Consider the following 81689-nt stretch of genomic DNA (forward strand, 5'->3'; position numbering starts at 1 on the left):
CAGGCGCAGAATTCCTGAGAAAGCCTGTTACAAAGAATGTCTTTAACTTGCGTGCAAGCTATTTTAATGAAACAGCCTTTCTCGTGAACCACCTGGTTCATGATCGCAATGTAAAAAGAGTTGCCCTCTTTATTCAAGATGACGGATATGGCGCAGCAGGGCGTGCAGGTGTTCAACGTGCCCTTGAAAACTACGGTCAAGAGGTTGTTGCAGTCGGCAAGTACACACGTAACACAGTTGATATTGATAAAGCCTATGCCAAAGTATGGGATGCAAACCCTGATGCAGTGATTATGGTTGGTGCATATCAGCCCTGTGCAGAGTTTGTCAAAAAATCAAAACGCGAAGGCAAACAAGCTGCCATTCTGAACATCTCATTTGTAGGAACAAACTCTTTTATTAAAGAAGCTGGCCCTGCTGGTGAAGGCTCATACATCTCCCAAGTGGTTCCGCATCCAATTAGCTCCAACTTAGATGTTGTCCGTACTTACCGTAATGATTTTGTAAATACAGGCCATGCAGAGTCTATTAACTTTGGTACACTTGAAGGTTATTTAAATGCCATAACTTTTGTAAAGGCATTAGAAGAAGCTGGAAAAAAGCTCTCTAGAAAAAAATTTATAGAAACAATGGAGTCCTTGAAGTTTAATGAAGGCGGCCTTCCTATTTCATTCACTCCAGAACAACACCAAGGCTTAAAACGAGTTTATCTCACAAAGATTGTTAACGGTAAAGCCGTTGAAATCGAGCATGTAAGCCCGAACGGCCTAAAAACCTTTGGACATTGAACATCTCACCATAAAAAAGAGTTCCTTTGGGACTCTTTTTAAATGCATCTATCCAAGCTTAAAATATTTTATAAACTCAGCTAAAATCTCTGACTCCATAGACTCAAATTGTGCATCTTCAGGAACATTCCCTTTGTCACATTCTCTATAAAACTCATTGCGTATCGCCACATCAAAGGTACCCAACTCACAGCCTATTTTTTCTAAAGGATTACCTAAAGTTTGTAGACCTGAAATAATAAAAGTACTTAACCAACTGGCGATATCCTCATGTGCCACAAAGAACTTCTGTTCCAAATCTAACACGTGAATAACATGATCATTAAACGCATCAAGTTCATCATACACTTTCTGCCAAACAGGGTCTGAATGCTCATATACCTTAATCTCACCACCCCATACCTTTGTATGTGTTTTTGAGATATTTTGAGGTTTTTCTTCTGTGAATTCTGGAATATGCTCTTTATGAACAATATGCCCATCTATTTTCCATGTGTTATCTATATTGATATCTTCATCCGTGTACGGAATACCAAAGTAGTTATAATACTCTTCTAGAAGCAGATAAAACGTTCTCGTCATCTCCCCTTCAGGGTATGGCGTAAAAAGAGCTTTCTTTTTTGCTAAGCGATATAAAGCGTCTTCTACGTGGTGTATTTTAATGCCAATATCATCCGCATATTCAAGTTCTTCTAATGGTTCTAGTATAGCATGAGAGAGCTTGTCTGATGTCAGATTCAACCAGCCAGAAAGGTTAAATTTAGTAATAATATGTTCTGCGAAATCTAACTCTGTTTTATTTAGGTACGGGAATTTCATGAATTCATAAACATTTCAAGCGTTGGTGGTTTTTCAAACGTAAGCACATCAAGATTATTAATCATCTCTGCTGTGATACCAACCTGCTTTGTATAAACTGTATCAACACCACCAAAAAGAGCCTCTTCCATATTAAGGTTTAACTCCTTGCAAGCTGAAATAACAGATTGTTCCGATGGCCCTTCAACCTCAATAAAAGGTGTAAGCCCTGGCCATGTATCGATCATTACTTCAATGCTATCTTTGTGCCATATTTCTCGTTTTGTTTCTTGGAAAGCCACACCATAAAAACCCGACATTTCTAGAACTTTCACCCCTTCATCAAAATTGTTAATGATAACTTCAGCCTCATTCACACCGCTCAGGTCATTATCTTTTACAATTTCTTTGATGGTCAGCGTAATTTGATTCCCCTCATCACGCACCCGTGCCCATTTGTTTTTATTGCCTTCAACATGAAACGCTTTACGCGTCATTAGTATTTCAGGAGATGCACATGTATAGCCGTGAGAATCAAGAAGCTCCCTAGCTGATTCTAATGTAAATCCAGTAAACTTTGCTTCAAACTCTTTCACACTCAAACTCCCTCTTACGTTTAATCTAAACCTATCACACACTTCGTCAAACAAAAAGCCCCCGACTGGGGGCTTTTCATTCGCTTTACTGAAATTCTTTAGGCACATTAGCTTTAATTTGCTCAAGAGCTTTTTCCTTAGTCCACACTTCTGGTTTGTTGCCTTTTGTAAACCAAGTTGCACCGCTCTCTAGCCATTCATTACGGATAGCCACAATCTGCTGTGGAGAGGTACTACCATCAGGCTCATACTCGTTGTTGAGCTCTACCCCACAGCAGTCGCATATTTCATAGCGGCACTCCACCAAAGGAATTCTCCAGTCAAAACCACAAATAAGACACCTTGTATGTTTTTGGTTTAACTTAGTTAGCATAAAAACTCCTTTAGCGAGGCGGGAATACTTTTTCCCAGTTATTCCTTAAAGCAAGTATAAAGCGCTTATACAAAGATGGGGGATATTCCCATTTGTACTCGTACAAGCCCTCCATAAACTCTTTAAAGCTATCTGCAACCAGAATCATATTACTCATATCAGGCTCTTCACCTGCATCAGCTTCTTCTTCATGGTCCCAGAACCAGACTTCGCCCAGCTGTTCAGGCGCCAAGCCTAAAAGCAAGCAATTGCCGCCCGAGTCTTCACCAATTGGTAGAAAGTTTGAAGGAATTCTATTAGATAAAGTACTCAGATTCCATTCTAGTGTGCGTGAAGCATTATCGACACTAGAAATTAAAGAGAAGAACATCAGCAACTCTGATCCATTCTCCGATCCCTTGAAGTTAAAGTTACTCCATTCATCCTTTGGGCTTGCACCGTTAGATGACAGAATGAAATCACGATAATCTTCAGCGTGAATATGACCCACTTTACTTTCTAGGCGCTCTAGCGCTGTTTCTAGCTCTTCTCTTTCAGGTAAACTGATACCATCAAAGTCAAGCTTTTCTAGCATGGTTTTAGTTTCCATATTTCCGCCCATTCCTTTGTTGATACTTAGCAACCCCACCAGTATGTCTAACATTACGATGCAAGTCCCTCGGAATTAATTCCATGCGACTTTCTCGTTGATGGTGATGCCAAGTCAAACGAGACGTCACCGCCTTGGCTCGTGGCAGAGGTTTGGCACAAACTCCACCCTACCTTCTTTCTGATGGTGCCATGTTTAGTAAAACCTAACACATGTACCCCCAAACAAAAAGCCCCCAACTTGGGGGCTTTTCATTCGCTTTACTGAAACTCTTTAGGCACGTTAGCTTTAATTTGCTCAAGAGCTTTTTCCTTAGTCCACCCTACCGGCTGGTGTTCTGAGTAGTCCCATTGACCATCTTTCTTATTCAACCAGTAGTGCCGATATTCTACAACCTCTGCTATGGATGGAGCTACAACAGGATAAGTATAACCAACCTGCGCACCACAGCAATGACAGATACTCTGCCAAGCATCTGTTGTAAGTTCATCGTGCATATTATTGCCGCATACTAAGCAATGGCTTCCTAAAGGTGTTTGTTCTAAGTCATCTTCATAAAACTCTTTATTGCCTTCGAATGCCATAGAAATACTCTTTAGGGCTTGCATAATTTTCAGCCTTATACCCATACGGGTTTTTTGTAGACCGTGGACCAACTTTAAAAAAAGTTTGGATTTCACCATGTTTTGATATGACTCCATATAGCTTAGTTTTAGGGTTGTAGCGCACAACATCGCCATTATACTCTCTAATACGAGTCAATGTACCACGTGGAGGTGAGTTTAAAAAGCGCTTTGCCGCATTGTGATATGCATCAGCACTAGATACATCACCAACCCTTTTACCATGTTTTGCATAATGGTCATTCAGGCTCTTTTCTGAAGTCGATCGCAAAGGGTTTCCCTTATTAGCACGCCAACTGTCACCTGCCTTCACAGCATTAGGACCAGTTGTGTTTGCAGTCACACGTCGTGCCTTGGCATCATGCCTTGCAACACGAAGGGCTTTTGCAGGCCTTGCCACCACACCAGAACGAGAAAATGCCCTGAGGCCTTTTTTCATAGAGGGCAGTACCTTTTTGCCCCAAACCAATAAACGAGACGTGACCGCCTTGGTTTTTGGGAGAGGTCTGGCGCCTTTAGCTGTACCCTTGGGTGGTTTCCCAAAAATACGGAAGCGTGCCTCCGTTGGCTGCAAGGTCGTGGCACTCGGCGTATAAGCCTCTTGGTACATCTGAGCAGACACAGGTACAAGAGTTGCACTGTATGCATTCAAACGCGCATCTTCATCTAGAGCACTTTCTTCCAAAACAGGTTGCTCTTGCGTATAAGGCAAGCGCTTTTCTGGTGGAATGTAGGGCTCTATGCTTTTGTAGAACACCAGATAGAAAAGTAGGTTCACAATAAGGACGAGAAGAAGAAACAGCGGGTACAAGGCAAAGCGAGTAAAGAACAAGCTTACAAATACACCAACAATCAGCAGGCCAAGAAGCTCTTCTTGCCAAAGCTCAAGTTGAATGGGCAGCGTAAACTGCATCCAAACAGAAGCAACAGCACAGCCGATAGAGACAAGCCCCATCAGCCTGCCGCCTATGTGCTTAAGCAGATAGTCTAGGCCTTGTGCAAGTTTATAAGACAGATAGATGCCTCCTGCTGCAACCGCACCCGCAATAACAGCACTTAAAGCAAGGTCTAAGAATGGGATAATAAACACCCATGCAAAGAAGCTGACAACAAAGAGAACCAGTTGAGCGACTTCAAATACAGCCAAGGCTGCATAAAGGCTTGCAAGAGCGCCGATGATAAAGAAGCACACGCAGAGTACATTATTGGCAAAAGGCCGCACGTACTCATCTGCTTCTTGTTGAAGGGTATGAATCATGTCCGTAGACATTTTGATTCCTCCTTTAGAAAAAAGTGAAGAAGAGCGGCAGGGCCACTCTTCTGATGAAGGGTTAAGACGGTTCTTCTCGACTGGGGTTCACCCCGAAAACCGAAAGAAGAATAAACAAAGCCGGAAGCATATCGCAGGCCAGAGCAAAGGCCCAACCAATACGAATTTCCGATGCATATGTGTACACCGCAGTGGTCACATGAATGGCATCAAACTCTGGGAAAGTTGGCACAGGACGTTCATCCAGTAGCGCAAGCTCTTCCAATAAGTCTTGCTTAATGCTCCGTACCGTCGTAGTTAAGGTTTCTATACCTTCTTTTTGACGTTTGGCAATCTCAGGGTTAGAGCTTAGCCTTGTACCAGCGAAACTGAACAATTCTAAGTTTTCCACAAAACCGCCTAGCATATTGCTTGCATTTTGGCTCAGCAGTGCTGATGTTTCAGCCTGAAGAACGCTAATCTGCTGCACAAAGTGTCGTTCTCGTGCTTTCACACTTTCAAACGACTGCTGGCTTAGGTCTTTGCTCATTTGCTCCAGAAGAGCGCCTAAAGCGCTGGATCAATGAATATATAAGTACATATATTTACATTTTCAATGTTTAGTTTCTCATTTTTTGCCACTTAGACGAGTGACTGTCCTCATTAAATCCATTAAGATAAGCCAGAGAACATAAGGATACGTGATGGAAAGACGTAAAAACAATCAGCCAACAGACTCTGAACTCTATAAAGAGTTCAAGACAGGCAAACGCATAAAGCACGAACGTCGCTCAGATGAGCTCTCTCGCCTGCAAGAAATCCACTCACAAAAAGTACTCTGGTGGAAAGTTATCACGGCTTGCTTTGCACTTAATACAGTCTTTATCATTCTTGCAATATTAGGAACTATGGGATCATGAAGCTTATACACAAGCAGACCGCTGGTTGGATTCAAGCTGCTGTAGCCGTTTTTATTTTTATGGGGATCTCCAATGTATTTGGTCGCTATGGCGCACATATTTACAAAATACAGCCTGTCATCTTCTCATGTGCAGCATTTGCAAGTTGCGCATTATCTCTTTTATTTTTTGCAGGAAAAGGGCCTCTGGGTAAAGAAACCATGAGAAGTTTAGATACTTGGGCATATGGAATGGTCCTCATGCTTAACTATATCTTAGGTATCCATTTATTTATGTACGTTTCATCAACAGAAGGCACAATGCTTCAAAAGCTAAGCGTGTTCTTTGGTGTTATTGGGAGTTGGTTTTTCCTTATGAGAAAACCCGATACATACCAATTCTTAGGAACCCTACTGACTGTACTGGGTGTTATTATCGTTTGTTTAGGCATCCAAGAAAACCAAGGCATTGTCCTTACACTTGCCATTCTCTTTGCAATGCTACAGTCCTTACGCATGTTTATTGCTGAGCTTCACCGCCCCCATGCCGTTGCCATGAAAACGCAGAAATCGATCAAAGATAGAGCACGTGTTGTCGGGTTTGTCATGTTTACCATGAGCTGTATTTTCACAACTTTTGCTCTATTTATTGCCAGCATGCAGTCTCTTTCTGATACACCGTTTGTTTCAGGCCTTCCACTACTCACTGATTTTTGGCATACGCCAAGTCTTATTATGGGTCTTATTGCCGGCATTTTTATTATTGCCCCGCTTCGCATGTTGGAGTTTTCAAGCACGAACCTTATCAAAGCAGAAAACTTTGCTACAGTCGCAGCATTTAGCGTTATTGCAACCCTCTTTTGGGAATGGGCGACGTCTCCTCTTACAGGACTATCTATTAAAACAGTCTCTTCTTTAGATATTCTTGCTGGAGGACTCATTACACTCGGTGCTTTAACCATTGCCCTGACAAGGCCCCTTATTCATAAAAAGAAGCAAGCCAATGTACACATACAAGCATCTCCTCAAAACCCGCAAGCTGTAGAAGACAGTCGAGATATCCTTGCAGAGACACTAGAGCACTTTTCAGGTAACATTAAAAAATCATCTGATGCTTTAGGGCTTCCTCAATACGCAGTTAAAACTCTCATGGGAGATAATATGAGAAAGCTTGCGTTCGTGAACCTTGGTGATGTTCAGAGAATGTTTAGACAAAACGTTGCAGGTCAAGACGCCCTCACAGGCCTTCTCAACAGAAATGCATTTAAAAGGCTCTCAACAGAGCTCTTAGGCACATCCAAGAGCTGCACACTCCTCTATATTGATCTTGATAAGTTCAAACCGATTAACGATACGTACGGCCATGATGCTGGTGATGCTATACTTATTGAAGCAGCAAACCGTATGAAGAAACAACTTCCTGAAGGTTCGCTTGTTTGTCGTATGGGTGGTGATGAGTTTTGCGCTCTGCTCCCTCTTAAAGCAACAAAAGCCAAACATATCACACCCCTCCTAAAAGCAATTCAGGCTCCTATCACGGTTCAAGGTGTTTCTGATGAGTTAACCATTGGAGCTTCTATTGGTATCGCACATTATCCTAAAGACGGTGAAACTCTAGAAGAGCTTATCTCACATGCGGATGAAGGTATGTACGGAGTAAAGCATTCAAGAGAATCTTAATGACATTATTTTGTAAAATTTGTTGGTACAAATTCTGACCAATGTTGGTACTACCAACAAATGTACCAACAATTTTTCTGATTAGCCCTGAATAGCCACGAATAGCAACAAACAAGCACATCAAACAAAGCAATTGATTTAATTAACCTTTTCAGTCAACAATGAACAAATATGAATAGGGGAGAATTGTTAAATGGCTGGTGGTAGCATCATTACCAGAAGCATAAACAACTGATCAAAAACAAATTATTCAATCATAAAAATTAAGATGCCCCCAATTGTGCCCCCAAAGTTATTTTTACCTATCAGATTTATCTTGATACATATGCTTATCAGCATGAGAGAGTAACTCTTCTGCTGACTGCGCATCACTTGGGTAGTGGGCATGCCCAACAGATGCTGTCACCTGCAAAGGTTCATCAATACCTACAACATGAATATGTTCTGCTATCACATTCTTAATGTGCTCCATCACATTCTCAGCGGCTTCTGTAAACTTATAAAAGAATAGACTAAACTCATCACCACCTAGCCTTGTCATTTCTGCTTCATGACCATAGTTCTCACGTAAACGCTCACCAATCTTACTCAAAATGGCGTCGCCTGTTGCATGGCCGTGAGTATCGTTAATCGGCTTAAACTTATTCAAGTCGATGAAAAACAACATACCATCACCTGACTTTTCCATACGCTTATTAAGCTTAGTTAAATAGTTCAGCCTATTTTGAAGCCCTGTTACAGGGTCTCTGTTTATAACATTCTGTGTATAGTTCTCTTTAATCTTTTCATAAGTCGCTTCTTTATACACTCTCGTCCCATCCTTAATGTTCTTGAGCGTTGTTACTTTGATCCCAAGAGCTTCGGCTGCCAGAACTTCATTTTTCTCAAAGTGTATCAGAGATGCTCCAACATGGTCTTTGGCTGCATCTATTAAAGCTTTCTGCTTCGCTGGAATTTTAGCCACTTTTTTAGCCTGCCTAAAATGTCCGAATGTTGAGAGAATGGCCCCAGAGAAGATTAAACCTCCTGAAAGGAGCAGATGCCAACTCAGGTCTAAGGATGTCTCTAGAATCCCAAACTTTTCTAAAGCTTTCTCTAGCATAAATGTAATTAAAGGAACAAAAGCCGTAAGCACTAAGAATAACTCACTCTTTAAGAAGCGAGCGGCAACAAAATAGTTATAGATAGTCATAGCCTCAATAGTGACCCCAAACAGGAACCCTAGAAGGATAATATTCAAGTTAAAGAAATCATCAAACTCAGGCATAAACGCTACAGGTATATCGTAGTTAAATACTTCTTCATACAAAGCAAAACCAAATACAAAGAATAGAAAGGCTACGGTTGTTACGAAATTGACATATGCAGTCACACGAACCCTTTCCCTAAAAGAGCCCGCCTCATTATTGGTTTCATGAGTTTCTGCCGTAAAGGTTCTAGCTGTAAGAAGTAAAATATTGAGAGCTAAAAGACCAATAACAGCATGAATAGAGCCTGTATCCATATAATAGAATGCCACACCGCACCCAGCGAACACGAGAAGGGCTGCGGGGATATCTTCCCTCCTAGGTACACGATTGAAGTAGAACAGACCAATCATCAAAGCAAATACAAAGTTAAGTCGAGCAATCAAAGTTGCCTCTGTGGCACTGACATACGACACAAGACAAATATAAACCACATTCTGCAGAAGGGTTAAAAGACTGTACAAGATAGTTTTGGGTTTCTTAAGTGTCGCAATACCTAGAGGTCCAGAACCTGCAATCATAAACAGAGAAAAGCTAGCACCTACAAATAGAAATGAAACCAATACAACAGGGTGCATTTCTGCAGATGTTGAAACCTTTGCAAAAACATTAAAAATTGCCCACGAAAAAACTGTAAGCAGAGCTGCTCTTAAACCTATTTTATGCATTTATGATGCCCTCCTTAATCAAGGCACCAATTAGGAAAAACAAAAAGATTAAAAAAGAGAATGAGAAACAAAAGTAATAAACTCCTACCTCTAGCTTATCACTATAACGCCTTGCGGAACTTATCCTCTTATTCTTCCCCTTATAAGGTTGCTTTCTTTTACGCCTATCTTCCATACGCCTTTCTACAGGCTTTGCACTGACTGGATCAAATTTATAGGGCGTCCAGTTATAAATTCCATCACGACGCTCAATGCCATCCCATATACCACCCGTATAGTTACGGTACTCCTTTGGCGTCATATGTTTAAGATCAACTTTATCCCCATGGTTACGCAAACTAACTCGCTCACGCCCTTGGCGCTCAGCACTATCATCATATCTCATATTTGAAGAAGAATTTTTCATGCTAAAAAGCATAATCTCTGAAAAACAAAGAGTCCAGTGGATTTCACTGGACTCTATTGTATCAAATCTTGGCTGGGGTGGTAGGATTCGAACCTACGCATGACGATACCAAAAACCGTTGCCTTACCGCTTGGCTACACCCCAGCAGGTGCTGTAAGCTTGGGTAAATTACCGCCAGATGATCGGTTTGTCAACTCTGTTTATCATGAAAAAACACAAAAGCCAGCGATATTCTCACTGGCTTTTGAATTTCGCTTATTCTGAGACCTCTGAGACGTCATAGAGCACGCTCCAGACCTCACCTTTGGCAAATAAAAGATACCGAACAGGAAAGCGTAAACCGTCCCCTATTTCTACCTGAGCACTAAAATCCTCAAGAGATTCAACGGTTGCTGCTGAACAGCGTCCAGTAAGCCCTTTGCTCATGTTTTCTTTTGGTTCGATCCTGAGCTTATCACAGCGTAAAGTTTTACGATCATAGTGACCTGTCTTTGGATTGTGCGTCAGCTTATTTTGAAAGCGATTCCCCTTCAAAATAGCGATTGGAAAGTCACGATAGCAAGACTCTAAAGCAAGAATCTTCGCCTCAACAGTTTCTCCAATTTGTTCAGAATCCGTACAGTCTAGAATGGTTGCCTGAACCATGACCCCTTCTACCTTTTCAGGGTCAAGTATCACAACAGCAGATGCTATTGCTCCGGTCGCATGTATATTTTCACAAATCCCCCGAACGGTCGTTCCATCCGCAAGCGTGAACGTCTTTCGTCTAAAGGATGGCATAAGGCCACCTCCTATAGCGGGAAAAAGGTTTAGATTTCTAAGTATTAGAACCAATACGCCTTGCAGGAGAACTTTTCAACAAAAAAGAGGCGCCACGCGCCCCTTTTCTAAAAATCAAATCTAACTTAGATTTTTTCAACTTGTCCGTAGTCAAGCTCAATTGGCGTTGAACGGCCGAAGATTGATACAGAAACTTTAAGTTTCGCACGCTCTTCTTCGATACCTTCAATCACACCTTGGAAGCTGCTGAATGGACCGTCGATTACGCGGATCTCTTCACCAACCTCAAAGTTCACAACTGTACGAGGTGCTTCAACACCATCTTCCATTTGCTTAAGGATACGGTCAGCTTCTTTTTGAGAAATTGGCAGTGGCTTAGAACCACGCTCAGCACCAACAAAACCAAGTACGTTGTTTGTTGACTTAATCATGTGCCAAACTTCATCAGTTAGGTTTACTTTTACAAGTACGTAACCTGGGAAGAACTTACGCTCAGAGCTTTTCTTCTCACCCTTACGCACTTCCACAACTTCTTCAGTTGGGATCAAAACTTCGTCTACGAATTTCTCTAGGCCGTGCAGAATTGTCTTCTCACGAATCTGAGCCTGTACACGCTTCTCGTAGTTACTTTGTGTTTGGATAACATACCAACGCGTTTTAATACCTGGCTTTTTAGCAGGCTTTTCTTCAGTTTTCACTGTTTCAGCTTCCACGTCCACTGTCTCTTTTGCTGTCTCTGACATGTTATACTCCTAGTATCTTTCCAATTCCAAAGCTCAATAGTACATCAATAAAGTAGAGATAAACTGCTACCATTACAACTATCACAGACACAAAAAATGTCATCATGCGAGTTGATTTCATGTCAGGCCAAGTCACACGGCGGCCTTCAGCACGAACTTCTTTGGCAAATTGTAATGCTTTTCCAATCGGCATTATTCTACTTCCTTACTTTAAAAAATATCTAATGGCTCAAACTTATAATCGCTATCCCACTGGGCAGTACCATCTGGAGAAAACTCAATTTTAAACACATCAGGCATGTTCATACGCGCCCAATCATCATAACCATATTGAGGATCAAACGCCTTCAGTACAGCACCAATAGCCTCTCCATGCGAAGAAATCAAGATATTTTTGCCTTTATGGGCTTTTTCCACAAGGCGAATTCCTTCAATCATGCGCTTTTGACACTGCGAAAGAGACTCTCCCCCTTCTATTGCAAAATCAACATCTTGCCAGTAGCGGGCAATGAGTGTCTGAAACTCAGCAGGTGGCATGTAATCAGGGCAAGCGTTTTGCTCTCTAAATGACTGCTCAGTTTGAATGTTAATGCCAAGACGTCCTGCAAAAGGAACCACAGTCTCAACAGCACGACGTAGAGGACTACTGTACACTTCATCAATTGCGAGCGGCAAAAGGCGCTCAACCAGTTGTTCAGACTGCTCTTTCCCTGTTGAAGAAAGCGACCATTCTGCACGAGGCATATCGTTTGATGGAATTGTTTGTGCGTGTCTGAGAAGGTATATTGTTGTATGGCTCATGGGAACTCTTTCTTATTCTTACCTAACATTCAGCTTTTATTTAAAAATTAAACTTTAAAGAACATACCAGAAAATACCCAAAATTGGTTTGAAAAACATGATAAAAAATCACTTTTTTATCACTTGTCTATCATTTGGGATACATCCACCAGATTCCTGGTAGTCTTTAAAGACGATATCTTTGGCAGGGCAGGAGGGACTCGAACCCCCAACCCTCGGCTTTGGAGACCGATGCTCTACCAATTGAGCCACTGCCCTATACCAAAGATAAGATAGCTTTTACACGAGCATGACCCATTTGGCAAGAGAAGCTTTTGAGAGATTTATATATTCTTTATATTTATTACACTTGACCTGTATACAAAAACTGTTTTATAAACGAAATTATATCTATTATCTAGAGGCTACGCCTCCCCCTTTTCCTCATGCTCAGCATAAAGGAGATCCCTTATGAGCAATACACTCTCTGAACTAAAGCGCCAAGTTGAAGCACTTGATGATGGCCATGAAGCCAAAGCCATTTTGCAAAACATGCTGGAAACAGCTGCAGGCCTCCCAGAAGACAGCAGAAGCCTGCCTCCTTTGATGAAAAGGATTGCAGAACTTCTGAGCATCAGCAACGAAACCGACAGTGCCAACGCAGCCCGCCGCAAAGAACTGTTTACCATTCCAGCTTGGATGGTGACTGGATCGAGCAAGGTTGCAAGCGCCTTTTCCTGGTGGAAGCAAAACAAGGCCTTTGGCTTTGTCATTGAGAACGGCAAGTTCTCTTTTGCCCCCAAGGAAGTTATGGCCCTGCCGGACTACTCCAAACCGGATGTTCGTAACAGAGCCTTGCGTGACGCACCGGATGAAGAAGCTGCACGCGCAGCTGCCGATGCTGTTGAAGCTGGACACAAGCGCAAACAGGCAGAAGCTGAAAGCAAAGCTGAAAAAGCCCGCCGTGAAGAAGAAAAAGCAAAAGCCCAAGCGGCCAAGCTCTCTTCTGTCAAGGAAGGCTTGCAAGCTGAACTGGACGCCTCTGAAGCTGATATGCACACGGCCCAGTCTCTGGCAGACCATGAAGCAGCCCTGCTGAGTGAAAGCACCGAAACCGTTCGCCTTCTTGAAGGTCAGATCGGCGAGATGAACGCTCAGAAAGACGCTGCAGAAAGCAAAACCACGGCAATGACAGAACGCACCAAGCAAATGCAAGAGCAACGCGCTCAAGCCAATGCTCGCGTTCCGGAACTGGAAGCACAGCTGAAAGCCCTGCAAACCGCATATGAGCCGGTGAAAGCACGTATGGACAGCGCACAAGCTGACTATGACCGCGCAGAAACTGACTTGGGCGGAGTAACGGAACAGATCAACACTTTGCAAACGCAAATTGATGGCCTGAAGTCCGATATTGCAACCGGGCAAGAAAAGCATGATGCTTTGCAAGCCCAGACAGCCGAAGCTCTCGACGAAAAAGAGCGCCGCCGTGCTGAAGTATCTGACCTGCTGGCACAAATGGAAGCGCTGCGTGAAGAACGCGACGTTGTCACAGCCAGCATTGCTGAAGCCAAAACCGTGCTGAATGCTGCCAAAGCTGAACTGATGCAGGTGGAAACACCTGAAGATCAAACTCAGTTGTTCCTCATCAACGAGGGCGGCCTTGCAGAAGATGGCACCACTGGCGTCACAGAACTGGCCGTACGTAAGGCACGTAATGCCAAACGTAACAGCGCCAAAAATGTTCGCCTTGAAGTGATTGCCGGCGATCTGGAACGTCAACGTGATACTGCATGCCCCGCGGGTGTGGAGTTCCTCAACCAGCATGGCATTTACCATCCGCTTGTTGGCCAAGGCGATCATGCCGAAGCTTACATGGACGGTGACACTCTGGTGGTACGCGTACAAAGCGCATACCCCAAAGCTGCCAAGGTTGACACCAACGAAGACGGTGACAAAGTGCTGCTCATCAGCATGGAAGCTGACCACAGCAATGAAGGCGTGATCGCTCACGACTTTACGCTGCAGATAAACCTGTAAAACTGAATCCATCCCCCGCTCAGTTCGAGCGGGGGATTTCTTTTACCCTTAACACCTCGAAGGAGACTCCCATGAGTAACCTTGTTGTTGACGGCATCCTCTTTTACCATGGCGGCACTGCCGACCTTGGCACCAATAAAGAGGTTGCTAAAAACTTTGGGCCCATCAAATCTTGCAATATAGGGCAAGCCAGTGATGAGCACAAACTCAACGCTATTGACACTGAAAACCATGCACTGGAGAGCGCTCGTAAATCCCTTGCAAAGCAAGCAAAGGAAGTGGGAGCGAATGCGGTTATTTGCCACAATTACTCCACATCTTTTATTGTTGGTTTTTCAGATCGCTTACAGTGCGTTACTTCTGCCTACGGCGATGCTGTCTTAATCAAACCTAAAGGTGCGTCATGAGCAATCTTGTTGTTGATGGTATCCTCTTTTACCATGGCGGTGCTGCCGACCTTGGCACAAATAAAGAGGTCGTCAAAAACTTTGGCCCCGTTTCAAAAACGGATCAAAGCTTTCGCAACCGAGGCGAGGCAGACACCCAGCATACGCAACGCGTATGCAAAGAAACAGCCCAAGCCCTTGCCAAGGCGGCTAAAGAGCTTGGTGCCAACGCCATTCTCTATTACAGCAACGCTCCCACACCCTTTTGGGGTAAGCGTAATGGAAGAGAGTTCATGGTTTGCCAAGTCACCACTTCTGGTGACGCTGTCCTCATCAAAACAAAGGAGAATATCTAATGTTAATTGATGGAATTTTCTTTTCCCACGGAGGTGCATCTGACATCCCTGGGCGTAAAGTTCAAAAGCAGTTCGGCATCATTAGCGATCTTGGCCGCCAAGAACGAAAAGGTATGTCCACCGTTGACTGTTGCAAACTCGCGCAGATAAATGCCTATCGTAGTTTGGCCAAACAAGCTGCCGCACTTGGTGCTAACGCTGTATTGAATGTGCAAATTGCCCCATTTCCCTACGAGTATAGTGTTGGAATTTTGTGGGAAGCTCCCATTTCAGGCAACGCTGTCACTCTTGGTGACGAGGAGTAAGTCACATGATGATTGAAGGTATTTGGGTATGCGCCGGTGGCGCAGAAACAATTCCTCATCGAGAGGTTAATAACTCTCTAGGCTTCATGTCATCAACCTCCTTCTTGAAAGATGAAGAGCTCTCTTTTGAACAAGGTGTAGAAGCTGTACAAAGCAAGGCCATAAAACGCCTTGTTCAAAAAGCAGTCGAAAGAGGTGCAAATGCCATCCTCAATGTATCTACCAACTGGCAGGTCATGGGGACAGACAAAGAATCCCCCTTTGTTGGCAGTGCATCTGGTGATATCGTTGTCCTTGGCAGCGCAGCTTAAACGAAAAAAACAGCCCCCTTTGGGGGCTGTTTTGCGTTTATACTATAAAAACATAAAGTGAAGATTTTGCTTTTTGTAAGGCGTGGAGTAGTAAGGCTACTTAAGCTGAAACAAAAAGGAAAAGATGCCTTTATGAAAGCGCATGCGCCACTTTGCCTTGGATGGTGAGCTTTAGCTCATCTCTCACCCAATGGCTGGCAGCAACCAATTTATCTAAATCTACGCCTGTTTCAAAGCCCATACCTTGCAACATGTAAACAACATCTTCTGTGGCCACATTACCGCTGGCACCTTTTGCATAAGGGCAACCGCCAAGACCCGCCACACTAGCATCTACCACACGCACACCAAGGTCTAGTGATGCGAGAATATTCGCCATTGCTTGGCCGTAAGTATCATGCATATGTACCGCAACTTTTTCTACGGGCACATCGTTCAACACAGCTTCAAGCATGGCGTACGTTTGTACAGGTGTTCCCACACCAATGGTGTCACCGAGAGAGATTTCATAAGCACCCATTTGCATAAGGGCTCGAGAAACTTTTGCCACGGCTTCAGGGGCAATTTCACCCTCGTACGGGCACCCATTTACACAAGACACATACCCACGCACTTTGATGTCATGAGCTCTTGCCATTTCCATCACAGGAGCAAAACGCTCAAAGCTTTCTTTAATGGAACAATTAATGTTCTTTTGGCTAAAGCTTTCACTCGCACTGGCAAAAATCGCCACTTCTTTTACACCAGATTCAATTGCTGCTTCCATGCCTTTTTCATTAGGAACAAGGGCACTCAGTTCAGCGTCCACATCTTTTAGGCCAGCAAGTACGTCAGCACTACCTGCCATTTGCGGCACCCACTTCGGAGAGACAAATGCACCAGCCTCAATATGCTTCAGGCCTGCATCTGCCAGCTTCTTCACAAGCTCTACTTTATGAGCAACAGAGATTTCACTCTTCTCGTTTTGCAGACCATCTCTTGGCCCAACTTCAACAATCTTGACTCTCGAGTCTTTCAACTTTTTTCTCTCTTTTTACTTAAAGAAACTTCTTAAAAAATTCTTCAAGCCCATCTGGGCGCTTCAGGATGTATTTTTTTACTTTAAACACCGCAGAGCAGTTCTACTACTTAAGGGGGCATAAAGTGAAACAAGACGCCTGAATGAAAATTTTACGCAGCTTTTTCTTTCTTATCAACAAACGAGATCAATACATCCCCGTCATCGACCTTATCACCAACGTTATAGTGAACTTCTTCAATAATGCCGTCTTCTGGCGCACGCATTGTATGTTCCATCTTCATCGCTTCCATTACCATGAGGGCTTGATCTTTTGAAACAGCTTCACCAGCCTTCGCCATCACTTTTGTTACCTGACCTGGGATAGACGCTGTCAGCGCGCCTTCTGATGCCTGTACAGTTCCCTCAGCTACAGGTTCACTACGATATGGCATGCTAATGTATGTCCCGTCAGCCACGGCTACAATGCGCTTTGCATCTTGCCATGCATAACCTTCTGGCTTTTCAGTTGGAACCGCTATGCTCTTGCCGCCAATAGTCACTTTTTCTGACTTCGGTAAGTTGAGGCGCAAACCAACCACATTCGCCCAAGGGTTATGGCTTCCCATACGCTCTTCTTGAACTTTTGCGTTGGCTTTCCCAATCATAAACGCTGCTGCATTCAAATGTTTTTCTGACGGTTCAGAAATCACAGATGGCAAAACGTCAGCTGCTTCTTTTGTGAGGAAGCTTGTTCCAAATCCACCTTGCCTAAAGACTGGGTGATTTACACAAGCATTCAAGAACCCAAGATTGGTTGGAAGCCCCATCACAATACCTTCTTCAAGCGCTTTTGAAAGGGTGTCGCAAGCCTCGTCACGGGTTTCCCCATACGTGATGACTTTCGCAATCATACTATCGTAAAAGCTTGAGATTTCACCGCCCTGCTCTACGCCTGTATCTACACGTAGATTCTCTGTTTCTTCTGGCATGTGCCACACCTTAAGTGTGCCTGAAGATGGCAGGAAGCCCTCTTCCACATTCTCTGCACAAAGGCGTGCCTCAATCGCATGGCCTGTACATGTAATCTCATCTTGCTTAAGCGGGATAGGTTCACCGCTTGCAACACGCAGCTGCCACTCAACAAAATCAAGGCCTGTCACGTATTCACTCACCGGGTGCTCTACCTGTAAACGTGTGTTCATTTCCATAAAGTAGAACTTGGCGTCTGGGCCTTCTCCATCAAGGAGAAACTCAACAGTTCCCGCACCTTTGTAGTTTACCGCTTCACCAGCACGCACCGCAGCTTCAAGAAGTTGCTTTCGCACTTCTACATCAAGGCAAGGCGCTGGCGCTTCTTCAAGCACCTTCTGGTGACGGCGCTGCACACTACAGTCACGCTCAAACAGGTGCACCACTTTGCCGTGGCTATCACCAAAAATTTGCACCTCAATGTGACGTGGTTTCACAAGATATTTTTCAATCAGAACATCTGGGTTACCAAAACCGCTTTCTGCTTCACGGCGTGCACTATCAAGCTCACGCTCAAACTCGCTCGCTTCAAACACTTGGCGCATACCACGGCCACCACCACCAGCAACAGCCTTAATAAGGACTGGATAACCAATTTTATCGGCAACACTCTTCAGGTGTGCAGGTGATTGATCATCCCCGTGATATCCTTCAAGCACAGGAACATTCGCCTCTTCCATAAGCGCTTTGGCAGCACTCTTACTGGCCATAGCGTCCATGCTTTCTGCATCCGGGCCAATAAAGGCAATACCTGCCTCGGTACAAGCACGTGCAAACTCTGCGTTTTCAGAGAGGAACCCGTAACCAGGGTGAATACCTTCAGCACCACACTTCTTAGCCACTTCAATAATTTTATCGCCACGCAGGTAGCTTTCACTGCTTGGAGAACGGCCAATGTGGTACGCTTCATCCGCCCCGCTTACATGCGGCGCATAACGGTCAGCATCTGAGTAAACAGCAACAGTTTTTACACCAAGCTTTGATGCCGTACGCATCACACGGCAGGCAATTTCACCTCGGTTTGCAATTAGAATCTTTTTAAGCATCAGCACTCACCCAGTTTGGAGAACGTTTTTCAAGGAAGGCACTAATACCCTCTTTACCTTCATCACTTGCACGACGTGCAGCAATCGCACCCGCCGTATGGTCGAGCGTTGCTTCACCAATTGTCATCGCTTCTAGTTCACGCTGAAGCTTTTTCGCTTCACGCATCGCTTCTGGTGCGTTTGATGAAATGTTTTTAAGAAGGCCTGCAAGCGCACTTTCTAGTTCAGCTTCGCCATTCACTTTGTCGTGCACAAGGCCCATTTTTTGTGCCTTCTTCGCACAGAAACGTTCTGCTGTGACTGCGTAACGCCCCATATTACGAGGACCCATAGCACGCAGCACATAAGGTGCAATGGCAGCTGGAATAAGGCCAAGCTTCACTTCGCTGAGTGAAAACTTGCTGCTGTCTTTATCTGCAATCACAACGTCACAAGCACTCACAACACCAACACCGCCACCAAACACTGCACCTTTAACAAGGGCAACAGTTAGATGCGGGCAAGCGTAGATGGCATCCACCATACCTGCTAGCTTAAGAGCATCAGCTTTGTTTTCTGCTTCTGTAAAGTTTGCAGCACGCTTCATCCAATTCAGGTCTCCACCGGCGCAGAAGCTTTTGCCATTGGCTTTAAGCACAACTGCACGCAGAGAGCGATCTGCTGCAAGTTCTGTAAATGTGCTTGTGAGAGACTCAATCATCTCTTCATCAAACGCGTTATGAACATCTGGACGATTCAGCGTAACCACCGCTATGCCGTTTTGTTTCTCTAAAAGAACTGAACTCATTTTTTCCACCTTACATTCTAAAAATACCGAATTCGGTGTCACCGCCCGGCCTATTCATTGATGTGGCTAGGGCTAAACCTAGAATGTCACGTGTTTGCGCTGGGTCGATCACCCCATCGTCCCACAGACGTGCACTTGCATAGTATGGGTGCCCCTGCTTCTCGTATTGCTCGCGCACAGGCTCTTTGAATGACGCTTCTTCTTCAGCGCTCCATTCCTGTCCTGCCTTTTCCATAGCGTCACGCTTAACCGTTGCAAGCACACTTGCCGCTTGCTCACCACCCATTACGCTAATACGGCTGTTTGGCCATGAGAAGAGGAATCGTGGGCTAAAGCTACGTCCACACATTGCGTAGTTACCTGCACCAAATGATCCACCGACAAGGACAGTGATCTTTGGTACATCTGCCGTTGCGACAGCGTTTACAAGCTTAGCACCATCTTTTGCAATACCACCTTGCTCATACTTTTTACCAACCATGAACCCTGTAATGTTTTGCAGGAAGAGGATTGGTACACCACGCTGACAGCACAGCTGCACAAAGTGCGCACCTTTTTCAGCAGACTCACTAAATAGAATACCGTTATTGGCAATAATACCCACTGGGTAACCGTGGATATGTGCAAAGCCTGTGACCAGCGTTGTACCGTAGTTTGCTTTAAACTCATCTAGCTCACTGCCATCAACCAGACGCGCAATCACTTCACGAATGTCGTAAGGTGTTTTCAAATCTGTTGGCACGACACCGTACAGCTCTTCTGTTGGGTAAGCTGGCGGTGTTGGCTTTTTCGTTGCTGGCATTGTTGGTTTACGGCGAGCAAGGTTCTTCACCACATCACGGGCAATTGCAAGTGCGTGTGTATCGTCTTCTGCCAAGTGATCTGCCACACCAGAAACCTTCGTGTGCATGTCGCCACCACCAAGGTCTTCAGCGCTCACATCTTCACCAGTTGCCGCTTTTACAAGTGGTGGACCACCAAGGAAGATCGTGCCTTGGTTTTTCACAATAATGGTTTCATCACTCATAGCTGGTACATACGCACCACCCGCAGTACAACTACCCATCACCACAGCAATTTGTGGAATGCCTGCAGCACTGAGTCTCGCTTGGTTATAGAAAATACGACCGAAGTTATCACGGTCTGGGAATACTTCATCTTGCAGTGGAAGGAAGGCACCACCGCTATCTACAAGGTAAATACAAGGAAGGCTGTTTTGGAAGGCAATATCCTGTGCACGTAGATGCTTACGCACTGTTGTTGGGAAGTATGTACCGCCTTTTACTGTCGCATCATTTGCCACAATCATGCATTCTTGACCGTTTACCACACCAATACCTGTAATCACGCCACCCGCTGGTACATCAGAGCCGTACACCTCATGGCCTGCCAGTTGAGAAAGTTCAAGGAAACTTGTCCCTGCATCAATCAGCGTATCAATTCGCGCGCGAGGAAGAAGTTTGCCGCGGGCTGTATGCTTGGCACGGTATTTTTCACCGCCACCTTCACTCACTTTTTGGATTGTATTTTGAAGGTCTTCAACGATCGCCTTCATTGCTGCTTCGTTGGTTTGAAAGCTTTCTGAACCTGCTGAAATTTGGCTTTTTATTTGAGGCACTGTGTGTCCGCCTTTCTTCCTATTAAGTTTTAGCGAAGATAAAGTACCATAAAATGGCAAGAACCCCAATAGCATGTGCAATATGTAATTTTTCTATAAAACACGACAGGCATCAGCGAAAATAATAATGTGCGAGAACCGTCTCGCAGTGTGCTAAACGCACATGAGTAAAGGAAGCGCAGCACATTTATGATTTGCAGCCTATGAAGGGTGCGTTTTATAAAAAATTTACTGACCGAGCGATCCGTCCAGAAGTGCAAGAACTTGCTGGCCATTTTCTTGACCCTTCAAAATCATTTCTGACGCCGTTTCAAGAATGAGGCTTTGACTCATAAAGCTGGTCATTTCACGAGAGATATCTGCATCTGCAAGAGTAGATTCAGCCTGCGTTTGGTTTTCAATACTCACAGAAACGAGACCTTCAGCAAAGGCAAGCCTGTTCATAAAGCTTCCTACATCTGCGCGAGCAGCATTAATGGCATCCATCGCCACACCAATCGCAGTGTGCGCAGCATTGGCTGCTGAAGAACTTTGGATATTGGTTTGCGAAAGGTCATACACGACCTTAGCCATTTGTGGAATATCTAGAGCAATGCGATCCACCATATCCGCACCACTTGCAGCCTGAATATTAATCTCATCACTATTAAACAGAATCTCTGTAAAGGCGCTACTTGTCAGGTATGCATCTAAATTGACATGGTCTGCTGGAGTAAGCGCATTATTATAGTAAACAATCTCTGCAATTTGCCCCGTAAAGTAATCTGTATCTGGAGCTGAAGGCCCGTCATGGTAAATTGTATTATCATTCAAACGGCCCACCCCAATATCACCAGAGTGAGCAGGCAGAACACCATTAATACCAGCACCAGCCGCAACCTGAACTCCGTTTAAGTAAAGAGCTGTAGTGTTGGTAATATTGTCATATGTTGCTGACATAGAATACTGTGAATTTGGTGCAATTGGCGTACTGAGCCACGTCCCATTGGCACCACTTGAACGGTACACACCAAAGTAAAGGTTTCCACCATCAATATAAACATTGAGACCATTAACCGTTGAACCCTCTTCCCAAAGGAGTTGACGGGCAGCCACGTTACCGCCAGTGGCAAAGCTCATCGCAACACTTTTTTGCTGGTGGGCATTAATGTTAATCTCTGCATTATCGCTTAAAATAAAGTTTTCTGTGCCATCAAAGTCAAAAGCATCTCGGCCAAATACGGCACCGTTATCAATATCTGGCTGGCTAGAACCTAGGTTTTGAATAAACGCGTTATTTCCACCGAGTACTGGTGCAAGGTCACCTGCGTTTTGTACACCATTACCTGTTAGCGTTAGAGGGCTTGCAGCCGCACTCACATGCATAACTAGGTTTGCAATATCACTTGGTACAAAAGTTGTGACACCAACAGTGTTGGCTGCAATGGAAATATCTGTATTATGTGTTGTTGGATCAAAGCTTACAGTATCGTTAAAATCACCGTTTAACTTAACGGTCATCCCCATTTCACTAAAACGAATGTTCTCAATCGTACCCGCATCAATATTGGGAAGCTCTACGGTTTGATACCTATCTGTGCGCACATGGTGCATGGTCATAAGGCGTGAATTATGATCGTACGAAATCTCGAAAAAGTCCCCATCCTGATGAAGTGGGAAATTTGGTTCAACATTATATCCAGCAAACCCGTCATCACTATCTACATCCGCGTCAATAATTCCCATACGGAACTCAGGCCTCTCTCCAAGAAGAGACCTACCATTAAACTCTGTGCCGCTCACAACGCTATCTAAAGCACCAACCAGTTGCTGGTATTCTAAATCTAAAGCCTGTAGCTCTTGTGGGCTATTGGTTGAGTTACGCGCAAGCGTACTAATCACTTCCATACGGTTTAACGTATCCGCCATGGTACCAAGCGCACCTTCAGCCATTTGCATCATAGATGATCCTTGAAGAAGGTTACTTCTGGCAGATTTTAACGCCTGAATTTCAAGGCTAATCCCTTTAGAGACAGAGAGGGATGCCGCATCTTCTTTGGCGTTTGGAATACGTGAACCTGAGGACAGTTTTGCAAGCTGAGACGACGCAAGACGAGACGCGCCCTTAAATGCATTAATGGCGCGCATACTGGCAATAGAACCGTTTAAACTTCTTACCATTTTTCTGTCTCTTGTTACGTTTAGGACATAAGCCCACACAAGAAACATTCAAAAACCGTGCCGAAAATAAAATTTATAGAAAAAGAAAGAAGAACTTAAGCAACCGCACCCAGAGAACCATCAAGCAAGTCGAGCACATACCGCCCACTTTCTTGACTTCTCTGGATCATTGCCGTTGAAGAATCTAACAGAACACTCTTACTGATAAACTCTGTCATCTCTCTTGCAATATCTGCATCAGATAGAGTTGACTCAGCCTGAGATTGGTTTTCAATACTGATAGAGACAACTCCTTCCGCAAATGAGAAGCGATTCATCAAACTCCCTAAATCTGCTCGAGCCTCACTCACTGCATCCATCATAAGACCAATCTGTGTATGCGCAGCGCCAGCAGCAGAATCACTCAGTACATTTGTCTGCCCAATCAAATAAACCTGCTCTGCAATTTTAGGAATTTCCAAAGAAATACGATCGACCATATCCGCTCCAGCGGCAGCTTGAATATCCAGTTCTTCTGTATTAAAGAGGATGTCTGAGAAAACCACATTGTTCATATAACTATCAAGGTCTGCATGCTCTGTTGCTGTCAGTGCATTATTGTAATAAATAAACTCACCAATACGCCCCGTAAAGAAGTCAGTATTGTTTCCAGAAAGCCCAGAGTGATAAATTGTCGTCCCGTTAGTACGCCCCATTGCCATACCACCTGAGTGTGAAGGAAACGTTTGACCAGGGCCAAGGCCAGCGCCTGCAGCAACTTGCACACCATTAAGATACATGGTTGTTGAGTTTGTGGCTCTATCAAATGTAAAGGAAGCCGTATAATCTGTGCTTGGGTTAATCGCAGTGCTCAACCATGTGCCATTCGCCCCATTAGAACGATAAATACCAAAATATAACTGCCCGCCATCAATGTAGGCATTCATACCATTTACACCTGCACCCTCTTCCCAAATTAGCTGCGTAGAAGCAACATCACCGCCCGTCCTAAATGAAAAGGCAAATGATTTTTGGTCATGAGAAGCCGTATTTAACACAGCATTATTGTTAATTCTAAAGTACTCAGAGCCATCAAAGTCAAAAGCATCTCGGCCAAATACACCGTTAATTTCTAAATCCGGCCTCTGGCCACCATTGTTTTGGAAAAGATTATTATTACCGCCAGAAGCCGTGTCTAAATCCCCAACATCACGCACACCATTACCGGTAATGTTCAAGGCACTATCAGCAGCACTGTGATGCACAGCAAGACCGGCAATATCACTTGGCACAAATGTTGGGGGCGTAATAACGTTCGCACCAATCGTCAACGTGGATGCATTCACAGCAGGATCAATGTCCGCTAAAGGATCAAAGGCATCGTTTAATTTAACCGTTACGCCCATTTCTGTGAAATCTAAATCTTCAATTGTGCCCGAAGCGATCGCTGGAACATTCAGTGTTTGGTAACGATCCTCACGCACATGATGCAAGGTCATTGTGCTGGTTGCACTATCATAAGTCACTTCAAACTGGTCACCATCTTGGTGCAGTGGGAAATTTGGCTTAATGTTGTAACCAACAAACCCATTATCTGTCGCAATATCAGCTTCAATAATAGACACACGGAATTCTGGCTGCTCGCCCAGCAAACTCCTTCCGTTAAACTCTGTCCCACTTACAATGCTATCCATTGCACCAACAAGCTGCTGGTATTCAAGATCAAGCGCCTGAAGCTCAATAGAGCTGTTGGTACTGTTTCTTGCAAGTGTCGCAACCGTTTCCATACGGTTTAAGACATCAGTAATATCACCCAGCGCACTATCAGCCATCTGCAACATTGAAGAAGCTTGTAAAAGGTTGTTTCTTGCTGATTTAAGGGCACTAATTTCTAAGCTGATACCTTTAGAGATAGATAAAGAGGCAACATCTTCTTTTGCGTTTGGAATACGAGACCCAGAAGAAAGCTTCGCCAGCTGCGACGAAGACGCGCGTGACGCGTCTCTAAATGCGTTGATTGCACGCATTCCAGATACAGAACTGTTTAAGCTTCTTACCATAATGAGCGGCTACATGCCTTCCTCTATCTATATTGTTATACCTCCTACCTGGAGGGTGGATAAGTGCGGCGCAACTTGTACACGAAGCGCAAGGCGCACTTGTCCTATACTACTTATGCTAAAGCATGCAAATGATTTATGCAAATTTATCTGACAATCAAAAAAGCCCCCTAGAAAGGGGGCTTTTTATATTTTTTCAGAGACTTAAGAGTAAAAACGGAACTGGTTTTTACCACCTTGCTTCGCAGCATACATAGATTCATCTGCGGCATTTAGGACAGCCTCAGCATCGTCACCATCCTCTGGAGCGAATGCAATACCGATACTTGCACCAAGGCGCACACGGTTTCCGCTAATCCAAATTGGCTGGCCGACAAGCTCAAGAACTTTATTTGCGCGCTGCTCTGCAACTTGACGATTATCAAGGTTTGTCAGAACAATGACAAATTCATCACCACCGAGACGGCAAAGAACATCTTCTTCACGCACACAAGCAGACAGGCGGTCAGAAACAACCTGAAGCGCTTCATCACCCACATCGTGACCAAACTTATCGTTAATTGGCTTAAAGCCATCAAGGTCAATAAAGAATGTTACGTATTTCGCTTGGCTCTTTGTCAGACCTTCCATGCGTTGCATGAGGAAGCGACGGTTCGCAAGACCTGTTAGAGGATCTTCGTTTGCTTCTTGAACAGCTTTATCTTTGCTGTTTGCAGCAAGCTTACCCACAACTTTTTGAAGCGTACCAAGCTCATCTTTACGAGTCACATTAATTGGACCCATGTTTTCACCAAATTCAACTTTGTGAATGTATTCGATGATTTCAGAAATATCTTTGATCATTGAGTTTGCGATCACTTTTGAAAATACAAAAGCTGAGCCAAACATAACAGCAACGGCAAACGCAATGCCAAGAATATGCGGCACGTTACCCGCTTGTGCAATGCTTGTTCCGATGTAAGCAAAGTTTACTAGCAAACCCACACCAACCATAAATAGAAAGAATCTTGACCACATATTTACGCGTATCTTTTTTTATTTGTTATTTAACACCATGAATGTTTATGGGCATCCTAACAATTTTTAAACTGGCAACCAACTCAAAACTTCACTTTTCATGGTTTTAATTTTAGACTTCCCCCTATGAAAAAAATAATTGCAATTACAGGTGCGTCTGGCCTAATCGGCTCTGCGCTTAAGCTTGCCCTCGAATCTGACGGGCATAAAGTTCTCTCTCTCTCCAGGCACGGAGGTAATGACTCGCATGAATGGTGGCCGACCACTGTGCTGAATACGAGACAACATTTAGAAGAAGCTACTCACCTCATCCACCTTGCAGGCGATAATATTGCGCGTCGTCCTTGGACAAAAAAACGCAAAGAAGCCCTTCTGCAAAACAGAACATTACTCGCTAAACATGTAACCAGCATGTGCGCAGAGATGCCTAAACTTGAACATCTCATTGTGGGTTCTGCCACAGGGTTTTACGGCACCACTGGAGAAGAGCCTTGCACAGAGGAAACACCTGCAGGTTCAGACTTTTCAGCAACGCTCTGCAAAACCATTGAGAGCCATGCCACAGCGCCTAAAGGCGTTAAACTCACATACATTCGTACAAGTCCTGTGCTTGCCAAACATGATGGCGTTCTCAAAAAAATGCTGCCGTCATTTATGCTGGGCCTCGGTGGCCGTATGGGCAGTGGCAAACAGCCTTTTGCATGGATTTCGCTAGAGGACGAAGTCCGCGCCATTCAGCATATTATAGAGACCGAGCTTGAAGGGCCTGTAAATCTGGCCACCCCCGCAAAAGACACACAAGGAAGCTTTGCAAAAGCACTCGGTCAAGCTCTGAAGCGCCCAACCCTTTTCATCACCCCTGCCTTTGTGCTACGATTCATCCTTCGAGATATGGCAGATGAACTACTTCTCGGCGGACGCACCATCGTTCCAGAAAAGCTTGAAAAAAGCGGGTTCACATTTAAGCACCCAACTCTTGAAAGCGCTTTCAAAGACATATTTAAAAAATAATACAGGATTCTTATGCATATTCTTTTCGCTCTTACATGCTTTTTATTGATAGCTTCACCTGCGCACGCACTGGACATTCAAACAGAAGGCTGGGCACAAGAATTTATGCTTCTGTTTGGTGGGGTCTCACTCCTTCTATATGGCCTTAAAAAGATGACGGCTGCCGTAAAAGCACTCAGCGGTAACAACCTACGTCACTACATGGCACACATGACCAAGAGCCGTTTCCATGCCATGTCAAGCGGCCTGATCATGACAACAATGGTACAAAGTAGTGGCGCTGTTATCGCTATGGTAATCTCGCTTGTTAACAGTCGCGCCCTCACTCTGCCTCAATCTATTGGCCTTGTACTGGGTGCAGATATCGGTACAACCATTACTGTTCAACTGATTGCATTCAAACTCAGCACATATGCCCTTTACGCCATTGCCATTGGCTTTGTCATGCGCGCGGTATGGAATGATAAGAATGAACACCTTTATAATCTTGGCCGTACACTCATGGCAGTTGGGTTTATCTTTTTTGGCCTCTTTATTGTTGGAGAAAGTGCTGCCGCGCTCAAACCCGGCACACCGCTCGGTAACTTTATTAGCCACTTAGACTCCCCTCTTCTCGCTTTTGCGATTGGACTCATTGCCACCACACTTATGCAATCTAGCGCCGCAATGATGGGTATTATTCTGGCTCTGGTAAGTGGGGGCGCTATCGGTATGATTACAGCCATTTACATGATGCTGGGCGCAAACATTGGGAGTACCTCTACTGCGGTTCTTGTTTCTCTCAATAAAAATGCAGAAGCGCGCCGCGTGGCTGCTGTACATGTTCTTACAAAAGTATTTGTGGTTCTGCTCATTTTACCAATCCTGATATTTGCAGAAGACATACTCTTGAACCCAAACCATATCTGGAGCCCATTTGCCAGCATCTTTGAAGACTCTCGCCAAATTGCAAACGCACACACTGCCTTTAACATTTTAGTCGCTCTGATCTTCCTGCCGCTGATTCCACTTGTGAGCAAACTGCTTTCTAAATTCTTTAAGGATAAGCCACGTAAAGAACTGGTGAAAGTTGCACACCTTGATAAGGCGCTATTGGTTACACCTGATATGGCCCTTGATGCTTATGAAAAAGAGCTACCTATTTTTGCCAACCGCATTTTGAAAGACTTGAAAGACTGTGTTGACCTTGCTCTAGATGCACCAGACGGCAAACTTCGCGCCGCACGTATGGCTGAAAAAATGTCAGATTCACACTACCGCCAAATGCTGAAATTTATGTCTAAATTGAGCCGTGAAGAACTCAGCGATAAACAGTCTGCTGAACAACTGTACCTGATTACAGTCACCAACCACCTTGAGAGTATCAGTGATATTATGGGTGATGAAATGTACAGCCTTGGTGTCAAACGTAATAAGCGTGAAGTGGTGATTAGCCCACAAACGCAAAAGGTGATCCTCGCCCTTGCCGATCGTGTGGAGCATGCTCTGTCTATGACCATTCTTGCACTTGATTTTGAACATATTGATATCGCCAAAAAAGTGCGTGAGATGAAAGGTGAAATCACCGACATGCTGAATGACGCGCATAAACATGGTCACGAGCGCCTTGGTGCCAAAGCCCGCAACCGCGTCCAAACCTATTCTGTAGAAATGGATATCTTTGATAGCCTGTATCGTATCTATTTCCACTGTCGTAAAATTAGCCGTGCTGTCCTTGAGTTCCACGGTGAAATGGTGCCTCCAGGAGAGACAACACCCAACCAACATTATGAAAACATCGCCAACACATGGGATGACCCAACCCTTTAAAGAAGAAGGAACACACACATGACTGTCGCAGAAAATATCAGTGCTACACATATTACCTCTATTAACCCTGCTGATGGCAGTACGCTTGGCAGTGTGCCAATGAGCACAAAAGAAGACGTTGCCGCTAAAGTTGCTGCGGCAAGGAAAGCCTTCCCTACATGGCGTGACACACCTCTTAAAGAGCGTCTAAAATGTGCAACAAAACTGCGCGACCTGTTTATTAAACACAAGCAAGAACTTGCTGAACTCACAACAAAAGAGATGGGCATGCCAATTACACAAAGCCTGTTTACAGTTGACCGTGCCCTTGCCTACATGGACTGGGCTCTAGACAATGCAGAAAGCGCTCTTGCTCCCGTTAAAACATACGAAACAGACACAGAAATTAACCACGTTGTTCAAATCCCACGTGGTGTGCTTGGCGCTATTTCTCCTTGGAACTTCCCACCATCCAACTTTGTATGGGCAACCTTCCAGTACGTCATTGCAGGTAACACAATTGTGTTTAAAAACTCTGAAGAAGTGCAACTCACAGCCATGAAACTTGAAGAGCTGATTAATGCTTCAGGGTTCCCAACTGGTGTATTTAGCGTGATTTACGGCGATGGTGAAGTGGCTCAAGCGATGATTGCTGATGACATTGACATGATCAACTTTACAGGTAGCACACGTGTTGGCCAAATTCTCGCTAAGCAAGCTGGTGAAAAATTTATCCCTGCTGTCCTAGAACTTGGTGGCAGTGACCCTGCGGTTGTATTTGAAGATGCCGATCTTGAAAAAGTGATCCCTGCCCTTTACGCAGGCCGCTTTACAAACTGTGGTCAAATTTGCCGCTCAGCAAAACGCCTGATCGTGCATGAAAGCATTGCAGACAGCGTTGTTGAAAAACTCAAAGCACTCACACAAACTAAAGTGATTGGTGACCCAATGAGTGAAAGCACAGACATCGGCCCTCTTGCGGCTGAGCGTCAGCAAAAACTCCTCATTACACAAATTGAAGATGCGAAAGCAAAAGGCGCCACTGTTGTGTGCGGTGGCTACGTTCCAGAAACACTTTCTGGTGCTTACTACGCCCCAACAATCATGACAGGTATTACAGACGATATGGAAATCTGGAAAGAAGAAGCCTTCGGTCCAGTGCTGCCTGTACGTACATTTAAAACCTATGAAGAAGCCATTGCCCTTGCTAACGATACCATCTACGGACTAGGTGCAAGCGTATACACAGAAGATAAAAAGCTTGCTAAGCAGGCATGTTTAGATATAGAAAGCGGCATGGTAAAAGTGAATACAACTGAGTTTGGTCGCCCTGAAAATCCATTTGGTGGCGTTAAGCTTTCAGGCATGGGCCGCGAAAACGGCGTGTGGGGCTTCCACGATGCATGTATCACTAAAGTCATTGCTGAGGAGAAATAAATTCAATGCGTTTAAACGTATATTTACAAAAAGCAGGTGTAGGTTCTCGCCGTGAGGCAGAGCGCCTCGTTGCAGATGAACGTGTAACCATTAACGGGCGTATCGCCACGGCGACAACGCCTGTTGGTGAAAAAGATGTTATCGAAGTTGATGGTAAGAAGGTAACGCCAAAGCATAAACCTTTGCCACGCCTCTTTCGTCTCTACAAACCCCTCGACTTTCTCGTGACCAATGTAGACCCACAAGGCCGAGCAACCATTTATGACCTACCAGTCCTAAACCCACCAATTTGGCCAAAAGACATGCCACGTATCATGTCGGTTGGACGTTTGGACGTAAACAGTGAGGGTCTCCTGCTTCTTTCTACAGATGGCCCCCTTGCACAAGCACTTATGAGCCCTGAAACAGGCATGGAACGTGTCTACCGTATTCGTGTGCATGGTCGCCTGACAGATAAGCAAATTGAAAAGATCGAACGCGGTGTTAAAGTGCGTGGTGTTGAATACCGCGGCGCTAAAATTCGCATGGAAAAACAACCATCAGGTAAAAACACGTGGTACCAAATTACGCTGACTGAGGGTAAAAACCGTGAGGTTCGTAAAATGATGGAACACTTCGGTTGCGTGGTCAACCGTCTGATTCGTATTCAGTATGGCCCGTACCACCTTAAACCACTCACACGCGGTAGTATCCATGAAGTGCCGCGCCACCAAGTGGAAAAGCTCATTAAACAACTGCGCAAGAAGGGTTATGATCTGTGAGTTCACCTTCTGCACTCTACAGTGCCAGAGACCTAACCCCAGATGAGATTCAACAGGGCTTTTTGCCTGCGCTTGATACCTTTTGCACCGCTTTCAACAACACAGAACTCGCCTTTGTAGAACACAAGGGCATTCATGTTTGGCGTACAGCTGATGGTGACACACCAGACCTCAAAGGCCTTTACATGTTTGGTACGGTCGGCCGTGGTAAATCTATGCTGATGCAGGACGTATTTGATAGCATCACCACAGCTAAAAAGCGCCGTGTGCACTTCCACTCTTTCATGGAAGAACTTCATACCCGCATGCATGACCTCACCCCTCCAGCAGGTGTAGACCGCATGCACTTTATGGCCAGTGAAATTGCGGCAGGTTGCAGGCTTCTTTGTTTTGATGAATTCTTCATTACCAACATCGCTGATGGCATGATGCTTGGGCGCTTGATTGACGCGCTTTTCCACTGCGGTGTCACGCTTTGTGCCACAAGTAACTGGGGCATTGAGAACCTTTTCCAAGACGGTCATAACCGCAGCCATATTATGCCCTTTATGAAAAGCCTTCTGGCCAACATGGACGTCCTAGACCTTGGGGCTGGCACAGATTACCGCAAAGAAGATGGCGCAGCGCTTATTGATACCGATTTTAACGACGCATTTAAGACCCTCACAGGCGTAGATGCTGAGCAGACCCCATTTGAACTTGGGTACTTCACACTTCAGGCAAAAGGCGTACACTCACAAGCACTCTGGGCTGACTTTTCAGAACTTTGTGAACACGCGCTTGGCCGTGCAGAATATTTAGAGCTTGTGTCTAAGCACAGTCATTTGCTGGTTGATAACATTCCAGAGCTTAACGTTTCTAAAACTGAAGCCATTATGCGTTTTATTGTGATGGTGGATATCGCTTATGAATCAGGCGTCCCCATCCTCCTCTCAAGCGAACATGACATTGACACGATCTGCACCGCGCCAGATGCAGCCTTTGCCTTTGAGCGCACACTTTCACGTATTTATGAGTTGAATCATGCCCACAGCAAACGCCTCAAAAGTGCATAATTACAACAAACTGTGCTTTTAGCTACACAGTTAGTTATTTAAGAGATATTTTTTGGCTGGCTGATATAAGATTCTGTGGCATCATGGGGTTTAGGAATTTAGGGAGAGATTTTATGAAAAAATCAATTTTGGCACTCAGCGTGCTGAGCACAGCATTTAGTTTTTCTGCACATGCAGGCTCAGACCCACTTGAGGGCATGAACCGCAAGATTTTTGCATTCAACCACATGCTGGATACAGCCATTATTTCACCAATTGTAAAAGGCTATCAGTTTGTTACACCTGACTTTGCTGAAAAGGGTGTAAGAAACTTCTTCGATAACCTTTACACACCTACGGTGATTATCAACCAAGTGCTACAAGGGAAGCCTAAAGAGGCTCTACAGAGCACTGGTCGCTTTGCAATGAACTCAACAATTGGTATTGGTGGACTTTTTGATGTTGCGACAGATGGTGGCATGCCCAAATACCAAGAAGACTTCGGTCAAACACTCGGTGCATGGGGCGTTGGCTCAGGCCCATACCTTGTTCTACCAGTCTTTGGTCCTTCTTCTGTACGTGATGGTGTTGGCCGCTTTGCTGACCGTTACACGAACCCAATCACGTACATCCAAGATAACGATGATAAGAACCGTATGTTTGCTCTTTCTGTTATCGACGCTCGCACACGTTACCAAGGTATGGAAACGTTTGTAACAGGCGAAAAATACGAGTTTATGCGTGATGCTTACTTGCAACGTCGTGAATATCTTGTTAAAGATGCTGAGATGGGTTCGGATGATCCGTTCCTTGATGATATTGAATAGGTTACGCAACTTTTTAATAACTTACCCAGGAGTTCTAAGTGAACCGCGTTATTGAACACGCTTCGAGCGCATATATGTGCGCACTGAAACATCCAAAGGCCATTCTTATGGCCCTTTTGGTTTTATTATTTGCTGCGGCACACTTTTCAAAAGACTTCTACTACGACGCTTCTGCCGACACATTGGTTGCAGAAGACGATCCAGAACTTGCATACTACCGTGAAATTGTTGAAGAGGTTGGTGATGAAACCGCCCTTATCCTCACATTTGCACCAAAGAGCGGTACACTGTTTTCTGCGGAATCTGTTGAACTTCTCCAACGCTTTGAACATGACATAGAACAAGTGCCTGGCGTGCATGAAGTCACAACACTTCTTGATGCCCCCCTCCTAAAAAGCCCGCCTGTTCCTCTCGCTGAAATGGCTACCAACTTCAGAACACTACTTTCTGATGATGTTGACTTTACAGCAGCGCAAAGCGAACTCACAGCGAGTCCTCTCTTTAGCAATCTCTTAATTAGTGAAGATGGTAAAAGCACTGCCATTCGTGTCCGCTTTGAAGGTAACCCAGCCCTTGACAAACTGTTTAAAGAGCGCCAAAGCCTCCGACTGAATAAAAATAAAACAGCAGAGCAAGTTGAACACCTAAAAGATGTTGAAGCGGCTTACCTAGACGTTTATAAGCGCTTCCTTGAGCATCGTGAAGAAGCCATTCAAAACGTTAAAAACGTGCGTGATAGCTATACTGAACATGCTGTGATTTATCTTGGTGGCCTACCACTCATCGCATCAGATATGATTAGCTACGTTCAAACAGATATTATGTTCTTTGGAACGGGGACACTCCTACTCATGATGTTCACTCTGTTTATGTTTTACCGCAAACTCCGTTGGGTTGTGATCCCAATGGCCATTACAGTTGTCACAGCTATGTTTTCAATTGGTATTCTCGGTGCACTAGAAAAGCCGGTAACCGTTGTCTCGTCTAACTTTATTTCTATTCTGGTGATTCTGTCTGTATCTATTGCTGTTCACCTGATTAACAAATACCGGGAAACACTGGAGCAACACCCAGAACTTACAAACCGTGAACTGGTCCATAAAACATTCCAAGATAAATTTGCACCATGCTTCTACACAACACTCACAACAATGGTTGGTTTTGCCTCTCTTGCAACAAGCACTATTGTTCCAGTAAAAGACTTCGGCCTCATTATGTGCATGGGTGTATGGGTGGCCTTTATTGTGGCATACACACTGATGCCAGCGATCCTACTTTTACTTCCAAAAGAGAAATTGACAGAAACAACACGTGATAATAACACACCAATGATTCGTTATGCTTACCGTCTTGCGGCTAAGAAAACGCGTTATGTGCTATGGGGTGTGGTTGTGATTATTCTTGTCACTCTTTTTGGCTTAAACAAACTCAGCCTAGAAAACCGCTTCCTCGACTACTTTGGTGGCGAAACAGAGATTTACAAAGGCCTCGCCTTTATTGATGAAAACCTTGGCGGTACTGTGCCAATGGACGTGATTGTGAGCTTCCCACCTTACAAGGTTGAAGAAGTCGATGAAGAAGACGAATTCTTTGATGACTTTGGCGGCGCCGATGAAGCAGATACATACCCAGAACGCTACTGGTTTACACCCGATAAAATCGACCGTGTACGTGAAATTGAAGACTACCTTAACTCTCGTCCAGAGATTGGTAAGGTCATCTCTCTTGCAACACTTGAAGTTATGGCCCGCGATTTTAATGGTGGCCAACCTCTTGGCGCGGTTGAAATGGTTGCAGTTCTTGGCTCAGCGCCAAAAGAGCTCCGCAACGATTTCATTGCCCCTTATGCCTCTCCATTTAATGGCTACATGCGCATTTCAACACGCATTAAAGAAACATACGGCAAGTTCTCCCGTGATGAGATGATTCAAGAGATTGAAAGCCACGCCATCAATGAACTTGGTTTTGATGAAGGCCAAGTACGTATTACAGGCATGAACGTCCTCTTTAATGGCATGTTGAAAAAACTCTTTGAATCACAAGCTTCAACACTTGGCTTTGTGATTGGTGCAACATTCTTGATGTTCACAATTCTACTACGCTGCTACAAGATGGCACTTATCGGTATCTTCCCGAATGTCATTGCAGCCTTTATGATTCTTGGTTTTATGGGTCTTGCTGGCATTCCACTGGATATGATGACAATCACCATTGCCTCTATTGTCATTGGTATTGGTGTCGATGATGCGATTCACTATTTGTATCACTTTAGAGAAAATCTAGAGAAAAGCCGTGGTGACGTAGACTTTGCTGTCCGTCACAGCCACAGATTTATTGGTCGTGCCCTTTACATGACATCTGTAACCGTCATGATTGGTTTTTCTATCCTGTGTGCCTCACAATTTGTCCCGACAGTCTACTTTGGGCTTTTAGCAGCGCTTGCAATGGCCTTGGCATTGTTCGCGAATTTAACTATACTACCAGCACTCCTCATAAGGTTTTATAGAGTATTTAGAAATAGCTAGGCGAGAAACAGAGATGAAAACATATAAAAAACTACTTCTAACAGCCGTTCTAGGCCTTTCTGTAGGCATGACAGCACTAGAGCTACAAGCACGCGAAAACTCAGCACAAGTGGCTGTAGAGAGTGCGGCTATGGAAATGATGGACTTCATCAAGACACAACAAGGTCTCACAGAAGTAGATACGACTCAAATTGAGTCTATGCTGACGCCTATTATCGATTTTAACGGCATTGCAAAAGCTGTCATGGGTAAACACCGTAAAGTGATGAGTGAAGATCAGAAAACAGCATTCAACCGCGTTTTCAAAGAAACAATGGTCAACCTTTACAGCAAGTCTCTTACAGAATTTGCCATTACTGCAATTGATGTAAAGCCGATTGAAAACCAAACAAACGAAAAAGCTGCTGCAAGCATGGTTGTTACAGAAGCCTCTGGCAAAACGTACAACGTGAACTACAGCCTACGTAACATTGATGGCAACTGGATGGTGCGTAACGTCATTCTTGATGGTGTAAACATGGGGCTGACTTACCGTAACCAGTTTAACAGCGCCATGACACAGTATGGTGGTGACATCGAAAAAGTGATTGCGAGCTGGAATGTAACAGTAAATGGTAACGGCCACGATGGTGTTGCAACGAAGTAATTTTACCTACTAAACAGGATAAGAAAGCCCCCGACTGGGGGCTTTCCTATTTCGTTTAAATTGCGACTTCCATCATTTCAGGCGGACAGTCTTCCAGAAGAACACGAATGCTGTTTTCACTGAAAGCACCATCGATGAGGTTAATCATCTGACGCTGGCTATTCTTGTAAACAATACCGTGGGTATTGAGCCAGTCACACAGGCCTTTAACGTAACGCTCACGGCCGGTGGATGTACCAACCTGCCATGCGGTGCCGTTAATCACAGGCGTATGTGCGTGTCCAGTAAAGGTTCGCATCGAAGCACGGGCAAACTGCGCCACACTCCCTTTAGAACCCTTGCTTCCCATATCACCGTGCATATCCATTTTGATCGGATCTGCAGCATCAAGGGGATGCAAGCTGTCATCGTCACGTTCCAGGAAGATGAAGCGTTTCCGCTCCGCTGCTGTCATGTGCGCAATCATGTAGATCGGCATTGCGCCAAGCTCACTATGCGGGTGCTTTTGCTGATATTCTTCAACAATGCGCACCAGCTTACCGTAGGTTTCTGCAACCCGGGCAAACTCCACACGGCTCAGCCATTGCTTATAGGACGACAAAGGATCATCGCTATTGAGCCAGCGATCCAACCACTCACAGTGGTTCGATGGAACAACCTTGAACTTCGCTCCAGGTGCCATCTTCATCATCCAGCGGTAACGATCCAGAAGCTGTTGCAGCTCGGTCTCCACATCCAGAAGGCCGCGAGCGGCTTTCAGGGACATGATACGTTTGTCCTTTTTGTCATGTTCACTCACCGAGTGACCATTGAAGCTGTCATGGAGGTGAATCCACTGCGGACGCAGCGTATCTACCACCCCTCCTTTACAGAAGGTCAGCCACAGACAAACAGGATCAGTCGCACCGTTGTGAAGGTCAGCCATCACAAGAGAGTCCACTGCGTTTTTCTGCTTCTTGGCGCCCGACGGAGTATAGAACACACCATCAATGTCATAAAACTCACCAAATTCGTTGGAGAGGATCTGACGATAATGGAAGGTGCCGTCTTCGTTCACATGGACGTAAACAAAGCCCCAGCAATGACGTTCACGCGCAATACGTGCCTTTTTGCTTTCCTTGTAACGATCAGGATAAGTGATCGCACCGGTACAAATCAGAAGCTTGGGCGTACCCACGTTGTCAACAGCAACCGCCTTCATGTCCATCTTGGGATGGCCAAAAATTTGGGTTTGCTTGCCGCCAACAGCTTCAAGGCGAGAGAGAGGCTGGTCCAGAGTTGGCTCCAAACGCTGCGTGTTAATCGCAACCTTATGTGAAAGCTCAACTTCGTCCTGGCGTTCCGCATAAACCACCGTCAGATCTTCATCTTTGGTGATCACGCTGGGCAGCGCAGTAATCAGCTCGTACTCATTGGTTGCTTTGTTGAGCTTGTAGGTCGTACCATACTGGCTCGGCAACACAACGCATTTTGCACCTTTACGCTTCGCATAAACTTTCATGGCCTTCAGGACATGGCGGTTCACACGAGAGCCAAACAGAGCACTGGTCACACAGTAACCACCAGGGCCGCCCAGATGACTGGTGTCATCTTCATGGGGAATGGCGTACAGGCGTGCTTTACCACGGCTGTGCACCTTCGGCAGGTTTTTGCGCTCAGAGCGATCAACTTTCAGGCGAAAGTCTTCATAATCATTCATCCAACGCTTGAGCGTCGCCATCCGGATTTCGTAGTGTTCAGCTACGTCTTCCAGTTCGGGATAAAGACCATGGTTATTCAGGATACTGATAAACAGTTCCCATTCTTCACGAATCTTAGGTTTAGCCATTTTGGAATCCTCCATGGCAATGAGAAAAAGAGAATTAAGATAGAAAGTTGGATACAATTTACCCAATCAAAAAGATCAGATCAAGCGAAATCCCATTTATTTTGAAAACTCTTTTACATAAAACTAACGCCTCAATGGCTTCTATGTTAGTATAGCAGCATGGAGCCAGAACAAGTCCTTGATGTTGCTAGACTTTCACTTTCAACCTTGATGTATGTGTCAGGGCCTAGCATGATTGTAGCCCTCGTTGTGGGCTTAGTTATTGCGTTGTTTCAAGCCCTTACTTCTATTCAGGAAGTAACCCTCACATTTGTACCAAAAATCCTTCTGGTTTTCCTCGCGATTCTTCTAACGCTGCCCTTTATGGCAGACCAGCTGAACAGCTTCGCAAATGAGATTTTCTCTATGATTGCAGGCAGCGGCTCTAGCATCTCTTAAGCGCTATGGACTTTGTTGATTACAGCACGTTCCTCGCCTACGGGTTCTTCCTCTGCTTTGTCCGTGTTGCGGCTTGCATTATGGTGTACCCAACACTCAGTGACCAATCTATTAACTTACGCACAAGGCTCATGCTTGCTCTTGTCCTTGCCGTTACCATTTACCCAATTGTGGCAGAAGGCATGCCCCTTCCCCCAGAAAAAAGCGGGATTCTTGCCATGCACGTCCTTAAAGAAATGGGAGTTGGTATCCTCATGGCCCTTGCGGCACGCTTTGTGATGGCCGCCGTTTCCCTTGCGGGTGAGCTTATGGGTTTCATGACAGGTTTTCAGGCTGCCAGCATGTTTGACCCCATTACAGGTGCTAACTCATCAGCCATTGGTGTCTTCCTCTCCCTTGTGGCAGGTGTCCTCCTCTTTGCCTTTGAGATACACCACATCTTGATAGCAGGATTGGCTCAAAGTTTTAGCGTTATCCCCGTAACTCAAGGGCTTGAGCTTTCAGATAGCCTTGCAGCCATTACAGCAGCAATTAACAACATGATGAAGATCGGAGTGCAACTGGCAGCTCCTGTCATGGTGATTGGATTTTTAGGATACTGTGTATTTGGTATCTTTAACCGCATGATTCCTCAGCTTCATGTCTTTTTCATCTCCCTACCCATTTCTATTGGGGTAGGACTTATCATCCTTGGCATATCCCTTGCAGGCGTGATAACCTTAATAGGACAAGAATTAGAGAAAAACGCCATTTTATTTGGCGCTTAAGTATAAAAAAAGCTATAACAGACGTATGAACATTAAAATTGACGGCAATAAGACGGTTGGCTCCGTTTCTAAGAAGAAAAAATCGAGCGGCGCGGGCAAAGCCAGTGGCGTAAAATTTGGCCAAATGGTGGATTCTATCCGCGAAGCTGATGCTGTCTCTGGTGCAGAAGGCGTTGAAGCTATCGAAAGCGCATCTAGCGAAGGTTCTGGTCCTGTTGATCCATACAACATCCCTCAAGATGCTCGTGGCCGAGGGAAATACATGCTAGACCGCTTAGAAGACCTTGAGAAGGATATTCTTTCTGGTAACCCAACAGATGCCATTGAAAAGCTCCGTCACGCTCTAGACACAGAAGCTATTGACCGTGCAGAACTCTCACCAAAGCTTATTGAGATCCTTGATGAAATTGATATGCGTGCCAGCGTTGAAGTGGCAAAGATGGAAACTGCCAACGAAAAATAAATTTTATAGAACATAAAAAAGCTCCCGAGTTGGGAGCTTTTTATTTGAGAATCTTTTAATAAGCCTCAGTGATTGAAATCGCCTCGATCACTTCTGTTACAGAAACAGCGATCTCTTCTGCAGGGCCCATTGCAGGTTCAATTGCATTAAGCTCAGCATCAGACACCACAATAAGGTGGTCATTCATTGTTTCTGGTTTTGTCATCCAGTTATAACCGCCAATCAATGTCACAGACACCACAACTGGCATAATGTACTTCTTATAAACGCTCATGGTTTATGTATCCCTTACTTAAATCCGAAACAGATTATGGCGTGCAAATTCAAAATTGCAAGTTTTAAGCATATAAAAAGGCTCTCAGCAGACTGAGAGCCCTTTAAAACCTAGCTTTATTATGGCTGAAGCGTTTCTGAAACAGCGTCTACAAACTCTGTAAGAGAAGCTTCTAGCGTGCTTGTATCAACCATACTTGGTGCATCACCCATATCTTCATCCATAGAAGCTGTATCTTCTACAGCATCAACAGTCACAGATGTATCACCAGATGTATCTTCAACAACAGGCGCCGCAAGCTCAGGAGTGACGACAACAACTTCTTCTTTCTTCTCCATGATCATGTAAGCAACAACAGCAGCTACAATGACAGCCAAAATCAAAATCTTTTTCATAAGTATCTATCCTTTATTTCCTTGCGGCCGAGTATGCCTTAACACGTTAAAAATGCAAGACATATTATAAAGAAAAGGCTGCCCGTAGGCAGCCTTTTCCTGCACCATTACTGGTACAAAATCGTTTCAGCCACATGGAATCCAGCATTGAGCTCATCCCAATGGTCATTCAAATCATCAGCAGTGCCGGGCCCCAAAACTTCAAAAGCTTTCACCTTTGCGGCCAGTTCCGGTGGAATTTGCGCGAGCACTTCAGCAATAGAAGGCTTAAACAGGCTTGGCGCACCGTAAGAGTGCAGCGTTTTCACGCGGCCAAGCTCCATCACAACCCCAGAACGCTCTTCAAAGACAGGATCCCACAGGAAAGCCGTCTGGCGCAGGTTTTTCGGTTGTTCAATGGTATAGAGTTTCCCCTCTTTCCTCACCAGTGCTTTAATGCGTGCCGCACGGCTGCGCAATTCTTCATCACTGATTTTCGGAATCGAGAATTCTTTAGACATAGATGTCTCCTCAGACAAGAGTAAAAAGGAACGGGTGATTTATGTAGGAGAGACTGTATATACCAACCACATATAAATCGCAATGCTTTATGGCAAAAAGAAAGCCGCCCACTTGGGCGGCCCTCTCAATTCAGGTCTCTCATTAACGAGAGTAGAATTCCACGACTAGGTTCGGGTTCATTTGAACTGGGTATGGAACTTCCTCAAGACCAGGAACGCGTACGTAAGTACCCTTCATGTTCTTAGGATCCATGTTCATGTAGTCTGGAACTTCGCGAATCATGCGCTCAACAGATTCCTGAACAACAGGAATGTTGCGGCTTTTTTCACGTACTTCAATAACGTCACCAACTTTACAACGGTAAGAAGGGATGTTTACCACTTTACCGTTTACAAGAACGTGCTTGTGGTTAATGAATTGGCGTGAAGCGAATACAGTTGGTACGAAGTTCATGCGGTAAACAACTGCGTCCAGGCGGCTTTCTAGAAGACCAATAAGGTTTTCAGAAGTATCACCACGACGACGTGTTGCTTCTGCGAAGATGTTACGGAATTGTTTCTCACCGATGTTACCGTAGTAACCTTTAAGCTTTTGCTTTTCACGAAGCTGAATACCGTAGTCAGTTAGCTTCTTACGACGAGCACCATGTTGACCTGGGCCAGCTTGGTTTGTGTTAGTTGGGCATTTGTCTGTGCCCCATAGGTTTTCACCTAGGCGACGAGAGATCTTGTGCTTAGGTGTCTGACGAGTACTTGGCATAATACCAGTCCTTTCATGTCTTTCATTATAATTTCAGTGCAATCAATTTCACATGCCCACTTATCGCAAGGTCGCAGAAACATTGGTCTTTCACGCTATTTCTGTGCCCCCATAAGCCGGGACTGCACCACTTAACTAAGTGCTTTTACTTGAAATTACAAGGAGGAGTCAAGGTTTTTTGTATGTTTTTATACGTTTTTAGCCGCGAGAGTCGCCGCCGAAATCTAGTTCATCAAAGTCAATCGTATCATCAGGGTGAATTAACCCTAGATCGCGCTCAAGCTTAGACATCTTTTCAGAAGCATCTAAATCCCAACTGGCTTCACGCATATTTTTAAGTTCATCAAGCTCTGGAGCATCTACCATGAGCTCTTGCCAATTATCATTAATGGCCTTTAAATCTCTTTCATGGCTGGTTGCAAAACGCTCTCTATTAAAGTCTGTACCCATAGAAGTTTGGCCACGCGCACTTTCCATACGTTGCTGTACTGCGCGTGATTCCAACATCTCTTCAGGAACATCTAGATCGGCGTAATCCATCCAATCCGCCATCGTGCCGACATTTTCAATTAAGTGGCTTTTATTAGAACAATGCTTACTATAGCTTGGCAATTGATCTACAGGAGAACTCGGAAACTCTGACTTATCTGCTCGAAAAGCATGAAGAGACTGCTTATAATTATCTACGCGTTCCTGATAATTAACAAGGTGCTTTCCTAAAGACTGTGCCTCTGGCATGTCACTATTAAGAAGGTTATTTGCTGCACGGCCAAGGTCACGATTTTTATCGCATAAGGCATCCAAACGGTCTTGCATCTCTTGTTTTGTCATAGTGTCCTCCCACTGTTTTATATATGGGCGCACAAGCGCCATTGTACAAGGGGGCAAAACGCACTACATTAGACATATGAAAAATGAATTTAAGCTCGTATCAAATTATAAGCCCAGTGGTGACCAACCGCAGGCCATTAAAGACGTATGTACATGGGTAGAAGAAGGCGCGCAAGAAAGCGTTGTCCTTGGGGTAACGGGCTCTGGTAAAACGTTTACCATGGCAAATATTATTGCTGAAACAGGCAAACCTGCTCTAATTATGGCCCACAACAAAACGCTCGCTGCACAGCTATATGAAGAGTTCAAGGCCTTCTTCCCAGATAATGCTGTAGAATACTTTGTCTCTTACTATGATTACTACCAGCCAGAAGCCTACGTCGCCCGTAGAGACCTTTACATTGAAAAGACAGCCTCTATTAATGAGCAGATCGACCGCCTGCGCCACGCTGCAACCCGTGCCCTGTTTGAGCGTCGCGATGTGATCATCATCGCCTCTGTTTCTTGCATTTACGGTATTGGTGACCCGGAAAGCTATGCCGATATGAAAATTCCGCTCCATGTGGGTGACACCATTGAACGTGACATGCTGCTACGCAAACTGGTTGAGCTTCAGTACTCTCGTAATGATAACGCCTTCTTCCGCGGCACCTTCCGCGTGAAAGGCGATACGCTTGATATTTACCCAGCCCACATGGAAGATGCCGCATGGCGCCTGAGCTTCTTTGATGATGAACTGGAAGACATCAAACTATTTGATCCACTGACGGGTGAAAAGCTAGACAAGCTTGAAAGCGTGACGGTTTATCCAAACAGCCACTATGTGGTGCCACGCCCAACAATTCTTAAAGCGATGGAAACCATCAAAAAGGAAATGATTGAGCATACGGAGTTTTTAGAAAAGCAAGGTAAGCTTGTTGAAAAGCAACGCTTAGAAGAACGCGTCACGTTTGATCTAGAAATGATGCAAGCTTCTGGTTACTGTAACGGCATTGAGAACTACTCTCGCCACCTCACAGGTCGCCCTGCTGGCGCTCCGCCACCAACCCTCTTTGACTACATGCCAGAAGATAGCCTTCTGTTTGTGGATGAATCTCACGTCACCGTCTCTCAAGTTGGCGGCATGAGCCGTGGTGACGCCGCACGTAAACAAAACTTGGTAGATTATGGATTCCGCATGCCATCAGCCAGAGATAACCGCCCCCTTACCTTTGAAGAGTGGGACAGCCGTCGCCCACAAACGGTTTATGTCAGTGCCACCCCGCAACCTCATGAAGTTGAGCGTGCCGGCGATCACATTACTGAACTTGTGGTACGCCCAACAGGGCTTGTTGACCCTGTGGTAGAAATTCGCCCTGTAGAAGGCCAAGTGGATGACCTCATGGCCCAGATTATTAAAACCACAGAAAAGGGCTTTAGAACTCTGGTCACCACTCTCACCAAAAAGATGGCAGAGCAACTGACCGAGTACCTACATGAGAATGGTGTAAAGGTTCGTTATCTCCATAGCGACATCGATACCCTTGAGCGCGCTGAAATCCTGCGTGACCTGCGTCTAGGAGCATTTGATGTGCTTATTGGGATCAACTTACTCCGTGAAGGCCTCGATTTACCTGAAGTGGGTCTGGTGGCGATTCTGGACGCTGATAAAGAAGGCTTCCTCCGCTCAACCACCTCACTTATCCAAACCATCGGACGTGCAGCGCGTAACGCAGAAGGGATCGCTATCCTTTATGCCGACCACATGACAGACAGCATGAAAGCCGCCATAGACGAAACTGAACGCCGTCGTGAAAAGCAAATGGCTTACAACACTAAGCATGGCATTACACCAAAGACAATTCTTAAAGAAGTCCGCTCAGGCCTGCAAGACGCCCTTGGTAAATCTAAGGAAGAGAAACAGATTAAAGTTCTGCAACAACGTGCGGATAAGCTAGGCATGAAAGATATCCAAAAGGATATTGAAACCCTGAAGAAGGAAATGATTAAAGCTGCTGATGACCTTGAGTTTGAGAAAGCTGCTGAAATCCGTGACCGTATTCATGAACTTGAAGAGCTACATATGAAGCTGAGTTAGAGGTGTTCTGTTTGCTTCCTGCTTTGTATTTATCAAATATAAAATTTTCTAAATACAATTCTTCGCAAACACTCTCTTGCTTCAAAACTACTCTTTGCAAAAACATCTCTCCGATATGTTTTTAACTGCTTTAAACCGCTCAAAACACCTGAACGTTTTGGCTCGCCTGTTCGGTTACGCACTCTCATAGGCCAGCATTTTTGATCCTCACATTATATCTATGAGAAATAAAAAAGCCCCGCTCTTGCGGGGCTTTTTTTATATAAGATTTTAGCTACGTCCAACTCTCAGCAGAACCACAAACTCTGTGTTTTGCTTGTTGTTTGTTGCACGTTGGATAATATCGCTTAGGCCTGGTACAAGGTTCAGCATTGGCATGTACTCTTTATTGATGCCTGTGCTGCTTTCCATAAGGCCACCAATTGCGTAGATACGCCCGTAGTCAACAACCATATCTTGGTCAATAATGTTGTTTGCGATGTTCGGTACTTCGTTTGTTACCGTTTCAGCGTCAGCACCTACACCAACAACCGTTTGAATCTCTGTTGAACCACTTTGTGATGCAACAGATAGACGGAAGCGGAGTTGAACTTTGTTCTTACCAATAAATGGGAATACTGTCATTACCGTACCAGCATTCTTAAACTTAGCCGTATCCGTACGAGAACCAATCACAACGTCACCAGTTGATGTCGTACTTTGGTCAACCTCTGTTTCAGCGTAACCAAGCTGACGTGTAATACTCACACGGGAAAGCTGGTTGTTACGCGCCAATACAGATGGGCTAGAAATTGTATAAACATCAGAAACTGTGCTAAGTGCCTGTAAAACGGCATCTAAGTCAGCATCTGACCCTGTTTTTTGCTGAAGAACACGTAACGTTCCACCAACAGCATTACCTGTTGTGAGAGGCGTTCTTGAACCAAAACCAATTGTACCAAAGAAATCATCACCCAGTAGACGCTCACTTGTAAAATTACTTCCTGTATCTGTTGTGCGGTCTTTTACAATTGCAACAATACGGGCTTCAACGTAAATCTGACGGTTAGACGTTTCTTGGATTTGGCCAAGGTACTCTTCAATCAAGCGGTGCGCTTCAGGTGCAGCACGTACTGTAATAATACCTGCACTCTTTGTCACACGGTACCAAGGCTCAGCATCTTCTTCTGGCTGAAGGTGTTCATTTCCTTCAACATTTGGAAGGCTATCTGGACGAATTTCACCAGATTGCGTGAGGCTCGCAAAAATATCAGCTTGCGCGCTACTTGCACCTGTTAGGCTTGGCGGTGGCAGAAGCTCAGATAGAGCAGCTGCTGCATCTGATGTGTTTTCTGCTTGTGTAAAATCGTTCTGGCTTACAGATGAGCTGCCACCTGAACGGCCTTGTGCTGTTGCAAGCTGGCCTACAAGAACAAGATCTTCAAGCGTGTCTTCAACTTGCGTCCACACGTCATCTTCGTAGTCAGTTGTAATATCTGTTGCATCGCTGTTTGCTTCTGCATCTTCAGCTTCAGCTGCAAGCTGTTCTGTTGGCGAAATCAAAGAACCTTTACGGTTACTCTGAGAAACTTCAAGGATGTAGTTACGGATTGGGTAACGTGTTACGTACCATACACCGTTAACATAGTTGTAGTGGTAACCCACTTTACTCAGTACAATATCCATCATTTCTTGGAAGTCTGCACCTGAGTGAATCACTGTTACGTTACGGTTTCTTAAACCTTCTGGTAGAACCACAGATTCACCTGCAACGTTTGCAAGCTCAAGAACCACAGACTCTACATTACGGTTTGTGTAAACCACATCAAACGGAGGAAGGTTCGGACGCTTTAGCTGAATGTTATCAGCAAGACGCACTGTTGGCGCGTCATCTGCACGCTGCATGTGGAACACACCATCACGAATGGCGCCACGAGGTTTAATCTGACGTGAGTCAGCAACTTCCTGATCAGTTGGTGGAAGAATCTGGTCCTTATAATACGACGATGTGCACGCAGAAAGAACCAGCGATGCACATGCGAGAAGGCCTATTTGAAGTGTATTTTTATATTTTTTCATCAATAGTATGTATCCGAAATTACAATTACTCGAGACATATTAAACACTTTTACAAATAATTGCACGCCCGACATGTTATTTACACGATCAACCATGTAACCAACGAACTCATCAAAGTTACTCTCAGCAGTAATATTCACTTTATCATCAAGGAGATAACGGTTTTCATTCTTTAGTCTCCAAGCAATATCCCAAGGGCCAGTTTTTTGCTCAGCTTGCGAAACAATGTCTTCCATAATTTGCTCAAGTGTTGCGTTTTCAATGTTCACCGCTACACGGATATCACCTAGGTCTTTGTAAGATGTCAGTTCACGTTCGTGGAATGCCTTCGCCGTTTCAGGCACAAGCATCACATCTACATCTTCAGATGGCTTATCAAGCTTAGATGTTTTTGGTGAAAACTTTGCAACTTGCGTTTCTGTTTTCGGTGCCTTCTTTTCAGTTGGCTTTGTACCAGAATCCATAGACATGAGGCGCTTTCGAGAGGCCTCAAAATTTTCTCTTACTTCTTCGTCGCTTAGCACACGTGCTGAGGCTTCAGAAGGTGTCAGAGTCGGTAGAAGCAGGCATCCGAGTGCCATAGCGATAATGTGACCTTTGAGGTTCTTCATGTGTGAGGTTGCCCTTCTCAAATCTTAAAACTTGTGGCGTAACGCCCCTGCGCTACATGTATATATATTCCAAAGTCTAGCGGAATTGTCAGGTAAAGAGCAAGGTACTCCAAGACTTTAAAGCCACACAGTGCGACCGATTTGCATCACATTTTTCACGAGAGGCAAAACCGAGTTTGATTGACAACAGGCCTAAAAAAATGTGGAATGCTGGCCATACTGAAAGTTCATTCGAGTAAGTTTACGTTTTACGATGCATAAAGCCTGTTTTGAAGAGTGCTATGTACAGATTAAGTACATGAGCGATAAAAAACGGATTTAGGCGCGTAAATACGAAGAATAATAGAATAAGGAATTCGACATGCGCATGCCATCTGAAGATAAAATTTATGATCTTGGTTCTAATCTACTTCAAAACGCCTCAGAAGATAAAAAAGGCTTTTCTTTTGGAGGTTGGACACAGTCACTTCTCAATCGCATGATGGACAACGAACCTTTCCGTGTGGCAGCACTCCGCTTTACTGATGTTGCCCCAACTCTCCGTAACGACAAAGAATTTATGGAACACCTCAGTGCCTACTTTAGTGATGTAGGCGGCCTAAAAGGCTTTATTGGTGATGGCGTTCCAGCGAAAGGCCTACTTGGTAAAATTATTGCCCCAATTGGCCGTAAAAACATTAAAGGCATGGCAAAATCATTCATCGCAGGCGAGACCATTGATGATGGCCTTAAAACACTCGAAGACCTCCACAAGCGCAACCTAGCTGGTAGCATTGACATCCTTGGTGAAGCCGTGATTTCTAAGGCAGAAGCTGAAGAATTTACTAGGGCTTACCATGATGCGATTGACGCCTTTGCAAAACATACAAGCCAATGGGACGCGCCTGATTTTCCAGAGCATGACAGCCTTGGCCCAATTGCACGTGCAAACCTCTCCGTTAAGCTCAGCGCACTTTATGAACACGTGTCTCCACGCGCACATGCGCACAGTGTAGAGGTTCTAACTGAACGCTTTGGTAAACTTCTACGCCACGCTCAAGAAAAGAACGTTTACCTCCATATTGATGTAGAGCAGTTCAGCCTTCTACCAATTACATTTGAAGTCTTTGAAAATGTACTCATGGCAGAAGACCTACGTGACTACATGCATGTGGGTATTGTGTGCCAAGCATACCTGCGTGAAAGTGAAGACTTCCTTGATAAATTGATTGACCTTGCCAAGCGTCGTAAAACACCATTTAGCATTCGCCTTGTTAAAGGGGCTTATTGGGACTTTGAACAAGCCTACGCTGAACAAATGGACTGGCCATGCCCAGTGTTTGACCAGAAGGAAGAAACAGACGCAAACTTTGAGAAACTCACTGTTAAACTCATTAACGCCTTCCCTCACCTGCGCCCTTGCATTGGGAGCCACAACGCACGCTCACTCAGCGTTGCCATTGCTGCTGCTGAACAAAAAGGCCTGAAGAGCGAAGACTTAGAGTTCCAGTGTCTATACGGTATGGCTGAGCCTTTCCGTAACGCCATGCGTAACATGGGTTACCGCACACGTGTGTACTGCCCAGTGGGTGAATTTATTCCAGGGATGAGCTACCTTGTGCGCCGCCTGCTTGAGAACACAGCCAACCAGTCGTTCCTACGTATGCACGGCCATGATGCAACGCCTCTTAAAGAGCTTATGAAAAAGCCTGAGCTTGCAGCGACAACAACACTTACTGGTGAAGTTGACACCAACCGCTTTATTAACCACGCCCTTAAAGATTTCTCAAGAGAAGACCATCGTGTGCAAGCAGTAGCCGCTCTTGAAAAAGGCGCAAAGCAACACCCAATTAAGGTTCAACCTGTTATTGGCGGTAAGGCCCTTTCAGGTGGTGATGTGCTGCGTCACATCTGCCCGTGGCAATCTCACACAACAACAACGGATGTACACTGCGCCTCAACGAAAGATGTAGATGCAGCAGTTTCTCTCTCTAAAGGCGCTATGAAAGAATGGCGTGACCTTGGCGCGAAAGGCCGTGGTGAAATCCTACGCAAAGCTGCAGACATGTGCGCTGAGCGTTGGGACGAGCTTTTTGCCCTGCAAGTGTTTGAATCTGGTAAAGATTGGGCACATGCGGATGCCGATATTGCTGAAGGTATCGACTTTATGCGCTACTACGCAGATGAAATGGAAACACTGAACAGCAAGTTCCAACCAAACAGCGTTTGGGGTGAAGCCAACAACACAGTTTACGAACCACGTGGCATTACAGCGGTTATTGCCCCATGGAACTTCCCGTTTGCAATTAGCGCAGGAATGACAACAGCAGCCCTTGCCGCTGGTAACCCGGTTATTTACAAGAGTGCAGAGCAAACAAGTGCCAACGGTAAGGCACTCATTGAGATTCTCCATGCTGCTGGCGTACCAAAGAACGTACTGCACTTTATTCCTGGTAAAGGTGAAGAAGTCGGTGCGCACCTTGTAGAACATAAAGATGTAGCCAATGTTGCCTTTACAGGTTCACGTGATGTTGGCCTGCACATTCTCCGTGCTGCTGGCGATACGCCTGAAGGCCAAAACCACACGAAGAAATGCATCATTGAAATGGGTGGTAAAAACGCAGTCATTATTGATAGTGACGCAGACCTTGATGAAGCCGTACCGGGCGTTGTCGATAGTGCCTTTGGTTTCCAAGGCCAAAAATGTTCTGCATGTTCACGTGTCATTGTTGTGGGTAGTGCTTATGACACCTTTGTTCAGCGCACAAGAGACATGGTCAACAGCCTTCGTGTGGGCGAGTCAAACGATCCGATCTTTGATGTCAACGCTGTAATTGATGAAGAAGCGTTTGGCAAGTGCATGGACTACATTGCCATTGGCGATAAAGATGGTAAACGCCTTGCACAAGCAACAGTACCAAAAGGTGGTCACTTTGTACCACCAACAGTGTTTACAGACCTTCCGCTGGATAGCAGACTCACAACGGAAGAAGTCTTTGGCCCTGTGCTTGCCATCTACAAAGCAGAAACAATTGAAGAAGCTGTAGAAATGGCGATGGATAACCCATACAAGCTTACTGGTGGCCTATTTAGCCGTAACCCGAAAACAATTGAGTACGTACGTGACAACTTCCGCGTTGGTAACCTATACATCAACCGCGGCACAACAGGTGCTCTTGTGGGTCGCCAACCATTTGGTGGCGGTGGCCTTTCTGGGACAGGTACAAAAGCTGGTGGCCCAGACTACCTGCTGAACTTCCTTGAAGCACGCGTGGTGACAGAAAACACAATGCGCCGTGGTTACGCTCCGAAAGAGGACGTGTAATCACCGGCAAATGCAGTGGTTGTGGTTGCAGATATTTACTGGCCACGAACTCATATATGTCCTTTTTGTAAGAAAGTAAGAAAATGAAAACGGTTGGTATTTGCGCCCCTTCAAATTGGATTCAGCCAGAACGCTTAGAGCGTGGCACCCATATTCTAAAAAGCCTCGGGGTGGACGTTAAAATCCACCCGCAGGCCCATGAACGCCATTTCCAGTGCGCAGGTACACATGAGGTTCGCGCAGCAGCCCTTATGGATCTTTATAATGATCCTGATGTCGATATCATCATGGCTGCAGCAGGTGGGCACCGCGCCCTACACCTAATGGGTATGCTCGATTACAGTAAAGTTAATAAACCACTTATTGGCTTTAGCGATACCACAGCACTGCTCAACGCCACTTTCCACAAAGCGGATGTTACAAACATCTACGGCCCACCCGTTGCAAGCCTAGCAGATGGATGCAATGAGCAAGACTTAGAGACTCTCAAGACCTTCCTTCATACAGGCACGCTCGACATGCATCTGCCTGCAGAGCTCCTTAAAGAAGGTCAAACAACTGAAGCAAGCCACATCATTGGCGGTAATTTCTGCCTATTCAACAACCTGATGAACACAGACTATCAGCCTAAACTTGAAGGTGCTGTTCTTCTACTCGAAGATGACGGCGAAGCGATCCGGAACTTAGATCGCATGCTCCTGCACCTGAAAAACCAAAGTGTGTTTAATAAGGTGAACGCTGTTGTGTTTGGTGAGTTTACAGAGGTCACAGATGACGAACACACAGGCCGCCCGTTTGCCGCAGACCTCCGCAGTATTATCGTTGAACATATGCAGGACGTCCCTTGCGCAGTCTATACCAATGCGCCTTTTGGACATGGGACAAGATTGCAACCCCTCCCCATCGGACATGCACACACCCTCTTGCAGAAAAATGGCCTGTCTTTTTCTTTTTAACTTAAATTCATCATAGAGATATTTAACGTTTCAGGATTGGTGATGAAAAAAGGTGTTTTAAGGCTCGCCGTGTACATGCCCGTACATAAGAGGTGCAAAATATCTTTTTTCGCACCAATAAATGCTCTATGATGAATTTAATGAATAAAAAAGACACATCTTTAGTTAAGCATATCATTGCTGTTGTGCTGGTCACAATTGCCCTGATGACAAGGATCCCACTTATTTTCTCAGTAATTCTGGCAATGAACATCATTTGCTTCCTGAGTTTTGGCTACGATAAAAAAGCAGCTAAGAAAGGTTGGGGACGCGTACCTGAGCGCACATACCTCACACTCGGTTTCCTGAGTGCCTTCCCTGCTCTGCTTCTTGGTCGTAAAGTTTTCCGCCACAAGACAGTGAAGAAAGAGTTCATTATCCCAATGTGGGGACTGTTTATTTTGCAGGTAGGTTTAGTTGGATACTATTTATATTCTTTATAGCAGGTCAATATTGAGCCCTGCACACCAGCATCCTCCCTACCAATAATCGTTTTGTTTATACCTTGCAAAGGCACGGCTACATTGTAGCCTATCTTAGTTTGTGCCTTTACGCTCAAAAGCCCTGAAGCTTTTGGCTCAGTTTCACTTCGCACTCTAATAAACGAATACAGAGCTAACCCTCCCATAAAAAAATCCCCCCTGTGCAGCTTAGCCTGACTGCATAGGGGGGATCCGAACTCTCTCACAAAGAGGGTATCTTCATGAGGGCTCTCATCACTCAAGTTACGAAGTAGCTTTTACGACTGCTAGGAAAGGAGGCAAAGCTCACAGTCAGCTAGAACTTGAGTGGATTCGATTCGGCTCTGATGGTATTTTTCCGCTTTGGCGCGGTACCATCAGAGGGGTTAAGTTGGTCGGCGGGAAGGATCACCGCGAGCCCATTCGGCCAGCGCACATCCCTCCCACCTAAATTGACTTTAAACTGTGTGGGCGCTACACCACTCACCAAACAAAAGACCCTGCAGAGGCCTTTTGCTCTTTACTTGCCCTGTCGTGAGGATTCCCGCTCCTTCCGAATAAAATTCGAAAGTCGGGCACAACAACACAAGTGGCGCACACTACAAAAAACAACCCAAAGGGTTCCCGCCCTAAGAGGCGTTTTTTGGTAACAGTTTAAAGCCAGAGGCACAGAACCGACAGATTGCCGGTCTGGAATTGGGGCTACATGTGCAGCTCCCATTTGCGAAAACAGCAGAGTATGCGCTAAAACCCAAAAAACGGGCCGCACCTCGCCAAGGGAAACATATAGCTTCCCCCACAAGTGCCCCCAAGATACAGGGGCTTTCAAGTGATTTCCGCACAACATCGGCCATAACACAGGGCGCCATTCACGCCGGTTTGGTCATCGCCAATTCTAAACAGAGTTGAAATGAATGAAAAAGAATACGTGGTTATTTCGATAACCATAACTATGGAACACTTTAGAAGACATGTCAAGAGACTGTATGCAATTTTTATATTTTTTAAATTCCACATAGAAAAAATGCCCCCTTCCAAAGGAAGAGAGCATTCTTTATGTACCACCTGTTATTAAATCGGCATACGAATAATTTCTTGATACGCTTCCGTAGCTCTATCACGAACTGAAAGCATCGTTTGGAGTGTCAGATCAGCTTTGTTAACAGCATCAATGACATCCTGCACAGCTACGTTTTCACCATTTGCCAGTGCGCCTGTCATGGCTTCAGCTGTCTTTTGTGCCTGAACTGTTTCACCAACAGCATTCTTTACCATTTGGCCAAACGTTTTACCCGCTTGCTCAGTTCCAGTTGTTGGCTTTGCGCTAATCGCATTTGCGATTTGTCCAATTGTGTTTTCAATTTTCATGAGTGCTCCGCCCTTCTTATTATTATCTTAGAAGCTCTATTGATCTTACCATCATTTCTTTAGCAGATTCAATAGCCGTCAGGTTTGCTTCGTAAGAGCGCGTTGCAGTTCGCATGTCGGTCTGTTCCACAAATGTATCAACATTCGGGTAAAGAACAAACCCGTTCTCGTCTGCAAGTTCATGGCTTGGGTCGTAAATTGGCTTTAGTGGCGTTTGTGTATCTTTGTACTCACGCGCAATCTTTGGCTCAACCATACCTGTTTGGCGGTTAACTTCAGCTTTAAAGGTCATCATCTGACGACGGTAAGGGCCGCCCTCTGGTGTTTGCACACTTTCAGCGTTTGCAATGTTCTCTGAAAGCATTGTCATGCGTGCTGACTGGACACGTAGTCCTGCCAGTGAAGTTTGCATGCTATCCATTAAGTCCATTTTCTACGTCCTTCCCTTAACGTTGTCTATTCACGACTGCACGCTGGAAACCCATATGCTTTGTCAGCAGGTTTGTCATCATGCGGTGCTGTAGTTGAATTTCGTTGAGTTTGTACATCTCTTCATCAAGCTTGACTGAGTTACCATCGTAACGCATGTGCTCTTTGCTTTCTGTCATCGCAGTTTTAAAACGGTCACCACTTCCTGGAATGTGTTTACTGTTTGTATTCTGCATTTGCAAAGTCGCTTTATTCACGCTCGCTTTAAAGTCAAGATCACGTGCTAGGTAGTTTGGTGTTTCTGCGTTTGCCACGTTTTCAGAAACAACACCCTGCCTACGAATCAAGTACTCCATACGATTGTTCATCGAGTTCATTAAGCTTGGTTTCATGAGACAATGTCTCCTTTGTTTTTCTTCTCTCCGCCATTCACTATGCATAGGGTGTGCCAAAACGTATTTCCTAAGTAGAACGGCGCGCCTGTGCATGCGCGCGCGTAGACACATGGCAAAAAATTGGCACACCTAATGCATAGATATCCCCAAGAGAAGGAAACATAACCGATGAAAACATGGATGAAACCAATGATGACCAAAGATTTCGCCCTTGAAGCTGGCCTTGTTGGCGTGATGCTGACAGGTGTTATTTTTGCTCTTGGCTTTGCTATGAGCACAAGGGAAGGTGCAACCGGTTACAGCTACTTAGATAAAGCAAATATTGCATCTCTAAGTACAAAAGGAGGGGAAAACTCATGACTTTAAGTTTTATTAATTTCCGTATTGATATCTTCAAACTGCTATTTGGTATCGCCATTTCAGCAGCTGCGGCAGGTATGGTGAATGAAGTTTACGGCCAAAGCGAACCGAACGTTCGCCTGAAAGATATCGCTGATATCGAAGGTGTACGTAGTAACATGCTAATTGGTTACGGTCTTGTTGTCGGTCTAAACGGCACGGGTGATAGTGCTAACTCTATTCCATTCACACGCCAAAGCTTGGTGAGCATGTTGAACCGTTTAGGCGTCAACAGTTCTCAGGTTGAAAGCCAATTGAAGACAAAAAACGTTGCTGCCGTGATGATCACTACAGAACTGCCAGCCTTTGCTCGACAAGGGAGCAGGCTCAACATTACCGTATCATCTCTTGGTGATTCAGGATCACTGGAAGGTGGCCAACTGATTGCAACGCCAATGGTTGCGGCAGACGGTGAAACATACGCAGTGGCGCAGGGCCCTGTGATTATTGGTGGCTTTACCGCTGAAGGCGCTGCTGGAAGCATTACAAAAAACCACCCAACAACAGGATTTATTAGTGAAGGCGCAATCGTTGAACGCGAAACAGGCCATGAGCTTGCAGACCTTCAACGTCTCCGTTTTGTCCTTAAAAACCCAGATTTCACAACAGCTGTCCGTGTCACTGCTGCCCTTAACAAAGCGTTTGGTGAGCCCCTCGCCCGCACAATTGATAACGGCACAGTAGATCTCAGTGTTCCAGAAAGCCTGCGTAGCGAAATGGCGAGCATTATTCAAAAAACAGAAAATGTGCGCGTACAACCAGATAGCATTGCCCGCGTTGTCATTGACGAGAAGACAGGCACAATTGTGATGGGTAAAGATGTGAAAATTTCACCTGTAGCCATCTCTCACTCAAACGTAACCGTTAAAATTGATGAAGGCGGCACAATGTCTCAAGCGGATGCCTTTGCCTTTGGTGGTATCTCTCAGTTTGTACCAGAAACAGACATTGCTGTGGATGAAGACGGCGGTAAGTTCTCTGTTCTCAATAGCGGTGGAAGCCTGTCAGAGCTGGTGAACGGCCTCAACACACTTGGCGTTAAGCCACGAGACATCATTTCTATCCTGCAAGCCATTAAGGCAAGCGGTGCCCTTCAAGCAGATATTCAGCTGCTGTAGGAGGTCTCTCATGGATATTAGTATGTACCAAACTCAAGCTCAGAAGGCGACAAGCTACAAGCCAACAACTGAGCAACGTGCCCGCGAAACAGCAAAAGACTTTGAAGCTGTATTCGTAAACCAAATGCTGAACCTGATGCAGCCTGACCTGAAGAATGATGAGTTCCACGGTGGCCACGCAGAAGAACAGTTCCGCACGTTCCTAAATGACGAAATTTCACAAGAAATTGCAGAGAGTGGTGGGGTAGGTGTTGCTGACCACATTTATGCAGAACTTATTAAACTTCAGGAGGCCTCTAAATGATTGATTTGAATATTGGAGTAGAAGCAAGTAACATAGTAGGCGATGCAATCCTTGCATGTGAAACGCTTGAACGTTTCTTAAAAGAGGAAAATGACGCCCTGAAAACTGGACAACTGACAGTTATTGAAGAGAATTTGAAAAATAAACAGCGCCTTGCCGCTAAGGTTGAGCGTTTGCTTAAACTCCTCAAGTCTCAGCCTCAAGACGTCAAAAACAGTCCAACACTTAAGCCTCAAATTGAGCATCTTAAATCTGCATTTGAAGGCTACCAAAGTGAAGCGCGCCACAACACAATTCTTCTACAAGGCGCACATCAGTCTACAACAAACGTTCTCAACGTACTGCGTGACGCCGTTCAACAGCACCAACAAAAGAACGAAGCGAAGATGTATTCTAAAGATGGTAGCGTACAAAGCACTGGTACAAGAAATCGCATGGTTGTGAAAGAAGTTTAACCCTTCCCCTCACCAGTACATTATGCTATTAAAACACCTGAATTCCTGCTAAAATGCAGATGTTAAACAACAAGAAAAACGGACACATTCCAGGTGCCAAGAAAAGAGATAAAAAGCGCCGAAGAAGGCACAATTGTAATGATGCTGGGGTTATACCTCATCGTTCTTGCGTTTTTTATCCTCCTCAATGCCATTTCTGAAAGCAGTGAAGAACGCGCTGAAAAGGTAAAAGAAAGTCTTTCGAGCGGCTTTGGTTTCCAAATGGATGGCCTCATGAAAATGCGTGACCAAGTCCCGACATTGAGTAATCCAATGGTTGATTTCGTCACACGTGAAGTGGAATCACTCATTGAATCCTACCTTGCAGTTCAGCATTTCAAAATTGTTCAAATTGGTGAAACAATGCGCTTGCAAATTGATATGGACCAAGTTTTTGATCCAGGTGAAATGCGTATTAAGCCAAGTCAAGTCCGCCTATTTAGTGACCTCGCTTTTCTGATGAAAAAAGACCGTCCAGGTACAGAAATCGTAACCGATATTCTTGTTGAAGGCTCAAAGAAGGACCTTGGTGGCGAGCGTGGTGACGTAACAGCCTTCCTTGGTAAACGTGCAAGCCTCATTGTTCGTGCGGTTCTTGAAAAAGGCGGCCGTAAAAAATACCTCAGCGCACAGGCTGTACAAAATAAAAAACAAAGTGTTATCAATTTGTTCTTCCACATCCATGTATTGGATATGAAACAAGCTGAACGTGCGCTAGGATTATAGGGAGGTGGATCATGGCTGAAGAAAACCAAACCCCTGAAAATGATAATGAAGTTCATGTTATTGAATGCCCTGCATGGCTCCTAACCTTTGCAGACCTTGTAAGTCTCCTCATTACATTCTTTGTACTCTTGTACTCTATGAAAGTCGTAGATACCCAAAAGTGGGAAGAAATTAAAGGTTCGTTTGCTGGTGTATTCTCAATCCGTGAGCCTGTCGTCACAAGTCCACCTGACCAGCAAACAGCCATTGAAAAAATTGACCCGCTTTCAGCAGATAATTTGGATTATATTGAAGGTATTTTAAAGCAATCCTTCTCTCAAGATGTGCTGCTTAAAGATACAACGATGACACGTGACCGCGAGCAAGATCGCCTTATTATTAACGTGCCTTCATCACTGATCTTTAATTCAAATGAAGATTCTCTGCGCCCAGAAGGTCGCCGTGCGGTTCAAAACCTTGGTGACGCGCTACGCCACCTTGATAACCGCATTGCTGTGGCAGGGCATACCGACCCATTCCCGATTAAGAGCGATAAATTCCCATCTAACTGGGAGCTCGGTATGGCACGTGCCGCACAGATTGCAGATGTAATTATTTCTCGCGGTGTCACAGCGCCTATCCGCATTGTCTCTTACGCAGATAGCCGCTTTGGTGAAATTGACCGAGGCTTACCAATCTCAAAACGCTATGCCATTTCAAGGCGTGTTGAAGTAATTGTTTACGGTGAAAAAGATTCGGAGCTGCCATTCTGATGATCTTCCGCCTCACCCTTCTTTTAAGTCTGATTTGGATTGCTCCGGTTTACGGAGCAAACCTGTCTTTGGTGGTGACACCTGAAGGATATGTTTTTGACATTGAAACAGACGCAAATGACAAGATTGCATTGTTTGAGCGCTACAACGATGTTTGGCTTGTAAGCGCCACATCTGAGACTGTGACAACCAATATTCCAGATATTCTTCTGCCAGAACTTGGCATTGAGCAAATCACCCCTCTTCTTGTTGAAGGCGGCTCAGGTGTACATATTGCATTCACTGCCTCACCTGAAAACTCACTCTGGTCATGGAACGGTGTTCTCATTGAACAGCAAGAATCATCACCGCTTAACCTGTCTGGCCACGTTGCATTAGATGATACGCTAATCCTACCTAAATCACTGACGGACCGCCTACTCCTTGCAGAGCATGCCCTCACAGGTGATAGCTACCCTGTTGTTGTGTTTAACAGTGTGACACCAACACTTTCGCCAAGAAACTTTGGGAAAATTACAGCTGTGCCAACCCGCACAGGTATGGCGTTTATGTCTGATGTTGGTGGCATCCTGACACTCCCTCAAGAAACAGATGAACTTAAAATTGTTCTCGATATGCCAGAAGAGGCAACCACACTTGCTGCTGTTGCCACACCTTCTGCAAGCGGCACGGAAACCTCAAGCCTATTTGAAGCATTGAATGAAGCTGTCACAGAAGAAGCTTCTGCAACCACAACGTCCTTCATTGCAAAAACCAGACCTGCTGAATTTGAAGATGCGATCTCAGGTGTGGCTGCAGCCATCAGTAAAGCTGAAAGTGTTTCTCTTCCTGAAACACAAACCCTCACAGATCTTCTGATTCGCATGGGTGTAACCAACGATAAAGTTCTTGAAGATGAGCCTGAAGAGCAAGTGGCTGAAGATACAGCTCTACCAACACCAGTGCCAACATCAGACCCATTCTTTGATGAGCAATTCCAATTGCCAGAAGGTAGTGGCATGTTTCCACGTATTGAAGTTGAAGATATTCTGGCTTATAACGATGCCAAAGCAGAACTTGTTGAAGAATTTCTTAATGCCACATCAGATTTTGAGCGAGATCAAAACCGCCTAGAAATGGCGCGTCTCAACATTAACTATGACCGCCTTGTTGAAGCGATGGACATTATGCAATCTACGCCTAAGTTTGAAGAAAATGGATATCCAAAGAGCACAACAACACGCATTATGCTGGGTGCCCTCCTTGCTATTGCTGACCGCTTAGAAGCAGCAAATGAGCTTCTCTCTATTGAAGGCGACCCAGAAGATGAGCGCAAGCTTTGGCTTGGTTATACCAAAGAAAAGCAACGTGACTACTCACAAGCTGTAGAACTCATGCGTGATACCATTGACCTCTCTCTTGGCTATCCGTTTAGCTTGCAAAAAGAGCTGCGTCTTTCTTTTGCAAGAGCCCTTCTCAAAGAAGAGCAAGTCTCTATTATGCAAGAACAGATTGACACACTCATCTCTGTCCTTGGCGAAGAAAAACTTCCAGCAGAAGCTGACCTTCTTGTGGCCCGTGCAGCCTTACTTAAAGGGGATAGCCAACAGGCTGAATCTCTGCTTGCTGAAGTGGCCAATAGTGAAGATAAAAAGTTTGCGATTGATGCACAGTACGAATACTTGATGCTTCTATACAGCCGCGGTGATATTGCACGCGAGCAAACCATTGATGCCCTCAAAGAAATTCGCTTTATGTGGCGCGGTGGTGATGTAGAAGAGCAAGTCCTTTACAAACTTGGTCGCATGCTTGTGGCCGCAGAGCGCTACCGCGAAGGTTTAGACCAGTTGAAGTTCTTTAACATCTTCTTCCCTGAAAGCCCATTCCGTAGTGAAATCACAGCACTTATGACAGAAACATTCATGAAGCTTCTAGAGCAAGATATGCCTGGCGGTAACCTTGATACTGTCGCTGTCCTTGGTTTGTATTATGACTTCCGTGAGCTAACCCCTCCGGGAGAACAGGGTGATGCCCTGATTACAGACGTCGCGATGAAACTTAAAAAGATTGGCCTATATGACCGCGCGATTGATCTACTTGAGAACCAATACGAATACCGTGCAGAAGGCGACAAAGAACGACAAGCCAAACTGGCTTACACCATTGCAGAAAGTTACTACGGTGAAGAAGACTACGCCCCTGCCCTCAGCATTTTAGAAGAGACGGCCTCATTCCCAATGGATGACGATCTGAAGTATCAACGCACACTCCTTAAAGCTGAAATTGCCTTTGCTGAGATGCGCTACGCTGACGCAATTAAAATTCTAGAAGATGTGAAAAGCCGTCCAGAAGCCCGTACAATTCTTGCAGATGTTGCATGGCAAAGTGATGACTTTGATAAGTTTATGAGCTTTGTTGAGCCACAGTTTGTTGAGAGTTCACCGTTTGATACATGGACACCAGAAGACCGTGTTAACTTTAAGCGCCTTGCGTTTATCTATAACAACAAAGGCCAAATCAGAAACCTAGAAGGCTTGCGCAATAAGTTTATTAACAAACTTGTGAACCCATATGACCAACGTTACTTTGAGATTCTACTTAAAGATAAAGCCTCTGTGATTAAGCCCATGGAAAAAACAGAAGAAGATGCCAGCATTCTTGATACTGTGATTTCTCAAATGGAAAGCTACAATGAGTTTGCGCGTGAATACAACCTGATTAAACGCTCACGCGATAGTGAGAAACGCCAGCGCTACTTGTTCAACCAGTCACGTGGTCAACTCACAGCGCCTCCAAAACTTTAACGCCTCCCTTGTAAGATACATTTAATGCCCCCATATATAAGGTATGGGACAATAAAATATGTTAAGGGAGGGACACATGAGCCAAACACATGAGCTTATGTTTTATAAAGATTTAGACGCAGAAATTACAGGTCGCGTAGACACAATTAACTCAGGGTACTCTTCACGCCTTCGCGTTGACCCAGATTGCGCGAAAACAGCTATTCTTTCTTCTGCTGAAACAGCAGCGAAGCTTCTTAAAAAGCATCCTGAGCTTCAAGAGAACTTTTCATTTAAAAATGAAGGTTTTGTGAACCATGTTGCGGATCAAGTTATTCCCAAAGATGCAAATGATGCTGAAAGGCACTTGATGACAGAGCAAGTTGGAAAAATTTGCAGAGATGTTGATGCACTTATTGATGAGCATGCAAGTCGCTCAGCCCTTGAATCTGGTTGCTCTATAGAGAAACTCAACTCTGTCACCAATGCGAGAAGTATTGCACATGCCGCACAGGGTTCAGAAAAAGCACAACGCCAACTCGGTGAAGACACAAGAACAACTAGCGCAGAGGTTCTAGAGCTGGCATAATTTTCAAAACAGTTAATAAAAAGAATAAACCTATGCCGACTGAAACACTTGTTGAGATTATCGCCTTTTTTGCAGGAATGTGCACAACAACCTCTTTCCTTCCACAAGCCCTAAAAACATGGAAAGACCGTGATACACGCGCCATCTCTCTTGGCATGTACATTATTTTCTGTAGCGGTATTGCTCTATGGTTTACCGTTGGCTTCCTTCTAAAAAGCCCATCTATGATGTTTTGGAATGGCGTTAGTTTTAGCCTTGCCATGTCTATTCTTTGCATGAAAATTTTTTACTCACGTCGTGAAATTCGTGAGAAAGGTACATGGGGCGGCACCAAGCAAATTCCTTAAACGTTCTTGTTATTTTAATGAGTAAAAACCCCTCTCTTACGAGAGGGGTTTTTGTGTGGAAGGCTGCTTGGGGGCAGTCACTTCCTAGAGCCGGCTGGACGAGATGGGGGAGAGAAGGGGAAGCTCCAGCCGAAACATTTACAAACTTGTTTTTAAGAAGCGCCCCCTTCCCTTCAAGGAAGCGCTTATCTTATGTGTTATCGAATCTGTAGAAGTTCGTTCAACATCTGGTCAACCGTTGAAATCACCGTTGATGCTGCCTGGAACGATCTCTGAGATGTAATCATGTTCGAGAATTCCTGTGCAATATCTACCGTTGATTGCTCAAGGGCACCACTTACGATCGTTGCTGTACCGCCAACACCCGCTTCTTTGTAAAGTGGACGACCAGAGGCATCTGTTTCACGTAGGAGGTTGTTTGATACTGGCTCAAGCGATGCAGGGTCTTGGAAAACTGCTACAACAACTTTCCAAAGTTTCTTCGCTTCACCGTTTGTGAATGAACCAATAATGAAGCCTTCTTCATCAACCGTTACACTTGCAAGCGTACCTGAACCGAAACCGTCCTGGTTGGCGAAAAGTGTGTTAAACGGAGAGGCGAACTGAATCACACCGTTTGTTCCTCGACCAATATCAAGTGGACCTTGTAGAGGGGCTGTAATATCAGCTGTACCTAAGGCACCGACTGGCGTTGCTGTGAAGTCAAAGTTTGCAGAAAGGGTCATGTTTACACCGTTTGCAAACTCAAGCAGACGTTCATCAGCTGTGTTTGTTGTGCCAACGATAAATGTACTACCATCTGGCTCAGTGACTTCAATCTCAAAGAGACCTGTACCTGCGTTCAAACCAAGGTTTGCGAAAGAATATGTACCTGCAATTGTTGCTGGAGCACTTGGGTGATCTTCATCTACCGAGATACCAAGTACACCGTCACCAAACTGTAGACCAGCACCAATCGTGTCAAAGTATGCACCACCCGTGTAGTCACCAAAGTTAACTGTAATTTCTTCAGTACCAACACCATCGTCCCAATCCACTGTAAACGTTTCACCGCCTACAATCTTAAGGGCACCGTCGGCGTCAAATTCAAGTGTACCAACACCAATCGCTGCGTTAGAGCCTGGTGCAACATTGTTACCGTAAAAGTCTGCAACAACATCGCTACCGTCAGCGTAAGCCACCCAGTCCCATTCGTTTGCAGAGCGCTTTGAGAATGCGAACGTCACATCACGTGCAGCACCTTGGCTATCAAAGAATCGTACATCCGTGACAAAAGGAACCGTTGTTGGGTCAGCAAGAATGTTTGCAATGTTTGCTTGGTGTGTAATTGTTGTATCGTAAGCGTATGTATCCGCTTCTGCGTTCAAGTTTACACCAAGAATAAGTTCACCTGTTGCACGCGCTGATGAGGCTACCGATTGAAGCTCTACTGCTGTTGGGTTTTGAACATCTTGAACTGTACCATCTGTATCTGTACGCCACCCTAGGAGGTACTGACCTGTAGGAGACGTAAGGAAACCACGGTTATCTTCAGCAAAGGCACCCGCACGAGAGTAGAAGAAACTTGTTTCATTGTTCACTTCAGTATCTGAAATCACTGTAAAGAAACCGTTACCTGATAGGGCAATATCTGTTGAAGACTGCGTTGAAAGAAGTGAACCCTGCGTTGCTTGGAAACGTTGGAAATCTGTACCAACACCACCGGCGTTTACAAGAGTACCACTTACCCCGGCACTTGTTACCTGCTGACGAAACAAGGTTCTACTGTTTTTGTAACCAATTGTGTTCACGTTTGCGAGGTTATCTGAAATAATCGAGATAGATTCACTTTGTGAAAGCATTGCTGATACACCTGAGGTCAACGATCCGTATAAACTCATGGGGTTTCTCCTTGTTTTTCGCCTACTTGGCGGGGGTTAATTTCTTACTTTTTTAATATTCAAAAGTCGTGCCAATTTGGTCTGACTTTTTGTCTTTATTTAGCTCGTTTGATCGTCCGAGCCACTCTCATCGCCATTACCCTCTGGCGGAACCACATACACTGGGTTTTGTACCGAAATCACATCCGACATATCTGCCGTACGTCCATCCGTAAACCTCAGCGCCACGTTACCACCAAACGTATCCACTGTTTGTACCGTACCGTATGTAAATGTTGATGCTCGAATATCGTCACCATCTTCTTCAACAGCACTTACGCGAATTCTGTAATCTCCTGGAGGAAGTCTTGTTTCTTCATTTCCGTAACCATCCCATGTCACCTCGTGGTAACCCGCTTGGTCGTCTGCATCAATTGTTTTCACAAGTACACCGTCTGAGTTAAAGACCTCAATAACCGTGTTTGCAGAGTTTGTTGGGAGGTAGTACTGGAAATCAATCGGCGCACCATCTTGAAGGCGCATTGTATTACCTTCAGTCATCACTTGGCGACCAATGTAACTGACTGCCAGAGTTTGCTGTCCGTACTCACGGTCAGCAATAAGCGCTTCTAGATTCTCATTGGTTTGAATCGTTTGTTCAAGTTGTGAGAACTGTGCCAGCTGCGCTGTAAATTCTGTGTTTTCTACAGGGTTAAGCGGGTCTTGGTTTTCAAGTTGAGCAACAAGCAGTGACAAGAAATCTTCAAAGTTCAGGTCTGCAGCAGCACGCGCTGTCCCGTTGTTTTCCGTGCCATTCTTAATATTGGTCTGGTTAACCAAGTAAGAATTATCTACGTTATAACTAATTGTCATGTGTTTCTCTTCCTTTATGCATCCATATCGACAAGTCGGTCTGGATCAATCCAACGTGGGTCTTGTGCTTCTGCGCTCAGAACCTCTCCGCTCTCTCCGTCTTCAGCTTCACCGTCTTCACTGCCAGAGAATGCGTTTTCTCCTCCAGAGAAGCTCTGTGAGCCTTCTTCTTTTAGCTGGAAGCTCAGGCCCTCTTCACTAAACTCAAGGCCACTTTCAGCAAAAGCTTCTTGTAAGTAACGCAAGTCCCGTGCCATCTGCTCTAAAACATCCATATTTTGTGACGCAATGACACCACTCACACGGCCATCACTCACACGAATGTGGAGATCAAGTTCGCCCAGTTCTGGCGGATTTAGGACCATTTTGACTTCACCACCACCTTGCTTTGCAAGCTGACGGACTTGCATCTGCATTTGTGCAGCTACATCGGCCTGGCGTGCCATTTGTGCCAGTCTCTCAGTACCAGCCGGGCGATTTTGGTTGTTCACTTGCTTTTCCATAAAGGCATCAAAGTCAGCACTATCATTTACATCAACTGGATCAGTTGTTTCAGATTGCACTTGAAGAGCGCCCTGCTCTGATTGGCTAACTGTAAAGACGTTACGAGACTCAGAAAGAATTTCTGCAAGAGGTTGCGGCTTGAGGTACTCACCACGCACTTGTGTTGATGCACCATCCACAAATTCTGCCGTACGTGACGCTACACCACCTTCAGAACGAATGCGGTCACTCGCGGCTCTAGCCGCGGCTGCAAAGGCACCACTTTCACCTTCAATACCTGCTTGCTGTAAAGCAGAAATAACTTTTTCATTCAGCGGACGTTCGCCAGTAGCAACCTGCTGCGCAATATCGCCTAGAGGACCTTTTGCTGCATTTTCAGCAAGCGGAATATCACCGCCTGAAAGTGCGCTATGCGCTAGCTCTGCGCCAGAAATAATTGTTGTACTCTGCGCACTAAAACTTATAGAAACCGAAGAACGGCGTGCGTTAAAGGCAAGCAGGCCTGCAGCTTCATCACTGCCACCTTCTTTACTTGCAAGGAAGGCTTGATAGGCTACAGAAGGATCCTCACCTTGTAGAAGGGCCTTAAGAAGTTCAATTTCATCCTGTTTCGCCTCTTCTGCTTCCATGTACTTCATAAAGGCGACGTAACCAACCGCACGATCCATCGCATCTTCAGCGCTCATACCAAGAGACTCAAACGCTGCAGCAAGACCTGCAACCGTATTGAGGCCAGAGGCATCAATACCAATCGCTTTAAATTCTGTGATGACTTGCTCAATCACAATTTCAAATTCAACATGAGTAATTTGTGTAAAGGCAGCAGCACCGCCCTCACCTGCACCAAGTTTACCCAACATGTCTGCCAGATCATTTACTTTACCAACAAGGCTCTCCACATCAAACTGAGAGGCGAGACCACCTTCTGGCAGAAAATCTGTCATATTAAAACTCACATCAGAAAGCATATCTGAAAGAGAGCCATCAGCGCTGCCACCAAGCAGCATAGCAAGCAGGCTTGTATCATCACCGGCTTCACTCTCAGCGTTGCCGCCAAGAAGGCCGCCAAGTAGACTTGCAAATCCACCTGCGCCAAAAACGCCAAAAGAGGACTCCCCAAAAGCCCCACTTAGTGATTGTGTTTGTCCCATCCCATTCCCCAAAAGTGCTAGGGGTGATATACTCATGCGGTTCGGTCCTTTCCGTAACGTCGTTTAAACTGAATTTTAAGATGCAAGAAGGTTGCCAAGTCCTAAATGAGTGACGAAAAAAAATTAGAAAAAGATTCAAAGCTCAGTGCTGTCGCCCTTGAGTATGAAAAAGAGGGCGAAGGCGCGCCTGTTGTTGTGGCCAAAGGTAAAGGGCTTATTGCTGAGCGCATCCTTGAAATTGCTGAAGAGCACGACATTCACATCCATAGAGACGCCGATCTGATGACAGTTTTAGAGACGGTTGAACTCAATCATGAAATTCCATTAGAAGTTTATGCTGTTGTTGCGGAGATTTTTGCGTATATTTATCGTATTAACAATGAGAAGAAAAACGCGTGAGTACAAACCAGCTGATTACGGAGACGAAAGAAGCGATTAGCCGCCTAGAGCGTATGGCTGGTGGTGAAAGCACGACACCTGCCCAAATTGCTGAACAAACAGAAGTGATTCGTGACTGTATGGAAAAGCTTGCTGCCATGTCTCCAGAAGAGACAGAAACGCACCGTACAGACCTCTCAAACCTAAGACAACACCTTGATATTGCAATGGAAAAACTTACTTCCTACCAAAAGAGTGTCAAAGAACAAATTCAAACCAATGCCATTCGCGCCAAAGCGAATAAACAGTATGGAGGCCCTAAGTGACCATATTTGAAGACATCAACATGATGCGCTGGCTCTTTGCCTGTGGCGTTCTTATCCTCTTGCTTATGGGGCTTAGCATTGTGGCACGCAGAAGCGGTCAATTTAAGCATGTGACAGGCGCAAACAAACGCCTGAAAGTCCTCGATATCACGCCAATTGATATGAAGCATAAAGTGGCTATTATTAAACAGGATAACATTGAGCACACAATTCTTATCGGCGCTGAAACGCCTCTTCACCTGATGGCAACTCCAATCACAGAAGGTGAGCAACCTGCTGAAGACGAACAAGAAGAGCGACCAATTGGCTTTTTAAAGCGCGTGCGTAGCTCTTGCCCAACCAAAGAAGAAATTCTAAAAGATATTGAGAAGGAGAAAAAAGCAGATGCCTAAGCTTACACTCTCACGTCTTATTAAGTTTACACTACTGTCAGCGCTCTTCCTTGGTATCAGCGCCTTCCCACTTTATGCACAGGAAGCCCCAGTAAATATTAGTTTTGGAGATGACCTGCTTTCATCTGAACGTATTTTCCAGATGTTTATCCTTCTTACGGTTCTTTCACTGGCCCCATCTATGGTGATGATGATTACATCTTTCACACGTATTGTGGTGGTGTTCTCATTCCTAAGAAGTGCTATGGGTCTGCAAGCCTCACCACCTAACACGGTGATGATCAGCCTTGCCCTGTTTATGACCTTCTTTATTATGCAGCCCACACTTGAAGAATCTTACAATGAGGGTGTGCGCCCTTACCTTGATGAACGCATTGATGAAGAAGCCGCTTTTAACCGCTCTATGGCTCCCTTTAAAGATTTCATGGGATCACAAGTTCGTGAAAATGACCTAAACCTCTTTATTGAAATGATGCCTGAAGACAGCAAACCTGCTGTCATTGAAACCTCTCAAGATGTGCCACTACAAGCGATGATTCCTGCATTTATGATCAGTGAACTGCGTCGTGCCTTTGAAATTGGTTTCCTGATCTTCTTGCCATTCCTCATTATTGATCTAACTGTTGCATCGATCCTGATGAGTATGGGTATGATGATGCTTCCACCGATCATTATCTCTCTGCCATTTAAAATCATCTTCTTTGTATTGGTTGATGGCTGGCACCTTCTTGTTGGCTCTCTCGTTGAGTCCTTTAAAGGGGTCACCTAACAGATCCGAAAAGAAAAAGAGGGCTTTCGCCCTCTTTTTTATTCGCTTACAGAAACTGGCGCGGGGAGATACGTTCAAACTCTCCATCGTCATCATAGTCCACCAGCTCGTTAAACGCCTTCACAGCGTTCATAAAGCGTACATAGGTTGCTTTACGGGCCTTCCAGTAGCCGTTCACCGCCTTTTTATCTTCAGGGGTTGAACGCCACGCTGGGTTATTGGCCTTCACATTATCCATCAGGGCGCCAAGCGTTTTATCTTCATCCCAGTACACAAGGTACAGCAGGTGATGATAAAAATTGATCACACGACGCTTATGGGCCGGCAGAAGAAGCTCTGCAGCAATGCTGGTTTCAGCATCCTCAAGTGCTTGCGCATAGTCACGTCCAATGCAATCTATATTGTAACGCTCGCCGTATTCCTTCAAGTCTTCATAGGTATTCCACAGCCAAATCGGTCCGCACATTGCACCTGCCGTTGCCATATGAAATGCCGTTTCAAAATGTTCTAGAGACATAAGTCACCTCTTACAGAAAAGGGAGAACAAAGATTAATATGAAACTGTTATAGAGAGGTAGGCTTAGAAAATCAAGTCAGGGTAGCTAAAGCTGCTTCATCAGGTAAGGCACATCAAGAATCATATGCACATACCCTTCACCAGTAATTGTTGCGCCACTAATAGCCTCATGGTGGCCAAATACTTTACTAATCGGCTTCACAACGGCTTCTTCCTGACCAAGCAGACCATCAACAACAAGCCCTAGCGCATTTCCGCCCTCACGCACCACAAGAATAAATGGCGTGGTCTTTTGTGAACGCTGACGTAGGCGCTTTCTCAACGGGCTCATGTCAGGATCATCCACATAGGCATCATCAAGATCAAGCTTTTGACGTCCCGGCATTGAAATACCATGCGTAAGAGCCTCAAGGTAGAAGAGCGGCAGCACTTCTCCACGCAGCTCAATAACATCGCGCTTATTTACTTGGTGAACATCACCTTTGTTAAACTTAATCACTTCTGCAATATCACCAATTGGAACAGCAAAACCTTCTTCTTTAGCGCGTACAACAAGTGTTTGCACAATCGCGAGAGTCAATGGAAGGTAAATTGTGACACATGTGCCCACACCAAACTCACTTGTGAGGGAAATACTCCCCTTCACAGACTGAATCTTAGAGTTCACCACATCCATACCCACACCACGGCCAGACACATCACTCACCTGCTCAGCAGTTGAGAACCCTGGGGCGAAAATAAGGTTAATTGCATCCTGATCAGACATCGCCTCAATGGTTTCAGCGTCATGTAGCTCTTTTTCAATCGCTTTTTTGCGGATCACAACAGGATCAATGCCTTTACCGTCATCCTGAATCTGAATCACCACGTTATTCCCTTCATAAAAGGCACGTACCGAAAGCGTTCCAGATGGAGCTTTCCCCATAGCTGTACGCTCTTCTGGTGTTTCAAGGCCGTGGTCGAGTGAATTACGAATGAGGTGAATCATTGGATCCGCCAGTTCATCTACCAGCGTCTTATCCACTTCTGTATCTTCCCCTTCAATCAAAAGGTCTACATCTTTATTCAGCTTACTCTTCAACTCACGCACTTGACGTGGAATTTTATCAAAGACTTTTTTAATCGGCTGCATACGTGTACCAAGTACAGCAGATTGCAAACTTCTAATGCCGCGTGTTAGCTGTTCTGTTTGCGCCATAATGCCGAGATACTCTTCTTCCTCAAGCTTTTCTGCAATATGAGGGCGCTCAAGAGAGCGAACCAAAGAGTTACGTGCCAGAACAAGTTCACCAACATCATTCATAATGGCATCAAGGCGGCCTGTTTCTACACGAATCATCACATCAGCAGCAGAGGCTTTTCCACCGCGTCTATCTGTCTTACGACGGTCTCCGCGGCCAACACGGCGCTCACCTGCACGATTATCAGGTTTTTTCGCCTCAGCCTTCTTCACTTGATGCTTAATCACATCACCAAGGCGTTCATCAGCCATCACTTCTGCAAGGAGCTGTAAATCTACACCACTCGCTGAAGGGTCTGTTGGCTCATCGCCTGTGTCCTTATCACCTGCTAAGCGCTTATCTGCAAGCACCTCAGCAAGAAGGTCTAAATCAATTTTTACATCTGCCTCATCATCATCAACTGGCTCTTCCTGTAAAGCCTTTTCCATATCTGCTTCAGAAGCGTTTTCTTCTTTAACGTCAGCTTTTGCAGGCTTTTTAGCAGTTTTCTTCTTTGGTTTTTCTTCTACTTTTACAGATTCTTCTGGCGCCTCTTCCTTATCTGCAAGGCGTTCATCTGCCATCACTTCTGCAAGGAGATCTGCATCAACAGCAACATCATCAGAGGCTTCTTCTTCCTCTGGTGTAAACTCCTCTTCCTCAGTGTCGTCAGTACCAGCGAGTCTTTCATCAGCCATAACCTCTGCAAGCAGGTCAGAGTCAACCGTTACATCAGCATCCTCAACAGATGTTTCCACCTCAATCTCTTGTTCTTCAGGCTCTTCAACAGGTGCTTCTTCTACAGCAGGCTCAGTCTTTTTCGGTGCTGGCGCGCCTCCACCATTGGTGAGGGTTTCAAGCTCTTGCACCATCTCATCAATTTCAAAAGTGTTAGAATCTTCACCATCCTTGCTCATATCCAGCATGTCTTTGAGCATGTCATTGGTAGTGAGGAGTGCGTCCATCACATCTTTTGTGACATCTACATTTTCACCACGGACTTCATCAAGGAGGTTTTCACCCGCATGGGCAAGTTTAGACATTTTATCGAGGCTTAAGAAACCTGCTCCGCCTTTAAGAGTGTGCAGAACACGGAAGATACGGTCAACGAGATCCGCGTCAAAGTCGCCAGATTCAGAGATTGTCTCTAGCTTAATCAGGTCTTGCTCGAGTTCATCAAGGCTTTCATCGGCCTCAGTGAAAAACTCCTGCAAGATTTCGCCTAATTCATCGTGTTCCACGAGGCGTCTTGCCTTTTCTTCTTTTTATTTTTACGTGTCTAGCACGCCCTAATTTAAAGGAGCGTATCTAAAATATCGTCAATATCATCCTGCTCTAGGCTATTGCCTGGAAGCTGAGGACCATTCAATAGCTCAGCCTCTTCTTGCAAAAACTCTTTTTGTTCTGCGCTGAGGTTATCTGCTTTCTTCTGCATGCCAAATACCACAACCATACGTAGGATGTGCTGTTCTACTTGCTTCAGTGTTTTTACAATCTTTTGAATGCGCTGGCCTGTGAGGTCTTGGAAGTTACAAGCTTCAAAAATAGCCGTAATCTGCGCTTCCATATTTGCAACAGAAGCTTCATCAGCCCCAGAATCCTTAAGCTTTTTAAGGTCTGCCTGCATCGCTTCACAAGCATCCATAATCTCTGTTGTTGCCTTCTCAGTTGTCGCAACAATGGCGTCTAACTGGTCAGATGCATCAGGGATCCCTTTTTCTGCAAGCTCTTCTGGTTGGAAAGATTGCTCTTTTTTCGCCTCATTAATAAAGCGGGCAAGCTCTGCAAGTTCACCAAAAATTTCAGTATCAAGCTCGTCAACTTCACCTTTAAATAGGCCACGTACAGCTTCAGTCAGCTCACGCACTTGTGACATTGGCACCATTTCAGCATCAGATGCCTCAAGAGCATCGAGCTTATTTTTAATATTTTCTTTAGTTTTGTCCGACATAATTCAGGTCCCCTACCCTTAAAAGTCGCCAATAACGCGCTTGAGTTTTTCTTTCAGCGTTGCGGCATTAAATGGCTTCACAATGTAATTGTTTACACCCGCTTGAACCGCGGCAATCACGTTCTCTTTCTTACCTTCGGCGGTCACCATAATAAATGGAATGTGCTTGTACTCTTCAGATGCACGTACTTTTTTAAGAAGTTCCATGCCTGTCATGTTAGGCATGTTCCAATCAGATACAATAAGGTCAATGTTATCGTTTTCTAGGACTTCCCATGCAAGTTCCCCATCTGCAGCTTCAATCATGTTTGTAAAGCCAAGCTGACGCATAAGATTCATAACAATACGACGCATAGTTTGGAAATCATCAACGACGAGGATGCGCATATTTTTATCAACAGCCATGGGGGTTTATCCTTGTTTCTTATTATTTTTATCGTGCGAAAAGAAGTATACCCTGAAACCCAAACTATTCAAAACTTGGGAGGTCACTTTTTTCTGCGAGCATTTCACTAATAATGCGTCCCTTCGCACTTGAGAGCTTCTCCATAATTTTTGCAACAGATTTACGGTTCATACGCTTAAACACATCAAATACGATGCGGTTATCCATACGCTCCATAACTGACGCGGCTGCATCAGGTTTCATCTGCTCATAGATTTTGGCAAGGGATACAAGTTCTGCTTCTTCTTTTTCTGACAGATTTTTAAGAAGCGATCCAATCTGCGTTTCTAAATCTTCTAGGCGCTTAATTTTCACATCAAGGCGACTTTCAGCAAGGTCTACCAGCTTCTCACGCAGGGCAAGAGCTTCTTCCTCACGGTCAAGCTCTAGCTTAATAGAGCTCAGGTCTTGTAGAAGACGAATTTCTGATGGCGTAAAGTTTACGCGTGTTTCAATAGGGTTTGCTTGTGAGAAAGCATTGCCCGTAAGGCCTACACATGCAAAAGTGAGCAAAATACGCTTCATTAAAGGCGTCCTTGTAGAGCTTGCTTCAGGCGCTTTTCAGCTTCGCTTCTTGTTGACTTGATAATATCTTCATCTTGCTCGTCGCTGGCATCAGTCACTTTACTCGCAGCTTGGTAAAGTGCAGAGCTCTTACCGCGAGATACCGTTCTTAACGGCTGGCTTGTAAACGTAAATGGACGTGTTGAAAGTGGGTCTTTACCATTTCCAGTGCCGTTTGTTTCCTTTTTCAGGCTGGCATGGATGGCTTTTGTCTTGATAGGTTTGCCACCTTTTTTCTGATCTTCAAGATCATCAAATTTCTCAAGAAGCTTTTCAGCACGTGCTGACATCATCTTCAGGTCATCTAGAGCACTATGAGCTGTTTTAAGTTGTTCGCTCATGTTTGCTGTTACGCTGTCGCTCTTATCATCTTTCAGCTGGCCCATAAGTTCGCGGGCGCGAGTAATCGTCCCTTCCAAGCTTTCAGAAAGGATTTTAAAGCTACGTTCAGCCTGCCTTAACTGGCTAATACGCAGGTGTAGTAAAATAAGCAAAGCCCCCACTACACTGAGGAGGACTACAAGCATCACCTGAATCATGAGAGCTGCTTCTGCCAAATTTATATATCCTCACGCTCGTTATTAATGTCAGAAATAATCTTCTTAATCTTAACCGCTTTCCATTCATGAACACGGCCAATTTCACCTGTCATTTTGACGACATTTCCGCATTTAATCAAGACTGGATCACCCTTACGAGCATTTAATTCAATGGTATCACCAATGCGCCAGCCTAAAATCTCATCCAAAGAGTAATCAAGCTCATCAATTACCACTGTTAAATCAGTCTCAGCATGGTAAAGCTCTTGACTGAGGTGGTTTTCCCAAATGTTATCCTGACCAAATTTTTCACCAATAAACTGCTGAAGGAGCTGATCACGGATTGGCTCAAGTGTCGCGTATGGCATACAGAATTGTAGAATACCGTCACGTTCCTCAAGATTTACACGCAGAGACACAAGAATCGCTGCGTTGTTTGGACGTGTAATATTTGCAAAGCGAGGGTTCACCTCCATACGCTCTGCCGCAAACTGAATCGGCGCAATTGGCGCAAAAGCTTCACCAAGGTCGCTCAGCACAACCTCAGAAAGACTATCAATAATGCGTCGCTCAATTGTTGTGAAGTTACGGCCTTCAATACGTGCCGGACGGCTCTTACGGCCACCAAGCAGAATATCAACCACCGAGTAAATCAGGCGGCTTTCATAAACCAGTAGAATGTAGTCATCCAAACCAATCGAGTTCACAACCACAATACCTGCTGGTAGTGGCACACTGTTCAAGTAATCTTGGAAACGCACAGACGTAATGTTATCAATCGTAATTTCTACGTTATCTGCCGTAAAGTGACGTAAACTTGTTGAAAGAAAGCGCTCAAATTTATCAAACACAACATCCAGCATCGGTAGACGCTCATAAGAAACCACGTTTGAATCTAAGAGAACACGGATACCAGTACGAGATTCTTCACCAGCACTACCCATACCCAAGAGAGAGTCAATCTCGTCTTGGTCTAGAATGCGCTCTTCAAGCTCATCCTCAGCCGGCTCAAAAGTCTCATCATCGCCACCAGCGCCACCGCTTTTTAGCGCAGAGTTCTCCTCTTCAGCAGCGGCCATGCTCTGCCACTCCTGCAGGAGTTCCTCTTCAGTCTTTTCGCCGTTTTCTGGATTTGTTGGATCTGCCATCGGTTAAAGGGTATCCATATCTTTCTTATTTTTATCTAGTATAGCATACGCATAAATCATGCCACAACTATGAAAGGCCACCAAAATGGCGGCCTTCCCTTAAAAAAAGTGGTTTTATTGAACCAAAATTTCCTTAAAGAGCACATCTGTGACTTTAACAGGATGTGCTGCTTGGCTTGCACGTAGCAAAAGCGCTTCCTTCAAACGATACACACCGCTAGATGCACTCAGGTCTTCTGCACGCAACTGACGCAAGTAAACTTGGAAGTCATCAATCACACGTGGCATCACGCGCTCAAGCTTAGTCATATCTTCTTCACTGCTCACCTCTAGGTTCACTTTTAGCTTCAGGTAACGGCTTGCCGTGCCTGAGCTTGCTAGGTTCACAAGAATTTCTGGAACTTCCATAAAGTGTGCTTGTGGCTCTTCAGGCATCATAGCTTCAGCTTCAGCAGCCGCTGCCGCTTCTGCTTCAAGTGCTGCCTGTTCATCATCACCACCAGATGAGATAAAGAAGAATGCTGCACCCGCTGCACCTCCAAGTAAAACAACCGCAAGAATTGCAATCAGTAGAATTTTTGATGAGCCTTTTTTCTCTTCAGACCCTTCGCCGCCCTCAGCTTCTGGATTTTGATTTTCTTCAGCCATGTGCACCCCATTTATTCAAATTTATTATTACAGTGGAATCTCTTGTCTCATAAGTGTAACAAGAGATGCAAAGAAAAAGAAAAAAGAACCCTGTGATCAAGCAGTTGCAGAGCGAACAACAGGTTCGTCCTGTTGCGCAGATGCACCGCCGCTGGCAATTTTCACCCATGATTCGCGGAGCTGTCTAAGTTGCCCAACAACTTCATCAATCACTTCTGTATCGTTTTTCAGATCAATTTGAACCAAACGGTTCAGCATATACTGATAGATACGAGAAAGATTGCCCGCAATTTCTCCACCCTTTTCCATATCAAGAGTTTCGAAAAGATACATGATAATATCACCCGCACGCTTATTATTGTTAAAACGAGACTGAATGTCCCCTGCTTCAATGGCTTGCTTTGCTGATAGAAGGAAGCGAATCGCTCCATCGTATAGCAGCACAACACGCTCTGCTGGCGACGCGTTCAGGATCTGTTGTTCCCAATAATGTTTTGCGGCGTTTTGATTCATGTGTCTTAACTCTATTTCTTAATGTGTTTATGAGTGGGTCTGCAAATGGTTAACTGTCACCATTTAGAGCACCAAGCTGCTGTGTCAATTGGTCACGTAATTGGTTCAATTGAGCAAGCGCTGTCTCCATAGAAATGAACTGCTGTGTTAGGCTGTTTCTCTGCACTTCTAGGCGTTCATCAATTTGTGCAATACGATCTTGATAATCAACATTCTGCTCTTCCAGAGTTGTAACATCTGTACGCAGTTGACCATCCAGCGCTGTAATATCCTCAAGGTAACCATAAAGCTGATCCGCTACACCACGTGTAAACGTCACTTCAATATCGTTAATTGGGCCAAGGCTCGGATCTCCGTTAAAGAAGAGCTGAAGACCATTCGCTGATGTATTGTCAGTTGCTGTAATCACTTGAGAGCTTTGCGTTGCCGAACCATCACCAATGACACCGCCACCAGCTGTTGTGCTAATTGCGGCTTGAATCACATTTCCTGACGCATCCGTACCCGCAATATCTAGGTAGTAAGGCTGCAAATTACCAGAACCATCCACATTTGGCTGTGTACTTTGGTCAAAACCAACCACACTCACACGTGAATCTGACGTTGTCGCATCAAAAGCGAAGATCTTACGCACACCGTCAGTATTATTGACAAGCGCATCATTAAATTTATCCTGGTCAATTTCCAGCATAAAGTTACCACCGATTTCAATACCAATCTGACCAAGTGTTTCATAACCAGAAGCCGCACCCGGGATAACCGTGTTAATCATTTCACCAAGCTCGCGGTCAATACTTCTAAGTGTTGAATCAAAAGCAAGGGCACCAAACTCTGACTCAGCACCTTCCGCATCGCTACGTACACGCTGCGTTCTTTGGTCAATAATAAACTCTTTCATCAGGTTGTAAGCATCAACAAACCCTTGAACTGCGCCTTGAATCTCATTCAAGTTTTGCTCAATCTCAATGTTAATTTCAGTATTTGGCTCTGCACCAAACAGATCAAGCGTAATCCCTTCTAAGACATCATCAATGGCGTTAGAAGAACGTGTAATGCCTGTAATACCGTCAACATCAATAATGGCATCTTGCGCGGCAGTAAGTTCAGTCTTAATACCGCCAACACCATCAGTAAAGCCAAAGCTATCTGTTGTTGCGTTACCGCCAGCAAAATCAATTGCATTGGCCGTACCCGTATCTTCAGCTGTCATCACGAGGTAATGCTCTGTTGGGCTTACCGATACGATAGACGCATTGACGCCAGCATTTGATGAGTTAATTTTGTCTTGCATATCTGCAAGAGTGTCATCCGCATCAATGGTGATGCTCTCACCATTCATTGTAAATGTACCAATTGTAAAACCTTGCGCTGAAAGTGCTGTTGCATTGGTATCTGCAAAAGCATCACTGCGCATTTGGTGTGATTGTGCAAGCTGATGAATTGTCAGCCTGTGCGTTCCCACAGTTGCATCATCACCAGCAAGAACACCAACAAGACTATCTGCTGCAACAGGCGTGTAACCACCAGGTGCACCAGCTGCGGCTGTTGATGTTGTAAAGGCTTGCTTTGTATCAAATACATCTTCAGCAAAGAAACTCACGCCCCCACGGAGTTGATCTAAGCTTGTCTTTAAGTTATCTGCAATAAGTGTAAGATCGCTGTAAGCCGTCAGCTTTGTATCGTTAACAGCGATTTTATCCTCAATCTGAGTTGCTGGAATTCGCTTGGCCTGCATAATGGCGTCAACAGTAGACTGCCAGTCAATATTTGACGATAGACCTGAGAAGCGCAAATTACCACTGTCAGTGGTGCTAGCAAAACTAGTATTCAGTAATGAGTCGGTCATACGTGTCCCTCTCTCTTTTTGTCCGCTACCTGCGTACCTTTTCCTTTATGGACCCTGTCACAAATGATAACACACATTTTTCAAACATCTCCATCTACGATGATACCGCGTTCGCGAATATTTTGCGCATATAGCTTTAAAATTTGCAGACCCTCGTAACGATTCACAGTACTCCCTGTGGCTTTATCGACCACATTGCCACTAGAATCAAACACGTCGTCTTCCATTTCCATATCAACTTCCATGTCTTGTTCACCAAGCATATCGTTCATATAGTGCACAGCTCTTTTGTAGGCTGTTTCTGCTGCGTCTGTCAGGTTAAAACCAGCAGGAAACTTAGGAACCTGAAATCCTCCTCGACCATCCACTTTTTGGTATACACCCTGAGGTTTGGCTGGCTTCATCTGAGGTTGAGAAGCAATCGCCTTTTCAGGATTTATATTGTTCGGATCAATGGAAAGCTTTGGTTTCACAAATAGTTACCCTTAACTGTTTCGTAGTAAGTCAACTAAAAGATCAGGGTTTTGGTTAGAGCGTGCCAGCATATCTAGGCCTGTTTCAAGCAGAGCCTGAGAGCTTGCAAGCTTACTAATCTCTTCAGCCACATCAACATCCAGAAGTGTAGACTTCGCAGCCTCACTGTTCTCCTGTGCAACTGAAATATTACTTGCTGTAAACTCGAGTCGGTTCTGGTTTGCACCAATATCCGCACGTGCACCTGTAATAATGGCATTGGCTGTATCAATCAGATCAACAACCGCACCTGCGTTAGTATCAGTTAGAAGATCTGTACCAGCAAGTCCCATAGCCGCAACGTTAATCACTGGAAGGGTTACATCAATACGCTCTGCGGCTGTTGTACCTTTACCAACCTGGTATTCTAGGTTTGCACCCACAGCTACACCAGTTGCAATAGAAGCAAAGCCAGTATTTGGACCTGTTACAATGTCTGTCGTATCATCAAAGTCACTGTTGAGGGTCAAAGTCACACCTAGGTTAAAGAATTCAAAATCTTGCAGCTGACCCACTTGAGGCGAGGATACTGTGAGTGACTGAAACTCTGTTGTCACCGTATTCGTCACGGTCAGCGTATTTGTGGCCGCGAAAAACTGCACATCAAATGTATCACCAGCATTTACAAACGGCTCAAAAGCAAAACCAACAAAACCATCATCAGAATCAACCGCCGTACCAAGCGTTGCACCATCCAGAGCAATCTGGTTTGTACCACCAAGCAGCTGGTTATCGTTAAAAACAGTTGTTTCTACAATACGATCCATTTCTTCTAAAAGAAGCTGATATTCCGTATCCAGAAAAGACCTTTCCGTATTTGAAAGTTGGCTAGAAGAGGCTGTCAAAGAGATCGATTTTGTACGTACTAAAATATCTTGGATCTTACCCAGAGAGCCATCTGCAATTTGAAGCATTGATACACCTTGAGACACGTTAATCTGCGCGGCTCTTAGTGAAGAAATATCAACTTTAAGGCTCGCACCAATAGACAGTGCAGCAGCATCTTCAGATGCCTCAAATACACGTGTACCAGATGAGAGTTTTGCAATAGATGTAGAGGTTTCAGTACTGTTAAGACCAACGTTACGCTGTGCGATTTGCGTTGAAATATTACTAATAATCGATACGACCATGGCGGGATACCTTCCTTATGCCTGTTTCATTCATATAACTAAACAATGCAGAGAGCGTGCCAACTTTTAAATTATCAATATAAAACAAAAAGCCCCGCAAATGCGGGGCTTTTAAGCATGTATCAGCAACGTTATGAAGTTGTTGTCCCTGATGTCATTTCAGCTTCCGTTGTTGGCTTGCTGTCAAACATGTCAGAGAATACATCTTCCCAAGTTCCTTGAGTTGACGCACGAGAGTATTCCGTTGCGCGCTGCTCAAAGAAGTTTGAGTGCTCAGTTGCATTTAGCATCTCGTCTAGCCATGGTAGAGGGTTCTTCTCAATACCAAATACGCTTTCAAGGCCAAGCTGCATTAGGCGGCGGTCACCAATGTAACGGATGTAATCCTTCACTTCCTGTGGTGTTAGGCCCTGCACTTCACCTTCTTCAAAGGCAAGATCAATGAAGGCGTCTTCCATCTTCACAATCTCTTTACAGTGGTTCGTCAGCTCTTCTTTCAGCTCATCTGTCCAAACTTCAGGGTTCTCACTAATGAATGTGCGGAACAGACGAATGATTGAGTTTGTGTGAAGTGTTTCATCACGCACTGACCATGTTACGATCTGACCCATACCCTTCATCTTACCAAAGCGTGGGAAGTTCAGTAGAATCGCAAAGCTTGCAAACAGCTGGAGACCTTCAGTAAAGGCACCAAATACAGCTAGAGTTGTTGCAATACCCTTCTTAGAGTCACAAGAGAACTGGTGTAGGTAATCATATTTATCTTTCATCTGCTGGTACTTAAGGAAAGCTTCGTACTCAACCTCAGGCATACCCAGTGTATCGAGCAGATGAGAGTAAGCTGCAATGTGGATTGTCTCGATGTTAGAGAACGCACTGCACATCATCAGAACTTCAGTTGGACCGAAAACTTGTGAGTACTCTTTCATGTACGCGCCGTTTACTTCAATATCACTCTGTGTGAAGAAACGGAAAATCTGCGTCATCAGGTTAATTTCACTTGCAGAAAGCTTATCGTTCCAATCTTTTACATCATCCGCCATTGGCACTTCTTCTGGCATCCAGTGCAGACGCTGCTGCGTTTGCCATGCATCAAAGGCCCATGGGTAACGGAATGGTTTGTAGACTGGACGAGGCTCAAGAAGACCTTTTAGCTCTCCAAGACCCGTTTCTGTTTTGAGGTTCACGACTTCTGACATGATTTTATCCCTTAGGTAGTATTATAATATATTGTAGTAAGTTCGCTTAATCGTCTACGCACTCACTCATATACGATTGAGTTAAATTCGCTGAATAGGTGCGAAAATTTATTTTCGCGAAGCGCGTAAGCCGTCATGTATTTAAACATACATAAGGCTGAGCACTGGAGCGTAAATGAATTTGCAGCCCTATTCAGTAGAATTTATTGGCAAGCGAGACACTCTTCGTATTGGTCCTCTTCCTGCTGTGCAATTGCATCTGCTGCTTTTTGCTCATTCGATGGGAATGAAACAACATCCGCACGCTGGATTGACTTCGAGCGGCAGTAGTACAAGCTCTTCACACCTTTCTTCCATGCGCTAAAGTGTAGCTCATGTAGTGTTTTCTTATGTACGTCTGCTGGCAGGAATAGGTTAATTGACTGCGCTTGACAAATGTATGGTGTACGATCAGCCGCATGCTCCACCACCCAACGCTGGTCAATTTCAAATGCTGTCTTAAAGACATCTTTCTCATGCTCACTTAGGAAGTCTAACTCCTGTACAGAGCCGCCCTGTGTTGTAATGAGTGACCATGTTTCTGGTGTATCTTTACCGTACTTCTCAAGAACCTTCTTCAGGTGCTTGTTACGTACGTTGAATGAACCGTCAAGTGTCTTTTGTGTAAAGCTGTTAGCTGCGTATGGCTCAATACCAGGTGATGCGTTACCGCAAATGATTGAGCTTGATGCATTTGGCGCAATAGCAAGTTTGTTTGCAAAGCGCTCTTTAACGAGAGACTCAGCAGCATCTGGGCAAGGGCCACGCTCTTCAGCAAGAATGCGAGAAGCAGCATCAGCACCTGTACGGATATGCTTAAACATACGCTTGTTCCATACTTTCGCCATCACAGACTCAAATGGAATGTTCTTAGATTGTAGGAATGAGTGGAAGCCCATTGCACCAAGACCAACACTACGCTCACGTAGAGCCGCGTAACGGGCACGCGCCATATCATCTGGAGCGTGGTCAATAAAGTCTTGGATAATGTTATCCAGGTAGCGGAACATATCATCTAGGAATGTTTCGCACTTTTCCCACTCTTCAAATTTTTCTAGGTTCACAGAAGACAGGCAACATACAGCTGTACGCTCTTTACCATGCTGATCAATACCTGTTGGTAGAGTAATCTCAGAACATAGGTTACTCATTTTAACCTTAAGGCCCTGCTCTTTGTGGAACTCAGGGATACGGTTGTTTACGTTATCAATAAACAGAAGGTACGGCTCACCTGTTTCAATGCGTGCTGTTAGGATACGGATCCAAAGGTCACGTGCAGGGATTGTACGAAGTGTTTCGCCAGTCTTTGGAGACTTAAGGCCCCAGTCTTCGTCTTTTTCTACAGCTTCCATAAAGTCATCTGTAATCACAACAGCGTT

84 protein-coding genes and 2 tRNA genes (1 of these 86 only partly in view) are annotated in these 81689 nt (G+C 44.9%); 36 read left to right on the forward strand and 50 right to left on the reverse strand.

From position 1 onward, the window contains the following. On the forward strand, window positions 1-788 hold the 3' portion of the coding sequence (locus VX730_03325) for an ABC transporter substrate-binding protein (GenBank protein MEC9291412.1). It extends 427 nt beyond the left edge of the window; only the last 788 of its 1215 coding nucleotides appear in the window; the start codon falls outside the window, past its left edge; the stop codon is at window positions 786-788. A 48-nt stretch (window positions 789-836) separates the two neighbouring features. On the opposite strand, the gene VX730_03330 is transcribed toward VX730_03325, so the two are convergent. The 7 genes from VX730_03330 to VX730_03360 all read right to left on the reverse strand — a co-directional run bounded on the left by VX730_03330 (window position 837) and on the right by VX730_03360 (window position 5566). Continuing rightward, window positions 837-1607, reverse strand: coding sequence for a hypothetical protein (locus VX730_03330; protein MEC9291413.1), 771 nt, complete (start codon window positions 1605-1607; stop codon window positions 837-839). Beyond that, complete coding sequence (locus VX730_03335; GenBank protein MEC9291414.1) at window positions 1604-2182, reverse strand: CYTH domain-containing protein; 579 nt, start codon at window positions 2180-2182, stop codon at window positions 1604-1606. The genes VX730_03330 and VX730_03335 overlap by 4 nt, the downstream gene beginning before the upstream one ends. 85 nt (window positions 2183-2267) lie before the next feature. Beyond that, window positions 2268-2555 (reverse strand): hypothetical protein, encoded by a 288-nt coding sequence (locus tag VX730_03340; GenBank protein MEC9291415.1) that lies wholly within the window; start codon window positions 2553-2555, stop codon window positions 2268-2270. A 10-nt stretch (window positions 2556-2565) separates the two neighbouring features. Next, on the reverse strand, window positions 2566-3144 hold the full coding sequence (locus tag VX730_03345) for an SMI1/KNR4 family protein (protein MEC9291416.1): 579 nt from the start codon (window positions 3142-3144) through the stop codon (window positions 2566-2568). Window positions 3145-3404: 260 nt separating this feature from the next. After that, the gene (locus tag VX730_03350; GenBank protein ID MEC9291417.1) at window positions 3405-3728 is read right to left on the reverse strand and encodes a hypothetical protein; all 324 of its coding nucleotides are present in this window, start codon (window positions 3726-3728) and stop codon (window positions 3405-3407) included. Continuing rightward, complete coding sequence (locus VX730_03355) at window positions 3709-5037, reverse strand: hypothetical protein (protein ID MEC9291418.1); 1329 nt, start codon at window positions 5035-5037, stop codon at window positions 3709-3711. The genes VX730_03350 and VX730_03355 overlap by 20 nt, the downstream gene beginning before the upstream one ends. Before the next feature lie 61 nt (window positions 5038-5098). Then, on the reverse strand, window positions 5099-5566 hold the full coding sequence (locus VX730_03360) for a hypothetical protein (protein MEC9291419.1): 468 nt from the start codon (window positions 5564-5566) through the stop codon (window positions 5099-5101). Window positions 5567-5720: 154 nt separating this feature from the next. Between VX730_03360 and VX730_03365 the strand changes: the two genes are divergently transcribed. Further along, window positions 5721-5936 (forward strand): hypothetical protein, encoded by a 216-nt coding sequence (locus VX730_03365; protein ID MEC9291420.1) that lies wholly within the window; start codon window positions 5721-5723, stop codon window positions 5934-5936. Beyond that, window positions 5933-7594, forward strand: a complete 1662-nt coding sequence (locus VX730_03370; protein MEC9291421.1) for a diguanylate cyclase — start codon at window positions 5933-5935, stop codon at window positions 7592-7594. Before VX730_03365 ends, VX730_03370 begins: the two co-directional genes overlap by 4 nt. A 298-nt stretch (window positions 7595-7892) precedes the next feature. On the opposite strand, the gene VX730_03375 is transcribed toward VX730_03370, so the two are convergent. The 8 genes from VX730_03375 to VX730_03410 form a co-directional block, all read right to left on the reverse strand. After that, the gene (locus tag VX730_03375) at window positions 7893-9509 is read right to left on the reverse strand and encodes a diguanylate cyclase (protein MEC9291422.1); all 1617 of its coding nucleotides are present in this window, start codon (window positions 9507-9509) and stop codon (window positions 7893-7895) included. Further along, entirely contained in the window at window positions 9502-9915 is a 414-nt protein-coding gene (locus tag VX730_03380; GenBank protein ID MEC9291423.1) for a hypothetical protein, read from the reverse strand. The genes VX730_03375 and VX730_03380 overlap by 8 nt, the downstream gene beginning before the upstream one ends. Before the next feature lie 69 nt (window positions 9916-9984). Beyond that, window positions 9985-10059, reverse strand: a tRNA-Gln gene (locus VX730_03385). Between the two features lie 111 nt (window positions 10060-10170). Further along, window positions 10171-10695, reverse strand: coding sequence for a hypothetical protein (locus VX730_03390; GenBank protein MEC9291424.1), 525 nt, complete (start codon window positions 10693-10695; stop codon window positions 10171-10173). A gap of 125 nt (window positions 10696-10820) precedes the next feature. Then, the gene (gene nusG, locus VX730_03395) at window positions 10821-11357 is read right to left on the reverse strand and encodes a transcription termination/antitermination protein NusG (protein MEC9291425.1); all 537 of its coding nucleotides are present in this window, start codon (window positions 11355-11357) and stop codon (window positions 10821-10823) included. Window positions 11358-11439: 82 nt separating this feature from the next. Beyond that, the gene (gene secE, locus VX730_03400; protein ID MEC9291426.1) at window positions 11440-11631 is read right to left on the reverse strand and encodes a preprotein translocase subunit SecE; all 192 of its coding nucleotides are present in this window, start codon (window positions 11629-11631) and stop codon (window positions 11440-11442) included. 17 nt (window positions 11632-11648) lie between these two features. Beyond that, the gene (locus tag VX730_03405) at window positions 11649-12239 is read right to left on the reverse strand and encodes a histidine phosphatase family protein (GenBank protein ID MEC9291427.1); all 591 of its coding nucleotides are present in this window, start codon (window positions 12237-12239) and stop codon (window positions 11649-11651) included. A gap of 182 nt (window positions 12240-12421) precedes the next feature. Beyond that, a tRNA-Trp gene (locus tag VX730_03410) sits at window positions 12422-12497 on the reverse strand. A gap of 192 nt (window positions 12498-12689) precedes the next feature. Between VX730_03410 and VX730_03415 the strand changes: the two genes are divergently transcribed. The 5 genes from VX730_03415 (at window position 12690) to VX730_03435 (ending at window position 15613) form a co-directional block, all read left to right on the forward strand. Then, entirely contained in the window at window positions 12690-14255 is a 1566-nt protein-coding gene (locus tag VX730_03415) for a hypothetical protein (GenBank protein ID MEC9291428.1), read from the forward strand. A gap of 71 nt (window positions 14256-14326) precedes the next feature. Continuing rightward, window positions 14327-14662, forward strand: a complete 336-nt coding sequence (locus VX730_03420) for a heavy metal-binding domain-containing protein (protein ID MEC9291429.1) — start codon at window positions 14327-14329, stop codon at window positions 14660-14662. Next, window positions 14659-14997: a hypothetical protein gene (locus VX730_03425; GenBank protein ID MEC9291430.1), complete on the forward strand. Its 339-nt coding sequence runs from the start codon at window positions 14659-14661 to the stop codon at window positions 14995-14997. Before VX730_03420 ends, VX730_03425 begins: the two co-directional genes overlap by 4 nt. Then, a complete protein-coding gene (locus VX730_03430) occupies window positions 14997-15302 on the forward strand; it encodes a hypothetical protein (GenBank protein MEC9291431.1) in 306 nt (101 codons plus the stop codon). Before VX730_03425 ends, VX730_03430 begins: the two co-directional genes overlap by 1 nt. Before the next feature lie 5 nt (window positions 15303-15307). After that, window positions 15308-15613 carry a heavy metal-binding domain-containing protein gene (locus tag VX730_03435; GenBank protein MEC9291432.1) on the forward strand — a complete coding sequence of 102 codons (306 nt, stop codon included), beginning with the start codon at window positions 15308-15310 and terminating at the stop codon, window positions 15611-15613. 130 nt (window positions 15614-15743) lie between these two features. Here the strand turns inward: VX730_03435 and VX730_03440 are convergent, their stop codons facing one another. The 7 genes from VX730_03440 to VX730_03470 all read right to left on the reverse strand — a co-directional run bounded on the left by VX730_03440 (window position 15744) and on the right by VX730_03470 (window position 26309). Continuing rightward, window positions 15744-16631 (reverse strand): hydroxymethylglutaryl-CoA lyase, encoded by an 888-nt coding sequence (locus VX730_03440; GenBank protein MEC9291433.1) that lies wholly within the window; start codon window positions 16629-16631, stop codon window positions 15744-15746. Between the two features lie 152 nt (window positions 16632-16783). After that, window positions 16784-18688, reverse strand: coding sequence for a biotin carboxylase N-terminal domain-containing protein (locus VX730_03445; protein ID MEC9291434.1), 1905 nt, complete (start codon window positions 18686-18688; stop codon window positions 16784-16786). Continuing rightward, window positions 18681-19475, reverse strand: coding sequence for an enoyl-CoA hydratase-related protein (locus VX730_03450; GenBank protein MEC9291435.1), 795 nt, complete (start codon window positions 19473-19475; stop codon window positions 18681-18683). Before VX730_03450 ends, VX730_03445 begins: the two co-directional genes overlap by 8 nt. Before the next feature lie 10 nt (window positions 19476-19485). Next, window positions 19486-21093 carry a carboxyl transferase domain-containing protein gene (locus VX730_03455; protein MEC9291436.1) on the reverse strand — a complete coding sequence of 536 codons (1608 nt, stop codon included), beginning with the start codon at window positions 21091-21093 and terminating at the stop codon, window positions 19486-19488. Window positions 21094-21321: 228 nt separating this feature from the next. Beyond that, window positions 21322-23253: a flagellin gene (locus VX730_03460; protein ID MEC9291437.1), complete on the reverse strand. Its 1932-nt coding sequence runs from the start codon at window positions 23251-23253 to the stop codon at window positions 21322-21324. 95 nt (window positions 23254-23348) lie between these two features. Then, window positions 23349-25292, reverse strand: a complete 1944-nt coding sequence (locus tag VX730_03465; protein ID MEC9291438.1) for a flagellin — start codon at window positions 25290-25292, stop codon at window positions 23349-23351. Between the two features lie 204 nt (window positions 25293-25496). Then, window positions 25497-26309 (reverse strand): GGDEF domain-containing protein, encoded by an 813-nt coding sequence (locus VX730_03470; GenBank protein ID MEC9291439.1) that lies wholly within the window; start codon window positions 26307-26309, stop codon window positions 25497-25499. A gap of 126 nt (window positions 26310-26435) precedes the next feature. On the opposite strand from VX730_03470, the gene VX730_03475 reads away from it, so the two are divergent. From VX730_03475 to VX730_03510, 8 genes are all read left to right on the forward strand, one after another. Continuing rightward, entirely contained in the window at window positions 26436-27320 is an 885-nt protein-coding gene (locus VX730_03475) for a TIGR01777 family oxidoreductase (protein MEC9291440.1), read from the forward strand. A 12-nt stretch (window positions 27321-27332) separates the two neighbouring features. After that, the gene (locus VX730_03480) at window positions 27333-29129 is read left to right on the forward strand and encodes a Na/Pi cotransporter family protein (GenBank protein MEC9291441.1); all 1797 of its coding nucleotides are present in this window, start codon (window positions 27333-27335) and stop codon (window positions 29127-29129) included. Window positions 29130-29147: 18 nt separating this feature from the next. After that, a complete protein-coding gene (locus VX730_03485; protein ID MEC9291442.1) occupies window positions 29148-30545 on the forward strand; it encodes an aldehyde dehydrogenase family protein in 1398 nt (465 codons plus the stop codon). A 5-nt stretch (window positions 30546-30550) separates the two neighbouring features. Continuing rightward, window positions 30551-31306 carry a pseudouridine synthase gene (locus tag VX730_03490; protein ID MEC9291443.1) on the forward strand — a complete coding sequence of 252 codons (756 nt, stop codon included), beginning with the start codon at window positions 30551-30553 and terminating at the stop codon, window positions 31304-31306. Continuing rightward, the gene (gene zapE, locus VX730_03495; protein ID MEC9291444.1) at window positions 31303-32361 is read left to right on the forward strand and encodes a cell division protein ZapE; all 1059 of its coding nucleotides are present in this window, start codon (window positions 31303-31305) and stop codon (window positions 32359-32361) included. Before VX730_03490 ends, zapE begins: the two co-directional genes overlap by 4 nt. A gap of 113 nt (window positions 32362-32474) precedes the next feature. Further along, window positions 32475-33167 (forward strand): VacJ family lipoprotein, encoded by a 693-nt coding sequence (locus tag VX730_03500; protein ID MEC9291445.1) that lies wholly within the window; start codon window positions 32475-32477, stop codon window positions 33165-33167. 38 nt (window positions 33168-33205) lie between these two features. Next, a complete protein-coding gene (locus tag VX730_03505; protein ID MEC9291446.1) occupies window positions 33206-35692 on the forward strand; it encodes an MMPL family transporter in 2487 nt (828 codons plus the stop codon). Between the two features lie 13 nt (window positions 35693-35705). Then, complete coding sequence (locus tag VX730_03510; GenBank protein MEC9291447.1) at window positions 35706-36338, forward strand: ABC transporter substrate-binding protein; 633 nt, start codon at window positions 35706-35708, stop codon at window positions 36336-36338. 55 nt (window positions 36339-36393) lie between these two features. Here the strand turns inward: VX730_03510 and VX730_03515 are convergent, their stop codons facing one another. Next, complete coding sequence (locus VX730_03515; GenBank protein MEC9291448.1) at window positions 36394-38166, reverse strand: hypothetical protein; 1773 nt, start codon at window positions 38164-38166, stop codon at window positions 36394-36396. A 159-nt stretch (window positions 38167-38325) separates the two neighbouring features. Here VX730_03515 and fliQ point away from each other — a divergent pair, with 159 nt between their 5' ends. From fliQ to VX730_03530, 3 genes are read left to right on the forward strand one after another with little or no spacing between them, the layout of a single operon-like run. Further along, the gene (fliQ, locus tag VX730_03520; GenBank protein ID MEC9291449.1) at window positions 38326-38604 is read left to right on the forward strand and encodes a flagellar biosynthesis protein FliQ; all 279 of its coding nucleotides are present in this window, start codon (window positions 38326-38328) and stop codon (window positions 38602-38604) included. Between the two features lie 5 nt (window positions 38605-38609). Further along, the gene (gene fliR / locus VX730_03525; protein MEC9291450.1) at window positions 38610-39371 is read left to right on the forward strand and encodes a flagellar biosynthetic protein FliR; all 762 of its coding nucleotides are present in this window, start codon (window positions 38610-38612) and stop codon (window positions 39369-39371) included. A gap of 25 nt (window positions 39372-39396) precedes the next feature. After that, window positions 39397-39834 (forward strand): flagellar assembly protein FliX, encoded by a 438-nt coding sequence (locus VX730_03530; GenBank protein ID MEC9291451.1) that lies wholly within the window; start codon window positions 39397-39399, stop codon window positions 39832-39834. A 55-nt stretch (window positions 39835-39889) separates the two neighbouring features. On the opposite strand, the gene VX730_03535 is transcribed toward VX730_03530, so the two are convergent. From VX730_03535 to VX730_03555, 5 genes are all read right to left on the reverse strand, one after another. Beyond that, the gene (locus tag VX730_03535) at window positions 39890-40108 is read right to left on the reverse strand and encodes a hypothetical protein (GenBank protein ID MEC9291452.1); all 219 of its coding nucleotides are present in this window, start codon (window positions 40106-40108) and stop codon (window positions 39890-39892) included. Window positions 40109-40227: 119 nt separating this feature from the next. Beyond that, a complete protein-coding gene (locus VX730_03540; protein ID MEC9291453.1) occupies window positions 40228-40503 on the reverse strand; it encodes a hypothetical protein in 276 nt (91 codons plus the stop codon). A 107-nt stretch (window positions 40504-40610) separates the two neighbouring features. Next, window positions 40611-41003, reverse strand: coding sequence for a hypothetical protein (locus VX730_03545; protein MEC9291454.1), 393 nt, complete (start codon window positions 41001-41003; stop codon window positions 40611-40613). A 142-nt stretch (window positions 41004-41145) separates the two neighbouring features. Next, window positions 41146-41763, reverse strand: a complete 618-nt coding sequence (gene rpsD, locus VX730_03550) for a 30S ribosomal protein S4 (GenBank protein MEC9291455.1) — start codon at window positions 41761-41763, stop codon at window positions 41146-41148. A 198-nt stretch (window positions 41764-41961) separates the two neighbouring features. Beyond that, on the reverse strand, window positions 41962-42594 hold the full coding sequence (locus VX730_03555) for a hypothetical protein (protein MEC9291456.1): 633 nt from the start codon (window positions 42592-42594) through the stop codon (window positions 41962-41964). A 76-nt stretch (window positions 42595-42670) separates the two neighbouring features. On the opposite strand from VX730_03555, the gene uvrB reads away from it, so the two are divergent. Next, complete coding sequence (gene uvrB, locus VX730_03560) at window positions 42671-44671, forward strand: excinuclease ABC subunit UvrB (GenBank protein ID MEC9291457.1); 2001 nt, start codon at window positions 42671-42673, stop codon at window positions 44669-44671. A gap of 270 nt (window positions 44672-44941) precedes the next feature. On the opposite strand, the gene VX730_03565 is transcribed toward uvrB, so the two are convergent. Both VX730_03565 and VX730_03570 read right to left on the reverse strand, forming a co-directional pair. After that, window positions 44942-46729 carry a hypothetical protein gene (locus tag VX730_03565; GenBank protein ID MEC9291458.1) on the reverse strand — a complete coding sequence of 596 codons (1788 nt, stop codon included), beginning with the start codon at window positions 46727-46729 and terminating at the stop codon, window positions 44942-44944. After that, a complete protein-coding gene (locus VX730_03570; GenBank protein MEC9291459.1) occupies window positions 46729-47340 on the reverse strand; it encodes a hypothetical protein in 612 nt (203 codons plus the stop codon). The genes VX730_03565 and VX730_03570 overlap by 1 nt, the downstream gene beginning before the upstream one ends. 361 nt (window positions 47341-47701) lie before the next feature. Between VX730_03570 and VX730_03575 the strand changes: the two genes are divergently transcribed. The 3 genes from VX730_03575 (at window position 47702) to VX730_03585 (ending at window position 52082) form a co-directional block, all read left to right on the forward strand. Next, window positions 47702-50644 (forward strand): proline dehydrogenase family protein, encoded by a 2943-nt coding sequence (locus tag VX730_03575; GenBank protein ID MEC9291460.1) that lies wholly within the window; start codon window positions 47702-47704, stop codon window positions 50642-50644. Window positions 50645-50727: 83 nt separating this feature from the next. Then, a complete protein-coding gene (locus VX730_03580; protein ID MEC9291461.1) occupies window positions 50728-51600 on the forward strand; it encodes an LD-carboxypeptidase in 873 nt (290 codons plus the stop codon). Window positions 51601-51740: 140 nt separating this feature from the next. Further along, a complete protein-coding gene (locus tag VX730_03585; GenBank protein MEC9291462.1) occupies window positions 51741-52082 on the forward strand; it encodes a DUF1294 domain-containing protein in 342 nt (113 codons plus the stop codon). Between the two features lie 1089 nt (window positions 52083-53171). Here VX730_03585 and fliE read toward each other — a convergent pair. Genes fliE through flgB form a run of 3 tightly spaced genes read right to left on the reverse strand, consistent with a single transcriptional unit; the run spans window position 53172 to window position 54289 of the window. Continuing rightward, window positions 53172-53468 carry a flagellar hook-basal body complex protein FliE gene (gene fliE, locus VX730_03590; protein ID MEC9291463.1) on the reverse strand — a complete coding sequence of 99 codons (297 nt, stop codon included), beginning with the start codon at window positions 53466-53468 and terminating at the stop codon, window positions 53172-53174. 22 nt (window positions 53469-53490) lie between these two features. Continuing rightward, entirely contained in the window at window positions 53491-53898 is a 408-nt protein-coding gene (gene flgC / locus VX730_03595) for a flagellar basal body rod protein FlgC (GenBank protein ID MEC9291464.1), read from the reverse strand. 16 nt (window positions 53899-53914) lie between these two features. Beyond that, on the reverse strand, window positions 53915-54289 hold the full coding sequence (gene flgB / locus VX730_03600) for a flagellar basal body rod protein FlgB (GenBank protein MEC9291465.1): 375 nt from the start codon (window positions 54287-54289) through the stop codon (window positions 53915-53917). A 171-nt stretch (window positions 54290-54460) separates the two neighbouring features. On the opposite strand from flgB, the gene VX730_03605 reads away from it, so the two are divergent. The 9 genes from VX730_03605 to VX730_03645 all read left to right on the forward strand — a co-directional run bounded on the left by VX730_03605 (window position 54461) and on the right by VX730_03645 (window position 61783). Beyond that, window positions 54461-54652: a hypothetical protein gene (locus VX730_03605; protein MEC9291466.1), complete on the forward strand. Its 192-nt coding sequence runs from the start codon at window positions 54461-54463 to the stop codon at window positions 54650-54652. Further along, entirely contained in the window at window positions 54649-55809 is a 1161-nt protein-coding gene (locus VX730_03610) for a flagellar basal body P-ring protein FlgI (protein MEC9291467.1), read from the forward strand. Before VX730_03605 ends, VX730_03610 begins: the two co-directional genes overlap by 4 nt. 10 nt (window positions 55810-55819) lie before the next feature. After that, window positions 55820-56113: a rod-binding protein gene (locus VX730_03615; protein MEC9291468.1), complete on the forward strand. Its 294-nt coding sequence runs from the start codon at window positions 55820-55822 to the stop codon at window positions 56111-56113. Next, entirely contained in the window at window positions 56110-56568 is a 459-nt protein-coding gene (flgN, locus tag VX730_03620; GenBank protein ID MEC9291469.1) for a flagellar export chaperone FlgN, read from the forward strand. The genes VX730_03615 and flgN overlap by 4 nt, the downstream gene beginning before the upstream one ends. Window positions 56569-56706: 138 nt before the next feature. Continuing rightward, window positions 56707-57333, forward strand: a complete 627-nt coding sequence (locus VX730_03625) for a flagellar motor protein MotB (GenBank protein ID MEC9291470.1) — start codon at window positions 56707-56709, stop codon at window positions 57331-57333. Between the two features lie 11 nt (window positions 57334-57344). After that, entirely contained in the window at window positions 57345-58085 is a 741-nt protein-coding gene (locus VX730_03630; protein MEC9291471.1) for a flagellar motor protein MotB, read from the forward strand. Beyond that, a complete protein-coding gene (locus VX730_03635) occupies window positions 58085-60868 on the forward strand; it encodes a hypothetical protein (protein ID MEC9291472.1) in 2784 nt (927 codons plus the stop codon). The genes VX730_03630 and VX730_03635 overlap by 1 nt, the downstream gene beginning before the upstream one ends. A 76-nt stretch (window positions 60869-60944) precedes the next feature. Next, the gene (locus tag VX730_03640) at window positions 60945-61436 is read left to right on the forward strand and encodes a hypothetical protein (GenBank protein MEC9291473.1); all 492 of its coding nucleotides are present in this window, start codon (window positions 60945-60947) and stop codon (window positions 61434-61436) included. A 32-nt stretch (window positions 61437-61468) separates the two neighbouring features. Beyond that, window positions 61469-61783 carry a SemiSWEET transporter gene (locus tag VX730_03645; protein ID MEC9291474.1) on the forward strand — a complete coding sequence of 105 codons (315 nt, stop codon included), beginning with the start codon at window positions 61469-61471 and terminating at the stop codon, window positions 61781-61783. 197 nt (window positions 61784-61980) lie between these two features. Here VX730_03645 and VX730_03650 read toward each other — a convergent pair whose 3' ends face one another. From VX730_03650 to VX730_03660, 3 genes are all read right to left on the reverse strand, one after another. Next, entirely contained in the window at window positions 61981-63663 is a 1683-nt protein-coding gene (locus tag VX730_03650; GenBank protein ID MEC9291475.1) for a flagellar hook-basal body complex protein, read from the reverse strand. A 99-nt stretch (window positions 63664-63762) separates the two neighbouring features. After that, window positions 63763-64515 (reverse strand): flagellar hook capping FlgD N-terminal domain-containing protein, encoded by a 753-nt coding sequence (locus VX730_03655; GenBank protein ID MEC9291476.1) that lies wholly within the window; start codon window positions 64513-64515, stop codon window positions 63763-63765. 14 nt (window positions 64516-64529) lie between these two features. Then, window positions 64530-66170, reverse strand: coding sequence for a flagellar hook-length control protein FliK (locus VX730_03660; protein ID MEC9291477.1), 1641 nt, complete (start codon window positions 66168-66170; stop codon window positions 64530-64532). A 105-nt stretch (window positions 66171-66275) separates the two neighbouring features. On the opposite strand from VX730_03660, the gene VX730_03665 reads away from it, so the two are divergent. From VX730_03665 to fliP, 4 genes are read left to right on the forward strand one after another with little or no spacing between them, the layout of a single operon-like run. Beyond that, complete coding sequence (locus VX730_03665; GenBank protein MEC9291478.1) at window positions 66276-66569, forward strand: EscU/YscU/HrcU family type III secretion system export apparatus switch protein; 294 nt, start codon at window positions 66276-66278, stop codon at window positions 66567-66569. Beyond that, complete coding sequence (locus VX730_03670) at window positions 66566-66874, forward strand: hypothetical protein (GenBank protein MEC9291479.1); 309 nt, start codon at window positions 66566-66568, stop codon at window positions 66872-66874. Before VX730_03665 ends, VX730_03670 begins: the two co-directional genes overlap by 4 nt. Beyond that, window positions 66871-67266, forward strand: coding sequence for a hypothetical protein (locus tag VX730_03675; GenBank protein MEC9291480.1), 396 nt, complete (start codon window positions 66871-66873; stop codon window positions 67264-67266). The genes VX730_03670 and VX730_03675 overlap by 4 nt, the downstream gene beginning before the upstream one ends. Further along, window positions 67259-68035 (forward strand): flagellar type III secretion system pore protein FliP, encoded by a 777-nt coding sequence (fliP, locus tag VX730_03680; GenBank protein ID MEC9291481.1) that lies wholly within the window; start codon window positions 67259-67261, stop codon window positions 68033-68035. The genes VX730_03675 and fliP overlap by 8 nt, the downstream gene beginning before the upstream one ends. A 46-nt stretch (window positions 68036-68081) precedes the next feature. Here the strand turns inward: fliP and VX730_03685 are convergent, their stop codons facing one another. The 14 genes from VX730_03685 to VX730_03750 all read right to left on the reverse strand — a co-directional run. Then, window positions 68082-68552 (reverse strand): hypothetical protein, encoded by a 471-nt coding sequence (locus VX730_03685; GenBank protein ID MEC9291482.1) that lies wholly within the window; start codon window positions 68550-68552, stop codon window positions 68082-68084. Window positions 68553-68637: 85 nt separating this feature from the next. Further along, complete coding sequence (locus VX730_03690) at window positions 68638-71013, reverse strand: chemotaxis protein CheA (protein ID MEC9291483.1); 2376 nt, start codon at window positions 71011-71013, stop codon at window positions 68638-68640. Between the two features lie 53 nt (window positions 71014-71066). Beyond that, entirely contained in the window at window positions 71067-71723 is a 657-nt protein-coding gene (locus tag VX730_03695) for a protein phosphatase CheZ (GenBank protein ID MEC9291484.1), read from the reverse strand. An 18-nt stretch (window positions 71724-71741) separates the two neighbouring features. Then, a complete protein-coding gene (locus VX730_03700) occupies window positions 71742-72128 on the reverse strand; it encodes a chemotaxis response regulator CheY (GenBank protein ID MEC9291485.1) in 387 nt (128 codons plus the stop codon). 64 nt (window positions 72129-72192) lie between these two features. Further along, complete coding sequence (locus VX730_03705; protein ID MEC9291486.1) at window positions 72193-72693, reverse strand: hypothetical protein; 501 nt, start codon at window positions 72691-72693, stop codon at window positions 72193-72195. Next, window positions 72693-73289 carry a hypothetical protein gene (locus VX730_03710; protein MEC9291487.1) on the reverse strand — a complete coding sequence of 199 codons (597 nt, stop codon included), beginning with the start codon at window positions 73287-73289 and terminating at the stop codon, window positions 72693-72695. The genes VX730_03705 and VX730_03710 overlap by 1 nt, the downstream gene beginning before the upstream one ends. Window positions 73290-73291: 2 nt before the next feature. After that, a complete protein-coding gene (gene fliM, locus VX730_03715; protein MEC9291488.1) occupies window positions 73292-74419 on the reverse strand; it encodes a flagellar motor switch protein FliM in 1128 nt (375 codons plus the stop codon). 114 nt (window positions 74420-74533) lie between these two features. Further along, window positions 74534-75067, reverse strand: coding sequence for a flagellar basal body-associated FliL family protein (locus VX730_03720; protein ID MEC9291489.1), 534 nt, complete (start codon window positions 75065-75067; stop codon window positions 74534-74536). Window positions 75068-75163: 96 nt separating this feature from the next. Then, window positions 75164-75580: a flagellar export chaperone FliS gene (gene fliS / locus VX730_03725; protein MEC9291490.1), complete on the reverse strand. Its 417-nt coding sequence runs from the start codon at window positions 75578-75580 to the stop codon at window positions 75164-75166. Window positions 75581-75629: 49 nt separating this feature from the next. Then, entirely contained in the window at window positions 75630-77426 is a 1797-nt protein-coding gene (gene fliD / locus VX730_03730) for a flagellar filament capping protein FliD (protein ID MEC9291491.1), read from the reverse strand. A gap of 80 nt (window positions 77427-77506) precedes the next feature. Beyond that, the gene (locus tag VX730_03735; GenBank protein MEC9291492.1) at window positions 77507-77899 is read right to left on the reverse strand and encodes a hypothetical protein; all 393 of its coding nucleotides are present in this window, start codon (window positions 77897-77899) and stop codon (window positions 77507-77509) included. 12 nt (window positions 77900-77911) lie between these two features. Then, window positions 77912-79072: a flagellin gene (locus VX730_03740; protein ID MEC9291493.1), complete on the reverse strand. Its 1161-nt coding sequence runs from the start codon at window positions 79070-79072 to the stop codon at window positions 77912-77914. A 131-nt stretch (window positions 79073-79203) separates the two neighbouring features. Further along, complete coding sequence (locus tag VX730_03745) at window positions 79204-80271, reverse strand: ribonucleotide-diphosphate reductase subunit beta (protein MEC9291494.1); 1068 nt, start codon at window positions 80269-80271, stop codon at window positions 79204-79206. A 203-nt stretch (window positions 80272-80474) separates the two neighbouring features. Beyond that, window positions 80475-81689, reverse strand: a 1215-nt coding sequence (locus VX730_03750; GenBank protein ID MEC9291495.1) for a ribonucleoside-diphosphate reductase subunit alpha, incomplete at its 5' end; no start/stop codon positions are given.

The sequence above is a fragment of the Pseudomonadota bacterium genome (genome assembly GCA_036141575.1).
Lineage (GTDB): Bacteria > Pseudomonadota > Alphaproteobacteria > UBA2136 > JAPKEQ01 > JAPKEQ01.

Excerpts from the sequence above, each read along its gene's own strand:
- VX730_03330 (MEC9291413.1), bottom strand. The coding sequence starts at position 1,607 with ATGAAATTCCCGTACCTAAATAAAACAGAGTTAGATTTCGCAGAACAT.
- VX730_03340 (MEC9291415.1), bottom strand. The coding sequence starts at position 2,555 with ATGCTAACTAAGTTAAACCAAAAACATACAAGGTGTCTTATTTGTGGT.
- VX730_03345 (MEC9291416.1), bottom strand. The coding sequence starts at position 3,144 with ATGGAAACTAAAACCATGCTAGAAAAGCTTGACTTTGATGGTATCAGT.
- VX730_03350 (MEC9291417.1), bottom strand. The coding sequence starts at position 3,728 with ATGGCATTCGAAGGCAATAAAGAGTTTTATGAAGATGACTTAGAACAA.
- VX730_03355 (MEC9291418.1), bottom strand. The coding sequence starts at position 5,037 with ATGTCTACGGACATGATTCATACCCTTCAACAAGAAGCAGATGAGTAC.
- VX730_03360 (MEC9291419.1), bottom strand. The coding sequence starts at position 5,566 with ATGAGCAAAGACCTAAGCCAGCAGTCGTTTGAAAGTGTGAAAGCACGA.
- VX730_03365 (MEC9291420.1), top strand. The coding sequence starts at position 5,721 with ATGGAAAGACGTAAAAACAATCAGCCAACAGACTCTGAACTCTATAAA.
- VX730_03370 (MEC9291421.1), top strand. The coding sequence starts at position 5,933 with ATGAAGCTTATACACAAGCAGACCGCTGGTTGGATTCAAGCTGCTGTA.
- VX730_03375 (MEC9291422.1), bottom strand. The coding sequence starts at position 9,509 with ATGCATAAAATAGGTTTAAGAGCAGCTCTGCTTACAGTTTTTTCGTGG.
- VX730_03380 (MEC9291423.1), bottom strand. The coding sequence starts at position 9,915 with ATGAAAAATTCTTCTTCAAATATGAGATATGATGATAGTGCTGAGCGC.
- VX730_03390 (MEC9291424.1), bottom strand. The coding sequence starts at position 10,695 with ATGCCATCCTTTAGACGAAAGACGTTCACGCTTGCGGATGGAACGACC.
- secE (MEC9291426.1), bottom strand. The coding sequence starts at position 11,631 with ATGCCGATTGGAAAAGCATTACAATTTGCCAAAGAAGTTCGTGCTGAA.
- VX730_03405 (MEC9291427.1), bottom strand. The coding sequence starts at position 12,239 with ATGAGCCATACAACAATATACCTTCTCAGACACGCACAAACAATTCCA.
- VX730_03415 (MEC9291428.1), top strand. The coding sequence starts at position 12,690 with ATGAGCAATACACTCTCTGAACTAAAGCGCCAAGTTGAAGCACTTGAT.
- VX730_03420 (MEC9291429.1), top strand. The coding sequence starts at position 14,327 with ATGAGTAACCTTGTTGTTGACGGCATCCTCTTTTACCATGGCGGCACT.
- VX730_03425 (MEC9291430.1), top strand. The coding sequence starts at position 14,659 with ATGAGCAATCTTGTTGTTGATGGTATCCTCTTTTACCATGGCGGTGCT.
- VX730_03430 (MEC9291431.1), top strand. The coding sequence starts at position 14,997 with ATGTTAATTGATGGAATTTTCTTTTCCCACGGAGGTGCATCTGACATC.
- VX730_03435 (MEC9291432.1), top strand. The coding sequence starts at position 15,308 with ATGATGATTGAAGGTATTTGGGTATGCGCCGGTGGCGCAGAAACAATT.
- VX730_03445 (MEC9291434.1), bottom strand. The coding sequence starts at position 18,688 with ATGCTTAAAAAGATTCTAATTGCAAACCGAGGTGAAATTGCCTGCCGT.
- VX730_03450 (MEC9291435.1), bottom strand. The coding sequence starts at position 19,475 with ATGAGTTCAGTTCTTTTAGAGAAACAAAACGGCATAGCGGTGGTTACG.
- VX730_03460 (MEC9291437.1), bottom strand. The coding sequence starts at position 23,253 with ATGGTAAGAAGTTTAAACGGTTCTATTGCCAGTATGCGCGCCATTAAT.
- VX730_03465 (MEC9291438.1), bottom strand. The coding sequence starts at position 25,292 with ATGGTAAGAAGCTTAAACAGTTCTGTATCTGGAATGCGTGCAATCAAC.
- VX730_03470 (MEC9291439.1), bottom strand. The coding sequence starts at position 26,309 with ATGTGGTCAAGATTCTTTCTATTTATGGTTGGTGTGGGTTTGCTAGTA.
- VX730_03475 (MEC9291440.1), top strand. The coding sequence starts at position 26,436 with ATGAAAAAAATAATTGCAATTACAGGTGCGTCTGGCCTAATCGGCTCT.
- VX730_03480 (MEC9291441.1), top strand. The coding sequence starts at position 27,333 with ATGCATATTCTTTTCGCTCTTACATGCTTTTTATTGATAGCTTCACCT.
- VX730_03485 (MEC9291442.1), top strand. The coding sequence starts at position 29,148 with ATGACTGTCGCAGAAAATATCAGTGCTACACATATTACCTCTATTAAC.
- VX730_03490 (MEC9291443.1), top strand. The coding sequence starts at position 30,551 with ATGCGTTTAAACGTATATTTACAAAAAGCAGGTGTAGGTTCTCGCCGT.
- VX730_03500 (MEC9291445.1), top strand. The coding sequence starts at position 32,475 with ATGAAAAAATCAATTTTGGCACTCAGCGTGCTGAGCACAGCATTTAGT.
- VX730_03510 (MEC9291447.1), top strand. The coding sequence starts at position 35,706 with ATGAAAACATATAAAAAACTACTTCTAACAGCCGTTCTAGGCCTTTCT.
- VX730_03515 (MEC9291448.1), bottom strand. The coding sequence starts at position 38,166 with ATGGCTAAACCTAAGATTCGTGAAGAATGGGAACTGTTTATCAGTATC.
- fliQ (MEC9291449.1), top strand. The coding sequence starts at position 38,326 with ATGGAGCCAGAACAAGTCCTTGATGTTGCTAGACTTTCACTTTCAACC.
- fliR (MEC9291450.1), top strand. The coding sequence starts at position 38,610 with ATGGACTTTGTTGATTACAGCACGTTCCTCGCCTACGGGTTCTTCCTC.
- VX730_03530 (MEC9291451.1), top strand. The coding sequence starts at position 39,397 with ATGAACATTAAAATTGACGGCAATAAGACGGTTGGCTCCGTTTCTAAG.
- VX730_03535 (MEC9291452.1), bottom strand. The coding sequence starts at position 40,108 with ATGAGCGTTTATAAGAAGTACATTATGCCAGTTGTGGTGTCTGTGACA.
- VX730_03540 (MEC9291453.1), bottom strand. The coding sequence starts at position 40,503 with ATGAAAAAGATTTTGATTTTGGCTGTCATTGTAGCTGCTGTTGTTGCT.
- VX730_03545 (MEC9291454.1), bottom strand. The coding sequence starts at position 41,003 with ATGTCTAAAGAATTCTCGATTCCGAAAATCAGTGATGAAGAATTGCGC.
- rpsD (MEC9291455.1), bottom strand. The coding sequence starts at position 41,763 with ATGCCAAGTACTCGTCAGACACCTAAGCACAAGATCTCTCGTCGCCTA.
- VX730_03555 (MEC9291456.1), bottom strand. The coding sequence starts at position 42,594 with ATGACAAAACAAGAGATGCAAGACCGTTTGGATGCCTTATGCGATAAA.
- uvrB (MEC9291457.1), top strand. The coding sequence starts at position 42,671 with ATGAAAAATGAATTTAAGCTCGTATCAAATTATAAGCCCAGTGGTGAC.
- VX730_03565 (MEC9291458.1), bottom strand. The coding sequence starts at position 46,729 with ATGAAAAAATATAAAAATACACTTCAAATAGGCCTTCTCGCATGTGCA.
- VX730_03570 (MEC9291459.1), bottom strand. The coding sequence starts at position 47,340 with ATGAAGAACCTCAAAGGTCACATTATCGCTATGGCACTCGGATGCCTG.
- VX730_03575 (MEC9291460.1), top strand. The coding sequence starts at position 47,702 with ATGCGCATGCCATCTGAAGATAAAATTTATGATCTTGGTTCTAATCTA.
- VX730_03580 (MEC9291461.1), top strand. The coding sequence starts at position 50,728 with ATGAAAACGGTTGGTATTTGCGCCCCTTCAAATTGGATTCAGCCAGAA.
- VX730_03585 (MEC9291462.1), top strand. The coding sequence starts at position 51,741 with ATGAATAAAAAAGACACATCTTTAGTTAAGCATATCATTGCTGTTGTG.
- fliE (MEC9291463.1), bottom strand. The coding sequence starts at position 53,468 with ATGAAAATTGAAAACACAATTGGACAAATCGCAAATGCGATTAGCGCA.
- flgC (MEC9291464.1), bottom strand. The coding sequence starts at position 53,898 with ATGGACTTAATGGATAGCATGCAAACTTCACTGGCAGGACTACGTGTC.
- flgB (MEC9291465.1), bottom strand. The coding sequence starts at position 54,289 with ATGAAACCAAGCTTAATGAACTCGATGAACAATCGTATGGAGTACTTG.
- VX730_03605 (MEC9291466.1), top strand. The coding sequence starts at position 54,461 with ATGAAAACATGGATGAAACCAATGATGACCAAAGATTTCGCCCTTGAA.
- VX730_03610 (MEC9291467.1), top strand. The coding sequence starts at position 54,649 with ATGACTTTAAGTTTTATTAATTTCCGTATTGATATCTTCAAACTGCTA.
- VX730_03615 (MEC9291468.1), top strand. The coding sequence starts at position 55,820 with ATGGATATTAGTATGTACCAAACTCAAGCTCAGAAGGCGACAAGCTAC.
- flgN (MEC9291469.1), top strand. The coding sequence starts at position 56,110 with ATGATTGATTTGAATATTGGAGTAGAAGCAAGTAACATAGTAGGCGAT.
- VX730_03625 (MEC9291470.1), top strand. The coding sequence starts at position 56,707 with ATGATGCTGGGGTTATACCTCATCGTTCTTGCGTTTTTTATCCTCCTC.
- VX730_03630 (MEC9291471.1), top strand. The coding sequence starts at position 57,345 with ATGGCTGAAGAAAACCAAACCCCTGAAAATGATAATGAAGTTCATGTT.
- VX730_03635 (MEC9291472.1), top strand. The coding sequence starts at position 58,085 with ATGATCTTCCGCCTCACCCTTCTTTTAAGTCTGATTTGGATTGCTCCG.
- VX730_03640 (MEC9291473.1), top strand. The coding sequence starts at position 60,945 with ATGAGCCAAACACATGAGCTTATGTTTTATAAAGATTTAGACGCAGAA.
- VX730_03645 (MEC9291474.1), top strand. The coding sequence starts at position 61,469 with ATGCCGACTGAAACACTTGTTGAGATTATCGCCTTTTTTGCAGGAATG.
- VX730_03650 (MEC9291475.1), bottom strand. The coding sequence starts at position 63,663 with ATGAGTTTATACGGATCGTTGACCTCAGGTGTATCAGCAATGCTTTCA.
- VX730_03655 (MEC9291476.1), bottom strand. The coding sequence starts at position 64,515 with ATGACAATTAGTTATAACGTAGATAATTCTTACTTGGTTAACCAGACC.
- VX730_03660 (MEC9291477.1), bottom strand. The coding sequence starts at position 66,170 with ATGGGACAAACACAATCACTAAGTGGGGCTTTTGGGGAGTCCTCTTTT.
- VX730_03665 (MEC9291478.1), top strand. The coding sequence starts at position 66,276 with ATGAGTGACGAAAAAAAATTAGAAAAAGATTCAAAGCTCAGTGCTGTC.
- fliP (MEC9291481.1), top strand. The coding sequence starts at position 67,259 with ATGCCTAAGCTTACACTCTCACGTCTTATTAAGTTTACACTACTGTCA.
- VX730_03685 (MEC9291482.1), bottom strand. The coding sequence starts at position 68,552 with ATGTCTCTAGAACATTTTGAAACGGCATTTCATATGGCAACGGCAGGT.
- VX730_03695 (MEC9291484.1), bottom strand. The coding sequence starts at position 71,723 with ATGTCGGACAAAACTAAAGAAAATATTAAAAATAAGCTCGATGCTCTT.
- VX730_03700 (MEC9291485.1), bottom strand. The coding sequence starts at position 72,128 with ATGGCTGTTGATAAAAATATGCGCATCCTCGTCGTTGATGATTTCCAA.
- VX730_03705 (MEC9291486.1), bottom strand. The coding sequence starts at position 72,693 with ATGAAGCGTATTTTGCTCACTTTTGCATGTGTAGGCCTTACGGGCAAT.
- fliM (MEC9291488.1), bottom strand. The coding sequence starts at position 74,419 with ATGGCAGATCCAACAAATCCAGAAAACGGCGAAAAGACTGAAGAGGAA.
- VX730_03720 (MEC9291489.1), bottom strand. The coding sequence starts at position 75,067 with ATGGCTGAAGAAAATCAAAATCCAGAAGCTGAGGGCGGCGAAGGGTCT.
- fliS (MEC9291490.1), bottom strand. The coding sequence starts at position 75,580 with ATGAATCAAAACGCCGCAAAACATTATTGGGAACAACAGATCCTGAAC.
- fliD (MEC9291491.1), bottom strand. The coding sequence starts at position 77,426 with ATGACCGACTCATTACTGAATACTAGTTTTGCTAGCACCACTGACAGT.
- VX730_03740 (MEC9291493.1), bottom strand. The coding sequence starts at position 79,072 with ATGGTCGTATCGATTATTAGTAATATTTCAACGCAAATCGCACAGCGT.
- VX730_03745 (MEC9291494.1), bottom strand. The coding sequence starts at position 80,271 with ATGTCAGAAGTCGTGAACCTCAAAACAGAAACGGGTCTTGGAGAGCTA.